Annotated in this window: 82 protein-coding genes and 1 pseudogene (2 of these 83 only partly in view); 41 read left to right on the forward strand and 42 right to left on the reverse strand. The window is 57.9% G+C overall.

What is annotated here, in order from left to right:
* Both ACZ5AL_RS04130 and ACZ5AL_RS04135 read left to right on the forward strand, forming a co-directional pair.
* Nucleotides 1-540 carry the 3' portion of a carboxymuconolactone decarboxylase family protein gene (locus ACZ5AL_RS04130; RefSeq protein WP_464512367.1) on the forward strand. Its footprint begins 9 nt before the window's first position, so the window shows 540 of its 549 coding nt (coding positions 10-549); the start codon falls outside the window, past its left edge; it ends in the stop codon at nt 538-540.
* A 28-nt stretch (nt 541-568) separates the two neighbouring features.
* Nucleotides 569-1,150, forward strand: coding sequence for a carboxymuconolactone decarboxylase family protein (locus ACZ5AL_RS04135; protein ID WP_464512368.1), 582 nt, complete (start codon nt 569-571; stop codon nt 1,148-1,150).
* A 42-nt stretch (nt 1,151-1,192) separates the two neighbouring features.
* Here the strand turns inward: ACZ5AL_RS04135 and ACZ5AL_RS04140 are convergent, their stop codons facing one another.
* Both ACZ5AL_RS04140 and ACZ5AL_RS04145 read right to left on the reverse strand, forming a co-directional pair.
* Nucleotides 1,193-1,513 (reverse strand): YhbY family RNA-binding protein, encoded by a 321-nt coding sequence (locus tag ACZ5AL_RS04140; RefSeq protein ID WP_464512369.1) that lies wholly within the window; start codon nt 1,511-1,513, stop codon nt 1,193-1,195.
* 175 nt (nt 1,514-1,688) lie between these two features.
* Entirely contained in the window at nt 1,689-3,182 is a 1,494-nt protein-coding gene (locus ACZ5AL_RS04145; protein WP_464512371.1) for an aldehyde dehydrogenase family protein, read from the reverse strand.
* 201 nt (nt 3,183-3,383) lie between these two features.
* Between ACZ5AL_RS04145 and ACZ5AL_RS04150 the strand changes: the two genes are divergently transcribed.
* The 3 genes from ACZ5AL_RS04150 to prfB all read left to right on the forward strand — a co-directional run bounded on the left by ACZ5AL_RS04150 (nt 3,384) and on the right by prfB (nt 6,188).
* Entirely contained in the window at nt 3,384-4,589 is a 1,206-nt protein-coding gene (locus ACZ5AL_RS04150) for a pyridoxal phosphate-dependent aminotransferase (protein WP_464512372.1), read from the forward strand.
* Between the two features lie 17 nt (nt 4,590-4,606).
* Nucleotides 4,607-4,963, forward strand: a complete 357-nt coding sequence (locus ACZ5AL_RS04155; RefSeq protein ID WP_464512373.1) for a hypothetical protein — start codon at nt 4,607-4,609, stop codon at nt 4,961-4,963.
* A gap of 87 nt (nt 4,964-5,050) precedes the next feature.
* Nucleotides 5,051-6,188, forward strand: a protein-coding gene (gene prfB, locus ACZ5AL_RS04160; protein WP_464512374.1) for a peptide chain release factor 2 whose coding sequence is annotated in 2 segments (ribosomal slippage) — nt 5,051-5,119 and nt 5,121-6,188 — 1,137 coding nt in all. Because the reading frame shifts where the segments join, the coding sequence is not laid out codon by codon here.
* Between the two features lie 302 nt (nt 6,189-6,490).
* Here the strand turns inward: prfB and ACZ5AL_RS04165 are convergent.
* The 7 genes from ACZ5AL_RS04165 to mdh form a co-directional block, all read right to left on the reverse strand.
* The gene (locus ACZ5AL_RS04165) at nt 6,491-8,074 is read right to left on the reverse strand and encodes a hypothetical protein (protein ID WP_464512376.1); all 1,584 of its coding nucleotides are present in this window, start codon (nt 8,072-8,074) and stop codon (nt 6,491-6,493) included.
* A gap of 69 nt (nt 8,075-8,143) precedes the next feature.
* Entirely contained in the window at nt 8,144-8,917 is a 774-nt protein-coding gene (locus ACZ5AL_RS04170) for a hypothetical protein (RefSeq protein WP_464512377.1), read from the reverse strand.
* Nucleotides 8,918-8,929: 12 nt separating this feature from the next.
* Nucleotides 8,930-9,541: a hypothetical protein gene (locus tag ACZ5AL_RS04175; RefSeq protein WP_464512378.1), complete on the reverse strand. Its 612-nt coding sequence runs from the start codon at nt 9,539-9,541 to the stop codon at nt 8,930-8,932.
* 95 nt (nt 9,542-9,636) lie between these two features.
* Complete coding sequence (locus ACZ5AL_RS04180; protein ID WP_464512379.1) at nt 9,637-10,266, reverse strand: penicillin-binding protein activator LpoB; 630 nt, start codon at nt 10,264-10,266, stop codon at nt 9,637-9,639.
* A 4-nt stretch (nt 10,267-10,270) separates the two neighbouring features.
* On the reverse strand, nt 10,271-11,350 hold the full coding sequence (locus tag ACZ5AL_RS04185; RefSeq protein WP_464512381.1) for an LPP20 family lipoprotein: 1,080 nt from the start codon (nt 11,348-11,350) through the stop codon (nt 10,271-10,273).
* A 13-nt stretch (nt 11,351-11,363) separates the two neighbouring features.
* On the reverse strand, nt 11,364-12,794 hold the full coding sequence (locus tag ACZ5AL_RS04190) for a COG3014 family protein (RefSeq protein WP_464512382.1): 1,431 nt from the start codon (nt 12,792-12,794) through the stop codon (nt 11,364-11,366).
* Between the two features lie 155 nt (nt 12,795-12,949).
* Nucleotides 12,950-13,897, reverse strand: a complete 948-nt coding sequence (mdh, locus tag ACZ5AL_RS04195) for a malate dehydrogenase (RefSeq protein WP_464512383.1) — start codon at nt 13,895-13,897, stop codon at nt 12,950-12,952.
* A gap of 150 nt (nt 13,898-14,047) precedes the next feature.
* Between mdh and ACZ5AL_RS04200 the strand changes: the two genes are divergently transcribed.
* Nucleotides 14,048-15,730, forward strand: coding sequence for a DEDD exonuclease domain-containing protein (locus ACZ5AL_RS04200; protein WP_464512385.1), 1,683 nt, complete (start codon nt 14,048-14,050; stop codon nt 15,728-15,730).
* Nucleotides 15,731-15,939: 209 nt separating this feature from the next.
* Here ACZ5AL_RS04200 and ACZ5AL_RS04205 read toward each other — a convergent pair whose 3' ends face one another.
* Nucleotides 15,940-16,902 (reverse strand): succinylglutamate desuccinylase/aspartoacylase family protein, encoded by a 963-nt coding sequence (locus tag ACZ5AL_RS04205; RefSeq protein ID WP_464512386.1) that lies wholly within the window; start codon nt 16,900-16,902, stop codon nt 15,940-15,942.
* Between the two features lie 115 nt (nt 16,903-17,017).
* On the reverse strand, nt 17,018-17,320 hold the full coding sequence (locus ACZ5AL_RS04210) for a hypothetical protein (RefSeq protein ID WP_464512387.1): 303 nt from the start codon (nt 17,318-17,320) through the stop codon (nt 17,018-17,020).
* Nucleotides 17,321-17,976: 656 nt separating this feature from the next.
* Here ACZ5AL_RS04210 and ACZ5AL_RS04215 point away from each other — a divergent pair.
* Nucleotides 17,977-19,251 (forward strand): IS256 family transposase, encoded by a 1,275-nt coding sequence (locus tag ACZ5AL_RS04215; protein WP_464510708.1) that lies wholly within the window; start codon nt 17,977-17,979, stop codon nt 19,249-19,251.
* A gap of 284 nt (nt 19,252-19,535) precedes the next feature.
* Here the strand turns inward: ACZ5AL_RS04215 and ACZ5AL_RS04220 are convergent, their stop codons facing one another.
* The 4 genes from ACZ5AL_RS04220 to ACZ5AL_RS04235 form a co-directional block, all read right to left on the reverse strand.
* The gene (locus tag ACZ5AL_RS04220) at nt 19,536-20,414 is read right to left on the reverse strand and encodes a sucrase ferredoxin (protein WP_464512389.1); all 879 of its coding nucleotides are present in this window, start codon (nt 20,412-20,414) and stop codon (nt 19,536-19,538) included.
* A 71-nt stretch (nt 20,415-20,485) separates the two neighbouring features.
* Entirely contained in the window at nt 20,486-21,802 is a 1,317-nt protein-coding gene (locus tag ACZ5AL_RS04225; RefSeq protein ID WP_464512390.1) for a RagB/SusD family nutrient uptake outer membrane protein, read from the reverse strand.
* Nucleotides 21,803-21,856: 54 nt separating this feature from the next.
* Entirely contained in the window at nt 21,857-24,901 is a 3,045-nt protein-coding gene (locus ACZ5AL_RS04230) for a SusC/RagA family TonB-linked outer membrane protein (protein WP_464512391.1), read from the reverse strand.
* A 97-nt stretch (nt 24,902-24,998) separates the two neighbouring features.
* On the reverse strand, nt 24,999-26,459 hold the full coding sequence (locus ACZ5AL_RS04235) for a sodium/proline symporter (protein ID WP_464512393.1): 1,461 nt from the start codon (nt 26,457-26,459) through the stop codon (nt 24,999-25,001).
* 487 nt (nt 26,460-26,946) lie between these two features.
* On the opposite strand from ACZ5AL_RS04235, the gene ACZ5AL_RS04240 reads away from it, so the two are divergent.
* The 5 genes from ACZ5AL_RS04240 to ruvB all read left to right on the forward strand — a co-directional run bounded on the left by ACZ5AL_RS04240 (nt 26,947) and on the right by ruvB (nt 31,085).
* Nucleotides 26,947-27,153, forward strand: coding sequence for a cold-shock protein (locus ACZ5AL_RS04240; RefSeq protein WP_098061639.1), 207 nt, complete (start codon nt 26,947-26,949; stop codon nt 27,151-27,153).
* Nucleotides 27,154-27,357: 204 nt separating this feature from the next.
* The gene (locus ACZ5AL_RS04245; protein ID WP_464512394.1) at nt 27,358-27,963 is read left to right on the forward strand and encodes a hypothetical protein; all 606 of its coding nucleotides are present in this window, start codon (nt 27,358-27,360) and stop codon (nt 27,961-27,963) included.
* Nucleotides 27,905-28,771, forward strand: coding sequence for a LytR C-terminal domain-containing protein (locus tag ACZ5AL_RS04250; RefSeq protein WP_464512395.1), 867 nt, complete (start codon nt 27,905-27,907; stop codon nt 28,769-28,771). The genes ACZ5AL_RS04245 and ACZ5AL_RS04250 overlap by 59 nt, the downstream gene beginning before the upstream one ends.
* Before the next feature lie 84 nt (nt 28,772-28,855).
* A complete protein-coding gene (locus ACZ5AL_RS04255) occupies nt 28,856-29,899 on the forward strand; it encodes a hypothetical protein (RefSeq protein ID WP_464512396.1) in 1,044 nt (347 codons plus the stop codon).
* 154 nt (nt 29,900-30,053) lie between these two features.
* Complete coding sequence (gene ruvB / locus ACZ5AL_RS04260; protein WP_464512398.1) at nt 30,054-31,085, forward strand: Holliday junction branch migration DNA helicase RuvB; 1,032 nt, start codon at nt 30,054-30,056, stop codon at nt 31,083-31,085.
* 18 nt (nt 31,086-31,103) lie between these two features.
* Here the strand turns inward: ruvB and ACZ5AL_RS04265 are convergent, their stop codons facing one another.
* From ACZ5AL_RS04265 to ACZ5AL_RS04285, 5 genes are all read right to left on the reverse strand, one after another.
* Nucleotides 31,104-32,567: a glutamate synthase subunit beta gene (locus ACZ5AL_RS04265; RefSeq protein WP_464512399.1), complete on the reverse strand. Its 1,464-nt coding sequence runs from the start codon at nt 32,565-32,567 to the stop codon at nt 31,104-31,106.
* 608 nt (nt 32,568-33,175) lie between these two features.
* A complete protein-coding gene (gene gltB, locus ACZ5AL_RS04270) occupies nt 33,176-37,777 on the reverse strand; it encodes a glutamate synthase large subunit (RefSeq protein ID WP_464512400.1) in 4,602 nt (1,533 codons plus the stop codon).
* 600 nt (nt 37,778-38,377) lie between these two features.
* Nucleotides 38,378-39,928, reverse strand: a complete 1,551-nt coding sequence (locus ACZ5AL_RS04275) for a right-handed parallel beta-helix repeat-containing protein (RefSeq protein ID WP_464512401.1) — start codon at nt 39,926-39,928, stop codon at nt 38,378-38,380.
* 1,727 nt (nt 39,929-41,655) lie between these two features.
* On the reverse strand, nt 41,656-43,836 hold the full coding sequence (locus ACZ5AL_RS04280) for a prolyl oligopeptidase family serine peptidase (protein ID WP_464512403.1): 2,181 nt from the start codon (nt 43,834-43,836) through the stop codon (nt 41,656-41,658).
* Nucleotides 43,837-43,986: 150 nt separating this feature from the next.
* Complete coding sequence (locus tag ACZ5AL_RS04285; protein WP_464512404.1) at nt 43,987-44,931, reverse strand: hypothetical protein; 945 nt, start codon at nt 44,929-44,931, stop codon at nt 43,987-43,989.
* 288 nt (nt 44,932-45,219) lie between these two features.
* Here ACZ5AL_RS04285 and ACZ5AL_RS04290 point away from each other — a divergent pair, with 288 nt between their 5' ends.
* From ACZ5AL_RS04290 to ACZ5AL_RS04305, 4 genes are all read left to right on the forward strand, one after another.
* Nucleotides 45,220-46,506 (forward strand): quaternary amine ABC transporter ATP-binding protein, encoded by a 1,287-nt coding sequence (locus ACZ5AL_RS04290; RefSeq protein WP_464512405.1) that lies wholly within the window; start codon nt 45,220-45,222, stop codon nt 46,504-46,506.
* A gap of 60 nt (nt 46,507-46,566) precedes the next feature.
* Complete coding sequence (locus tag ACZ5AL_RS04295; RefSeq protein WP_464512406.1) at nt 46,567-47,460, forward strand: ABC transporter permease; 894 nt, start codon at nt 46,567-46,569, stop codon at nt 47,458-47,460.
* Nucleotides 47,461-48,414: 954 nt separating this feature from the next.
* Nucleotides 48,415-49,410: a glycine betaine ABC transporter substrate-binding protein gene (locus ACZ5AL_RS04300; RefSeq protein WP_464512408.1), complete on the forward strand. Its 996-nt coding sequence runs from the start codon at nt 48,415-48,417 to the stop codon at nt 49,408-49,410.
* A 140-nt stretch (nt 49,411-49,550) separates the two neighbouring features.
* On the forward strand, nt 49,551-50,804 hold the full coding sequence (locus ACZ5AL_RS04305) for a hypothetical protein (protein WP_464512409.1): 1,254 nt from the start codon (nt 49,551-49,553) through the stop codon (nt 50,802-50,804).
* Between the two features lie 1,295 nt (nt 50,805-52,099).
* Here the strand turns inward: ACZ5AL_RS04305 and galT are convergent.
* The 5 genes from galT to ACZ5AL_RS04330 form a co-directional block, all read right to left on the reverse strand.
* A complete protein-coding gene (gene galT, locus ACZ5AL_RS04310) occupies nt 52,100-53,101 on the reverse strand; it encodes a galactose-1-phosphate uridylyltransferase (RefSeq protein ID WP_464512410.1) in 1,002 nt (333 codons plus the stop codon).
* Between the two features lie 401 nt (nt 53,102-53,502).
* On the reverse strand, nt 53,503-54,183 hold the full coding sequence (locus ACZ5AL_RS04315) for a hypothetical protein (protein WP_464512412.1): 681 nt from the start codon (nt 54,181-54,183) through the stop codon (nt 53,503-53,505).
* Between the two features lie 126 nt (nt 54,184-54,309).
* Nucleotides 54,310-55,734 (reverse strand): hypothetical protein, encoded by a 1,425-nt coding sequence (locus ACZ5AL_RS04320; RefSeq protein WP_464512413.1) that lies wholly within the window; start codon nt 55,732-55,734, stop codon nt 54,310-54,312.
* Nucleotides 55,735-55,833: 99 nt separating this feature from the next.
* Entirely contained in the window at nt 55,834-58,098 is a 2,265-nt protein-coding gene (locus ACZ5AL_RS04325) for an AAA family ATPase (protein WP_464512414.1), read from the reverse strand.
* 184 nt (nt 58,099-58,282) lie between these two features.
* Nucleotides 58,283-58,825: a T4SS efffector SepA family protein gene (locus tag ACZ5AL_RS04330; protein WP_464512415.1), complete on the reverse strand. Its 543-nt coding sequence runs from the start codon at nt 58,823-58,825 to the stop codon at nt 58,283-58,285.
* Between the two features lie 571 nt (nt 58,826-59,396).
* Between ACZ5AL_RS04330 and ACZ5AL_RS04335 the strand changes: the two genes are divergently transcribed.
* Complete coding sequence (locus ACZ5AL_RS04335; RefSeq protein ID WP_464512417.1) at nt 59,397-59,927, forward strand: endonuclease domain-containing protein; 531 nt, start codon at nt 59,397-59,399, stop codon at nt 59,925-59,927.
* Here ACZ5AL_RS04335 and ACZ5AL_RS04340 read toward each other — a convergent pair.
* The 5 genes and pseudogenes from ACZ5AL_RS04340 to ACZ5AL_RS04360 all read right to left on the reverse strand — a co-directional run bounded on the left by ACZ5AL_RS04340 (nt 59,855) and on the right by ACZ5AL_RS04360 (nt 68,835).
* Nucleotides 59,855-60,151, reverse strand: coding sequence for a HigA family addiction module antitoxin (locus tag ACZ5AL_RS04340; RefSeq protein ID WP_464512418.1), 297 nt, complete (start codon nt 60,149-60,151; stop codon nt 59,855-59,857). The genes ACZ5AL_RS04335 and ACZ5AL_RS04340 overlap by 73 nt on opposite strands.
* 5 nt (nt 60,152-60,156) lie before the next feature.
* Nucleotides 60,157-60,252 (reverse strand): annotated as a pseudogene (locus ACZ5AL_RS04345) (type II toxin-antitoxin system RelE/ParE family toxin); the annotation flags it as partial.
* A gap of 724 nt (nt 60,253-60,976) precedes the next feature.
* Nucleotides 60,977-62,179, reverse strand: coding sequence for a helix-turn-helix transcriptional regulator (locus ACZ5AL_RS04350; protein ID WP_464512419.1), 1,203 nt, complete (start codon nt 62,177-62,179; stop codon nt 60,977-60,979).
* Between the two features lie 42 nt (nt 62,180-62,221).
* The gene (locus tag ACZ5AL_RS04355; protein ID WP_464512421.1) at nt 62,222-65,662 is read right to left on the reverse strand and encodes a UvrD-helicase domain-containing protein; all 3,441 of its coding nucleotides are present in this window, start codon (nt 65,660-65,662) and stop codon (nt 62,222-62,224) included.
* A 71-nt stretch (nt 65,663-65,733) separates the two neighbouring features.
* Nucleotides 65,734-68,835, reverse strand: a complete 3,102-nt coding sequence (locus ACZ5AL_RS04360) for a PD-(D/E)XK nuclease family protein (RefSeq protein ID WP_464512422.1) — start codon at nt 68,833-68,835, stop codon at nt 65,734-65,736.
* A 296-nt stretch (nt 68,836-69,131) separates the two neighbouring features.
* Between ACZ5AL_RS04360 and ACZ5AL_RS04365 the strand changes: the two genes are divergently transcribed.
* Nucleotides 69,132-69,632 (forward strand): hypothetical protein, encoded by a 501-nt coding sequence (locus tag ACZ5AL_RS04365; protein ID WP_464512423.1) that lies wholly within the window; start codon nt 69,132-69,134, stop codon nt 69,630-69,632.
* A 49-nt stretch (nt 69,633-69,681) separates the two neighbouring features.
* Complete coding sequence (locus tag ACZ5AL_RS04370; RefSeq protein ID WP_464512424.1) at nt 69,682-70,074, forward strand: hypothetical protein; 393 nt, start codon at nt 69,682-69,684, stop codon at nt 70,072-70,074.
* A gap of 2 nt (nt 70,075-70,076) precedes the next feature.
* On the opposite strand, the gene ACZ5AL_RS04375 is transcribed toward ACZ5AL_RS04370, so the two are convergent.
* The gene (locus ACZ5AL_RS04375; protein WP_464512426.1) at nt 70,077-70,466 is read right to left on the reverse strand and encodes a hypothetical protein; all 390 of its coding nucleotides are present in this window, start codon (nt 70,464-70,466) and stop codon (nt 70,077-70,079) included.
* Between the two features lie 139 nt (nt 70,467-70,605).
* Between ACZ5AL_RS04375 and ACZ5AL_RS04380 the strand changes: the two genes are divergently transcribed.
* Together ACZ5AL_RS04380 and ACZ5AL_RS04385 are read left to right on the forward strand one after the other, a co-directional pair.
* A complete protein-coding gene (locus tag ACZ5AL_RS04380) occupies nt 70,606-71,238 on the forward strand; it encodes an SGNH/GDSL hydrolase family protein (protein WP_464512427.1) in 633 nt (210 codons plus the stop codon).
* An 85-nt stretch (nt 71,239-71,323) separates the two neighbouring features.
* Nucleotides 71,324-72,520, forward strand: coding sequence for a BspA family leucine-rich repeat surface protein (locus tag ACZ5AL_RS04385; protein ID WP_464512428.1), 1,197 nt, complete (start codon nt 71,324-71,326; stop codon nt 72,518-72,520).
* 469 nt (nt 72,521-72,989) lie between these two features.
* Here the strand turns inward: ACZ5AL_RS04385 and ACZ5AL_RS04390 are convergent, their stop codons facing one another.
* Both ACZ5AL_RS04390 and ACZ5AL_RS04395 read right to left on the reverse strand, forming a co-directional pair.
* Complete coding sequence (locus tag ACZ5AL_RS04390) at nt 72,990-74,159, reverse strand: vWA domain-containing protein (RefSeq protein ID WP_464512429.1); 1,170 nt, start codon at nt 74,157-74,159, stop codon at nt 72,990-72,992.
* Nucleotides 74,160-74,213: 54 nt separating this feature from the next.
* Entirely contained in the window at nt 74,214-75,131 is a 918-nt protein-coding gene (locus ACZ5AL_RS04395) for an ATPase (protein ID WP_464512431.1), read from the reverse strand.
* A 275-nt stretch (nt 75,132-75,406) separates the two neighbouring features.
* On the opposite strand from ACZ5AL_RS04395, the gene ACZ5AL_RS04400 reads away from it, so the two are divergent.
* From ACZ5AL_RS04400 to ACZ5AL_RS04420, 5 genes are all read left to right on the forward strand, one after another.
* Nucleotides 75,407-76,006 (forward strand): hypothetical protein, encoded by a 600-nt coding sequence (locus ACZ5AL_RS04400; RefSeq protein ID WP_464512432.1) that lies wholly within the window; start codon nt 75,407-75,409, stop codon nt 76,004-76,006.
* A 129-nt stretch (nt 76,007-76,135) separates the two neighbouring features.
* Nucleotides 76,136-76,687, forward strand: coding sequence for a hypothetical protein (locus ACZ5AL_RS04405; protein WP_464512434.1), 552 nt, complete (start codon nt 76,136-76,138; stop codon nt 76,685-76,687).
* Nucleotides 76,688-76,908: 221 nt separating this feature from the next.
* Nucleotides 76,909-78,894, forward strand: coding sequence for a protein translocase subunit SecD (gene secD / locus ACZ5AL_RS04410; protein ID WP_464512435.1), 1,986 nt, complete (start codon nt 76,909-76,911; stop codon nt 78,892-78,894).
* Nucleotides 78,895-78,954: 60 nt separating this feature from the next.
* Nucleotides 78,955-79,887, forward strand: coding sequence for a protein translocase subunit SecF (gene secF, locus ACZ5AL_RS04415; RefSeq protein ID WP_464512437.1), 933 nt, complete (start codon nt 78,955-78,957; stop codon nt 79,885-79,887).
* A 211-nt stretch (nt 79,888-80,098) separates the two neighbouring features.
* Nucleotides 80,099-81,403: an adenylosuccinate synthase gene (locus ACZ5AL_RS04420; protein WP_464512438.1), complete on the forward strand. Its 1,305-nt coding sequence runs from the start codon at nt 80,099-80,101 to the stop codon at nt 81,401-81,403.
* Between the two features lie 110 nt (nt 81,404-81,513).
* Here the strand turns inward: ACZ5AL_RS04420 and thiE are convergent, their stop codons facing one another.
* Nucleotides 81,514-82,152 carry a thiamine phosphate synthase gene (gene thiE / locus ACZ5AL_RS04425; RefSeq protein ID WP_464512439.1) on the reverse strand — a complete coding sequence of 213 codons (639 nt, stop codon included), beginning with the start codon at nt 82,150-82,152 and terminating at the stop codon, nt 81,514-81,516.
* A 1,186-nt stretch (nt 82,153-83,338) separates the two neighbouring features.
* Here thiE and ACZ5AL_RS04430 point away from each other — a divergent pair.
* Complete coding sequence (locus ACZ5AL_RS04430; RefSeq protein WP_464512441.1) at nt 83,339-84,649, forward strand: glycerate kinase type-2 family protein; 1,311 nt, start codon at nt 83,339-83,341, stop codon at nt 84,647-84,649.
* On the opposite strand, the gene mltA is transcribed toward ACZ5AL_RS04430, so the two are convergent.
* Nucleotides 84,646-85,869, reverse strand: a complete 1,224-nt coding sequence (mltA, locus tag ACZ5AL_RS04435; RefSeq protein ID WP_464512442.1) for a murein transglycosylase A — start codon at nt 85,867-85,869, stop codon at nt 84,646-84,648. The two genes, ACZ5AL_RS04430 and mltA, sit on opposite strands and share 4 nt — an antisense overlap.
* Nucleotides 85,866-86,264, reverse strand: coding sequence for a methylglyoxal synthase (locus ACZ5AL_RS04440; protein ID WP_464512443.1), 399 nt, complete (start codon nt 86,262-86,264; stop codon nt 85,866-85,868). The genes mltA and ACZ5AL_RS04440 overlap by 4 nt, the downstream gene beginning before the upstream one ends.
* Before the next feature lie 139 nt (nt 86,265-86,403).
* On the opposite strand from ACZ5AL_RS04440, the gene fdxA reads away from it, so the two are divergent.
* Complete coding sequence (gene fdxA, locus ACZ5AL_RS04445; RefSeq protein WP_464512445.1) at nt 86,404-86,748, forward strand: ferredoxin FdxA; 345 nt, start codon at nt 86,404-86,406, stop codon at nt 86,746-86,748.
* A gap of 521 nt (nt 86,749-87,269) precedes the next feature.
* A complete protein-coding gene (locus tag ACZ5AL_RS04450; protein ID WP_464512446.1) occupies nt 87,270-89,234 on the forward strand; it encodes a fasciclin domain-containing protein in 1,965 nt (654 codons plus the stop codon).
* A gap of 148 nt (nt 89,235-89,382) precedes the next feature.
* On the opposite strand, the gene ACZ5AL_RS04455 is transcribed toward ACZ5AL_RS04450, so the two are convergent.
* The gene (locus tag ACZ5AL_RS04455; protein WP_464512447.1) at nt 89,383-90,945 is read right to left on the reverse strand and encodes a Na+/H+ antiporter NhaC family protein; all 1,563 of its coding nucleotides are present in this window, start codon (nt 90,943-90,945) and stop codon (nt 89,383-89,385) included.
* A 616-nt stretch (nt 90,946-91,561) separates the two neighbouring features.
* Here ACZ5AL_RS04455 and ACZ5AL_RS04460 point away from each other — a divergent pair.
* Nucleotides 91,562-92,929, forward strand: a complete 1,368-nt coding sequence (locus tag ACZ5AL_RS04460) for a fasciclin domain-containing protein (RefSeq protein ID WP_464512448.1) — start codon at nt 91,562-91,564, stop codon at nt 92,927-92,929.
* A 280-nt stretch (nt 92,930-93,209) separates the two neighbouring features.
* Here ACZ5AL_RS04460 and ACZ5AL_RS04465 read toward each other — a convergent pair whose 3' ends face one another.
* On the reverse strand, nt 93,210-93,659 hold the full coding sequence (locus ACZ5AL_RS04465; protein ID WP_464512450.1) for a hypothetical protein: 450 nt from the start codon (nt 93,657-93,659) through the stop codon (nt 93,210-93,212).
* Between the two features lie 286 nt (nt 93,660-93,945).
* On the opposite strand from ACZ5AL_RS04465, the gene ACZ5AL_RS04470 reads away from it, so the two are divergent.
* The 4 genes from ACZ5AL_RS04470 to ACZ5AL_RS04485 all read left to right on the forward strand — a co-directional run bounded on the left by ACZ5AL_RS04470 (nt 93,946) and on the right by ACZ5AL_RS04485 (nt 98,542).
* Entirely contained in the window at nt 93,946-95,490 is a 1,545-nt protein-coding gene (locus ACZ5AL_RS04470) for an AAA family ATPase (protein WP_464512451.1), read from the forward strand.
* A 385-nt stretch (nt 95,491-95,875) separates the two neighbouring features.
* On the forward strand, nt 95,876-96,598 hold the full coding sequence (locus tag ACZ5AL_RS04475) for a glycosyltransferase family 2 protein (protein ID WP_464512452.1): 723 nt from the start codon (nt 95,876-95,878) through the stop codon (nt 96,596-96,598).
* 82 nt (nt 96,599-96,680) lie between these two features.
* Nucleotides 96,681-97,610 (forward strand): branched-chain amino acid transaminase, encoded by a 930-nt coding sequence (locus ACZ5AL_RS04480; RefSeq protein ID WP_464512454.1) that lies wholly within the window; start codon nt 96,681-96,683, stop codon nt 97,608-97,610.
* Between the two features lie 230 nt (nt 97,611-97,840).
* Nucleotides 97,841-98,542, forward strand: a complete 702-nt coding sequence (locus tag ACZ5AL_RS04485; protein ID WP_464512455.1) for a CPBP family intramembrane glutamic endopeptidase — start codon at nt 97,841-97,843, stop codon at nt 98,540-98,542.
* 30 nt (nt 98,543-98,572) lie between these two features.
* On the opposite strand, the gene ACZ5AL_RS04490 is transcribed toward ACZ5AL_RS04485, so the two are convergent.
* Both ACZ5AL_RS04490 and ACZ5AL_RS04495 read right to left on the reverse strand, forming a co-directional pair.
* The gene (locus ACZ5AL_RS04490; RefSeq protein WP_464512456.1) at nt 98,573-99,619 is read right to left on the reverse strand and encodes a FecCD family ABC transporter permease; all 1,047 of its coding nucleotides are present in this window, start codon (nt 99,617-99,619) and stop codon (nt 98,573-98,575) included.
* A gap of 9 nt (nt 99,620-99,628) precedes the next feature.
* On the reverse strand, nt 99,629-100,507 hold the full coding sequence (locus ACZ5AL_RS04495) for an ABC transporter substrate-binding protein (RefSeq protein WP_464512458.1): 879 nt from the start codon (nt 100,505-100,507) through the stop codon (nt 99,629-99,631).
* Between the two features lie 187 nt (nt 100,508-100,694).
* Here ACZ5AL_RS04495 and ACZ5AL_RS04500 point away from each other — a divergent pair, with 187 nt between their 5' ends.
* The 3 genes from ACZ5AL_RS04500 (at nt 100,695) to ACZ5AL_RS04510 (ending at nt 104,552) form a co-directional block, all read left to right on the forward strand.
* A complete protein-coding gene (locus tag ACZ5AL_RS04500; RefSeq protein ID WP_464512459.1) occupies nt 100,695-102,077 on the forward strand; it encodes a sigma-54-dependent transcriptional regulator in 1,383 nt (460 codons plus the stop codon).
* Between the two features lie 413 nt (nt 102,078-102,490).
* On the forward strand, nt 102,491-103,687 hold the full coding sequence (locus tag ACZ5AL_RS04505) for an amino acid ABC transporter substrate-binding protein (protein WP_464512461.1): 1,197 nt from the start codon (nt 102,491-102,493) through the stop codon (nt 103,685-103,687).
* Nucleotides 103,688-103,736: 49 nt separating this feature from the next.
* On the forward strand, nt 103,737-104,552 hold the full coding sequence (locus ACZ5AL_RS04510; protein WP_464512462.1) for an SDR family oxidoreductase: 816 nt from the start codon (nt 103,737-103,739) through the stop codon (nt 104,550-104,552).
* A 103-nt stretch (nt 104,553-104,655) separates the two neighbouring features.
* On the opposite strand, the gene ACZ5AL_RS04515 is transcribed toward ACZ5AL_RS04510, so the two are convergent.
* Together ACZ5AL_RS04515 and ACZ5AL_RS04520 are read right to left on the reverse strand one after the other, a co-directional pair.
* Nucleotides 104,656-105,285, reverse strand: coding sequence for a thioredoxin family protein (locus tag ACZ5AL_RS04515; protein WP_464512463.1), 630 nt, complete (start codon nt 105,283-105,285; stop codon nt 104,656-104,658).
* A gap of 257 nt (nt 105,286-105,542) precedes the next feature.
* Nucleotides 105,543-107,756 carry a protein-disulfide reductase DsbD family protein gene (locus ACZ5AL_RS04520; protein WP_464512464.1) on the reverse strand — a complete coding sequence of 738 codons (2,214 nt, stop codon included), beginning with the start codon at nt 107,754-107,756 and terminating at the stop codon, nt 105,543-105,545.
* Between the two features lie 190 nt (nt 107,757-107,946).
* Here ACZ5AL_RS04520 and ACZ5AL_RS04525 point away from each other — a divergent pair, with 190 nt between their 5' ends.
* The 4 genes from ACZ5AL_RS04525 to ACZ5AL_RS04540 all read left to right on the forward strand — a co-directional run.
* Nucleotides 107,947-109,989 (forward strand): S9 family peptidase, encoded by a 2,043-nt coding sequence (locus tag ACZ5AL_RS04525; protein WP_464512466.1) that lies wholly within the window; start codon nt 107,947-107,949, stop codon nt 109,987-109,989.
* Nucleotides 109,990-110,426: 437 nt separating this feature from the next.
* Nucleotides 110,427-113,186: a TonB-dependent receptor gene (locus ACZ5AL_RS04530; RefSeq protein ID WP_464512467.1), complete on the forward strand. Its 2,760-nt coding sequence runs from the start codon at nt 110,427-110,429 to the stop codon at nt 113,184-113,186.
* A gap of 32 nt (nt 113,187-113,218) precedes the next feature.
* Nucleotides 113,219-114,430, forward strand: coding sequence for a DUF4876 domain-containing protein (locus ACZ5AL_RS04535; RefSeq protein ID WP_464512468.1), 1,212 nt, complete (start codon nt 113,219-113,221; stop codon nt 114,428-114,430).
* Nucleotides 114,431-114,548: 118 nt separating this feature from the next.
* Nucleotides 114,549-115,343 carry the 5' portion of a DUF6850 family outer membrane beta-barrel protein gene (locus tag ACZ5AL_RS04540; RefSeq protein WP_464512470.1) on the forward strand. The gene runs 765 nt beyond the window's last position, so the window shows 795 of its 1,560 coding nt (coding positions 1-795); it begins with the start codon at nt 114,549-114,551; its stop codon lies off the right edge, out of view.

Genomic DNA, 115,343 nt, shown 5'->3' on the forward strand with positions numbered 1-115,343 from the left:
GAGAGTTTTGGCATGGTCCCTAACCTCATCAAGGTGGTTAATGAACACAATCCTGCTGTAGCTCAAATTTACATTGCAGGCATGGAAGTACTCGAAGAGGGCGTGCTTTCCGAGGCGGAACGCAATATTGCCTTGCTCGCTATTTCCGAGTATAACAACTGCCATTATTGTGTACGCATACATGCCGGGTTTGCGCATGACGCTGGCCTCCATCCCTCCGACATTGAAGCGGTAAACCAAGGCGGACTGCCGGGGTCTGAGTCGCTGCGCTCGGTGGTGCAGGCCGCACGATTGCTCATGGAACGAGAAGGCGAATTGACTACCGAGGATTACGAGGTGCTTACCAAGGCTGGAATCACGCCTACTCATCTGTACGAACTGAGTGCACTCATTGCACTTAAAACCATGAGCAACTATATTAATCATGTGTCGCAAACGGAAGTAGACCCCGAAGTGTCGGACCTCTTTCCGATCATGGACGAGTTCAACAAGACCGAATGGCCCGAGGCTCCGCGTTCTTCGGCATTCGAGGCTGTATAAATATTACTTTTTATAATGTGCCGCCTGTATGCCAACTTTTTCTACCGATGAGTTTGAGCGTTCTCGTGAGATGGCTACGGCGTACTATGGCCTGGTCCCTGAAATTATCAAGACGGTAAACAAACATAATCCTGCGGTGGCACAAATCTACATTGCTGCCATGGAGCTTATGGAAGAAGGAGAGCTCGACGATGATGAGCGCGAAGCCGTTATCTTGGCCATCTCGCGGTATAATGACTGCCACTACTGCACACGTACGCACGCTGCACTTGGGCATGCAGCCGGGCTGTCTCGTGATGAGATCGAGATGCTCAACCAGGGACGCCTACCGGAGCGGGCCAACATCCGTGCAATCGTGCAGGCTACCCGCCTCATGCTCGACAAAGATGGCTGGCTCGACGAGGAAGACCGCGAACGCCTGCGCAATGATGGTATTGAAGAGATGCACCTCTATGAAATCAACGCGCTAATCAGTCTAAAGGTGATGAGCAATTATATCAATCATGTGGCGCAGACCAAAGTCGATGAGGGACTCGATCAGCTTTTCCCGATCATGGCGGAAATCGACGAAACCGGTTGGCCCGAGCGCCGCTATCCCAACGAGCAGTAGCAGATACGCTGGGACGGGCACTACGCACAGGTTGATTTTGCGCTACGGAAGTTCAATCTCTGGCGTATCCGGGAATGGGTGGTAGAGCACCATGATACTGCCAATCACCTGCACCACGTGAACTGGATTGTCCATCGAAAGCCGGTCAAGGAGTTCGTTGCTTAGCGTGTGCACTTCGTCGGGTGAGCCGCCTAGAGTCTTCACCTTCAGCAGTTCGCGGGTGTTAAAGGCTTCCTCAACAGCAGCAACGACCCCGTCGCTTAGCCCATCGTCTCCGATGCGAACTACTGGATCCAGGTCATGCGCTTCGCCACGCAGGAAAGCACGTTGTTTAGATGTGAGACGCGGAGGGTCATGTGGCATGAAAGTTATTGGGTATCAGAAAGACAAAACAAGCGCACCGCCATGAATTGATCTGTCTTGGCAGATGATCCGGAGGAGGCTCGGCCGTTCGACCAAAAATGCGTAGAGGCGCCTTTGCAGACGCCTCTACGAACACCACAATGCTACAGGCAAAGGACCTCAATCACACTTCGCATTACGCATCGGGCGCGTTATCCATCTGCGCTTTTTGGAGTTGGCCCGAGTAGTCGACATACACGGTCTTGGTTTCGGTGTAAAAGTCGAAGACCTCCCAGCCGCCGTCGCGATGGCCGTTGCCGGTGTCTTTTACGCCGCCAAATGGCATATGGGCTTCGGCACCAATCGTTGGCCCGTTGACATACGTGATGCCCGCCTCCAGGTCGTGCATCGCTCGGAAGGCATTGCGCACGTTCTCAGTGTAGATGCTGGACGACAGACCGAAGTCGCAGTTATTGGCAACGTCCACGGCCTCCTCGTACGACGACACCGTGAGCACGCTCAGCACGGGTCCGAAGATTTCTTCCTGTGCGAGACGCATGTTTGGCGTTACATCGGTGAAGAGCGTAGGCTCAAAGAAGTAGCCATCTTGCAGAGCAGCGTCGCTGGGCGTGTCGCCTCCAAAGACAAGCGTAGCACCCTCGTTCTGGCCAATCTCCATGTAGGACTGCACTTTGTGGAGCGCGGCCTCGTTGATGAGCGGCCCCACATCGACGCCCTCTTCGCGTCCGTCGCCGAGTGTAAGCTCTTCGGCTGCTTCCTGGATGCGATCGACCAGTTCGTCGTGCACATCCTCATGCACAATGAGGCGGCTGGTGGCGGTGCAGCGTTGTCCGGTTGTGCCGTATGCGCCCCATAGCACCCCTTCGAGCGCAAGGTCGAGGTCGGCATCCTCCATTACAATCATCGGGTTCTTACCGCCCATTTCGAGGGAGAGCGGTTTGTTGAGTCGGCCACACGTTTCGCCAATCTGTTTGCCGACTTCGGTGGAGCCGGTGAAGGAGACCGCATCAACAGACGGGTGCTCGACCAGGGCGCCACCAACCGTGCCATCGCCTTGCACCAGGTTCAGAACGCCTGCAGGAAGCCCGGCATCTTCAAGAACCTTTACAAGCAGCGCGCCACAGTGCGGCGATTCTTCGCTGGGCTTGAACACGATGGTGTTGCCCGCTGCAAGGGCCGGAAAGATCTTCCATGTGGGCACAGCCACCGGGAAGTTCCAGGCTGTGATCAGTCCACACACGCCTACTGGACGGCGAATGGTCATGTTGAACTTGTCGGGCAGCTCGCTCGGAACGGTATTTCCGAACAGCCGACGCGTTTCGGAGGCGGCGTAGTAGGCGGTGTCGATGGCCTCTTGCACATCGCCCCGTGTTTCGCTAAGCGGTTTGCCCATCTCGCGCGTCATGGCATCGGCCAGGTCGTTTTTGCGCTCCAGCAGCAGATCGCCAATGCGCTTCAGTATGCGTCCGCGTTCGGGAGCAGGCGTGCTCGACCAGCCGTCGAACGCACGCTGGGCCGCGGCGACCGCATCGTCGACATCGGCAGGGCCTGAGGCGGGAAAGTGGCCCACCACATCCTGGAACGCAGCCGGATTTCGGCTGGCAAAGGTGGCATCGGTTTCAGCGGGCTGCCAGGAGCCATCAATGTAGTTTTGGGAGAGGGTAGACATAGGAGTCACGTGTTGGTGGATACGGAAAGCGCTTACGATACGTCATCAATCATGTAAGTATAGGAGGCAGATCGGGCGTTCTCAATGCGCATGTTCGCATTATATACGAAGAGTGCTCGCTATTGCCCGTGCGGATCTACCGATCCAACCAGCGGTACATCACATGCTTTGTGCTTTTCCGAATCTCGCTGCCGCCCGTTTATGTCTGATGCTGCCGTTACCGCCGACTTGGAAACCTATCTCTCCGAACGTGTTCGCACCACGCCGCCCAGCGGAATCCGGCGCTTCTTTGAGATTGCCGCCACCATGGATGATGTGATCTCGCTGGGCATTGGTGAGCCCGACTTCGTGACGCCGCAGCCCGCTGTGCAAGCCGGTATCGACGCGCTCAACGACGGCGCCACAAGTTACACCTCCAACGCCGGACGCGAGGACCTTCGCCAGGCGATCGTATCCGATCTGGAGGATCGATATGGCGTGACGTACGACGTGGAGTCGGAGGTGCTTGCAACCGTGGGCGTGAGCGAGGCGATGCAGGCAACCATGCTCTCCATTCTGGATCCCGGCGACGAAATCCTCATTCCAGAGCCCTGCTTTGTGTCGTATGCGCCCACAGCGCGCTTTGCAGAGGGCACCGTCGTAAACGTGCCCACAAGCGTTGAGAACAACTTTCAGGTGACTGCCGAAGCTCTCGAATCCTACATTACGCCCAACACGAAGGCGCTTTTTCTGGGCTATCCGAACAACCCAACGGGCGCGGTGCTGCGACGTGAGACGCTTGAAGACATCGCCACGCTGGTTGAGAAACACGACCTGCTTGTGATCTCCGACGAGATCTATGATCGGCTGGTCTACGGCGAAGCATACGAGCGAGGGCACGTTTGCGTGCCGTCGGTGGGCCGCCTGCGTGATCGCACCATCTTGCTGGGCGGGTTCTCCAAAAGCTATGCGATGACCGGCTGGCGCATTGGCTATGCGTGTGCACCGAAGCCGCTGCTGCGGGGCCTCTACAAGGTGCATCAGTACATGATTATGAGCGCGCCCACCGTATCGCAGATCGCTGCTCATACAGCCATGACGCAGTGCCAGGATGAGGTCGAAACCATGCGCCAGGCCTACGACGAACGTCGCCGCGTGCTGGTAGATGGGCTCAACGAGGCCGGGCTCAGCACGTTTGAACCTGAAGGCGCTTTCTACTGCTTCCCCGACATCCGTTCAACTGGATTGAGCTCCGAAGACTTCGCCCAGCAACTGCTCGAAGAAGAGCACGTAGCCTGCGTGCCCGGCGATGCGTTTGGGCCGAGCGGGGCGGGATACGTGCGTTGTTCGTACGCGACCGGACTCGACGACATCAAAGAGGCGGTAGTCCGTATCCAACGATTTGCCGCGCGCCATCAGTCTGCATAAAGCTGCCTCGCCGAACCATGCGCACCACACTCTACATATTGGCTGTGGCTGGATGTGCCACCGTGCTGCATCTATTGTTGGGATGGGCGGCCACTGGACTGGCTGCCATTGTTGCGGTATGGGCTCCTCGTCGCGTGCTGGTTGGTGCTGTAGGCGTTGGACTGGGATGGCTCTTGTGGGTAGCCTATTCGCTTCTCTTTTATGAAGCAGCCACCGTGGAACTGCTGCAGTTTCTATCTGCCGCTACTGGCGATCTCCCCCCTGCTGTGCTGGCTTTTATCCCGGGTCTGGTTGGAGCGCTGTGGGGAACTGGAGCCACCCTCATTTTTAGCGCAGCACGCGATGCCTGGCATCAGCGCAAAACGCTTTCTTAAACACGGCTTCTCCGAACGATTGTCTTCGGATGGGCGTTTGATACCAACAACTGACAGAGCTTCTCTTCATCAACCTGAACTGCTACTATGGCCGCATACACGGACGACGACCTGACAGACCTCTACGAGCGCACCGACGCGCTCGGGGGCTATCTTTGACGTAGAGGAACGCCGTGCCCGCATTGGTGAGCTAAACCAGGAGCGACTCGACCCGTCGTTCTGGGACAACCCGGATCGTGCCCGCGAGGTGGAGCAACAGGTTGCCCGCGAGCAAAAGTGGATCGATGTGTGGGAGGATCTGCAGGATCGTGTGGAGACGCTGCAGACGCTTCAACTGCTGGCCGATGAAGAAGACGCCGACCTCAGCGACGAAATTGAGGCGGAAGCTCAGGCGCTGGAGAAAGAACTCGATCGCCTTGAACTGGCCAGTCTCCTCGACGGACCTGATGACCACCGCAACGCCATCATTACGATTAATCCGGGCGCCGGGGGTACCGAAAGCCAGGACTGGGCCAGTATGCTGTTCCGCATGTACACGCGCTGGGCTGAGAAAGAAGATTTCGATGTGGAGGTGCTGGAGTATCAACCCGCCGAAGCAGCGGGTCTCAAAAGTGCAACCCTCCAGGTGTCGGGCGACCATGCCTATGGCTATCTGAAAGGCGAGCGCGGGGTGCACCGCCTGGTGCGCATCTCCCCATTCGATTCCGACAGCCGCCGCCACACCTCGTTTGCCAGCGTGTTTGTGTATCCCGAGGTTGACGACACAATTGAAGTCGATCTAAGCGCGGGATCGATGGAGTTTCAGACGTTCCGTTCTGGCGGAAAGGGAGGCCAGCACGTCAACAAAGTATCGACCGGCGTGCGTCTTACGTGGACCGGCAGGCTTTCGAACGATGAGGAAGTCGAGGTCGTGGCCGAATGCACCGAGGAGCGGAGCCAGTTGCAAAATCGCAAACGCGCCGAGAAGATGCTCAAGAGCCGCATCTATCAGGCGGAGCAAGAGCTTCAAGAGCAGGCGCGTGAAGAGGTCGAGGCGACCAAGAAAAGCATCGAGTGGGGCAGCCAAATTCGTTCGTATGTGCTGCATCCATACACGATGGTCAACGATCACCGTACGGAGAATAAGTTTTCCAACGTCGAGGAGGTGCTTGAGGGCAACCTCGATCCGTTGATTCAGGCTTCGCTCACGCATGGCAAGAAAGACGTGAAGCCGGCGGCCTCTTGATGGGCTCTTTTCTATAACGGCGTGTAAGTGAAGTCAAGTGTCAATGTTGGTGTTCAGGGGGGAGTGAAAGCCTGTCCGATGATAATAACAAAACACCTGTCATGGTGAGCGAAGGCCGACGGAGGAGGCCCATGTAGCCGCCGAATGGCATTCGGTGGAACCATCTCCGCGGCGCTCAGCAGGTTCTGACGAATCAACGGTCCTGCTAGTCTCGGGGAAGATCCCGGCTCTGCGGCGCCAGGGCGCCTTGGCCGGGATGACTAGAAGCGTTGATAGCTCAAACTTTGACCTGTGACACAGTCCTACCGCGAGGAGGCCACGATCTGCGGCTTGCGGTTTTCGATGAACGGCATTTCCATCCCCAGGTTGGCTCCGATGAATGTAGGATCCGCCAGGATATATGTATGTCCGTCAACGGTGTAGGTCCGATCTGACGCCGTTGCTTGCAGATCGTCGGTTGTGCCTATGGCCACCGCCGCGTGTCCGGGCTCGCCTTCCCAGAGCAGCCCGATGGTTTCGTAGCCCAGCAGCGTGCGCGCTAAGTACGCAAACAGCGGCGCCCGGTCGTCGCAATCGGTAGCGGTAGCCGCGAGTGCTTCCTCAGGAAACATGAAACGCGTCTCGCCAAACTGCTCCTCATCGGTTTCGTACTCGGTGGCGTACTGCACAAAGCGCAGCAAGAAATTGAGCGCTTCGCGCGGGCTACGCTCTTCAAGATGCGGCATAAGTGCATCCTGAAGGCTGTTGCGAGCCGTATCTGACATGGGGGCCTCGAACGTCATCCCAAGCTCAACAGTGGGGTACGACTGCAGGTAGTTCACCAAGGCCGAGTTATAGTCGATCTCAAACTCGTAGTCGGATCCCTGATATGAAAAGGAAATAGTGCGCGAGGAGGTGCTGGCCCCCAAATGAGGCAGTTGGGGCGATGCAAAAGACAGCTTCTGGGTGGCTGCTTCGTGGCTGCCCTCGTACGTGGTAAACGCCTCGATTCGGTGCGCGTCTTTATTTAGCACGTAGTAGCGCTGCCCTTCCGTTTCCATGAACGGGTGTCCGTACAGCCTTTGCTCGGCAGGCAGGAGCAGCAAGACCGATTCGTTGGCATACCCCACGCGTGCGTCATATCCCGACTGCATCATCACGAACCAGGTCCAGAGGGTTGCGCTGTTAGAAAGGGACGTGTCGGAGTCGTCATACAACGTCGCCGCCGCTGTGCGTACATACTGGTAGTAGCCCCAGTCGCTCAGGTTAAGGTCGCGGCGCTGTTCGTGGAGAGTTTCAATCAGGGCCTCGTAATCGGTTTCCGCCAAGTTGCCCCAAAAGGTGGCGATGGACGACTTAGACGGGGCCTCGCGAAGGGATGGGGTGAAACTGGCATCGTACGGAAGCAGGGTGGGGGTGCCATGAAATGAAAGGCGCGCCGAACGCGGAAGGGCATCAGCTCGCTCACCAGCATCGGGTTCACCAGCATCGGGTTCACCAGCATCGGGTTCACCAGCATCGGGCGCAGGGGCTTCGGGGGTTGGATCCGGGTCCGGAGTTTCTTCGGGAGCGTCCAGTTCAGTTGCTTCTTCAGGTGCCTCCCGATCGGGCTGTGTCTCGGCGTCAGGTTCAGCCGGCGTGGGTTGGGACTCTGCCGGCTCGGCCTCTGGCAGGGTGATCGGCTTCGTATCTATCTGGCTGGCGGGCCCACGGTCGATGTCATACGCGCTCCACTGTTCTTCCAGAAACTCCATGAACGCCTCGTCCTGCTCATCCAGGAAGTTTTGGTAGCGTTCTTCCTGATCACGGAGCCACTCCTCGTAGTCGCCATTCTGAGCATGAACGGCAGTGGGCCCAATCAGCAGAACAAGCGCCAAAATGTAGCAGAAAGTGCGCACATAAAGCATAGTAACATATGGGATTATGCAAAAAGACCTGCAAAAGATCGTGTATTACACCGTGAAGGATGCAGTGGACTACTCTACCAGAACCTCATCAATGTTGGCGCGGAGCAGCACGTATGCATATTTCCCATCAGACCACCGTTGTTCTACCTGCGTGGTGCTGAACCGGATGGCCGTGTACAGTCGGTAGATGACATGGCGTCGGTCGGCCTCTGATCGGTCCATCGATTGGATGCCGGCTGCGGTTTCAAGGGCCAACTGCTCTCGTGCATTCTGCTCGGCCGCGTGCCAGGTATGTGCTCGGCGGTAGTAGACCGGCGCTCGCCCCACTGCTCGCACGCCCGATTCTGAATTCGTTTGGGAGGCGTCGACCCACGACGGGCGTTTCTCGGCAAATGAAATCCGCATATCGGGCACCGACGGGGCGGTGTCGCGCTCGGGATGCCACGCAGCGAGCATGAGGCTCATGCCTTCCACCTGCACCGAATCGACATAGGAAACGGCCGTCAGCGTATCGGGCAGTTCGCGTTCGGTGAAGCGTTGTCCACGTGAGGTAATCTCAAAGCGAGGCGGTGCTTCATAGAGTCGTTCGCCCTCCAACACGTGATGAACAGCGCGCCGCAGGGCTACATAGGCTGAGTCGCGGGCGCCCGCCATGCCATCATCGGGATTAATATAGCTTTGGGCCTGCCCCACCGCCCACACCAGCGAGTCGGTAGCGGGCGGTGTCGTCACAAACCATTGTGGATACGACGGCGAGGCACTTGCAGGTGGATCGCTGCTTTCTGATAGGCCTGTGCAGCCCATCAGCGCAACCAAACCGATGTAGTAGGCCAAAATACGCATCCAAGTTAGGAGTTACCGTCGATTACCGCGTTCGCGCTGCTCTTCTTCGTAGCGCTCAATTTCTTCTTGCATCTCTTCAAAGGCCTCGGAGGCACGGAAGCGTGTATACATGGACTCATCGCGGTTTTCGAGCAGCGCCAAGAAGTCGGCAGCCGCTTCGCCCACCGGCATTTCCATGAGCACGTAAGCGCGGTAGAGGCCATCGTTTTGCTGTTGGACGTCCCGTTCACGCGCCGAGGTGCCCGTCAACGTCTGGTTGACAAGCTCTTGCGTGGTTTGGACAAACTGCTCCCGAAACTCATCTTCGAGTTCTTCCTCAAAGATGCGCGTCATGCTCCGAATTTCGGCTTCAATGGTGGCCGCAATGCTTTGGCGCGCATCGGTTTCGGCGCGATCGATAGCAACTTGCATGCGCTGCGATTGCGCCGAGGCCGAAGCGTACAGATGGTCGGGCGACTCAGGCGTATCCAGGTACCATGACGGAATCTCCTCCATATCGGGGCCCGTGGCGCTTCCCGAGCTGCCGCACGCAGTAAGGGCGACGGCGAGCACAACAACGGCCCCAAGGGCCATGGCTTTATGAACAAGTGCGAGAACAGTAGTGGAGTCTGATTGTGCTCTCATGGGTTTGTGGGTTGCTTTGGAAGAAAGTTGATGAACGCGCCAAACTGTGTAGGGCGCTTATGAAGCCGCATAAAAACGGTCAAACGTAACGTGGTTTACAGGCTATATCGGGATCGCTCGACCAGCTTCTTGATGCGTTTGGTGCCGATCCAGTCTTTTTCCGTGGTTTCGATATTAACGAGTTCTAAGTTAACCACATAGAACAGCGAAATTTGGCGTCCGTCGGACGATTCATCCACCTCGTCGTTGATGGTTCCCATCAGCATATACTCGGCCCCGGTTTCCTGCGCCAGACGGGCGGCTGATTCGAGCGTTGCGTGTTCTTGCTGTCCGCGACGCTCATCACGGATGGCTTCCCGCGCATCTCCGCCCGCTACAAACCCGACCTGTCCTGCATTGATAAGCTCACGCTCCAAATCGCTAATAAACACATTTGGATCGATGTGTTGCTGGGTCCGGTTTTCGATAGGGCCTACGATTACGGTGGGCCGATCGTCATTATTTTGTCGATGGCGGGCTAACCAATTGCTTTGTAGCACATCGTCAATCATGGCATCGGCTACGAGGCGGGCATCGGTGTCATTCCACCGGCCGGAAAGATCGGTTTCGGTGTCGGCATCGACGCGTTGCACAGTGGGGCTGGACGATCCACATCCCACCAGGAAGGCCGCAATCAGAAAGCCAATCAGGCAGTTGCGTAGCATAGTAGGCAGGGCAACAGGCATAGCATTAGTCGAGGTCAATGCGGAGTAACGTGTCGGTCAAGAACTGCTCCAGGTCTGTGTCGAGGGCATGGCGGGCATCGCGGTGAGCCGCTTGCTGGGCTTGGGTAGCAGATAACCCGCCACTGCGGTTGTCGGCCGAGAAGGTGCCGCGTGTTTGGTTACGTTGCACATCCACCACGGTAATGTCCAGTGTCCAGTACAAAAACGAAGCATCGTCGCGCGTTTCAAGTGTCGGCTCCTGGTGGTACTTCACCTCCGCCCGGAGTATGGCATCGTCGGGACTGCGGGTGGTCGGAAAGCCTGCCGCTTCGATGCTTTGGGCCGCCTGCGTGTGGATTGCGTCTGGAACGGTGGAGCCCTCCACTAAAATGGGACAGGCGCGCTGCGCTTCGGTGAAGGCCTCTTCTAATTCGGTGCGTTCGGGGGTGGTGCCATCGCCAAGGTTTGGCACGCCACCGCCTCCGGCAATGATGGAACGTTGCTCCTGCAGGGTTTCGTTGACCTGGCTAAGCACAAGTGCGCGTCGGTAGGCAGCCAGCTTTTCAATGGGATCGGTTCGGGTTTCCCCGGCCTCTACATAGGTTTCGATCTGGGCGCGGTTGGTTTCAATCCGTTCGGTGTAGATGGCGAGTGTACGCGTGCGGTGCATGCCTACGAGGGCGTAATGCGTGCCGTCATCGGCTTGCTGCTGGGCCAGCACCTCGGTATTCAGCAGGTCTTGCTCCGACCGAATGTTCGTTAGATCAAGCATGCGCACGGTGCCTTCGGTCTCGGCGATGCCGCCATCGCGCGTGATCTCCTCGTAGTTGTCTACCGTGCGGCGGCTTGCATCGATGGTGGCTTCGAACATGCGGGCTAGATTGGAAAGGGCTTGCTCTTGGGCCTGCTGCGTATTCGTGCCTGATCCGCTGGCTAAGAGGTAGCGCCGCGTATCGTGGGTCTGAGCCGGATCTTCCACCCAGCGTGGCACACCGTCGGGCCCGGTGGTATCGGTCGAGGTGGATTCAGAGCTTGCACATCCCATAAGGATAGCCACCAGCACAGCACATGCGGTGAGTAAGCTAAGGCGTAGCATAGCAGTCATAGCACAAGGCATCTTAGTTCAAAAAGGAAGCAGTGGTTGCCGACAGCGCGCGCGAGCCGCTTTGTACCGTAAGGGTGTCGGTGCGGCGCTCAAGTACGTTGCCAGAGCGATCCAAAAACTCGAACACCACCTCGTGCGTGCCCACGGGGAGTTGAGCCACCATGGCGTGCGCACGCCCCGGCATGCTTTGCCAGCCCCGTACATCTGCCTGCGCCGAATAGCTGCTCATGGCGCGTCCGAGTTGCTGGGTGAGCCAACCCAGGTCCTCGCCCACCTCTTCTCTAGCCAGCGCGGCCAGCCCCTCGGTGGCGGCGGTTTGCAGGAAGGCACGCAGTACCGCCCGGATATAGATCACATGCTTTGTGGCGTCGAACATGTCGCGGGCTACCGCCTGCATGTCTTCTATCATGGGCATTGTGCGCGTTTCCCCGGCTACGGTTACCTGCACCTCGCTCACGCGCGACGCAAATTCGCTCAACACGGGAACCGCTAGATAGAGCGAAACGGGATCGGCACCCAGGTCAAGCGGGATGCGAAAGGAGCGTTCTTCCTTTGCCGGCATGCGCCCACTGAAGGCGGTGATGAGTGTGTTGTACTGGCTGGGATCTTTGAGCGCATCTGAACTGGAGAGACTCAGCGTGGGGGCCGAGCGAGCAGTGAGTTGATTGAGAAACGACGTTTGGCTTTGATCTTCGAGGGCGCTCCGCAGGTTCTGATACTCAATGCGCGCGCCGTCCGCATCGCCTTGTTTGGCATGCACCACGGTCGAAAGAAAGCGCCCCAGCGCTGTGTGTTGCGTCATTTCGCGGGGCGTGATACGGTCGGGATGAAGGTTGACCTCGCCAAGTTCGGCATCCGCTTGCTCTAAGATCATCTGCGTTGTATCCGCCGAGATGACCTCCTCATTGTCAGGAGGATTCACGAGCGATGCCGTCAATCCCTGATGGCGATCGCTAAAGGTCTCCAGTTTGTGGGTTACGCGGCGCGCCTCAACCGCAGCCCCTTCCAGATCGTCTTTCTGCAGGTAGTTGATAATGTTGAGTGTGTTCAAATAAAAGTCTTCATATGCCTCGCCCACATAATCGAGTTGCAAGTCGTTAACCAACAGGGCTTGTACGTTTTTCGAGATGCTGCGCGTAAAGTTGGCCTCAATGGTTCGTTCGGCCTGCTGAAAGTGTTGGGCACTGGCATCCCACTGGCCGTGGTGATGGTAGAGCATGCCCTTTTCGAGATGATAGAGCACCGCGTCTTCGCCGTCTTTGCGGTACCCACGTGCCAGTCGTTCGGCGAGCTCGTCGAGGTCATCAAGGCCGTGCTCGTGATAGGTGCGGATGTCGTTCTGCGTGTCGGCCAGGGTGTATCCGGCGGTGCATCCCATGCCAAACGATGTGCCAAAGAGCACTGCAAACAGTCCTACCGTAATGGAGACCGATACAGAGCGCATGGCAAGCTGCTAAGGGTTGGTGAGAAGAACAGCTCATGTCGTTCAGAGGGGAGAACGACACAACCCCCGCCGTGCAGCCATGCCGACGGGGGCTGGTATGAGTACAAGCCGCGTGCCAATGCGAAATAGTCACACAGATGAACTGTGCGAGAACGCTATGCAATTTCGCCTTCTTCTTCCAGGCGATGCAGGGTGTCGAGGTTGGCTTGGACGTGCTCGGCAGAGGTGTCGAGCAAGGCCGCTTCGTCGTCGGTAAGCTCCACCTCGATGATCTCCTCAATGCCATCGGCGCCCAGCACTACAGGCACGCCAATGAAGAAACCTTCGAGGCCATACTCGCCGTCAACGTGCGCAGCGACAGGCAGTACGCGCTTGTTATCCTTAATGATGGCTTCGGTCATTTCAGCCGCAGCTGCGCCGGGCGCGTACCATGCCGATGTGCCCATCAGGTCCACAATTTCGCCGCCTCCGCCTTTGGTGCGCTCCACAATGGCGTCGATGGTCTCGTCGTCGAGAAACTGCGGAAGCGGAATGCCGCCAATGGTGGTGTAGCGCGGGAGTGGAACCATGGTGTCGCCGTGTCCACCCATGAGCAGAGCCTGAATGTCGCGCACCGACACGTCGAGCTCGTCAGCGATGAAGGCGCGATAGCGGGCTGTGTCGAGCACGCCGGCCATGCCCATCACGCGCTCGGCCGGAAAGCCACTGGCCTGATGCGCTACGTAGGTCATCAAGTCCAGCGGATTAGACACCACAATGATTTTGGCGTCGGGGCTGTGTGGAGCAAACTGCTCCGTCACGCTCTTTACAATCGCCGCGTTTTTGGCAAGCAGATCATCGCGGCTCATGCCGGGTTTACGGGGGAGCCCAGCCGTAATGATGCATACCTCCGAATCGGCGGTAGCCTCGTAGTCCGTGGTGCCGGTAAGCACCGTATCGAAACCATGGATCGGCCCGGACTCTAGCAGGTCGAGGGCTTTGCCTTGTGGCACGCCGTCTTTGATGTCAACCATCACGACCTCGTGAACCATGTCTTTGCGCGCTACGCATTCGGCAACAGTTGCTCCTACATTGCCACCTGCGCCTATAACGGTAACCTTCATAACGGTTAGGGAATCTCTGGAAAGAAAAGGGGATACGTACACTACAACATAGCGGTACATTGCCCAGGTTGGAAGCCAATATTTCGCAAAAAGGGGAACCGCTTCCGACTGCATCCCTCCGATTCGTCATCGTTGCCCACACTACGCATCATGCCCTCGCTCGACGCCACCTCGTTTGTCATCACCGATACCGAAACCACCGGACCGAAAGAAGGCCGCGACCGCGTTATCGAGATTGGCGCCGTGAAGGTTCAGGATGGCGAAATCCTCGACCGGTTCCAGTCGCTCGTCAACCCCGAGCGTACCGTTCCCAAAAACATTCAGCGGCTTACGGGCATCAACACGCCCATGGTGATGGAGGCGCCGCTCATGAACGAGGTGATGCCTGCGTATCTCGACTTTCTGGGCGATGGCGTACTGGTGGCGCATAACCTGTCGTTCGACAAGCGGTTTTTGAATGCGGAGCTGGCGGCGCTCGACCACGATCCGCTTGCGAATCGCATGCTGTGCTCCCTGAAGCTGGCTCGGCGGCTTTTGCCCGGACTCAAATCCCGCGGACTGTCGGCCCTTTCCTCGTTCTACAACGTGAACGTCAACGGGCGACACCGGGCGCTGGGCGATGCCGAGGCAACCGGGATCATCTTCAAGCGCTTCTTGAGCCAGTGCGCGTTTGAGCATCAGATCGATACGCTCGATGAGCTCATGGCCTTTCAGAACCGCTCGTACCGGTCGGTTCGCAATCCGCCGCGCCATCTCGAACGCTTACGACAGCAGGTGCTGCCCGAGTTACCGGATGCGCCGGGCGTCTACTTCTTCAAAGCAGGCAACGGATCGGTGCTGTACATCGGCAAAGCCAAGCGGCTCTCGAATCGCGTACGCAGCTACTTTACATCGATTGAAGCCCACCCCAACCGTAAGCGCAAGCTGATAAAGAAAGTGCGGCGCATTACGTGGCGGCAAACCGATACAGACCTTGAAGCCCTGCTCTTAGAGTCGCGGCTCATCAAAGAGAAAAAGCCTACCTACAACCGGGCCCAGCGGCGGTATCGGCGGCGTCCGTTTCTGATGCTCGACCCCACTGCCGCCTATCCCCAACTCGGATGGTCGTATCGTATAGAACAGGATGACGCGCGCTATTACGGTCCCGTGCGCAATGCCGACCAGGCCGAGGCGATCATCGACATGGCCGCCCGGCTGTATCCGTTGCGCGAGTGCGATGATGACACGCTCCGTCTGGGGCGCCGCTGCCTGTACGCCGATATGGACCGGTGCCTGGCGCCCTGCGATACGGATGTAGATGACGCGTATGCCGAGGCTGTTGAGGACGCCACCGCTTTTCTGGAGGGACGCTCTGCAGCGCTGCTCGATTACCTGCAAGAGCGCATGGAATCGGCCTCGGAGCGCCTCGATTTTGAGCGCGCGGCTCTGTTTCGCGATGGACGCAAGGCCGTAGAGCGCTTTGTGCGGCGGCAGCGACTGTGGCAGCGTCCGGTGCGGCAGCGGCACGGCACCATCTGGTACCGCGACGATGTAACGCAGCAGGTCCACGGTCTATGGATGCGCCGTGGTCTGTTGCAGCACACCACCACCCAGCCGCAAACCGACCGAGTTGACCTCGACGCCCCGCTTTCTGACGACGCCGTGCAGGAGTTGGCCACCAATCACCTGCATGCCAACGGCAGCACGCCTGAATTTTCCCGGCAAGAGGTGGACGCCATCCGGCTCACCATGCACTGGCTCTACCGCCACCGCGATGCCATCCACGTCGTGCCGTGGACCGGCGATGCTCCCGCCTTTGTGGATGCAACGCATGCTGCATGGAGGGCTTTGTAACGGGGCGCTGGGCAAACATGACCGTGCAGGAGGTGAACACGTTGCTTGAACGCCTGGTGCCCAAGAAAAAGAGAGGTGCTGTTGTGCCTTCTACATTGATCTTGAATCAACAGTCGAGGGGGAGAACACCTTCAGCCGCGAGGGCCCGCACCGTACAGCGGTTTTTGGTGGGCCACCTGATTCGTAAGGAGGGCGGGCGCGGGTAGGCATTAGAGCAACTCGACGCCGGTGCCGATCTTCAGGACCTGCTCGCCGGTGGCTACCATGGGCAGGCGGCGCGTGCGCCAGACGATGCCGCCCGCGGGAGCCTCGACGACTTCTTTGGTAGCGCCGAACACATCTGTGACGGAAAAGAGACGGTCGCCGGGCTCTACGCGATCGCCGAGGTCGACCGCGAGGTCAATCAGGCCGCCCCGAGAGGCGTACACTTCTTCAAATCCGGTAGCACGGATCTGCGCATACGGAACGGTGGGCTGGCCGTTGGTGAAGCCGTAGTGGGCAAGGACGTTGCGCACGCCCTGCACGCCCACGTCGATAGAGGTTGCGTTCCAGCCGACAGTACCGCCAAGCTCGGGATCGATTAGCGGGATGCCATCATCGGGCGCGGCGCGTGCGAGTTGTCCGTCAGGCCCCTTTTCGTCGAGGATATGCTCCGTACCGAATACGCGGCCCAGTTCGAAGCATTTCGCATGCAAGCGATGGCCGGGTCCGCATCGCACACGCACCTCATTGAGCATGCGCCTGGTGCCCCCCTGATGCAAGTCGATGCCCAGGTCGGCGCGCTGCACGCCGTGTTCGTAGACGAGGTGAGCTAGCCGCTCGCTGCTGGAGCCGTTCGGGTCGCCCGGAAACGCACGGTTGAGCTTGGTGTCGTCGAGTGGATTGCGGTGCTGAGCGCGCTGAAAGCCGTGGTAGTTGAGAATGCCTACAACGAGGATCTGTCCCGCCATTTCGTTGGGCGACAGCTGCTTCATCACCTCGCGCACGACCGCCAGTCCGTTCAATTCATCGCCATCGCTCCCGGCCTGGATATACAGCGTGGGGCCGTCGTCGACACCGTTTACGGCGGCCACTGGCAGTCCAAAGGCCGCGCCATCGCGCGTTTCGCCAGCGTGCAGGAGGCCGGTGTCTATCTCTCCAGGCGCAGCCTGCGCGGTTCCAAACTCAAGCATCGGGTTGTGGCTGTTCATGCATAGAAAACAACACGATCACAACAGAAATTACCCGAAGCACGGTTCCGGGTGAATGGGAAAAGCGTGGTGTGTTCTGGACAGAAATCTGGCCCTTTCACGACCCCGGCTCCTTGCGGATCTCGTCGAAGGTCAGTTCGATGATGCGGGAGTCGATGCCGTTGTAAATGGCGCTCATAAACTGTATGGTGCGCTGGGCCGCCTCCTCGAACACGAAATGGGGCGAGGCAAACTCGCAGCGCACAAAGTTGGGCGCCACGCCGCCGCGATAGACGAACGTGCAGGTATCGAACTCGCAATCCTCAAAGTGCCTGCCATCGACTTCGAGTTGCGTGCCGTGGAAGCGCTCGCCCTGCACGGGCTCGCGTTTGGAATCGGAATGGCCGTTTTGTTTGGGCATAGAAGGACCTCTGGATGTCAGACATAGGGTGAAACCTCGCTTGTCATGAAAACGGCTTCTGTCCGTGAACGTTGCGTGGGGTGAGGTGCGTCCCGCTCTGAAAGACAGGCCCACTACTCTGTCACAGATCAATCTTTGGGTAACACATGGTCCCCTAACGTACCGGAATAACTCACAATCTTGTCATTGCGAGCGGAGCGACGCAATCTCATGCTATCAGACCGAATTCAGCCGCCCAATCAACGGCATGAGATCGCACCCCAGGAGTACTCGTTCGCTGCCGCTCACAGCGCCGCGTCAGTCGCAGGGCTCCCTCCTCGCGATGACAATGTTGGCCCCTAACATTCAGGTGTGACACAGCACTAAGTGAAGTCACGTGTCAATATTGGAGTTCAAGAGGGAGTGGCAGCCTGCCCGATGATAATAACAAAACACCTGTCCTCTCGTGGCGATGCACAACAGGCATGACCTTACGGCCCCTCTGCGTCGCCACGCTTGCCGGGACGCTCTACGCTCCAGCATTCCCAATCCACCACCCGGTTTCTTTACCTGGTTGAGTCCGTAATCTTGTGTAATTGAGGCGAGCGAGTAGAAAAAGCCATCGCGTTTTGCCAGGTTGGAAGCGAGACCAACCAAAACCAACCAACATACTAACGATGGCTACTTTTGAGATTACAATCGACGACGAAAAGATCCAACACCTGCTTCGCGGCGATCTTCGCAGCGACTGTGGCATGGCAGCGCTGCTGGAGCCGATCCTGAACCAGATGCTGCAAGCGGAGATGACCGAACACCTGGGCGCCGAATCGGACCAGCGGACCGACACGCGGCAGGGCTACCGCAACGGGTCGTACAAGCGGCAGCTCACCACGCGAGTCGGAACGATCAACCTGGAGGTCCCTCGCGATCGGGATGGGACGTTTCAAACCCGACTCTTCCAGCGATACCAACGGTCAGAGAAGGCCTTGGTGCTGGCGCTGATGCAGATGGTCGTGCAGGGCGTGAGCACGCGTCGCGTGAAGAAGATCACGACCAAGCTGTGCGGACGCAAGTTTAGCAAGTCCACCGTCTCCCGGCTCACCACTGAACTTGACGGACAGGTCGAGGCCTGGGCCAAAAGGCCGCTGGAGAAGAGCTACCCGTTTTTGGTCCTCGACGCGATGCAAGTGAAGGTTCGCCGTCAAGGGGCGGTCCGATCGACAACGGTGATGCTGGCGGTGGGCATCAATGAGGCCGGTCATCGTGAGATCCTGGGGCTTGAGACGGCGTTTGGAGAGACTGGGGAAGGTTGGCGCCGGTTTATCGAGGGCCTGAAGCGCCGCGGCCTTTCTGGCGTTGAAGTGGCCACCAGTGATGCTCACGAAGGATTGCGAAGCGCTCTGGCATCGGCCTTTCCCGATTTGATCTGGCAACGCTGTCATACCGAGGAATTCCTCGGTGTACATTTTCGGCGCAATGTGATCGACCAGACGCCCGCGACGCTACGTGAGCGGATGCACGAGATACTTGACCAGGTGCTCGGGGCCTGCTCCCCAGAACGAGCCCGAGAAGCCGTTAGAGCCGCCTGTGACGAACTGCAAGGCGAGGCCGACCAAGCCCTGAAGGTTTTAGAGGCTGGCTTCGAGGACGCGACCGCGGTTTTGAGGCTTCCCGCGAAGTACCGCCGTCGCCTTCGGACAACAAACATGGTGGAGCGGTTTATCGAGGAGATTCGGCGGCGAGAAACCGTCATTCGCATCTTTCCGAACCTCGCATCAGCCCAGCGTCTGATCGGCGCTCTGTGTGCGGAACAGCATGAGGAATGGTCCACCGGCCGACGCTACCTCATCATGGACGAGTTCTTCGAGTGGAAGCGTCGGCTGGACATGGAGCCGGTCGCTCCGGAGGCCTCGACGACGTCGAAGCAACAACCAGCGGCTGTTGCCGCCTAATATGAAGATCTGGCAGAACGCCAATTACACAACGATCGGGACTTGATCCTTTACCTCGGAGGGGTACGTTGGACGCAGAGCGTCCATTCGTCCGTCGCGACGCAGAGCATCGCGACGAGGACGCAAGCGGGAGTTCGCCTCCGGTTGCGTTGTGTATACACCATAGCTCCTCTGAGGGGGGCGTGATGAACGCTTTCCACGGTTCCTTCCTCCTCGGGGAGGACAGGTAGGATGGAGAGAAATCCACCCGGCAATCTCCAAAACCATTGCTGAGGTCACTTACATCATTCAACCCATTCCACCGTCCACTCTCTGTGGGGCTTGGGGGCATCGTCGTGGCAGCTGTGCAGCAGCGGGGCGCCGTGAGTCGAAGTGACGCGCGCGGTATGTACCTTGTTGCGAAGATGAACAGCAACAGTCCAAGCGTTGGCCATCTCGGTGAGGATCTGACCGTGCACATCCTGAACCGTATGCACATCCAATCGGATTCGCAAGGCAATGCAGGCGGCTTGCACGGGACGCGGCGAGTGGACGGGCCCGCGATAGTGCGACAGGTCGAACAGGTGTTCAGACTGATGAGCGCGTACAAGATCGGGCACCTCCTGCGGATCCATCCAGGCGTAGTGCGCACCGGCGGGCAGCACGAGCACCGTTGGGGCAAATCGATGACCGCCCAGATGCGAAGTCTGCCACGCTCCTTTCGGGTGACATTCAGCGGCGGCCTGGGCTACGGGGCGTCCCCACTTGGCGCAGCAGGCATCGCGGCGCCCGTTGGTGCACGTAAGCACAAGCAGGGCATCAGAGGTGGATGGCGTATCCATCCAGTCAGGGACATCGAGTTGAGCGAGGTCGGCGTAGGACGAAAGCGCGTGGGTGTGCAGGGTCGCATTGGGCCCCGTACGCGCTATAAAGCAGCGGATGTGCTCCTCGTCCTCCCACTGTGTCAGTCCGCGCCGAATCAGCTGGACGCGCAGATCGGGAAGTTTCGTTCTCCAGTGCTGAAGGGGCTCGTGCAGGTGTGCATACCAGTCGGCCTCTTCGACGGCTTGTTCGCCCCAGGGCGTAGGGTCTTCAATGAGGAGCCAGTGGGCCGCTTCGGTAGCGGTGCCTGCCGGGTTGATGGTATGGGTGCGAGCTTGAAGGGAGCAGAACGAGGACGGCACAGCAGCAAGGCGGGTCGGGACACAACAGGCAGCGGACGGCTTCTATGCGTGCTGTATGGTCAGTGCTCCGATTAGATAGCGGGATTGGCGGGGGTGTTGGGGTTGTTCTGGCGTTCTTGATTGGGGTATGGATAGAAATTGCGGGAGCGCGCAAAGATGTCGTCTGGATCTGGAGCATCTGCCCCCAGGCGGCGGCGATCCTCCAGGCGAAGGCCCTGCAGATACAACTCAATCTGGCGCTGCTGCAGGATCTCGTTGAGCAGCGCGGCTTCTGTCTCCTCGCCCTCGTATGGATCGAGGTCAGCGCCCAGGCCGAATGGGTCTTCGGCAGGTGATTTGGTGCGCACCGCGTCGATGGCCGTTACGGCTTCGCTGAGGTTACCGGTGCGCACGAGGGCTTCGGCCCGAATCAGATCGAGTTCGCCGGGCACGTACAGCGGGATTTCGTCTGAGGGGCTGGCGAAAAAGCCCGTCAGTGCAAGCACAGGCAATCCGTTTTCGCTTTCGATGGGACCGTCCTCATCTTCCGGTAGCGTGGTGAAAAAATCGAGGCGGGCGTCATCGGGGTTGGGGTTTTCAAGCCCGAGATTTTCACGCGGGGCGTAGCTTTCAGCATTTTGCACCGCTTGTGCAACGGGGTTGCGGCTGTCATCGTCGTGGGGGAGGGTGGAGGTGGCTGCTGGATCAACGGCGTCGGCGGCTGTGAGCGCCTCGTTGTAGTTGCCGGCGAAGAGGTGGTAGCGGGCCTGGTAGGCCGCAATGGTGTTTTCGAGGTCGATGCCTTCCGCCAAGATCGACGTTGTGAAGTCGTCAGAGACCGGGGTCTCATTGAGTATCGCTTCGGCATTCTCCAACAACCGGATGGCTTCTTCAAACACCTCGGTGCGGTCTACAAATGGAGGGGGCTCGGTGCGGCTCGTGAAAAGAACCCCCTGCTCAAAGTTTTGCGCGATGTTGCCCAAAGCCATGGCTTTGAACAGGTGAGCAGTAGCTACCAATCCGCTTTCGGTGTCCTCTTCGAAGGGCAGGTCGGGCGTGTTGTCGATGATGTCTTCGGCCATGTTGACCACCCGGTAGTTGCGCGACCATAGCTGCAGCACGTTGGCATTGCTCGGCGGCAGATTGGCGCCGCCAGCTTCCAGATTCAGCAGGTTGGCAAAGGTGGTGGTTACGGCCACCTCGCGCGTGGTTACACCGGTGGTAAGAAGCGCCGGCTCCAAGGCAGTTGTAGCGTAGAACTCCTGCATCCCCACGGCCAGCGCTTCGATGCCCTCGGTGGTGGTGAGTACCTCTTCTTCAGAAGGCTCATTGGGGTTTACGATGTCTAAGTCGCATCCCCCAAGCACAAGGAGGAGGACGACAAAACCGGCAATCAGTGTAGAACGCATGGTGTGCATAGGATACTGAAACAAAGCGGTAGGGGGAGAACAGCAGAGAGTAGCTTAAAATGTAGCGGTAATGCCAAGCGAGAAGGTGCGCGGGATGGGCACCTCTACAAAATCGAAGTTGCGTACTACGGTGCGTTGCCCGGCCACATTGATTTCGGGGTCGTACCCGCTGTAAGTATCGATTGAGAGCACGTTGCGCGCCGCTACGTTAAGGCGCACGCTTTCGAGTCCCATGTAGGTCGGACGTATGGTATACGATGCGCTGATCTCGCGGAGTTTGAGAAACGAGCCGTCTTCGACCCAGTGTTCAAAGATGTTGAACGTACTTGCTGTGTACCCGTCGGGCAAGTCGCCCTCTAGCTCGCGCTGGTAGTCATCGAGTGTGCCAAAGGCGCTCAGGGCACCAAGACGCCGCGTGAAGTTGAACACATCTTGGCCATAGACGGCATCCCATTGCATGCGCAGGGTGAGCGCGTTGTTGATTTGGACCTCGTTGATCCAGGAGGCGACGAAGTCGGGATTGGGGTCTCCGATAATATCATTTTCGCCGGAGGCAGCGGGAAGACCATCGCCCGGTGATTCGGGCGATCCATCGCGCATGCGCCAGAGTCCGTTGCCATCTTCTTCGAGCACATTGCCATTTAGGTCGATCACGTTGCCATCGTCATCGCGATCAAACGACGATCCGTAGAAGATGCCGAGCGGCTCGCCGTTAATCGCGCCGACCAACTGAAACGAGTCGCTGAAGATGAGCACATCCTCTTCGAGGCCGTTGACTTCGTTGCGATTCTGGCTGTAGGTGAGCGTGGTGGTCCAGCGCAGGTCGTTCTGGTTGATCGGCAGCGCTCGGAGCTGAATCTCGAAGCCTTGGTTTGTGAGCGTACCTACATTTTCGAGTCGGTTGAGGAAGCCACTGGTCGGATTGAGCGAGCGGCTGAGGAGCAGGTCTTCGGTGCGCTGGGTGTAGTAGGTAGCCTCAACCGCAATGCGATCGCTCAGCAGACTGAAGTCGGCCCCCAGTTCGATCTCACGTTGGCGCTCGGGCTGCACGTCGATGGCTCCCAGTTGGCTGCTTACTTGCAGGCCCGGCTGCTCCTGGTAGGGCGCCAGGCTAAACGTGGTGAAGCGGTCGAACGCCCCAATGGACGTGAGTCCGCCAGAAAATCCAAGCGACGATCGCAGCTTAAGCCGCGGGAGCAGGCGGTCGATGCCGGCACTGCTCCAAAAGCGTTCGTCGGAGATCGTATACGAGAGGCTGCCTTTGGGGTAGAACTGCCACCGTTCCTCTTCGGCGAATGAGGACGAGGCATCCATGCGGGCGGCGCCGGTGAGGAAGAGGCGATCGGCCCATCCGATGGTTTGCTGCGCAAAGGCCCCGTAGATGACGCGCTCGGTACGGGTCTCTCCGAAGTCACGGCCCTCTGTCCCGCTTTGCACGACACGCGACACCGGCGTTAGGTTTTCAGACTGGGCGTTAAATATCGTGCCTGTCTCATACTGCAAGGTGCCCCCGATCAGACTCGTTGCCTCAACGGTGGAGCTGAGGTCGGTTTGGTAGCGGATGTTCAGGTCGTTGTTGAGTTGCGTCTGCGTGCGCGTGCCACGACGCGTAAAGCCCTCTCCCAAAGCTGGGGTCGAGGTGCCACGCGGGATAAACGCTGTAGCGCGCTGGTCGTGCGTGTCGAGCCCAAACGTGTAGTCGATATTGAGCGCCTCGGTAGGCGTCAGGTTCACCGTGGCGCTTCCGATAAAACGGTCGGTTTCCTGCTCAAAGTCGAAGCGTTCAATAACCTCTACCGGATTGGCAAGCGTTCCTGCATCCGAAAACTGCCCGAGCTCGTTGGCCCGTGGGTCGAAGGTGTTGGGGCCAAAAATAAAGCCGGTCAGAGCGCCGTAGTTGGCGTCAAGTCCGCCGTTGGGAATATCGGTGCTGGTGCTGCGGGCGTAGGACGCACTCACTGTTGCCGAGGCCCAGTCGGTGAGGGTCTGTTGCAGGCGTAGGCGTCCGTTAATGCGGCGAAAGTGATTGCCTTCAATAATGCCCTGGTTGGCAAAGTGCGAGCCCGAGGCGGCGTAGCGTGTGGTTTCGTTGCCACCCGAAATGGAGAGCGACTGTTCGGATCCATATGCGCGATTAAACAGGAAGTCCTGAAAATCCCACCGCTGTTCGCCATCCGGAAGCGGGTTGCCCTGGTTGTCAATGAAGTCGCCGTCCTCGTTGCGCGCCATGTTGACGGGCAAGGTGGTGCGCACAGCCTCCGTTTGGACGCGCGTGCTGAAGCTGACACGCGGCGCCCCGAGCTCCCCTCGGCGGGTAAAGATTTGTACCACGCCGTTGTTCGCGCGTGAGCCATAGAGAGCAGCGGCTGCGGCGCCTTTTACGACCTCGATCCGTTCAATATCGTTGGGGTTGAGATCGACCAGGCGGTTTTGAGCTCCACCGCCTAAGTCAATGAGCTCGGGCGAATCGTTGTTAATAATTACGCCATCTACAATGTACAGCGGATCGGCACTCCCCAGCACGGTGCTGGTGCCGCGCAGTCGCACCGAGAGTCCGCCCGCCGGGTTCCCAGAGTTTTGTTGGACCAGGGCGCCTGGAATCTGGCCTTGGAGCGCTCGGTCTACCGAAGTCGCTGCACCGTCTTGCAGGTCGGCGGCATCAATGGTGGAGATGGAATTGCCAAGCTGGCGCCGTTCGGTGGGCACTCCAGTGCCAGTGACGACAATCTCTTCGCTGCCCACCACATCTACCGCCATGCGCACGGGATCTACCGCTACCGTGGTATCATCACGATCGAGCTCGATGGTTTGCTCAACGCGCTGGTAGCCTACAAATGTATAGCGTAGCGTGTACGTACCCGGCTCAAGGGTTGCTTGTATGGTAAATGCCCCGTCAGTATCGGTGGAGGCGCCGGCTGTTGTGTTGACAATTTGCACACTGGCACCGGGAAGCGGGGTGTCGGCCTCGTCATCAAAAACGGTGCCTGTAATGGTGTAGGACTGCTCCTGAGCGAGCGCGGGGGTTACACTAAACAGCCCAACAATACTCAATACGAGACAGCCCATCAGGATACGACTTAAAAACGAAACGACACGCATAAGCATGGGGAAGGATGCAAGGCGGAAAGACGATACTGGTGGGGCGTTTGCTGACAAAGGTAAAATAAAGGTAGGTTGTAAACGGAAGCTATGCAAGTTAGCGCGTGGCGTGAGGGGGGGAGGATGTAGCGCGCGCATCAGCGTGAAGCGTTTGCGATGGGGTGGCCCAGCTAACGCCAACGATGAGTGCGATTGCTACGGGCCAGACTAGAACCGGAAATAGATCGGGAAAGAGAAGTAGATTGAGCACCGTACAGACCAGTCCGCCTACAACGCCAGCAAGCACTCCGGCGGCGGTGGTGCCGCGCCACAGCAGCGCAAGGCAAAGTGGCAATCCCAACGTAGCGCCCAATCCGACAAATGCGAACTCGATAATGTCGAAAATGGTGCCCGGACGCACCAGGGCCATTATGATGCCGCCCACAGCCAACACTCCCACGATGCTCCGACTCATCCGAATAAGCGTTGCCTGACTGGTGTTGGGGCGCCAGGCTTCGTATCCCCGCGTCAGGTCGGCAGCCGCTACGAGCATCATCGAGTCGGAGGTGGACAGGATAGCGCCAATGATGCCCGCGAGCATCACCCCGGCCAGCCAGCCGGGCATCAGATCCGTAAGCGCAATCATGGCTACAGCTTCGGGATCTTGCGTTGCTGTATAGAGCACACGGCCCGCCATGCCAATAAGCAGCGGAATAGTGAGGCGAATCGCTTGCAGGCTGATGCCCCACAGGGCCGCACGGGGCATAAGGCGTGCGGATTCAATGGACTGAAAACGCATCAGGCTGTGGGGTTGTCCGATGGCGCCCAGGGCAAAGGTAGCCCACGCAAGCAAACTCATCAGCAGGGCCGTCCCCGAGAGACCGCCGTCAAGCGCAAGCAATGTTGGGTCAATGGCGCGCACCTCAGTTATGAATGCCGACCAGCCGCCAATGGCCTGAATGGCAACAAGTGGAAGCACAATCACAGTCGCTATTACCAAAAGCCCCTGCACCACATCCGTCCATACCGATGCGTTGAAGCCGCCCAGTACAGTGTATGCGGCAACCGCACTGCCTCCGATAAGCACTGATGCGGTATATGAAAGGTTGAGACCGGTGTCCATCGCCTCGCCAACGGCAATCAGTTGCGCACCCACGTAGGCGCCCATGAACACGAGAATGGCAAGAGTGCCCACGGTGCGTATGAGGATGCGAGGGCGACGTGGTGTGACGCTGCGGGCAAGGTGATCCACGACGGTGTGGCTCTGGAGCTGCTCGGAGGCTGCGCGAAAAGGAGGCGCTACGGCGTAATACACAAACGCAACGACCAGGAGCATGAACAGCGAAAACCAGAGCCCATGCAGTCCGGTGGAAAACCCGACCCCCACCCACGCAAAGAACGTCCACCCACTAGCTACCGAGGCGACCTCTGACATTGCCATGGGGAACGGAGCTACGCGGCGCCCGGCCAGCATGTAATCGGTGAGCGTGTGCGATGCGTCCGTGCGGTAAAAATAGAGGCCGATGCCGACGAGCAGACCCACAAATCCGCCAAATGTGAGAAGGAGGCTCCAATCCATATAGAATGCGGCCGCATGATACAAAAACGCATTCGTAGCATAGCGAATGGACACGTGGATGTCCAATCAGACACAAACAGCTTTGTAAATATTAGTTTGCCCTTTTTTCATATTAGGGGGTTCGACTGAATGAAGTGCGTGTGCACGAAAGAAATTACCAGCTTCGATCCCGATGCGTGCGCGGTCAAAGATGGGGTTGTCGGCGTAGATGTGCCATTTGTGGTATATTGATAGGTAAAGCATCGGATGCTGTAACGTAGTCAATTCGTGTCAAAGTAGCGGAATGCCGTGGACATTAGGCCGAGGAATGAAGAAAGGAGGACGAAGGTCGATTTGTCGCGAACCATTTACGATGGGCAAAGGTATGGGGATCGCAACAACATTTTTAATTACGTCGCTATCTCGCACGATGCCGATGGCAGTGCGTGGGCCCTGTGCCGCGCTACGCCCAACGGCGCGCAGATAGTGAGACAACCAACACACCTATATGCAAGACGGAACAGTTAAGTGGTTCAGTAGCGAAAAAGGCTACGGCTTTATCGAGCGCCACGACGGAAGCGAAGATGTATTTGTGCACCATAGCGAAGTCTCCGGAGAAGACCTCCGTGATGGCGAGCAGGTCGAATTTGAAGTGGAGGAAACTCCGAAAGGACTGAGCGCGGTTAACGTGCAGCGTCTCCATGGCGTACGGTAATTCACGTGGTGACACCTGAATTGCAGTATCAAAAGAGCCTGGCCCCTTGGGGCTGGGCTTTTTTGATTGGGTGCTGCCTGAGAGGAGCGTATCAATGAGTAGGCTAGGCACAAAAAGAGCGCTTCCCGGCACATATTGACATCGTAGGGGGGCGCGACTTACGTTGCAAGAGGGCGATCATCTGTTTTATCGGACTTCTTTGGCATGGCCGCATCGTACGACTTTAGTTTCATTCCCGACCGGTGGACCCCGCTTCGTGAAGAAGCGCAGGCTGCTGCATCGGCACCCAACGTCGATACGCGACGCTGGCGGGCGTACCGAGCCCTTGAACTGGTGCTAGATGTTATAGAGCAAACCGAGTGGGGAACGGTGCAGGCCGAGCCGCTGCATGAGCGCCTCACCAACGAACAACTTGGCGCGTGGCTACGCTCGCACCCGGCTCCGGTAAAAATGTGGATGCACCGCATTCGTCAGGCCGGGCGTGTAGATACCATTGCCGAACCGTCTCCCTCGGGCCCAACCGACGAGGTGCTAGATGCACTCAATAAGTTGCTTCGGTGGCTGGTTGAGGTGTACGACACTGTGCCTCCCACTCTAGAGTTAGAGGCGCTGGAGACGGATCCTGCCGCGTCTGCCTCTGTATCGAAGCCTGTTCGGCATTGGCTCCGAGTACTAAAATCCTCCACCGCCCGCCCAGAAGCCATTGAGGCCGCCACCGCCCACCTTTTACATCACATCGCGGATGCCAACCATGCCTTCCTCCAACGACTCTCCCGAGCCTCCACCGAGCGTTCCACCGGATCAGTTTGATTTTGCAGAGGCAGCCGAAACGCTGATTACGCTGCAGAAGCAACTCAAACACTTTGAGGCCCTCAACGACACGTTGAACGAGGTGGCTGAAAGTGGGTCTGCGCTTGCCCAATCGTCGCAGGAGTTGGCCCAAGCTCAGCAGCGGCTGGCCGAGCAAACCGAAGCTCCGTCCGACATCAACGCGAGCGTCGCCCAATCCGTAGCGGCCCTGCACGAATCGGTGCGGTCCATCAACACGAGCCTGCAAGATGTGATGGACGAGCTGAATGCCATGCAAAACGCCAACGGACGCACGCGCCGTCGCAGCGGAGGCAGCGTGTGGAACGCGGCCACCGTTAGCATGCTAACCGGGCTCGTCTTTATCATTGTGCTGCTCGTTGTGCAATGGCAAACCACCGATGTAACGGTTCCTGATGAGCTTGCCGAGTTCGATCCGGAGGCGATATCAGCGCCTGCCCCCGAACCTGGAGCCATGGCTCCGGCGCTCTACCCACACCACGCGCCCGTTGAGTCGCTCAGCGACGTGCGCATGCAGGTGTTGAACGGAGTCGGCGTGGGCGGACTCGCCTCGCGGTTTCAGGAGCGTCTCGAAGCGTTCGGCGTACAAGTGCCCAATACCGACAATTTGCCCGCAGGGCAGGCCACCGAAACGCGGCTGTATGTCCATCGTAATGCCTTTGATTTGGCCGAACAGGTGGCCGACGAAATCGGACTGGATCGACGCCGCGTGCTTCCCGGACCGCCCGCTGATGCGGCCCATCTTGATATGACGCTGGTGCTTGGCGCTGACTACGCGTCCCTGCAATAGCTGCATTCCCATTGCGCGTTGCTGCAAAGCGGCGGCCTCCATCTCTCATTGAAGGCTGTATCTGGCTCCATGATCCCCTCTTTTATGCTTTCTTCTGAACAACAGACATTGCAGCTGCGCATTGGGGTATTTGCGCTTGTGGCGATACTGGCCTGTATAGGTCTTGAGCCCGTGCACGCCCAACCATCCGTTGCGCTCACGCTGCAAGATACCGATGGCGCACCGCTTCCTGACAGCACAGTGGTCGCCGTCATTGTGGAAGAGGGATCCCGGGCGCAGTCCCTTATGGATATGCGCATGCCAGCGCCCCAACAACGGGCCGATGCCCTCCTCGAACAGGCGTTCACATCCCCTGAAGCGCGTTTCGGATATCTCGACAGTGAAGGTACCACCCGTACGCTGCGTCTGCCCGGCGGCCCGACCAGCCAAACACTGGCATACGTTATCGCACAAACACCCGACTCCACGCTTTACCACAGCCGCGTGGGAGGAAGCCGCGTATCCGATGGCCCCGGGTTTGACCTGGTGGTGTCGGGGTCCATAACCGTAGAGCGCGTACGTCCCGGTGAGCAAGCTCTTCTCCGCGAAGCGTTGGCCGACGCCGAGCGGGTGGCCACCACGGCCCAGATCACCCTGCGCGACGAAGATGAATCCCTGCCTGAAGGTACCGCAGTACGCCTGTGGTACCATGAGAATCCCGATGATGCCATTGACCTATCGGCACTGGCCGAGTATCCGCCCGATCTAAAAACGACACTCAATGCCGACGGGCGCACGATAGATCGAGCCCTTCGTAGTTGGTATGCGCAGGCTCACGCGTTTGTGGCCGCGCAGCCGCCGGGCAACGACGATCCGCCACGCATCCTGACAAGTCAATCCGATGGACAGCAAACATTTGTGACTATCGAAACCAGTCCGCACACCCTTACCGCACTGCCCGATAGCGCTGCCGCAACATTAGCTCCCGCGTTCGAGGAACAGGTTGGATGGGGACGCACACTGCTCTCTATCCTGCAGCGTATACTGATCGGTATTCTCGTTGGGCTGGCCATCGTGTTTGGCGGTATTGCTGCGCTACGCTGGTACAAACGGAAACACACGCCCCGCAAGAATCGATTTGTGAAGTAGAGAACGCGCGCCCACTGCCGTGCTTTCTCTCCGCATTGCTTAACACGGGTCGCTCCTTCCAGTAGAAACCATGGCCCACTGCATCGGCTTGAAGCACCCCATATGCCGGTGCCTCCGGTTCACAGTTTTCCTTTCCTTGTACGCCCCGTTCTTCATGACCGATTCGCGCTCCTCCGCGTTGCGTCCTGACACCAATGCTTCCGAGTCTGATCTGGAAGCGATGCTGCGTCCGCAGCGCCTCGACGACTTTATCGGCCAGGAAAAGATCAAGAAAAACCTGCAGGTGTTCATGACAGCGGCACTGCAGCGTGGGGAAACCCTGGACCATGTGCTGCTTTCAGGGCCGCCTGGGCTGGGCAAAACAACGCTGGCCCACATCATTGCCAACGAAATGGGCGCCCGCATCCGCACAACAAGCGGACCCGTACTCGAAAAACCGGCGGATGTGGCGGGCATCCTTACCAACTTGGAGGAGGGCGATGTGCTCTTCATCGACGAGATTCATCGGCTCAGTTCCGTTGTAGAGGAGTACCTGTACTCGGCGATGGAGGATTATCGCATCGACATCGTCATCGATTCGGGGCCGAACGCGCGGACGGTGCAAATCTCTCTGCCGCCGTTTACACTCGTTGGGGCGACCACGCGCAAGGGGCTTCTTACGGCTCCGCTACGCGCCCGCTTTGGCATTGACTTTCGGTATGACTACTACACAGCAGATCTGCTTCAGTCGATCACCGAACGATCGGCACGCATTCTGGATGTGCCAATCACTCCAGACGGCGCTCACGAAATTGCCCGCCGAAGCCGCGGTACGCCGCGCGTATCCAACCGCTTGCTGCGCCGCACGCGCGACTTTGCAGAGGTAGATGGCGATGGGGAGATCACGCAGTCCATAGCCGACCACGCGCTCAATGCCCTCGACGTGGACGAGGCCGGGCTTGACGACATGGACTCCCGTATTTTGCTTACGCTCATCGATAACTTCAATGGAGGACCAACCGGACTCAAAAACTTGTCGGTGTCGGTGGGTGAAGAGTCCGGCACGATCGAAGAGGTATACGAGCCGTATCTGATCCAGGAGGGCTTCATGGAGCGCACGCCCCGTGGACGCGTGGCGCTGGAGCGTGCGTATGAGCATTTCGAACGCGACCAGCCGGCGTCTTCCGGGTCGCTCTTTGACGATTGATGGCACGCTGGACGTGGGTCACTGCAGGTCGCCGGGGCCGCGCGTGGGCAGGGACGTGCTGCCGGTGAGGTAGCAGTCGACGGTGCGAGCACATTCGCGCCCATCGGCGATGGCCCAGACCACGAGCGAGGCGCCCCGCGTGGCGTCGCCCGCCGAGAAGATACCGGGCGTATCGGTCGTGTAGTCGGCATCGGTAGCAACGCGGCCCCGGTCGTCGAGCGCCACATCAAGCGGATCGAGCAGGGCCGCGCGCTCGGGCCCCTCGTAGCCGATGGCAAGCAGTACCAGATCCGCCGGGCGCGTGCGCTTGGTACCGGCAATCTGCTCTTTGCGGCGCTGCCCGTTGTCGTGGTGCCAGCGCACATCGGCGCAACGAATCTGTTCGACCTGATCGGTGCCCTCAAACGCGATGACATCCGTATTCCAGACGCGCTCTACGCCCTCCTCGTGCGAGATGCTAACGGTGAGCGTGCCGGGGTCGAACGGCCACGGGTTTTCTTTTGGGCGCTCTGTGGGCGGTTGCGGGCCGTGCGTGATATTGGTGATGGAGGCCGCGCCCTGACGGTGGGCCGTTCCGATGCAGTCGCTCGCGGTATCGCCCCCGCCCAGCACCACCACGTGCTTGCCCGCGGCATCGATTTCGGGCAGGTAGTCCAGGTCGGGCGCATCGCCGTCGGAGGCAATGTGGCTGTGGCGGTGCAGATACGGCCACGCAAAGTGGATGCCGTCCAGGTCGCGCCCTGTTACGTTCAGGTCGCGTGGACGCAAGGAACCGATGCAGAGCACCACCGCGTCGGCATTGGCGTGCAGCGTGTCGATCGAGCGGTCGACGCCCACCTCCACCCCACACTCAAACCGAATGCCTTCGGCACGCAGCAGGTCAATGCGCCGGTCAATGATCGACTGCGGCAGCTTGAAGTTGGGCACGCCCGAGTGCAGGAGTCCGCCCGGACGGTCGTCGCGCTCGTAGACGGTAACGGTGTGGCCCGCCCGGTTCAGCTGCTGCGCGCAGGCAAGTCCGGCAGGACCCGAGCCCACGACCGCAACCTGGTAATCCGTGCGCGTGTCCGGTGGATCCGGCTGCACCCATCCCTCTCGAAACGCATGCTCGACGATCGCTTGCTCGATCTGTTCGATCGCAACCGGATCCGATACGAGTCCGGCCACACACGCCGACTCACACGGCGCCGGACAGATGCGTCCGGTAAACTCGGGAAAGTTGTTCGTGGCGGCAAGTTGCTCATAGGCGGCTTTCCAGTCGCCCTCGCTAACCAGCATGTTCCAGTCGGGAATGCGGTTGCCAAGCGGGCAGCCGGACTGGCAGAACGGCACCCCGCAGTCCATGCAGCGGTGCGCTTGCGTGCGGGCCTGCTCATCGACAACCGGCAGGTAGACGGGTTCATTGTCCTGCACCCGCTCTTTGACTGAGCGCTTGTGCAGATCCTCGCGCGGCTGGTGGATAAAGGCTTTGGGGTCGGGCATGGTGTGGGGGATGGCTGGTTATGTCGTGGCGAGTGCAGACCGGTTGAGACCAGGGATGTCGAGGTTTATTAGTAAAGTGCCGTGTCGCAGGTCGAAGTTTGGGTTCTGCGAGGTCAGCAATCCAGCCACGTTGTCAGGGGAGATCCCGGCTCTGCGGCGCTGGGGGCGCCTTGGCCGGGATGACTATGCGTGTTGGCAACTCATGCTCTACCCTAACATTCAGGTGTGGAAGAGCAGGAGCGGTGCGTCGCATGTAATTGTTTGGGCGGTTTGGGAGCACGGAATCCCTCCCCCTAAATCCCCCTCCTCCGAGGGGGACTTCATGAGGACGCCCTCTGGTTCCTTCCTCCCCGGGGAGGAAGGGTAGGATGGAGGGGACTTATGCCGAAGTACTCCAGCCCACATGCCCTGTCAGTTTGAGCACCCTGACCGCAGTGAAAACGCGCTCTTCCGTACAAGACCCGTAACGTCACAGCGCGCTGTGACGCCTCCAAGGTCTGTTCGGCGCTCAGCAGGTTCTGGACGATCCAGCGGCTCTGCGGCGCCTTGGCTGGGATGACTATGCGTGTTGCCAGTTCATGATTTATGATTCAGCTTGACCGACTCTCCTACAGCTTCACCGCCGCCGCCTCAGTTTCCGTGGGTGCGGTGTCGAGATCGTCGAACGGGGTGCCATTTTGCAAGGCGTCTTTGAACGCTTTCGGGAAGACCTTTACAAACGCCTCCAACGCTTCTGGCCAGTTAGCAAGTACCTCAGCAGCTATCGGACTCTCGGTAGCTACTTGATGAGCCTCAAGCAATGTGCGGATGCGCTCAGCATCATCTGTGTGGGGCGCTACGTCGTGTAGGTCCACCATGCCGGTGTTGCAACGCTGTGCAAACGTACCCGCACGATCCCACACGTAGGCAAGCCCCCCGCTCATCCCTGCCGCAAAGTTGCGTCCGGTGGAGCCGAGCACGACCACGCATCCGCCGGTCATGTACTCACAGCCATGATCGCCCACGCCCTCGACCACCGCCTCGGCGCCGCTATTGCGCACCGCGAAGCGCTCGCCGGCCTGTCCGCGACAGAGCAGCCGCCCGCTCGTGGCCCCGTAGAGCGCCACGTTACCGGCCACAGTCGCGTCCTCGGGCTGGTAGCCCGCATCTTCAGGTGGGCGCAGCACGATGCGGGCACCGGAAAGCCCCTTGCCCAGGTAGTCGTTGGCGATGCCCCGCACATCGAACGTGATGCCCTGCATCCCAAACGCCGCAAAGCTCTGTCCGACCGTGCCGGTACAGCGAAGCATGATGGTATCATCGGGCAGGCCGTCGGAGCCGTGGTTCTGCACTACTGCGCGGCTGAGGAGCGTGCCGACTGTGCGGTTGCGGTTGGAGATGTCGACGTTGAGCGTGACCGGAGCTCCGTTGTTGAGGGCGGGCGTGGCCTGTTCGATGAGCGCATGGTCGAGCGCGTCGTCGAGGCCGTGATCTTGTGCGGTAGCTGCGGCATCCTCGCGTAGGGCTGCGGGCACATGCACCTGCGTGAGCAGCGATCCCACCTCCAGTCCGCGCCTGCGCGCCTCGGGATGCGGCAGCAGCCGGTCGGTGCGTCCCACAAGCTCATCGAAGGTACGCACGCCCAGCCGCGCCATGTGTGCACGAACTTCCTCGGCAATCAGGTAGAAGTAGTTGATGACCTGCTCGGGCGTGCCGTTGAACTTCTCGCGCAGCTCGGGGTCTTGCGTCGCGATGCCCACCGGACACGTGTTCAGGTGGCACTTGCGCATCATGATGCATCCCAGCGAGATGAGCGGAGCGGTGGAGAACCCAAACTCCTGCGCGCCCAGCAGCGCCCCAACCACCACATCACGACCCGTGCGCAGTCCGCCATCGGTTTCGAGGCTCACGCGGTTGCGCAGGCCCTGCTTCGTGAGCATCTGATGCGCATCCGCCAGGCCCATTTCCCACGGCAGGCCCGCGTGCATGATCGACGTCTGCGGCGACGCGCCCGTACCGCCACTGTGTCCGCTAATGAGAATGTGATCGGCCTTGGCCTTGGCCACCCCCGCAGCCACCGTGCCCACCCCCGCCTCGCTGACCAGCTTCACGCTGATACGCGCTTCGGGATTGGCGTTCTTGAGGTCGTAGATCAGCTGGGCCAGGTCTTCAATCGAGTAGATGTCGTGGTGAGGCGGTGGGGAGATCAGCGGTACGCCCGGTGTTGAAAAGCGCACCTCTGCAATCCACGGATAGACCTTCTCGCCCGGCAGCTGTCCGCCTTCGCCCGGCTTGGCGCCCTGTGCCATCTTGATCTGGATCTCGTCGGCGCTCGTCAGATACGGCAGCGTTACGCCAAACCGCCCCGAGGCTACTTGCTTGATGGCACTGCGGGCGGGGTGGTCGTCGGGATACCGCTCGGGATGCTCGCCCCCCTCGCCGGTGTTGCTGCGCCCGTTCATGCGGTTCATCGCTTCGGCGAGCGTGCGATGCGTCTCATCGCCAATCGAACCATACGACATGGCCCCGGTCTTAAAGCGCTGCACAATGTCCGTCCACGGCTCTACCTCGTCGATGGGACACGCGCTGCCGTTGGCGTCTACGATCTGAAGCAGGCCTCGCAGGTCGCGTGCGTCGGGGCCGGTCTGGTTTACGGAGGCGGCAAACGCTTCATAGCGTGCTTTGTCGGCGTCGCTGCTGCGGGTGGCGTGCTGCAATGCCGCGATGGCCTTGGGCGAGAGCGCGTGCTCCTCGCCCGTGCGACGCCAGCGATAACGCCCACCGACGTCCAGGTCGGATGTGCTCGCTGCCCCTGTTGTGCTGTCCGGGGGATACCCCATGGCATGGCGCTCGCGAGCAGCAGCCTCGATGGCATCGAGTCGGGCTCCGCCAATGCGACTCGGCGTGTTGGTAAAGTACGCGTCGATTACCTCGGTGTGCAGGCCGAGCGCCTCAAAGATCTGCGCACCCTGGTAGCTCTGCAAGGTCGAAATGCCCATCTTCGACATCACCTTGAGAATGCCTTTGTTGAGCGCCTTCCGGTAGCGGGTGGCAGCCTCGCTGGGCGTGCCATTGATGGCTGTATCCTGGGCCAGATGCCGCACCGTGGCGAGTGCACCGCGTGGACAGATCGCCTCGGCGCCGTATCCCAGCAGGCAGCACATATGATGCACCTCACGCGGCTCCAGTCCGTCGACGATAATGCTGGCTTGCGTTCGGCTTCCGGCGCGAATCAGGTGGTGGTGCAGCCCGGCCACAGCCAGCAACATCGGCATGGGAAAACGATCGGCGGAGATGGCCCGGTCCGATACAATGAGCAGCCCGGCTCCCTCTTGTAGCGCGGCATCGGCATCCGCAAAAAACCGAGTCAGCGCCGCCTGTAGCGTGTTTGAGCGTGCTACGGTAGCATCCAGCGTGACGGCGTCGAACAGGCCGTTCGAGCAGACGCGCTCCAGGCCATCCGGCGTAAGGATGGGAGCGTTCAGGCGCAGCGCCTGTGCATGCTCCGGGGTCTCTTCGAGCAGACTTTTTTCGGGGCCCAGGTACGTGTACAGGCTGGTCACCAGCTCCTCGCGGATGGCGTCGAGCGGCGGGTTGGTGACCTGCGCAAAGAGCTGTCGAAAGGAGTCGTAGAGCAGGCGCGGACGCTCGCTGAGGGCGGCAATCGGGGTGTCGTCGCCCATCGAGCCGATCGGACTGCTGCCCGTTTCGCCCATCGGACCGATCAGCATGTCGAGGTCTTCTTGCGTGTATCCAAACGTGCGCAGCATGCGGTGCAACGCGTTGGGGCTTTCTTCGGAAGCAGCGGTGGGTGCTTGTCCGTTGGTTGCAACGCCGTTCGATGCAAAATCGGGTTCAGGGGGATGTGCAGCGTCATCGCAGAGTTGCAGGTGTGTCTCCACCCAGGTATGGTACGGCTTTTTCGCAGCAAGGCGCTTGATGAGCTGGCTATTCGTGATAAGCGCGCCCGCCTCCAGGTCGACCACCGTCATGTCGCCCGGCCCAAGCCGCTGCTGCTGCACGATCTGCGATTGCGGCACATCGAATGCGCCCGCCTCCGACGCCATCACAACGCGGTCGTCGTCGGTCACGAGGTAGCGCGCCGGACGCAGTCCGCTTCGGTCGAGCACGGTGCCGATGTGCGTGCCGTCGGCAAACGAGATGGCAGCGGGGCCGTCCCACGGCTCGGTGAGGCACGCATGATACTGGAAGAAGGCGCGCTCTTGCGGCGAAAGCTCATCGTTGTGCTCCCACGCGGGCGGAATGAGCATGCGCAAGGCGTGGGGCAGGGAGCGGCCGCTGTGCAAGAGGACCTCCACGGCACTGTCCAGGATGCACGAGTCACTGGCGTTCAGGTCGAGCACCGGACGCACGCGGTCTATCGCATCCCCAAAAGGATGAGCGCCAAACTGTGCCTCACGAGCCCGCATCCGGTTGACGTTGCCACGCAGGGTGTTGATCTCGCCGTTGTGGCAGATGCGACGAAACGGCTGCGCGAGCGACCAGCGCGGCAGCGTGTTGGTGCTGAAGCGTGCGTGCACTAGCGCAAACTGGCTCATCAGTGCCGTATTGGACAGATCCGGGAAATACCCGCGCAGCTGGCCAGCCGTCAGCATCCCCTTGTACACGACCGTCTGCGCCGATAGACTGGCCACGTGGATGGTGTTTGCAGCCTCGGGCAGGCGCGTCTGAATCTGACGCTCAATGCTGCGGCGGGCCACGTACAGCGTCTGCTCAAACGTTCGACTATCGGGCACCGCCCCGGTAGGCACGACCACACATTGCATGATTGCCGGCTCGTTTTCCGTAGCCACATTGCCGAGCACATGCGATTCCGTGGGCACCGTGCGCCATCCCCGTATCGACAGGCCATCCGACTGCAGCGTAGCTTCTATCAACTGCATACAGGCGTTACGGAGCACCTCATCGCGGGGTAGAAACAGCGTTCCTACACCATACGCCCCCGGTGCGGGCAGGTCTATCGCCTGCGCCTCCGCCCAGTGCCGGAAAAACGTGTCCGGGATCTGCAGCAGCAGTCCCGCCCCATCGCCCGTAGTGCCGTCGCATCCACACGCGCCGCGATGCTCCAACTGCTCCAGCACGCCAAGCCCTTCGTCAATCGCCACATGCGAGGGGGCTCCGGAAAGATGCGCGACAAACCCAATACCACAGGCGTCACGTTCACGATCTACAGAGAGCGCATCGGCATGGGGAGACGTACGGATAGACATACGAAAAGGGGTGGGGCCCGCTGGAAACGAAGTATAAATGAAGTTACAGGGAAGTGAAGCTACCGTGTAGAGTATTAGAAGTTTACCTCATTATACATCCATCTTTGGCTGGAAGCGCTACCAGCTTACTGAAAGCGCTTTTCTTCATAAAGGGGGGGTTATGTCAACGACCTGCTTTGAGGATGTAAATTCAGTTTTGGGGGTGAGATGTCGTGTTTAACAGCAATCGGCAATAGGGAAACGACCCACCCCCCAATGTCATGCTGAGCGAGTGACGGGCCCTGCCCGGAGGCGCGTCGAAGCATCTCCAACGGAGTGCAGCGGGAGCCTTTCGGTCGTGGGCTGCTGCTAACTTTGAAGGAGATCCTTCGGCTTCGCTCAGGATGACAAGGTCTGGAAGGCTGTGTCAATAAACGAAGCTTTCCGCGCAACCTCCAGACATCAACGGAGCATGCGGAGGTGGTATTCCTTTCGATCTGGGTCTTTTTACAACACTGCCTAAACCAAAAACCGCCCCGACCGGCACACGGCCAATCGGGGCGGGATTACAGAACGATCATTGTGTTGGCCACATGAGCCAACTGTGGGAGTTGCTCTGCTCTAATTGATCATGCAATCGTCATCGCCATTGTCTTCAAACGTGTTTACCTCACAGGCATCATCGTTTACCGTACTATCACTATTCACCCAGAGACCAAAACTCTCACTTTGCCGGAGGGTGCTATTAGTAATGTCGATAGAGGAACCATCTCCACCAACGAGAACATTACCGGATTCGGGTTCGAAGATATTTTCTCCACCACCGTATTCCACGGTTACCCAGTTAAGTTTATTTTCTGGATTAGTGGATTCTCTGACATAGATGCCTTCCCACCATCCGGCTTGCTCATTGGTGCCCGTGAATAGGATCGGCTCGTCCTCCGTACCGTCGGCTACGAGGCCACCTTCATCCCTTAACTCAACGCGTGCGTCGGATGTGAATTTGAGTGTGGTACCGGGGTTGATGGTTAAGGTAGACCCGTTGATACGGATGTTATTGCCCGCATCAGGATTGGACACACCGTTGATGCGATAGTCCACATCGAGGTTCTCCCACGTAACGTCACCATCTTCGATCGGATTGGACGCACTACTACGAACGTGGATATAGTCTGAGTCATTGCCCGTGAAGCTCGATGTAGCATCAAGTCGGTGCGTGTTAACAACAGAGAGGTTCACCGGATTATCCCCATTATCTATGATGGTATTTCCTTCAAACTCTGGGAGATCGCTGTCATGTTGTAACCAGATGCCATTGCTTTCGCTGTGACGAATAGTACTATTAGTGATGTCGATGGCGGCGTCTGAGCGTCCAAGAACGACATTGCCGGATTCGGTGAATCTGAAGTTGTCGCCTCCCCCATATTCAACGGTGACCCAGTTGAGTTGATTATTCGGATTCTCGGAATCTCGGATGTGGATACCGTCCCACCAGCCCGGTTCCTCTTCTGTACCGGTGAAGAGAATCGGTTCGTCCTCGGTCCCGTCGGCTATCAGTGCCGCGTCGTTAATTAAGGACCCTGCGATCTTGGTGAGTTCGAATCCAGCACCTTCTTCGAACTCGATAGTAGTTCCTGGTTCAATCGTAAGGTTAGCTTCTATATCGATCAAGCTGGTCACGACGTAGCGAACATCCGAACTCAGGGTTCGATCCCCCATTATATTGTCGGAAATCTCTTCTACCTGTGAGTCCTGTTCAATCTCAAAGCTATCGCTCGTACTATCCGTGACACCTTCAGCAGACACTTCAAGGGTTACTTCATATTCACCCTCAGCATCGACTTCGAAGGTTGTAATTTCATCAGTTGGATCGGCAAGAGTTGCTTCGCTGCCAGCGGGTGTAGACAGGTCCCACTCAAACGACAGACTACCAGCATTTTGAACGGTCGAGTTGCCGCCGTCGAGGGTCACTTCCTCGCCGACTTCCGGGTTTTCAGGATCAATAGTGAAAGACGCCGTAACCGTGGGATCGGGATCACCGGGGTCTCCGGGATCTCCATTTTCACTCACCGGATCGTCGTCACATCCGGCAAGGACGAGCGCAAAAGCAAGCAGTGCAGGTAAAACAAAAAAACGAAGTAAAGAAGTAGGTGTTGAAAAACGTGGTGTCATAACACCAAGTGGCGATTCAAGGATAGGCAACTCTGCAGAAACTGAGGTTCAATCAAATCGACCGGTGCTCAATACCAGAAGGGCTATTAGAATGTGCTGTATCTGCCCCAACGAACCGTATTTGAACGAACCGTGTTTGCGTCTTATGGATATGAGTCGCTTAACCAGTACTCACCACCTGTTGAAGTTATTGAAAAGTAAACGATAGGTAGACAATCATGAGTCCTCTTCTCTACCTGAACTTCCCTAATTAAGTAAGTCGGCGAAAATACCTTTACACCTTGTCATCGCGAGGAGGGAGCCTGCGACCGACGCGGCGATCTCATGCGTCAGTTGAAGCGGTTTATCCTGCTTATAAGGCACAAGATTGCCACGTCGCTGGCGCTCCTCGCAATGACATAATCAAAGATTCTTTTGTGGGCCTACTTAAGAATGAATGGCAAAAAAAGAAAAGGAAGTAGAAGAGTCTCCTGACTTGTCTCATGTACGCAAGCGTGAAGGCTGCAGCTATCAGGACATCGAGATATTGTTGATAGCTATCTTTACATAAGGCTCACATAACGAGCACCTCTGTTACTGTGCTGATGGGTCGTGATGTTTTCTTCCTGTATTGCTCAACAGGGTTTCCCGTCACAGTACACGACAAAAGTCAGACGACGCTTCATAGTAGCGTGTCAATCCTAAAGGATTCGGTTCAGAGGCGTGTTTTCCCCTCCATCCTAGCTGTCCTCCCCGGAGAGGACGGAACCAGAGCGCCGCTCTTATGACGCCCCCCCTCGGAGGAGCTACGGTGTATACACAACTGGTGCATCGCCAGAAGAGGCGGGATGCTGCCGCGTCCGCAGGTCATCCTGACGCCGCTAGGCGGACGGATCTGGGCGCCATCCCTGCAGACTCGGCACGTCCAGGGCGCGGGGAGCCGCGAGGGAGGCCCATGGACACTGAGCAGCAGGACTCCTCGACTCCAGGGTGCTGAGATGCTTCACTGCGTTCAGCATGACATGGGTAGTCGGCTTCGATGCGCAATGGATGCGCAATGGATCCTCAAGAACCGCCCGGGATATCCGCTTCGCTTCTGATCCCGGGCTACGGGAAGGTGCAGTGCTCGTCTAATCCATAGCCGGGGACCGCTTGCGTCCCCGGCGATCTGTCGGGCGAATGCAATCGGTACGGTACGCGGGGTCATCCCCCGATCTGTATAAACTGTAGCTCGGAGGAGGGGGATGTAGGGGGAGGGATACTGTGCACTCAAACGAGCTAATCAAACGAGCTAAACAATCCTGCGTGACAGAGCACTAGTCCGGAATAAACGATTCTGATCGGGGGACGCTGTTGGAGGACGCTGTTGGAGGACGCTGTTGGAGGACGCTGTTGACCGGAAAGGGGACGACTCGCAATTTTTTTGTCATGTACCATAGTTTCCCGTACATTTCGAGGAGCGCTCCGAGGTTGAATCCTGCGACGAAAGCAAATCTCTCTATTTCGCCACGAAAAAGAAATCTCAGAGCCTGTTTGGGTTTTGGTTTGCAGGCGAGAGCGAGCGCCGCTGAGGCGAAAATTGAACCACGATGGAGGTTCGTAGCCGGGGCTACGGGCCGACATCGGGGGCAATTTGCACCAGGGGCATGACCTTTGGCTCCAGTCCAGCGCCGCCGCTCGGAGCCCAAATTAAGAAATCAAAACAGGTTTATCTATATTACCTACTGCAGCGATGGGGCTTGTGCCTGTCAGAACGGGTTTACACCCATGGCATGCCAGGCAAACGCATACCGGTCGGCCCACTCCTGGATACGGGATTCCGTAGACCGGCCTGCTCCATGCCCGGCGCGGGTCTCCACGCGAATCAGGACTGGATTCTCGCCACTGTGCTTATCCTGCAGCTCCGCCGCGAACTTGAACGAGTGGGCAGGCACGACCCGGTCGTCGTGGTCGGCAGTCGTGATGAGGGTTGACGGGTAGCGCGTGCCGGCCTCTACGTTATGCAACGGCGAATAGCCAAGCAGATACTCGAACATCTCCTCGCTCTCTTCGGCGGTACCGTAGTCGTAAGCCCATCCGGCTCCCGCCGTAAAGGTATGATAGCGCAGCATGTCGAGTACGCCCACAGCCGGAAAGGCCACCTCAGCCAGGTCCGGACGCTGTGTCATCACTGCTCCCACGAGGAGCCCGCCGTTCGATCCGCCGGCAAGAGCCAGGCGCTCGCTCGACGTGTAGCCGTTATCGATCAGGTACTCCCCGGCTGCGATGAAGTCGTCAAACACGTTCTGCTTGTTGGTGCGGATGCCCGCCTCGTGCCACGACTCGCCGTACTCGCCGCCCCCCCGAATGTTGGGCTGCGCGTAGATGCCGCCGTTATCGAGCCACAGCATGCGCTGGATGCCGAAAGATGGACGGAGGCTTACGTTAAAGCCTCCGTATCCATACAGATACGTGGGATTCGTGCCGTCGAGTTCGGTGCCCTCCTTGTACGTGATGAACATCGGGATCTCGGTGCCATCCTTGCTTTCGTAGAAGACTTGCTCGGTGACATAGGCGTCGGGATCCATCTCGATACCGGGCATCCAGAACTGCTCCGACGTGCCCTGTTCGATGTCGTACGCAAAGATGGTCGAGGGGTACGTAAACGAGGTGAATGTGTAGTAGAGCGTGTCGGCGTCGCGATCGGCAGAGAACCCGCCTGCGGTGCCAATGCCGGGCAGTTCCACATCGCGAATGAGCGTGCCGTCGTAGTCGTATTGCTGCACCTCAGTCTGCACATCGACCAAGTAGCTGGCAAAGAGGGATCCGCCTGCGCTGCTTATACTGAGCACATGCTCCGTTTCGGGGATGACATCGGTCCACTGCTCGGGAGCCGGATCGTTGACATTAGCTGCCACGAGGCGATAGTTGGGGGCGTTCAAGTTGGTGCGGATGAGCAGCCGATCGCCGTCGGTATCGATGACGCTGTGATCGTTGTCGAAGTTGTCGACGACTGGTTCGAGCGCGCCATTGGGATCCTCCAAATCTTGCACATAGAGCTCGTTTCCGGTGGTGCTCTCCGCAGCACTCACGATCAGAAAGCGTCCGTCTTCGGAGACGCGCCCCGATACGTAGCGTCGAGGGGTCTCTTCGCCGCCAAACACCAGCATGTCCTCGGACTGCGGCGTGCCGATCTCGTGGAAGTAGAGCTTATGCTGGTCGGTCATGGCCGAGAGCTCACTGCCTTCGGGCGCCTCGTAGCTGCTGTAGTAGAACCCGTCGTTGCCGCGCCACGAGAGGCCCGAGAACTTTACGTTGACGAGCGTATCGCCCACCTGCTCCAGCGACTCCGTATCTCGCACGATCACCTTGCGCCAGTCGGAGCCGCCTTCAGAGATCGCATAGGCTGCCAGGCTCCCGTCGTCGGTAAAGCTGGTGGTGGCGAGTGATGTGGTACCGTCTTCAGAGAACGTATTCGGATCCAAAAAGACCTCGGCCTCCTCGCGCAGGTCATCGCCACGCAGCCCTTCAATGTTGGCTGTGCGGTAGAGCACGGACTGATCTTGCAGTCCGTCGTTCATCGAAAAGTAGTGGTAGTCGCCCTCGGCACGCGGCGCCGTTACGCGCTCGTAGTTCCAGGCCTCGGTGAGCTCCTCGCGGATCTGATCGCGAAACGGGATTTCTTCCAGCACGCCAAACGTGACTTCGTTCTGTGCCTCCACCCAGGCCGCGGTTTCGTCGGAGGTGTCGTCTTCAAGCCAGCGGTACGGGTCGGCGACCTCCGTGCCAAAGTAGGTATCCACGACATCACCCTGACGCGTGTCAGGGTAGGCGGGTACCTCGATGGCCTCCCATGGATCATTGGATGCTTCTTCGAAGGGTTCATCGTCGGGGGCATCGCAGCCTAACGCAAGCACAAGAAGGAGCACACTGGGTAGCAAAAGACGCATGGGGCGGACAGTCGACTTGATAGAAATAACACGTGCATATCATACGGGTTCGGGTCGTAAGATGCACGTCGAAGGAGGGCGTAGCGTGCTGAATACCGTGGAGATGTACCGAACCGTTGGCATTATAGGATCAGTGGCTTTCCCGCTGCTCTACGAAGCGTTAGGGGCGTCTCTGTTTTCGGGTTCGCTATGGATCTGCTTGGCCCTTCGTGCGCGCACGCGCTCATCGTTTTTGAAAACAGGGACTGCGTAGTTGTAGGCAAGCGTAACGCCGATCGCGAACAATGCAGCGCCAATGCCCAGCAGAGCATCCAGGTAACGCGGACCGGCTAATGCCAGACGGATCATGACTGTAGCAACGGCAAATCCGGAGTTGCGAAAGACCACATAGTAGGCACTTCCGTACCGCAGTGATACCAGCACAATAAGCACATCGCTGAAGATAAAGACGGTGAAGATGGTCTCAAACAGCGGGTAGCTGGTGTTTCCGATGAGAAGTTGATATCCCCCTACAGCAAGCACAACTCCAAAGATGAGCAATAAGGCGGTTGCCAACGTCTTCTTGGCATCCACAAACCGGCGGAGTTCATTGGTTGAGGACGTAATGTCTTGGTGCTTTTGAATAGCGTAAAACAGGCCAAGGAGGGCAAAAACGATGAGCGCCCCCACGGCATCGACCACCACAAGTTGCACAGCCTCAACAGCTTCGGGCTCATCGAGGCTCCATTCGATCGGCTCCTTTTCAAAGTTGACGAGCTCCTTAAATGACTGACGCAACAAGATGAGAGAGAAAATTTTGAGTTGCTTCCCCGCCGTATCCGCTACGGAGGTGGCAAGCCCAAAGATGAGCCCGATCACTTCAAAGATCAGGAAGAGCGAGAACGCAACATCAATGGCGTAGAAATGATTGCTGGGAATCAGCGCAAGCATCCCGGTGTCGGGCAAAAGCCCCAGGCGGCTCAATTCAATGAGTCCGAGCGACAGAAAAAAGCTAACGATGAGCGTGGTGGCAATATGACGCTCGGTCGTCTGGCTCTCCCAGCGTGCTTCAAGTAGATCGTACACGTGGGCAATGCGTCGCTGCAACGAAACCATGAGGCAGATCGAGGCAGAGGAGAAATCACCGAACAGCCTGCCCACGGCAGGCAGCTCCTTCAAGTTTCGTTCATAGAGTCGAGCGCCGCATTTCCCACGGCATTGTTACTGTGTGCATGAAAGCAGGGACGGGGAAGCGGCGTTCATTAGGAGACTCCTTAAATATAACGCACAACTTACAGAGTTATCATATCCAGACAAAACACCTGCCGATGCGTCTCGTTGCCGCATCGGCTGTATATAACGGTTCCTGCCGGAGTCGTACTCTGCTCATAACAAATCGCCTACATGACTGCATCCGATACTCCGCCTGTCATCGAGGTTCGCAATCTGTACAAAGTGTTTGGTGATGCGCCCGACGAGGCGCTCGCGCTGCTGGAGGAGGGCCAGTCGAACGAGGAGATTTTGGAGCAAACGGGGTGTACCGTGGCTGTAAACGATGCCTCGTTCACCGTGCGTAAGGGCGAGATCTTCGTTCTTATGGGCCTTTCAGGTAGTGGAAAATCAACGTTGCTGCGGTGCATGAACCGCCTGGTTGAGCCCACCCGTGGCTCGGTGCGCATTGCGGGCGATGACATTACAGAAATGGACGGATCCGAGCTGCGGGCCCTGTGCCAAAAGGTGTCGATGGTGTTTCAGCACTTCGGACTGCTACCGCATCGCACAACCCAATCTAACGTGGAGTTTGGGCTCGAGGTGCGGGGCGTTGACAAGGCCACCCGGCAGGCACGGGCCAAAGAGGCGATCGATTTGGTCGGCCTAACCGGATATGAAAACCACACGCCCGATGCGCTCTCCGGAGGGATGCAGCAACGCGTAGGGCTGGCCCGCGCCCTGGCCAACGACCCCGACATTCTGCTGATGGACGAACCCTTCAGCGCGCTCGACCCGCTCATTCGCAGCGAGATGCAGAACGAACTGCTGAACTTGCAGCAGGAGATGCAAGAAACTATCCTGTTTGTAACGCACGACCTCGACGAAGCGCTCAAAATTGGCGACCGCGTGGCCATTATGAACGCGGGGCGCGTTGTGCAGGTCGGAACGCCTGAAGAGATTCTGACGGAGCCAGCAGACGAGTACGTGCGCTCGTTCGTCCAAGACGTCGACCGGACTCGCGTCATCCAAGCATCAACCCTGATGCGCTCGTACCCCACCGTGCACCTCACCGATGACAATCCGCACGGTCCGGCGGTGGCCATTCGCAAGATGCGTAACGAAGGCACCTCGCTTGTCTACGCGGTGGATGCCGAAAATCATCTACTGGGCTTGGTGCACCTCGATGATGCCGTGGACCTGCGCACCCAAAACCGATCTGAGCTGCGCGAGGCGCTCACGCAAGAGGTCCCCACCGCCCATGAAAACACCCCGGTGGCCGCGCTGCTCCCTATCGTATTTGAAGCGGACCTGCCCGTGGCCATTCTCGACGATGATGAGGTTCTCGTCGGCGTGGTCGATCGGGCCTCTATTCTGTCTGAGGTGACTACCAACATCGAAAATTTAGTCGAGTCGGGAGCGCTGAACAAAGATGCTACGCCCGAAAAAGCGCGCCTACGTCGCTCTACTGGTGCGGCTTAGCTGGATGCGCTTATCCCGCTTTTGTGCGTAGCTTCTTTTATCATTGACCTTCCTTCTCTTATGCTTGAGTTTGACATTGGCGCCGAGTTTGAGGCGCTCATAGACTGGCTCACTGCCAACTTTTCGCCGTTCTTCGACGGGGTCACCAACTTCATTACGCTGCTGATTGACGGATTGGAGGCGCTGCTGCTGTATCCGCCCAGCTATGTCATGATTGCATTGCTCACCGCGCTGGCGTGGTGGACCTGCTCGCGTGGCATGGCGCTGTTCAGTGCTGTAGGACTCCTGCTCATTGACCAGGTAACCATTCCGCTTCCCTTTGTAGACACTGTGTTGGTGTTTGGCATGGGCTTTTGGGATTTGTTGATGCAAACCGTTGCACTTACGCTCATCGCTACACTGCTCTGCTTGGTCGTTGGCATTCCCATGGGAATCTGGGCCTCCAAGAGCCGCGCAGTGGACCGAGGTATTCGCCCGGTCCTTGACTTTATGCAGACCATGCCTGCCTTTGTCTATCTGATTCCGGCGGTATTGCTCTTTGGCCTGGGGAAGGTGCCCGGCGTTATTGCCACGTTTATCTTTGCAACTCCGCCTGTCGTCCGGCTCACCAATCTGGGGATTCGCGAAGTGCCCGAGGAGGTGGTTGAGGCGTCTCGCTCGTTTGGGGCCACTACACGGCAAACCCTCTTGAAGGTCGAGTTGCCGGTAGCCCTGCCTACCATTATGGCGGGCGTGAACCAAACGATTATGCTCGCGCTGTCGATGGTTGTCATTGCCGCCCTCATTGGCGCCGAAGGGCTTGGCGGCCCAGTAGTACGTGGGGTCACGCAGTTGCAAATTGCCGATGGCTTCAACGGCGGGCTCGCCATTGTTATTCTGGCCATCTACCTCGACCGTATCACCCAATCAGTGGGTGAAAAGGCGGCCTCCGAAGGGAGCCCGAGCACTGCGTAAGTGAGCTCAACAATGGTTTTGGGGGTTGCCGGTTGGTTTCCCCTCCATCCTACCCTTCCTCCCCGAGGAGGAAGGAACCGTGGAAGGCGTTCATCACGCCCCCCTCAGAGGAGCTACGGTGTATACACAACGCAACCGGAGGCAAACTCCCACTTGCGTCCTCGTCGCGATGCTCTGCGTCGCGACGGACGAATGGACGCTCTGCGTCGTACCTGTTTCGCGCGGTACAATGACCGCCCGGGATATCCGATTTGCTCCTGATCCCGGGCTACAGAACGGTACGATGTGAGTCAAACCCATAGCCGGGGACCGCTTGTGTCCCCGGCGATCTCATGCCCTCGACCTGGGCGATGCCGCCTGGTTCGATAGCACAAGATTGCGTCGCTGCGCTCGCAATGACATAATCAAAGATACTTTTGCGGGTCTACTTAGGGGACTACCCGAAGATTGACCTGTGACATGGCAATAGTACTCTGTCACAGCTCAATCTTCGGATTGCAACACCCCCACTTTAATGATGTCATCTTGAGCGGAGCGGCTCCGCCTAGGAGACGCGGAGTCCTGACACGAGCGTAGCGACTGATGAGCGTAGCGAATAAAGATCTCCCACGAACTGGGCAGGGCCCCTCGATCGATCAGAGCCTGCTGAGCGTCGGGGAGATGGTTCGACGTGCTCCGGGCTGGGCCCGTCGCGTGCTCACCATGACAGGTTTTTTGGAAGGGGGCTGGGATACAGAGTTTCGGACGGTCTCCATACCCTAACTTTCAGGTGTGACATGGCAATAGTCCAGCATTACCACTCAAACTTTACATCATAGCGTAAACTATTCGGCGCGAGATACATTGCGTGATTGTGAACTGAATTGATGGGCGGGGCTCTGGGACCGTTTTTCCTACCGGAGGCGCCTGCCTGATAATACAATAGTAATTTTCCCACCAACGTATATACAACCTATGATGACTGCTTCTTCAAACGCACGTTCTTTTTCATCAGCCGGATGGCTGGCGTCAGCCCTAACGGCGTTGCTCGTTGGTGCAAGCGTGCTGCTCGTTACAGGCTGTGGCGCCGGTGATGCCGATCCTGATGGTGAGCAGAGTGACATTGATCTCGTGTACGTGAACTGGGTCGAAGGCATTGCCATGGCCCATGTGATGCACGAGCTGCTTGAAGACAGCCTCGACATGAACGTGACGCAAATGAGTGAGGTCACCGGCGGCGGAACCGCCTTTACTTCAGTCGCGTCCGGCGGGGCCGATGTGTTCGTGGAGGCCTGGCTTCCCACTACCCACCAAGCGTCGTGGGAAGAACACGATGGCGAACTGAAAAAAATCAGCCAGTGGTACGATCGCACAACCGTAGGACTTGCGGTCCCTGCATATACCGACATCCACTCGGTGGACGACCTGGCTGACCACCGCGATGCGCTGAACGGGCGTATCCATGGTATTGAGTCTGGGGCTGCAGTAAACCAGCAAACCCGCGACATTCTCGAGAACAACAATATTGAGGGATTCGAAGTGCTGACGGCAAGTGGACCGGCTACCTGGTCGGAGCTGCAACGCGCCACGCAAAACGAAGCCCCCATTGTTGTAACCGGATGGGAGCCGCACTGGAAGTGGGGACGCTACGATCTCCGCTACCTTGAAGGCGCGCAAACCGGACAAACGCCTGTCTTTGGAGAGCCCGAAGATATATTCGCGGTTGCCCGCACCGACTTCGATGAACAATTCCCTGAACGGGTGGTGCAGTTCTTCGACAACGTGAAGGTCAACAATGAGGAACTGAACGCACTCATGCAACCCTTCCGTCCCGATGCGGACACCGACGACGCGTATGAGGCGGCTCGGGAATGGATTCAGAACCATCCCGAAACCGTATCCAGCTGGATTCCTGATGACGTGACAACCGACGATACCGAAGACGCTGGTGACGTCACTGCTTCGCGTTAACCTGTTGTATACGTTGCCCACCCACACCGAGGTCTTATGCGGCTTCGGTGTGGGGCTGGGTAAACGTGGCAATTCTACATCTCACGCGGCCCAGCGGCCGTGCCTGTATTCGTTCTTCTGTGAAGAACCAAACCCTCCCTATGGCTAAACTAGCAACCACCCTGTGCCTTATTCTCGCGCTAGTGGGCCTGCCCCCCGCAGTTGCCCAATCTGATAGCGCCGACAATGAGGCTGAGGCCGATGCATCCAGTAGTACCACCACAACGCAACAAGACGATGAGCCCACCCTCGACGTGAATGTGGGCGGCTCCATTAGCTTCAACACGCTCTTTCGCAACTACGGCGCCGACACGGCTTTTGAAGAGGGCGCCGACCGCGTGCTGAGCGACGGCGCGTTTACGTTCGACACCTTCCGCATCAACGCCAGCGGCAGCTACGGCGACCTCACCTTCTCGACTGAATACGCCGTTTACCCCGATGCCTTTGGTGGACTCTTTATCCACCACGGATGGGTCGGCTACGCCTTCAGCGACGCTGCTGAAGTGCAGATCGGCGTGAGTCAGTCGCCGTTTGGCATCCAGCCGTTTGCCTCCAGCAGTTGGTTCTTTAACAACACCTACTACGTGGGGCTTGAAGACCAGTACAACTCAGGCGTGAAAGCCCTCTTCTCGCCGGGCAACTGGGACATCCAGACGGCCTATTATATGAATCCGGCGGGTGTCGATTTCTTTGGCAGTTCCACCGCCGATCGCTACTCATATGATGTAGTGCCTAACCCCAACAACGAGGATCGCAACACGGTGCAAGAGCACCAGGGTAACTTGAAGATCGCCCACACGTTTGCACATGGCGACGATGCCTCCACGAAAGTAGGCGTGTCAGGGCAAGCAGGACAGCTCTTGAACCAGAGCACGGGCGATACCGACTGGCACGGTGCGTACGCTGCCCATGTACAGCAGCAGCTGGGCGGGTTTGAAGCCAAGCTTCAGTTTGCACAGCAGACCATGAATCCGCCTGTGCCGGAAACTGAGAACCCTGACTTCGTGACGATGGGGGCCTATGGGGGCACGTACAACGTGGCAAGCGACATTGACGTCTACTCGACGAGTCTGTCGTATACCATCCCAGTAGACATCGGGCCGATCTCGGCGATCGCGCCGCACTACGACTATAGCCAGGTCGTGAAAGATGTGGATGGCTGGAACGACAACGTGTCGCACATCCTCGGCTTCACGACGGCTGCCGGACCGCTCTTCGCGTACACCGATCTCATCATTAGCAAAGGGCATCCGTTCAACCAGCCCTTCGATGATACGTTTGGTGGCGTCATGGCCCAGCAAGCCGATAATGAGTGGCGTACAGCCTTCAACATCAACATCGGGCTGTACTTCTAAATAACGCCACATCCCGACGATCTGCAGCGCTGCCGTGCATTATGCGGGGCAGCGCTGTTTTAGTTATGAGGGGGAGCTCTAGTGTCCTACTGGTGGGCCGCCGCTGAATGACTGGGTTGAGATGCGTGTTTTCCCCACCATCCTAGCTGTCCTCCCCGAGGAGGAAGGAACTGTGTCGGGGAGCACTTCCCAAGCCCCCTCAGAGGAGCTACAGTTTATACAGATCGGGGTTGGCCCCGCGTACCGTGCCGATTGCATTCGCCCGACAGATCGCCGGGGACGCAAGCGGTCCCCGGCTATGGATTAGACGGGCACTACGTCTTCCCGTAGCTCGGGATCAGAAGCGAAGCGGATATCCCGGGCGGTTATTGGGCATCCATTGCGCATCCATTGCCCATCGAAGCCGACGAACCATGTCATGCTGAACGCAGTGACGCATCTCAGTGCCCTGCGGTCGGCGTGCTCTGCTGCAAAGCCTCCATGGGCCTCGACGCGCCCTGGACCTGCCGAGTCTGCAAGGATAGCGTTGAGATCCTTCCGCCAGGAGCGTCAGGATGACCTACTGACGCGACAACAGCCTGTAGCGCGTTGCAATGTGCGGTTTTCCTCGATACGCCGGTTGGGTTTTTCCAGCGTCCCCATTACCCGTTAACCAGTCCAGCGGACAGCCACGGGCGCAGAGCGCCCAATGGTCCGTCGCGACGCGGGAGCATCGCAACGAGTGTTCGATGGGTAGGATATGGGTGGTCTACCGCAAACTTTCAGGTAGGACAGACTCTAGTGTTGTGTCACAGGTCAATCTTCGGGTAACACATGTACCCTCTAACGTACCGAGAATAACTCACAATCTTGTCATTGCGAGCGCAGCGACGCAATCTCATGCTATCAGACCGGATGCAGCCGCCCAATCAACGGCATGAGATCGCACCCCAGGAGTACTTGTTCGCTAGCGCTCACAGCGCCGCGTCAGTCGCAGGGCTCCCTCCTACAATGTTGGACTCTAACATTCAGGTGTGACACAGCAGTAAGTGACCTCAACAATGGTTTTGGGGATTGCCGGGTGGTTTCCCCTCCATCCTACCCTTCCTCCCCGAGGAGGAAGGAACCGTGGAAGGCGTTCATCAAGTCCCCCTCAGAGGAGGGGGATTTAGGGGGAGGGATTCTGCCAAATCACATATATTAAGCACTTATGCGAAACGCAGCACCGTACGAATGAGAGCGTGTATTAACAACGTCGGGGCGCACATGATACCGATTTGAAACGCACAAAACCCCAACTTCATGCCTGTCTTTACTTAGTCACCGCGCAAGATCTCGGCATCGATTTCGGGAAGGGAGGGATTGATGAGCATGTTGGTACCCAGTTCAAATCCGGCCCGCACTGACACCCGTGGCGTAAACCGCAGGCTCCAGACCACGTGCGGCGCCTCCGCTGTGGGATCAAGTGCGGTGTGGAGCGTCACGTTGTAATCAGGATTGTTGGCATACTGCACGTAGCGCCGGGCCACGCGTCGCGCAATCCTGGCACAATCCAGGCGCTCAGCATCGGTCCACTGCGTAACATGCGCCTCATTGCGGCGGGGGACCACCCATACGCTGTAGGGAGCCGGAGCAGCATAAGGCACGAAGGCCACAAAGTGCTCGGTTGTGGCTACAATGCGAGATTCGGCCTCTATTTCTTGCCTTCGCATCTGAGCAAGCAGCGGCCGACCGTGCTCCTCAAAATAAGTGTGGCATCGCTGCTCTTCAGCGACACGCTCGGGGGGCGGCAATGGAGGCGCAATGAGTTGGCTATGCGGATGCGCCAGCGAGGCGCCCGCACGTCCTCCTTGGTTGCGAAACACCACCGGATACAAATCGGGCGCGGCATCATACACCGCCTCGATCCGCCGCTGATACATGTGGAACACCGCCGCCAGATGCTCCACCGAAAGATACGGCCAATGCGAATAATGACCGGGCGTCTCCACAATCACCTCTTGGTGACCGCGTGCGGCTTTGCCCTCGTAGATATGATTAGTCTGTCCGGCAGGGGTCTGATCCATTTGAAACGCCGGAAACTTATTCGGAACAGCCCGCACCTGCCAGTTATCAGACTCGTCTGTCAGTTCATCCAAAATGCCCGGCAGCATCGCTTCATTGCCCGGACAAAACGGACATCCCTCTACCGGGCCACTTTCCTGCTCTTCCGGATGATCCAGGGTCGTGCGCTTCGGGCGATCGCCCCGACTGGGCGCACAGGCCACCCACTGCTCCGTGAGAAGGTCGCGCCGAACATGATACGAAGATAAATCCATACGACAGCCTGACTACTTCGGGTCTACTCCAACAAACGTGCAAATCGATTTTGCGTGTGAGGAAATAGCACCCGTATCAACGGCATTTTGTTCGTTGGGTCGCCTCCGCGCTGCCCCCAGGCTTACACGGGATGGAGGAAGGCGACGTGGAGATCATCCTGGCGCCGATAGGGCCCGTGCTCAGCATGGCTCCGCACGTCAAGACGTTCTCCGTGTGCCTGTAACGCAGTGGTTTAATGCCCGTCTGGGATATCCGCGCCACTTCTGATCCCGGGCTACGGAGAGGTCCGATGTTGGTAGAGGCCCATAGCCGAGGTACTCATGCCGCCCCTGTCGGCATCATCACCTCTCGCCCTCTGGGTGAATGCAGAGACGTTTTTTCTACTCTGGTTGCGAGAGCCTTATTCTCCCTCCGCATCACGATCTTCGCGGAGGTACACGACGAACGTAGACGGGTCGTAGTCGAAGTGCTCCAGGAGGTGCGCAATGCGGTCGCGGATGTTGTTGGCCGACAGGTTCAGTTCGACCCACAGTCCGGGCACAACCTCGCGTGCTTTCCGCATGCCTTCACCGGACGACGCGAACATGCGGTTGCCCCGGTTGGTCTCGAACGCCTCGTCTGTAGCAATCTGGGCAAAGGTATCGCCTTCCAGACGAGATAGCAACCGAATGACGCGCTCATACACGGCCCGCCAGGTTCGCAAGTCCTTCGTGGCACGTCCCTCAAACACGAACCCATACGGACGCTTGTAGCGGAAGTCCTCATCGAGCGTGTGACGCTGGGAGCGGTCGAGCTCTTCGATGATGCGGTCATGCTCTTCGGCATCCACATCGGGGTCTGTGGCCTCGTCGTCGGCAGCCACGCTGGTGTAGTCGGTGATCAACTGCTGGATCCGCTCGGCGGCCTGTGCAAACTCGGTCATCGCCGCATTGTACTCCTGCTTGAAAGCCACACCGGCTTCAAGCTCATCCGGGTCGTTGTGGTCGATGCTAAGCCAGATGTCGTCGGATAGATCGAGCAGGTTTTCGTTGGTGCGTTCCAGGCTGCTCAGGATCTGGCTGATGCGTTCGCGTTGGGTCATGGTCGGCTGTGGATTCGTTAACGGAAAAGAAGATGTCGGGATGCCTTGGGGGATCTGCGTGGTTGTACTGGACGGGGTGAGCCGCCGGACAGGGGGTGTCTGTTGTCTTGGACTACCAAGCAGAGGTCAGCTAAGGATATCCACCGCCTGGTTTGCGATGTGGTCAAACCACTGCTCCATGAAATTCGAATTCGAGTTCATACCGAAATGCTGCTCCATGTCACAGGCTAAGATGGGGGGACATTGGTCGTTACTGGGCACATCTTCCGCATCAGTGAAAAGAGTCGTATCGGTGCCCTGCCTGCAAAAGAGCGTGACGGTGGGGCGGATTTTACCAGTAGGAGCGCGTAACGACGCCTCATCAGGATTACTGAGCTCCCATTCTTCGGTGTTGGAAATGGTCACGTCCATCGCTTTGGCATATGCCGACATGTAATAGGTCGCCGTGCGCAGCCCATCACGAAAGTAGCCTGCGCCCTCTTTTTCATCTTTCGTACTACCATTACGCTTTGCATCCCCCATCACAGAAATAGACTTGTCAGATTTGGTGTTCGTGAACGTGAGACAGAGGTCTGGTTCACTGTCACTCGGGTTTACATTCTTTGCCATACCCGCCGATTTGCGCATCTGTACGTAAGCATCCGAACTCGGAGGCGACTTGCCAATCGTGACCGAAATCGGATGGACTGTATGCTGATATACAGCTTTAAACTTGTTGCCATCAAGACTGATTTCGGAGAGCTCCCAGTCCGTGTTTCCATCAACGACGCGCATAACAGCCGTCATCACACTCACCTCCAGAATGTCGTTGAAAGCTTTGTTTTTTGCATCGATCGCGTCCTCGTACAGATCATCCTGCTGTTCAAGGACACTGTGCAGGTGCTTGCGGATATGTCCCGGCTTGGGGATCCGGTGCTGCTGCGCGAAGACACGTCGAATGGCGCGGGCTGCATCTTGTGCTGTTGGGCCGTGCTGCTCCAGTCGGTGAATGAGCGGCAGGGTTAGCGGGCCCAGACGTACGGCGTGGCGGTCTGTGAGAGCATCTACAGCGTCGTTCAGGGCATCACAGCGCTGCTGATAGCTCTGTGATGCACGTGAGAGTAGATCGCGCCACTGTCGCGCCTGATAGACAAGGGCACCCATGAGTTGCGCATCAGGCACACGCTCGGTCACGCGGTTCTGGTACCGGGTAGGCGGCTGTACAAGTGCCCGCTGGTAGGTCCGAGGCCAGTCCACATTCCGGGTTGGCGTATCCGTTTCCTTCCAGCGGGGCACAGATGTTTTTAGGGTGTGCTGCATGAGTGCTATCAACTTTCGTTCAGCATCTTTCTGGAGCTGCGACTCCATTTGCAACATGCGGAGGAGCGCATCCACCAGCGGTGAATCTTCACGTTCATCTTTGTCCCCTACAATACGTCCATGCACCTGCAAGGACACCCAGCGTACCAGTTCCACGAGACTGTTCTCGTGGAGCCGTTGACCCGCCCAAGCGATCTGTGACGTGAACAGGTCAAGGTCAGCCTCCGTGGAGACGCGGTTTGAGTTGCTCATGTGTAGCGATGTGGAGGAGAAAGGGCTATTCAAGAATGCAAGCCTCTCTTCCGGCAGTATCTCAACCTAACTGTCGGGAGAGAGGCTCGTGCAAATACACTATGCTTCTTCAGAGAGCCAATCTTCCTTGACCAACTCACTGCGCAAACGGCTCGCGTCGAGATTCGGGAGCCGTGTTTTCAGGTTCTCGAAGAGGAATTCTGCAATTGTCCGATCAGATTCTAAAATTCGGTCTTCGTACTTGTCTTGATCATCATCGTTTTTGGCAATGCGAATCATATGCAGTGTTCGCGATTTGTCATTTCCACCTTTATGAATCGAAGTAAATATGTGTTTGATTGCCTTTAATAACTTATTTTCTTCACTGTAAGCTCCCTGCTCCAGTGACTCAAGTTGGGGAAAAACCTCAAGTACAAGTGCCAAAGCGAGATAAGAAAGTGAAAGCATTTCGGCTACTTTGTCTCTGTCAACAGTTTCACCACTACTTTTAGGTAATAAGATACCATCCTCATCTTGAAGGTGTCTGTAATCTACTTCTCGTTCCTTCTTTCCAGAAGAGCGTAAACCTTCTCCTACAAATCGTAAAACGTCCCCTATAGAAGAAACGCCAACAGTTCGAGAAGAAACTAAATTACCAAAATCACTATCGCTACTAGCAAATAAAGCTTTTACTTCAGGTTCTATATCTAGAAGACTAGACTTACCTCTACTTCTTCTTTCCTCAGATTTTCTTACTTGCCAAGAAAACTGTTCTAACTTTAATTGTGAACTTGTTTTAGACAGTTTCTTTTCAATTATCTTTTTTTCGATTGTTTTATTATCAGGTGCCTCAACTGGAATGAAAGCAAAGCGACGCATCAAGGCGAATGAGAGATTGTTTAGTCCAGAACGATCTGCATCGTTCATAGTACCAATTAAACGGAAGCGCCGAGGCACCCTGTAATCACCTGCTTGCTCTTCAACATCATCTGTAGATGCCGGGACAATGCGCACGAATGAGGTAGATTGCATTTCCTCTACTTCAGACTGGTCTTCCTCACTTTCGATTAGCTTTTCAAAAGGAAGTTCCACGGCATCACCGGCTAGCAAAGAGAAAAGCTCCCCAAAACAGCTGTCAATATCAGCACGGTTAAACTCATCAATTATAAGCCATTTCGGCCTACTGTTCTGTGGAACAGCTCGTAAAAGAAATCCTTCTCGAAACACTAATCCTTTGCCATTGCGAGCAGGCATGTAACGCCCGATCAGATCTCCGGAAGTCCAGGCTGGAGATGCGGTAGCCATTAAAGGGGGTTCTTGGGTAGCTTCTCTTGCGAGAAAAGAGGCAAGTTTTGATTTACCACATCCGGGAGGTCCAGTGAAAATAACGTTTTTCCCTGCGTTCAGCGCCGCACATGCGGATTCTATAACGTGCCAAGGAAAGTGTAATCCCCTTCCTTTAAGTCCTGAAAGCACATCATTCGGATGCAGATTCACCGGACGCACAGGTTCAAATAAACGCCTGGGAGGCAAGTCCCAGTAGTCCTCTGATTTCTGTTTCTTATCCGTATTACTTTCAACACCATCAACATCTGCCAGAAATGATCCAATCCGCTCTTCTTCTGAGTACACAGCGGCAACGGTCCAATAACTAATTATTGATCGGACCACACTCCACCATTTATCAAAATCACTAACAACCTTACCATCCTCTACTCTCATTGTCGGACTCTCAACCACAAGTCTCTCGCCAATCTCAAGCCAATGTCGTGATTCTGCACCTATCCAATCATCGTTTTCATCACTCAACTTAATTGGGCACTGAAGCGACATACTTCCGGACTTAGGAGGAAACCATACCTCCAATATTTCAGGGTTAACTTGTTTGTAAGGTTTTAAAGAAAGCTCTTTTTGAGGTATTTCAAGCTCATCATTTATTTCTAATATCTTAAATAAACCTTTTTTGTAGTAGAAATTTGTAGATATAGAATTGCCTGATACAACGAATGCAATATACCCCTTATCTTTTTGGCTCACTGGGGTGGGTTCCGAATTATCTCCAATAGGGGTAGATGTAACTTCAAAATTAATCCTACACTCGTTTGCATTATCTAGATCACTTTCAGTAAAATTGAAAGTTATCTCCCAGCCTTCAATGTTCTCATAATTCCCGTTTTTTGAAGTGCTTAGATCAGGATCGTAGTCGAATTTAATGGAAAAAGAAGCTCCTTCTCGAACCCTCGTTTCGAAATCATTTTTTAGCTCACTAAAAATAATCTGCAGAGCTTCTTTCTTCTCTCGCTCTCTTTGGTCCTCTATATTTTCCTCATTAGGAGTTGCAGTGTCAGAAGCCATAGAAGGAGTTGCTTGTTGTTCGTTAGCCATAGGAAATTGTCTGTGTCAGGATAAGGAAAGAAAAGGTGCTGGCACTGGAGCACGGGGGGAACCGCTTTTCGATAGGTACAACTCATAATGTACCGTTCTGTGTTCTCACAATCAATTACCAGTCCGTTAGGAATTGTAACGCATTCCCAACGGGCTGATGTGCTTCGGTTGTGTGGGCGTATCTCTACACCACCGGCGGCGTCCAGGCGAGGCGGGCGGTGGCGCCGGGGTGGGCGGCTTCGGGCTTGTCGTGCCAGGTGCAGTGTACGACCACCGGCACGCCCAGGTGCTGCGCCAGCGTGTGGGTGTGCGCCCACATGTGTATGGCGCTTTGGTACTGAATGGAGATGCCCAGGGCCGGCAGGTGACGGTAGCCGTCTTGCTCGTAGCGTCCGGCCCGCACGTTAAAGGGTGAGGCGTCGGCGATGGCCTCGGGCGTGTCGCACCGGGCCGCCAGCACGCGGTGGGCGAGCTTCGCCAGATCCGACCAGTTGCGTCCGTCGATCGCGTGTCCGGCGAAGTGACCGTGGGCGATCTTGGTGTGGTGCAGATCGTCGGGGTCGTCGGCATCGAGCGTGAGGACGCGGGCGGTGTCGGCTTCGTCGATGGTGCCGGGGGCGCACGCATCCAGCAGCCGCTGAATGACGGTCTCGGGGGTGTCCTCGAATGAGGTGACGAGCGTTTCGAGGCGGTGGTACGTGTCGGACTTCAGGGTAACGGTAGGCATAATGGGGTAGCGGTTGGTTGGAGAATGGAAAAAGGGGGGAGGAGCCCATGCAAGCGGGCCGACCCTGGTTGCTTGATTACCGCTGCCTTATATTGAGATGGATTTGAGGGCGGACAGTGGGCGTCCGGGGGTAAAATGAGATGGAAAGAGTGATGACGGTTGCGAGACGCTTTGATGGCAGAGCCGCCCTGAACAGCGGGAAGATCCCGGATCTGCGGCGCTGGGGCGCCTTGTCCGGGATGACTTGTATCGGGCGTTCCGAGGCAAACTCAAGGAATGGGGGCTTTTGAGGTGCTTTTTGACTGTCAACTTGGATTTACGGCTCCGCCTCCTGGAGATCTTCTCGGGCAAACCGATACCAGCGCTGGACTTTGCGCGTAATTGCCCTAATTTACTTTTTGTAGATGACAAGGTGGTTTCCCCTCCATCCTACCTGTCCTCCCCGAGGAGGAAGGGACTGTGGGAGCCACTTCCGAAGTCCCCCTCGGAGGAGGGGGATTTAGGGGGAGGGATTAGGATAAGCCGTCGTTAGGGAGCCCCAAACATTATAAAAATCAATAGGATGCGGAAGATGCCTCAAGATAAAAGCCTGCGTCCGGTAGCGCGCAGGCTTCGTAGGAACATGACGAAGAGCGAACGGCGGCTGTGGCATCGGATCCGGCGGAAACAGATACACGGCGTTACGTTTCGGCGGCAGTACATCATTCAGCGGTACATCGTCGACTTTTATTGCCGCCCGCTGCGCCTCGCAATAGAGGTAGACGGCCTTACGCACGAATACCCTGATGTAGCCCAACACGACCGGGTGCGTCAAGCCGATCTGGAAGCGCTGAGTATCACGGTGCTCCGCTTCACGTCGAAAGATGTCCTGCAGGATACGGATCGCGTGGTTGAAGCTATTGCAGGGTGGATTGCTGAACACCTGGATCCTGATTCTTGTCCGTCAGCTTCCCCTCCATCCTACCCTTCCTCCCCGAGGAGGAAGGGACTGTGGGAGCCACTTCACGGTGTCATTAGAGGTCTGACAGCTCAGGCGTCGAACGGTTGCACGTCGCGTTGGATGTCGTCGCCGTGTGCATCAAGCGCCTGGTCGAGGTCGTAGTCGGACTGGAGTCCGAGCCAGAACTCGGCGCTGTTACCAAAGAAGGCAGACAGTCGGAGCGCGGTATCAACACTGATGCCGCGTTTTGCGTTTACAATTTCGTTGATGCGGCGCGGGGCTACGCGAATCTGGCGCGCCAGTGCGCTCTGACTCACGCTCATGGGCTTGAGAAACTCTTCGCTGAGCACCTCACCAGGATGGGTTGGAGGGATCTTCTGCGCCATGGGTATCAGTCGTGATAATCAATAATTTCGACGTTGTAGGCATCACCGTCATGCCACTCAAAGCTGATGCGCCACTGCTGATTGATGCGTATGCTCCAGCGTGCAGCACACGGGCCTGCGCTCATTTTCTTGAGCCCATGAAAGGCCACAAAAGATCCCGGATCAGCAGTGCCAGGGGCGCCTTGTCCGGGATGACGATAACGTAGAAGCCTTGTATATTACCCGATGAATCACGTGTGATACAGCAGTAAGTACGTTCAGGCAGCGTTTTGTGGTATAAGGTCATTTCGACCGAAGCCTGCCACCAGGTACTCGGAGTGGAGAAATCACCCCGCATTCGGTGGAAACGGCCATCCAGTGTATTCTCAAGAGATTCTTTTGGGTGTGTAGCACAAGGGGCCGCGTCCAACGTGGCTGGGCACGTTCATTTTTGCCTTGATGCAAAAACGAACCAAAAAAATCAAGGCTGGAAGAACTGGGCCTGACTGCGCCCTCCGGTCCGCTACAATTGATCAAACTCACTCGCAGGCTCGCTCAAACAGGATCAATTTTGGGGCGCGTCCCTCCGGGCTTCGTCCGGGCGGCCCACTTCTTCGAGGCCGAAGGCTTCATACACGGGGTCCATATCGCGAAGAGGACCGCAGGGAGGCATGAAGCCTGTACCCTGAACCACTCCAAACAGACGGGTTGACCTTGCACCAGGCCCTTTCTCTTCTCCGAAAAAAATGGAGGCGCTGGCCCAGAAGAGAATTCGAATGCCCAACTTTGCACGTGACCTTACTTAGCAACGTGTTTGGAGGGTCGTTGGTGATGCCGTATCTACATCTACGCATCCCCTTCCCTATACAAAGTGGCCATCGCCTCTGCCTCCGTCTTGATCTGCTCGCGCAGCTCGGGTGGGTCTTCGACGCGGACGTGTGGGCCCCAGGAGCGTACAAATGAGGCAATGCCGTGGAGCCCAGCGACCTTGAACGTTACCCGATACCAGCCGTCGTCGTGGGGCTCCTCAGGTACAAACTGTTCGGAATGATACTGCTTCCGCCGGAAGCTGGCTACCTTATCGGGATGAACGGCCAGAGTTACATAGTGCTCATCTTCATCCCGCATCATCCCAAACGCATGTTTGAAGTAGTCATCGGCGTCGAACGGTCGGTGTTCGGTGTACCCGACAGGGGTTGCTGATTCAATGCCACCGAGAGCAAATGTGCGGTCGTCCTCGTGCATCTCACAGTACGCAAGCAGCGCCCAGGAGTCGTTGCGAACGGCAATGGTGTGCGGGTCCACAATCCGGTCGGAGGTGCGTGCGCCGCGGGAAGCGCTGTAGTAATCAATCTTTAGCTTTCGGTCATCGCGGAGGGCCTTTAAAATAGCGTCGAATACGTCTTGGGTAAACGCGCTCCGACGTCCCGAGTCAAAGTGCCACTGTTCATCCTGCCGGTCGAAGTCGAATGAGGTGATCGCCTCTACGCCACTTAGATGTTCAGTAAGTTTCTGGACGGCCTCGTCTAGGGCATTCGCAAAGGGTGTCGGTGCCAGCATGGTTTTGGCTGCCATCGCGGAGATCTGAAGCGCCCGCAGTTCCTCGGCATCCAGGTCCAGGTCGCTGTCTCGGTCGACCAGATGATGTTCTTCGGGAAAGGCGAACCGCTTTTCGTTGGTCTGCTCGTCCAGTTTCTCCTGAACCGCGATGCCTTCTTGTTCGCGCATCTTGCGGATGTTGCGGCGAACGGTGCGTTTGGTTTTACCCGTGAGTTCGGCCAGATCGCCAGATGTTGGCTCGTGGCCCTCAGCCAGATGGCGTCGAATGATGTCGTAGGTGGTCAGGTTGGGTTTGGGCATGAGTGTGCAAAAAGAGACTGATTCGTAGAAAAAGAGTGTGATAACATGAGTTAAAGAGGGAGCCGCGATAGCAGACGGCACGTCGAATCCGGATGCACTGCTGGGCGATCGCTTCTTGGGGAGGCAACGGATGCCTTGCGTCAGTCGGCCTTTGAACACGTTTAGGAAGGGAAAACAAAGGGTGGACATCCTCCATACGTCCAACCTTCCATACATCTAAACCTCTTGGTATCAGACGTCTACCGGCTGCCAGGCCTCGTAGGGGGCGGTGCCGGGTACATCGGCGAACCATAGGGCGCAGGTGCCGATGGGGGCACCGGTTGCTTCGGTCCAGGCAGCGGCGTATGTACATAAGGGCGATTCGTAGTAGGTCACCCACTCGCGTAGGCGTTTGGCATCCCCCGTTGGGTTGCCTGTGTCGATACGGTTGCTTTTATAATCGACCAGATGCCAGGTGTCTTCGTGACGGTAGAGCAGATCAATGAGTCCCTGCTGTACGGTTGGAGTTTCTTCGTGGGCAACGGGGCGTCCTACGGGAAGCTCGGTGTACACGCGGTCGGCAGCAATCACGTCGCTCCAGATGCGGCTGTCCAAAAAGCGCGTAACCATGCGGCGCAGGTGGGATGCGTGGTGCTCCGTCACGTCGTCGATGTATTCGTGCAGGACCGCTTGCAGGTCGGCATCGGTGAGGGGCAGAATGGACTGGCGGTGCAGCACGATCTGTTCAAGCACGTCATGCAAGGCATTTCCGAACAGGGAGCCGTGGCCATTGACGTCATCGGGCAGACTCAGGGCTACTGTGCTGTGGTCATTCGATGGTTTGGCACGCGTGTATGATGGCGCGGCCTGTGACGCGCGCTGCTGACGCTGTTCGTCCACACGCGCCTCGATCCCCGAAATCACCTGCGGGCCGTGCATCGGTGTGTCGGACGGATCGCTGGGTGGAGGCAGTTCAAGCTCGGGTACATCGGCCGTATCGCAGTACGCATCGACGGCATCCCAAAAGAGTTTGTCGTCGGAGCCGTGTGGATAGCGGGATACGACAAGCATCTGCTTCGCGCGGGTAGCAGCCACGTACTGAAGGCGGTGCTCTTCGGCGTTTTGAAGCGCCTCCTCGCGCGCGGTGAAGTCATCCCATCTCTTGGGAGTGGCTTCGATACTGGTTCGATAATACCCCTTCTCAAACACTGGCACCACCACTTCATTCTTGTCGCGGCGGACATGCGCGGTGGGATCGTGGTCTTTTGAACCGTACGGGTCGGCGAGGAAAACGACGTTGGCTTGCAGCCCCTTGGCTTTGTGCACATTCAGCAGTCGCACCGCGCCGTCGCGACCGGAGTCAGTGGTGTTGGGTTTTGCCCCTATGCCGGTTTCGAGGGTGAGGCCGTCAACGTCCACCTCGCCGTCGGCAATGCGCTGTAGATGCTGCCAGATATCGTAGGCCGACTCGCCCTTCGCGTCGAGCATGCGTGCGGTGTGTAGCAGCTGATGCGTGCGCCCAGCCTGCAGCGAAGCTTGCTGCGGACGGGTGGCGGCGTGGGCGTAGAGTCCGGTGTCGTCCAGGATCTGCTCCAGCGCTGCTGCCGGGCGTTGGGTCTGGAGATGCGTCTGCGCGTCCGAGAGCATGGTGTGGGCGTGGGCAAGTCGCTCACGGAGCGCGGACGGAATGTCTGTATCCAACAGAGCCTCTGCATCCTTCCACCACAACCCAAACCGGTACTCGGCTTGGCGTAGCGTGTAGAGATCGGCATCGCTCATGCCCACGAGGGGGCCCCGCAAGTAAGCCAGGTGAGCCAGCGCGTCGTTGGTGCGGAAGACGCAGGTAAGAAGCTGAAGCAGTCCGCGCAGGGCGGGCGATTCATCGGCATCTTTGCTGCCTACGATGGTGTAGGGAAGGCCCTGCTCCGAGAGCGCTTCGGCGTAGGTTTGAAGCTGACCGGTATTGCGCGTCAGGATCATGAAGTCACCGGGCACGCCGTCAACGAGTGCCTCGCCATTTTCATCGCGCATGATGGGTTCGGTGGAGTCGTGCGCCCGTCGGATGTACCGTGCGATAAATGATGCGTCGTCTCCGGTGATGCTGGACCGGCTGTCGTACTTCTTGTACTCAATGGCGGACTGGTAGAGCACTGGACCGAGGGGATCAGCAGTGCGGTGCGGAACGAACGGCGTGTACTCGGCCTGCACGGTCTCAGAAGGGAGGTCGTCTGAAGCCTGTGCGCGGTCTGTTTCGAATGGGGTACCAAACGCTTCGTTGAAGCGCCCACAGAGGGCCCGGAGTGACCGAAAGTTGCGTTTGAGGCGGACTAATTCGCCATGGGGCTGGCTGTCGATGAGATCGGCCACCTCGTTGAAGATCGCCATGTCGGCGCGGCGGAAGCGGTAGATGGACTGCTTGTCGTCGCCCACCACGAAGAGGGAGCCTTCCTTCGGGTTGGTGGCGCGCCAGTCGGTTTCGTGGTGGCGCGTGCCGGTGAGGTAGAAGAGGATTTCGGCCTGCAGCGGATCGGTGTCCTGAAACTCGTCGACCAGGAGACGCGGGCGGTCGTCATACTGCGTCTGCCACTGGGTACGCACATCGGGATGGTCGCGGAGCAGATTGCGCGTGTGGTAGAGCACATCGCTCGATGACAGCACGCCGTGCTCTTTGCGCAAGGCGATGAGTCGCTCCCGTCCGCCCACAGCCAGTTGGGTGCAGAGACGGTGGACATAGGCGTGCCAGCGCTTCACGGCAGGGTTTATGACCGTACGTGCAAACTCCGGGACGCCCTCATCGCGCAGGTCGTTTGTCGTGGCTTGCCCCATGATCGTGCCCTGCCAGTCTTTCCAACTACGGACGCGCAACACATATCTTGCTTCATTCAGTTTGTGGAACAGTTCCAGAAACTCCCCTTTTTCGCGAACTGTTGTTGGCTTCTTGACCTTCAGAATGCGGCGCGCCTGCTCAACGGCAGCAGTGAACTTATACTTTGATTTGATTTCGTCGGGGAGATAGGGCGCCCACGTCTCCACAAACGCAATCGTCTGCTCAACGGCCTCAGTCAGGTCCGGCTTGGGAGCGTTTGCGCTGATGTGCGCGTCGAGGTCCGGGTACTTCGCGAGTTCGTTGTACATCGGGCGCAGGTCGGCAGGGTCGGTGCCGGTGTTTAGAAGCGCCTGAAAGTCCTCGGGATGCTCTTCGTAAGCGGATTCGAGATGAGCCTGCCAGGCTTCATCGCGCAGCCGTTGGAGGGGCAAGGCGTCGGTCTCCATCGTGAAGTCGGGCGGCAGCCCTGCACGCAGCGGAAAGGCCCGCAGGATCTGTACGCAGAAGCTGTGGATGGTCCCCACAAAGCACTGGTCGAGTTCATCGCGCGCGGTCTGTAGCCGGTTGGCTTCTTCCCCAGTCGCGTGCTCCTGCACCGCTTCAAAGCGCTCAAAGAGGCGCGCTTTCATTTCGCCGGCGGCTTTGCGCGTGAACGTAATAGCGGCAATGTCGCCGATAGACACGCCCTCGCGCACGAGCGCCTCAATGCGAGCAATCAGCGCGGTGGTCTTCCCGGCACCTGCCGAAGCGCGCACCAGGAAGTTCGTGTTTGGAGCGAAGCTGGAAAGATCGGGTAGCCCGTTGTCGCTATACGGACCGATGCGGGCACGGGTGGAACTGTCGGATTCAGCAGAGTAATCAGGCATAGAGGGAGTTGGGCATTGATGAGAAACGGAGTAGCGTGCTGCGACGAGCAGGGTGTCACCCGACGCACCGGTCAATCAGGATTGAGTATGCTCTTATGCAGATGCGGACGGTCGTCGGACAAGGCGCTTGCCTTATCGCGTTTTTCATGCGCCTTGCGATCTTCCACAAGCGTGTTGAACTGGTACTTCCACCCGTCTTTCTTCATGGATCCTTTCGAGGGCACAAACACGCCGCTTTTTGCCATTGCGGATAGCGTCTTGAGGATGCGGCGGCCCTTGGCGGAATAAGCGGCGTTTAGTTCGTACTCGATACGGCGGCCCATTTCGCGGCGGGTAGCAAAGTAGTAGCCCGAGCGCCTCACGGTCTTGTTCAGCAGCGCCTCAGCCGCCCAGGCATACAGCAGCCACTGCAGCGACCATCGGTCGTCAGAAAGACCGTCTTGGGGATCAAAGTCCTCGGATTTCCCGGTTTTGTAGTCCCATATCTCCAGCGCGCCATTGACTGTGTCGATGCGATCTGCGGAGCCACGGAGGTGCAGTGTGCCGTCGCCGATGGAAAGCTCCGCCGGAGGCACGTCGCTGCCATCGAACCCAAAGCTCCACTCGAAGTGTGTGGGCGCCATGCCAGGGGCGGCGCGCTCCACTTCAGCCTGAATGAGAATCTGCGCATCTACCCAGAGCTGATGTTCGATGATCGCTTCGATGTGCTCAGAGGGCGGACGGCCTCGCTTTTCGTATTGGGCGTGTAGGGCGTCGTCCAGGGCCTGGCGCAGCGCGGCTTCATCACCTTCTCTTGGTATCCGCCCGAGTCCCTGTACGAACTGCTCGTAGGCCTCGTGCAAAATGGTGCCGCGGGTTAGGGCGTTGAGCCAGCCGCGCTCTTCGAGAACCGGCTCGTCGAGTTTGCGCACCCTCAGCACGTACTTGACGAAGTACAGATAGGGCGTTTTGGCGAACATTTCCAGGCGCGAAGGCGACATGACCCTCTCATTCTCTACTGCCAGGAAGTCGAGTTCTGGGTATGGCGGGTCGGGGAGCAGTCCGTCGTAAACCGTTACCTTCTTTGAGCGGCGCGCCCGCGTGGCCTCGCGTCCGGCGTCGATGTGCGCATACTGCCCCTTGAGCCATTCGGTGGCCGCTGTCGATTCAACCCCACCAGAATCGCATTGTAGCAAGTCAAGGGCGTCGAGCGCGTCTTCAGGCTCGGGGATGCGGAGTGTATGCGTGGTTTCATACGAGTGGGGAGGCGACTCTTCCGTTGCCTCTGAATCCTCCTTTGCGTATGGATACGTTGCGGCATGCAAACGCTGGTAGAGCGTTGACGGAAAGCGCTCTTCGCTCTTGGCTGGATCGAGGTGCTGCATGACAAAAAGGGCATCGCCCGCGTGGCGGTTCAAGGCCTGAGCGTGCATCCACCGCCGATGAGCGACCCGCTGTGCGGTGCGCGGGATGCGATCGCCCGTGGGACCCAGTCGATTCCGTTCGGCATCCGTAAACAGCGGATCTTCTTGCAAGGAGACGGCCATCGCCTCGCTATCCATACCCACCACGTAAAGGTGATCGCGCCCAGTGTAGCCCGCCGACTCCAGCGGCACCACATGTACGCGTCCGGGACGCGGGGCACGAGCCCCGCCGAACTCGTGGTCCATTACAGCACGTACGGCGTCGGCGGCCAGCGAGAGCGGTTGCTCGGTGGCTTCATGCTCGTCTGCGCGTATGCGTTTCAGGTGAGCGAGGAGACGCTCATAGGGCTTACGAGCCAGATCGCTCTCGATGGCCTGTGCCTCTCCCAGATCCTTCGATGGCATGGGCCCAAAGGTCTCGGCAAACCGGTACAGGTGATCGGCCAGATCGGCGGGCGCTACGCGATGTTCAGCGTCCGGATGCGGGGCGTCGTGCAGCAGCGCGCGCAGCGCCTCAGATGTAGCGTGGTAGCGATTAGCCTTGTCATGCGTTCGATCTTCAGCACGGCGCTTCACCGCACGAAGTATGGACGCAGCGCCATCGGGACACGTCTGCTCGGCCAGCCAGGTGGCTACGAACTGGTCGTGCTGAAACGTATCGTCGGGGCGTGCCCGGTGGAGCGTGAGGTGCCCAGCGCGCAGCAGGTGTACGAGCCCGGCCATATCCTGCGCCCCCGTCAGCCAGTCGAGGTAGGTCCGCAGTGCACGACCGGAGGGCGTATCCCGAAGGCGCTGCCCGGAGCTCAACGTAGCCGCGATGCCGTGGCGCTGAAACTGCTGCTCGATAAGCCCGAGGTACGGCTCGGGCGTGGTATAGGCAATTTCGACCGTGTCGTGCGCATAGCCGCGAACCTGCATATCTCGCAGCACGGTGCGCACCTCCTCATCGGCCCCGACGGTTCGCGCAAACCGGAGATGCTCTGCATCATCAGGACGCACATCATCGTGCACGGCGCGCCCGGTGGGACCTGGCACAAACGCCTGCACCGGCTGAGCTGTGGCGTAGCGATCGGAGTGGGCTGCAGATGCAGGCGAAGCGTTAGCGGGATGCGGAGCGGCTGCGCCCAGTCGATAGCATGGGTGCGCACTTGCATCAACAAGCGCTTTTACGAAGCGCTCAGCTTGTAGTGGAAGATCTGTTACGTCAAGCAGGCCCACCGCCGTGTACGCACAGGACGACACCTGCCCAGCCGACACAATGCGTGTGGCCTGCTGAAGCGTAGTGGCCGCGTCGGCACGGTGGTTTTCATGGAGCAGGGTGGTGTAGATGCGATAAGCTTCCGCCTTGGCCTGTTGGGAGGAATTCTCTTCGATATGGGACTGATAGAGATCGGGAGAGATGCCGTGCATCCGGAGTGTGGCAAACATCTGAGCCAGCATGCGGCCTACCCGCGGAACAGGGGCGCCCTGAGTCAGCTCCTTCCGCTGCTCCTCGGAGAGCATGTAGCAGGAGGCGGTCGCCCATTGCGCCGGATCTTCGAGCGGTCGCATATCGGTTTCGCGTTGCATGGAGCGGGCGAGAAGCGCAGCGTAGTTACGGACGGTGGTGCAGGTGAGTCCGGCCGTGGGTTGCGTTCGTGCCAGTGCTGTTTCGAGCGCTTTTCCCACTTGCATCCGAGGCACAAACACGACGGTTGGATCTGGAGCTGTCGTATCCAACAGAGTTTGAAGTTGACGAAGAAGCGGAGCGGACACACCAGAGGAATCCATACAGAACAGGGCAATATGTGGAAGCGAAAGCGCGAGGACTTACAAGAGGCCAACGATGCACACCAGAGCAGGCGGACATTCAGCGTCCGGTAGAGGCGTAAGGCGACATGCGCCGTTGGAGGGGGTGTTGATGCGTTTTCTCTTCACACGTATGTCATCTTCGAATGGTCCGAGTTGTGTAGGTATGGAGGAGAGGAGTTGTGTAGGTATGGAGGAGTGGACGGGGGATGTCCGCAAGATGGAAGAAGTGCGGTATAGAGTCATGCGTTTTTACGACTCCAAATCTCCCTGACGCCATGACTGACACTGGTTCCAATACCGAGCGTGTGCAAGACGCCTTTTCATGGACGCCGCCCTCTACGACCAGCAAATTTGCACCGGGGCTTGAGGTGCGCGACCTCGAGACCCGCCGTCCGCGCTACCGCTTCGTGCGTGCAGGTTCCTCGGATCCGGCGGAGCGCATACTCTGGTTTGTGAATGAGTCGGATGAGACACTGCCGGTCGTTAGGCTAAACTCGGGCGGCTTCCTGACAGCAGATGACGATGTCATCAATCAAGAAAGCGACGACTGGGTGTATCGCGACGTGCAGCCGGGCGAGGCGGTGAAAGCCGACGTCTATAGCATCATATACGACTCAGACTGGCTCCTGCATGTGGTTGTCACTATTGAACGCCCCGATGGCAAACACTTCGCGATCATGCCCTCGCCCGAGAAAGGGGGGCACGGGAGCCAGGTGCTCGTGTGGGACAATGGCGATCTGGGGAAGCGAGTGCAGGAGTTTAAGGAGCTGGATTAAGTAAAGCGGTCTCATTTCGTTGTTTATCTGGAACCCATTCCCATCAGCTATGACAAAATACAATACCGATGCCCTTCTTCTGAACCAGACGCATTTATCGCCTCACCCGGAAAAAGGCGGCTGGATCGTGGATCCGGCCACAGGGCTTACGCTCGATACGGATGCAGTGGTGTTGCAGGGCGTGGTGTATGTCATCACGCGCTATGACTACTACTGGACATGGGGTGAGGGAGATGAGGACGAAATGGCAGGGATGTGCCGGTATGTGCCGGTATCCACGGATATCACTCAGGAAACCTTCTTGCAGCTCTGGATTGATCACAAGGAGCCGGACGACATTCAGTTGCACCGTCGGGAGTACTACCTGTTTGCCCGCATCCATGACGTGCTTACGCGGTTCGAGCCCCCGCGCCTGGATTTGCCTGAGGATATGCCTACGTGAGCTCACCGAAATCCACCACGCACCTCGGGATCAGGATCTTCGTCCAGGGGCGGCGCCCACTCGGCATCGGCCCAGCGGGGGTGATCCGGGTCGAACGGCGTATCGGGGCCGCGGCGGGGCAGGCGCTCGGTCAGGCCAATCGCAACCTCGCCGGCGGCCTTGAGCGCCTCGTGGCGCTTGCGCATGGTGTACTCGCAGTGCCGGTTCGCTGTCGCGATGAATGCTTCGCCTTCTGCGGTGGCTGCTTCCGTGAATATGTAGGAGTAGTGCTTGTAGAACTCGGGCACCGGATGCACACCCCGGAGCTGCCAGAAGACAATGCCGGTGTCTCCGTACGATTTCGTTCGCTGTAGCAGTCTGTGGGATGCGTGCAGGGGGCTGTGGAGAAGCATAGTGTGGAAGTCGTTGGGAGGAAGCTACGAGTCTTCTAAACAGCATACCGCATGTGGTCGGACGCCGCACGTCCGCCGTAAAGAGCGGAGCGGTATAGCGTAATCATCCTTTTCTTTTCGCGCATGCCACACAGCTTCTATGCATATTGCCCTCCTTGGCGATTCGACGCTTGACAATGCCCGATACACCGATGGCGGACCGTCCGTCGTGGATCACCTAAACAATCACCTCGCTCCTGAAGACCGCGCCACTCTACTGGCATTAGACGGCGCCATTGCGGAGATGGTACCGACGCAGGTAGACGAACTCCCATCCTCCGTGACGCACCTGTTGCTGAGCGTCGGCGGCAACGATGCGCTCCGCGATGCCTCGCTGCTCTCCAATCCGGCCAATCGTGTTGAAGAGGGGCTAACCACCATGGCAGAAGCGGTGTCTCGCTTCGAAAAGGCGTACCGAGCTGCTCTTGCTGCTGTGATGGGGGCAGGCCTGCCGACAACGATCTGTACCATCTACACAGGCGACTTCCACGACGCGTCGGCGCAGCGCGTGATAAATGCGGCGCTTCGGATGTACAACGACGTCATCCTTCAGGCTGCGCTCGATCACGCATGCCCGGTCATCGACTTGCGGCGCGTGTGCACGGAGGCCGCCGACTACACCCAGCAGATTGAACCCACGACGCAGGGCGGCGAAAAAATCGCCGATGCGATCTATCAGGCGCACCGTCAGTCGTCCGGCTTTGCCGTGCCGGTTGGTCCGGCAGGAATATAGACGGGACGGCCCATCACGCGGTCCAGGCACGCGCTCCAACTGTTTTCTCCATATCACTGACTCTTCCTACACGCTTTTAGTCGTTATGCCGCACCCATTTACCCATCCCGATCCGTTCATCACCGTGTGGGACACGCGCAACATCCGCGAATCCCACAAAACGCGGCCGTACCTCAGAAACATGCTGGATTCCTCAACTGACCCTGATCAGATTGCGCTCCCCGTGTACGGCAGCTCCTATACTGTGCATTGGATGCGGTGTGACGACCCTGCGCAGCGCGGGCAGCAGGAGGCCGACGGGCCGTTTATCCTTGATTTGCCGGAGCCAGGGGCATACCGCCTGGCGATCACGGGTGGCATCAAGCAGATCTGTCTCGACAATTATGCCGATGCCGATAAGCTACTGGAGATCGAGCAGTGGGGCCACACGAAGTGGCGGAGTATGCTGTGTGCGTTTCAGGGGGCGCACAACATGCAGCTATCTGCGACGGATGCGCCCGACCTTTCGTTGGCCGTTGACACCGCAGCGATGTTTCAGGAGGCGTATGCCTTCAATGCACCGCTCAACCACTGGGATGTGAGTAGCATCCGGACCATGGAGTCGATGTTCAAAGATGCCCGCTCGTTCAACCAGGACCTGGACGCGTGGGACACCCACGACGTTCGCGATATGACGTCGATGTTTTCGGGGGCAGAGGCGTTTAATGGTGCGGTGGGTTCGTGGGATATGTCGCGCGTCAACAGGATGGATGGGATGTTCAACCGGGCCTCCTCCTTCAATCAGCCAGTGAACGACTGGGATGTATCGCAAGTCCAGCACATGGAGGGGGTATTTAGAAAAGCAAAAGCGTTTAATCAGGATCTGGACCGGTGGAACGTGCGGCTGGTACAGTATTTAAGCTGGTTTCTTGCAGATGCCCGGTCGTTCAATGGCTCTATGTCCGGGTGGGACTTGATGTGCGCGTATGACGTGTCGCACATGTTTCAGGGCGCTCGGGCCTTCAATCAGCCCATCGGGGATTGGACGTTCTATGAGGATCTCTACACGATGGAGGAGATGTTCAAAGGCGCCCGGTCATTTAATCAGCCCATAGGCGACTGGGCCATCCCAGAATCGGTGAATGTAGATCGGATGTTCGTTGATGCTATGTCGTTCGACCAAGACCTGAGCGGGTGGGAGGCCGAGCCGGAGCCGCCCGCCCCCGAACAGCCGGAGTCGTCGGATTCAGGAGAAGATGATAATTGGCCGTTTGGACCCAGCCCGTTTGGGCAGACGTCGTGATCTTGGATCGATGGACGGTGGCCTGTTTTTCGCTTCTTCGGAGAGGAAGGCACTGCTTTCACAAAGGCCTCGTTCACCACAAGGTCGCCCTTCAGGCGCGGGTACCCATGCTGATGCTAAGGACGGGCAACGCTGGCGACTGCTCACGTATGCGAGGGACTGCCGATACCAGATCGCTCCTTTTGCGCGGGCTGCAGGAGCTTGGGGATGCGATAGGGCGTGCATGGATGAGAGGGTGCAGCACGAAGCAAACGGTTGCGTATCCCTCAAACCTTTTCCCCACTATGATCAGACGCTGACTCAGCGCCGCCCAGACTGCCAACTGGCTCTGTCTCAATCTGCAAAACCTTGCCGTGGTTGTCGATCACTTCACGAGCCTGTCAATCGCAAGAGGCACAAGTGCACCTTGAGGTGTGTCGGTGGAATGCACTATTCGCTGAGCAAGTGAGGATACAAGTCTGTGGGGGGATCAGGTAGCTGTGTTGATGAAGGGAATGGTGTCGTCAAACGGAAAGTCGGCGGCGGCGCGCTGTCCGGGCGGGTGAACCCAGAGCACCGGATAGGGCGGCGGGTCGTCGGGAAACGTGCCGTATCCGTCGGTGAAGCAGACCAGCACCGGCGAACGGGCCATCATGTCTTCCTCAGCTTCTATGGCGTCAAACAGCGGCACAAACGAAGTACCACCCCCACCGTGAGGCGGTGGCAGATCCGCCAGACTGGTTTGCGACGACAGTTCGTAGGGACCGTAGGCTTGCACATCCATATAAAACAATTGCCCTTGAATGTGCGGGTAGCTTTGTAGAATGTGCTGCACCTCGCCCATAAACTGTGCCAGGTCTTTATCCGGAATGGACGCGCTTGTGTCCACGCCTACGTAAATCTGAAGAGACTGTCCGGTGAGGGTCTTGAGGTAAAGCCCCCGGTGGATCTGACGCCGGTCGAAGTGCTCGAAGTCCACGGGGGTACGCACCAGAAACCGCCACAGCACATCGCGCCAACTGACGTATGGCTCGGTGGCCGCCTCCACGCAGCGCTGCAATCCAGCAGGTAGATCTCCGTGCGTTTTCATGCGCTGCATTTCGGCAGCCCGGCGCACGACCTGACGCCAGTGGCTTTGCACAGACTGGGCATTGGAGGATGTGAACGAGGCGTCTGCGTCCAGGTCGTGCCATTGCTCCGGAAGCGATGGCAGGGAACTCAAAGATGCTGCATCGGCTTCGCGCTGGAGGCATGCGTAGATCTCTTCTACGCTGAACGATGTCCACGCAGGACGGTCTTCGGGGAGATACACCCTTCCTTCAGGCAAAACAAAGCCCTGTTTTTCCACGATATCGTTCACCACCATATCGGCAGCGATATTCCACAGCAGGCGGTCGCGTTTCTCGCGTCGGGGCAGGTGGCACAGCGCCAGATGCAGCACCTCGTGAACGAGCAGCCCCATGAGCGCCTCTTGAGAAAGCGTTGCCACCGTGTCGGGATTGAACAGGAGAGCCGTGCCATCGGTGGCAGCAAGGGGGATGTCCGGATCCCAACGGATGGGGGCTTCGAGTAGTAGCGTACCAAAAAACGGCGACCGGCTCCGGATGACAATGCGGGCATTGCTGATGCGCTCTTCAAGAGAAGCGGAACGTGTAGACATAGCGCAGAGGGAAGTTATATCGAAGAGCCGATGTGTGCTGCACAGGGCCTACCATTAGACACAAGCCATGGCGACCGCTTCCATCTGACCAAGGAAGGGATCAAAGCGTTCGTCGTTGCTGATGCGACGCACAAACGCCCCAAGCTCTCCGGTATCGCGCAAGCGTTCAACCGTGTGGCTAAAGAGCAGCTGGGTGTACTCGTTAGGGGCATGGGCCAAAAGCCACCGACTGGCGTGATAGGCTGCTGCTGCGGTATCCGCCCGTACGCTCAATCCGATTGTAGCCGCGTAGCGCCGAGACGCCTCTTCGGGAAACGCGATGTCGGCTCCGCTGCCACTAAGCACTGCCTCCAAATCAGGCAGGTCGGCATACACATCCAGGTAGGCATAGAACTCGCCAGCGGCCCCATCGCCCACCGCCGCTGCGATATTGAGTCCAGCTGTATGCAAGGCCGACGCCATCTCCCAGGAGCGGGGCGAGGGCCAGGCGGGTTCGTGTTTGTTCATTTTGAACAGCAACTCCGGACGAAACGCCAGAAACGCCTGAATCTGCTCATGCAGGTTGTTCTGCACAGCGTAGGTTTGAAACGAGTCGTAGTCGGGATCGACCGTCAGGTGCACGAACCGGTTGGCCAGCGGAGCCGGCATTTCGTAGACCGCGGCCCGATCTTCTTTGCGGTTACCGGCGGACCAGATAAACCACCCCTCGGGCACCGTGTAGGTGCCGACCTTGCGATCCAGGATGAGCTGCTGGGCAATGCCCTGTACGGCGGGAGCGGCCATGTTGAGTTCATCCAGAAAGAGGATACCGCGCCCCGATCGTGGAAGAAACTCGGGCGGATACCACATGGCGATCTCCTCGTCGGGCTGAGGCACCGGCAGTCCGCGCAGATCCGATGGCGCAAGCTGGCTCAGGCGCAAGTCGTTCTGGATGAGCGTTCGTAGATAGGTCGTCAGCACGTTAGGGGTCATGGATAGGTTGCGGGTTGGGACCGGAAAAGTGCAATGCGTACACTGCCTCTGAAAACGAGGCGGACATTGAGTGTCCGTAGGTACTATTCGGATTATTGAGGGGCGGTCATAGAATCGCGATCATAGAATGTACCAGGGAAGGCTACAGCACATCGCTAACGCACCTCACCTCTGCCGCAATGAAACGTTTGCGCCGTAGAAGGATGTGCTTGGTCCATAAGCTTGTTCATCGGTCCGCCTTTGTTATGGCTTGCAAACGCGCGTTCGGGTTGTGCATGCTTCTGTCATTCGCTCTTCTTGCGGTCGGCTGTACCTCCACACAGCATATTCAGGTGGATATGCGGGGTGAAGCGCCCTCCGACACTACCCTCCAGGACCAGGCAGACGGCCAGACAAACGGTATGCCTGCAAACGGGCAGTCGGTGCGCGATGTGCAGGATGACCTGGCAGATCGAACGGCACGCATCAGTTTGCAGGATGGGCGTTTTGTGGAGTCGGCCCGGGGGCTTCGGTTAACAAGCGATAGCCTGTCGTTCATCGCGGGCGAGGATCAGCAGCGGCGTGCCGTTTCTGTGCGCGACGTGGAGACGGTTACGGTCACGCGGCGTGGGCGCGGTACGTTGGAAGGGCTCGGGCTTGGACTGGTAGGCGGCATTGTGGTGGAGGCCATTGGCGGACGCATCGCAGCCAGCGAGGGGGATTTCTTTGGTTCAGAAGCACAAACCGTGTTTGGAGGCCTCACCGGAGGCGTCGTTGGCTTCCCCTTGGCGGCATCATCGGACTCATTCGTGGACATCGGAGGGTGTATCAGTTTCGTCCCTGAAAGCCGGGCCGCACTCCGAACAAGAGGACGCTGCGGTACCCAATGGCTTTAGCAGGGAGCACCGCAGGGCAAAGCGCATACAGCGGAACAATACAACGGTGCACTGTATTTTGAGAATGTCGTATATCCATCGTAACACTCTGTCTCTGAGCGCTCCATGCATCGCTTTCGTTCCCATACCATGCGGTGTCTTATTGTCGCCGTGTTAACCATGGGGCTTTTGCCCTGGGTGGGGAATGCGTGGTTGGAGAGCCTCCAAGCGTCTTCGCCCGATGCACGGGCGGCCTGGTTGCAGGGACAGGTTGCGTCGTGGCCTTCTGAAGCCGACCGCGAAGCGTTTGAGCGCGCGGTCGATACGGTGATGGAAGAAGCGCCATCCACTTCGCAAGCCTTTACGAAAGCGGTGCTCGCAGCCTACGAGGCCGAGTCGCCCGATGGCCATACGGCTGCAGATCTCTTTGGATGGACCAGCGACGCCGATATAACGGTCCTTACCCGTTGGTTACATGGCCCGGCTTCGCACTGGGATCGATCTACGCTCCTCTCACGCGTGAGTGCAGCGGCGGTGTCGGTGCTTTCCACCACACGCGCTGATATCCCCGACGCGCCGTTCGCCTCCCTGCAGGCGTTGCGTGCACAGTCTGTGCTAATCGGAGCCGACCATGGTCTAGACGAACCGACTCCACGCTGGCTCCTCCGGCGACTTGTGGCCGCCCATCCGCGTGCGCCGTAGTCCTTTCTTTGTCAAATCCGGCCCCCTGGTCGTATCTCCCCGGCTCATGAGTATGAGGGGAAGGCCAGATACGCCGGCGTGCTGTGCGGTCGTTGGCCCACAGCACAGCCTGTCGTTCGTGTCCGCTTCCGCATGACGAATGTCCCGTTGGAAGGGCGGACGTGTGACTCTGCGTCGGGCTTGCACTGCACCCCGTTGTATATTTCGTTTTTTGGTACGCTATGAAAGATAATGGACTCAAAATTGCGCTAACCATCTTCTTCGTTGGGTTATGTGGCTACTACCTGTGGCCCACCGCTCAAAGCCTCATGCTAGATCAGCGGCTGAGCGGGATGGAAGAAGAGGAGCGCATTCAGTATGAAGAGGAAAACTTCGCCCAAATTCAGGAAATCCGTCAAGGCGCCTTAAGCCTGGGGCTAGACCTGCTTGGTGGCATGCACGTGACGCTCGAAGTGCGCGTGGCTGACCTACTCGGGCAGCTGGCTATCAATCAGGATGAGATGTTTCAAGAGGTTTTGCAAGCATCTGCACAGCGCGCCCTTGAGGAAGATCGCTCGGTCATCGCGGTGTTTGTCGAAGAGTTTGAAGAGCGCGATCCCAATATACGCCTGTCACGCTACTTCCGTAACGAACAGGCCGGAATTGACCGTCGCTCGGAGAATTCGGAGATCCAGTCTTACCTCGAAGATCAAGCCGATGAAGCTGTTGAGCGCGCGATGGAGATCGTGCGTAATCGTGTGGACCGCTACGGTGTAGCCGAGCCATCCATTCAGCGTCAGGGGAGCCGCCGCATTGTGGTGGAGCTGCCCGGGGTAGACGATCCCGAGCGGATCCGTGACCTGCTGCGCGGTACCGCCCGGCTGGAGTTCCGCCTGATGCCGAACCCCGACCGCCTTACTGCAGCCATGCAAGATATCATCGACTTCTACGAGGCCGAGGCGGCTGATGTAGAGGTGGACGAGCTTGAAGAGGACGAAGCGCCGGATGTCGAGGACCTGCAAGAGGATCCGCTCGCCGAACAGCCGGTGCCTGATGACGACGATGCAGCGGCCGATCCTGAGGGGGCCGACCCCATGGACGATGAAGCTGATCCGCTTACACAAGACGACCCGCTTGCAGATGACAGAGACACGCCAAGCGGCCAGAATCAGATTCTGGAGATCCTGCAGCCGCTTCCCTACCAGGGGCAAGCGCCTGTGCTTGCACACGTGGCACTGCCCGACACCGCGCGTGCCATGGAGTTGCTCAATCGCGAAGAGGTGGCTCGCTTGCTGCCAGCCGATATTGAGTTGATGTACTCCGCCAATCCCATTGGACAGCGGCAAGATGGCGTTGGCGTGTTTGAGCTCATCGCCGTAAATCGCCAGGTGGAGCTTTCGGGCGATGCAATTACCGACGCCTCAGTCGAGTTCGATCAAATGACCAACGAGCCGAAGGTGCTCATGGTGATGGACTCGGACGGCGCACGCACCTGGGCGCGACTTACCGGAGCAAATGTAGGTGAACCCTTTGCCATTGCTTTGGATGGCGTCATCTACTCGTATCCTCGTGTGAATGAACGCATTCTGGGCGGACGCTCCGAAATATCGGGCCTTGACTCACGAGCCGAAGCGCAAGACATCGTCACGATTCTGCAGTCCGGAGCTTTACCCGCTCCGCTTGACATCGTAGAGGAGCGAACAGTCGGACCAAGCCTTGGAGAGGCATCAATCCGCGCCGGATTTGTCTCCGTGATTAGCGGTCTGCTCTTAGTGGCGCTGTTTATGATCATGTACTACCGCACCGCTGGCGTCGTCGCCGACATTGCGCTACTGCTCAACATCATTATGATCTTGGGCATCCTGGCCGGATTCAATGCGACCCTCACTTTACCGGGAATCGCAGGTATTGTACTGACTATCGGTATGGCGGTGGACGCGAACGTCCTGATCTTTGACCGTATTCGAGAGGAGCAAAACACCGGAAAGACGCTCAAAGCTTCTATCGATGCGGGCTATGATCGCGCGCTAAGCGCCATCCTTGACGCCAACATCACGACGTTCTTTGTGGGCGTTATTCTGTACTCGTTTGGTGTGGGCCCCATTCAGGGCTTTGCCGTTACGCTGATGGCCGGTATCTTGGCCTCGCTCTTTACCGCGATTATCGTTACGCGAATCATCTTTGACTACATGGTTGACGAGCGCAAAATGCGCGTCTCGTACGGCTGATGCCGTGCTCCATCCTTCTGTAGTTAGTTGGTTCGTTCCACGATATAATCTTATTCTTCTATGCGTTTACTTGAAAACCCTAACTTCTCGTTTATCCCGAATCGAAAGATCGGGTACATCATTTCGGGGACGCTCATTCTGCTGAGCATCCTCTCCTTCTTCACGCGCGGTCTGGAGCAGGGCATTGACTTTTTGGGCGGCACCGAGTTTGTCGTCGAAAATGTGGGTGAGCTGGATGCGCTCGATGTACGCGCTTCAATGGCTGAGGCGCTTGCCTCGGAGCCAGAAGTGAAAAGCTTCGGAACCACCGGCCTGCTCATTCGCACGGCGGCCGAGGAAGACATCGAAGACCTGCGTGAGATGGTGATGGGCGCCTTTGCTGCTGATTTTGCAGAGGCAAATCCTGAAATTGTGCAAACTAACGTGGTGGGGCCGCGCTTTGCTGCCGACTTGCAGCGCGGGGCCATCTATTCGGTCTTAGGTGCCCTCTTCGTCATCTTCGTGTACATTATGCTGCGCTTTGAGTGGCGGTATGGACTCGGGGCATTAGGCGCAGTGATGCACGATGTGATCATCGTGTTAGGCATCTTCTCGTTATTTCAAGACGTGCTTCCGTTCTCGCTTCAGGTCGATCAGGCCATCATCGCCGCGTTCCTGACCATTGTTGGGTACTCGCTTAACGATACAGTGGTGGTGTTCGATCGCACCCGCGAGTACGTGAATCTGTTCAAGACCGATAAGTACATGGATGTCGTTAATCGCTCCATTAACAGCACGTTAAGTCGTACAGTGGTCACGTCGATTACGACGCTCATTGTAACGTCCATCTTGCTGTTCTTCGGTGGTGATGTGCTGCGCGGGTTCTCCTTTGCCCTTGTACTGGGCGTTATCATTGGAACCTACTCATCGGTGTTCGTGGCCTCGCCCATCGTGGTGGAGCTGCGCTTGCGTGCCGAAGGGAAAGACCAGAAAGCCGGTGCTGCAGCAATGTAACATAGCCGCTCACGCGTGAGCAGGGCTACGCGTGGCGTCATCTGAACCGTACATCGTACCCTGCGTTACGAAGCCGGGGGTCGCGTGGGTCGCATCCGAAAGGATGCACACCGGCCTCCGGCTTTTGTGTGGCTGCTGTGTGACTACCACGTTGGCACATACGATTCAGCCGCATCCGCATTTTTCTTTCAGCTGCTCGATCTACACATTCATGCCAGTTTCTATCGTAATCGGAAGCCAGTGGGGCGACGAAGGCAAAGGCAAAATCGTTGACCTGCTCAGCGAAGACATTGACATCGTAGCGCGCTATCAGGGCGGAGCCAACGCCGGACATACCATCTGTTGGGACGATGAGGAGTTTGTGCTCCATCTCATTCCCAGCGGCATCTTTCACGAGGGCGTGGAGTGCGTCATTGGCAACGGGGTGGTCATTGACCCGAAGGCCGTGCTCGATGAAATTGAGCAAATCAAGGACCTTGGCTATCCGGTTGAGGGGCGGCTGCACATCTCCCATAATGCCCATGTCATCATGCCGTATCATAAGGCCATAGAAGCTGCTCAAGAGAAAGGCCGCAAGACCGATGACGATAACGACGCCATTGGAACCACGGGGCGTGGCATCGGACCGGCGTATACCGATAAGTTCGCGCGCACGGGGATCCGCGTGGTGGATATGCTCGATCGCGATGTGTTGCGCACCAAGCTTACGCGGGCTATCGAAGCCAAGAACACGATGCTTGAGCGCGTATACGGGGCCAACCAGTTGGATGTCGATGCCATTGTTGATGAGTACGTGGCCTTGGATCAGCAGTTGGATCCGTATGTGACCGACACGGCGCAACGATTGGGACGCGCCCTTAAGCAGGATAAACACGTGCTGGCCGAGGGCGCGCAAGGGTCGCTGCTTGACATCGACTTTGGAAGCTATCCGTACGTTACGTCGAGCCACCCGACCGCTGGAGGCGCCTCAACCGGATTGGGCGTTTCTCCGGTGCACGTCAACCGCATCATCGGGATTGCCAAGGCCTATGCCACGCGCGTAGGCAATGGTCCCTTTCCCACCGAACTCGATAACGAAATGGGCGAACACCTGCGCAAAGTAGGCGCCGAGTTTGGGGCAACCACGGGGCGTCCGCGTCGCTGCGGTTGGCTCGACCTGGTGGCGCTGCGCTATGCCACTATGATCAACGGATTTACCGAGTTGGTCATCACCAAACTGGATGTACTCTCGGGGCTCGACGAAATCAAGGTGTGCGTGGCGTATCAGTACGATGGCAAGGAGACGCAACGCTTTCCGAGCGAAGCCCACACGCTGGAGCGCATTACGCCCGTCTATGAAACGCTGCCGGGGTGGGATGAAGACATCACGGGCGTGCGTTCGTGGAACGAGCTGCCCGCTACCGCGCAAGATTATCTGCAATTTGTAGAGGCGCACAGCGACGCCCGCATCGGATCGATTTCGATTGGTCCGCGTCGCGACCAGATTATCACCGATGTGCAGCACGCGCCGGCATAGCGACGTGGCGAGGTACCGCCACGGTAGGGAGTACGTTCTGTAGCGACGCAGCGCTGCTGCGTCGAGGGGATCAGCACATCGAAAAATCACCGCTGCGTCCTCGAATCCGCCTACACCGCAGCATCGATGGCATGGCGGAAGCGAGCGGCGGCGCGGGTTGGATCCTCGGCCAGTGCCACCGCCGAAATAACGGCCACACCATGCGCTCCTGCGCCGATCACAGCGCGCACGCGGTCGTACGTGATCCCGCCAATAGCAATGACCGGGCACGACACCGCCTCGCAACACGCGGATAGACGCCGGAGTCCCTGTGTGGCTCCGGCGTTTGCTTTCGAGGTCGTCGGGTAGATCGGTCCAAACCCGATATACGATGCTCCCTGTGCTTCCGCCTCCCGGGCCTGTTCGACGGTAGACGCCGAAGCCCCCAGGATGAGATCCTCGCCAAGCACCGATCGCGCGATGGGCACCGGAAGATCATCCTGCCCCACGTGCACGCCGTCTGCGTTGACGCCAAGCGCCACATCCAGCCGGTCGTTTACAATGAGCGGCACCTGGGCGTCGGCACACACCTGTGCTGTTTCCTGGGCCGCCAGCAACTGGTTGCGAATCGATCCATGCTTCTGGCGGAACTGTAGGGTGTCGGCCCCTCCGGCAATGGCATGGTGGGCCAGCGCGGCGTGGTCGTAGCGCTGCTGCTGAAAAAAGTCGGTGATGACATGCAGACGGCCCAGTGAAGCGAGATCGGACATGGTGGCAAATGCGTGTGCAAAAAATGGCGGTTCAGCCCCATCCACGAATCCCGTTTTGCAGGGTTCCACTGTACCCATCCAACCTTTTGTCATTGCCTCGTCGCAACGGGTGCGTAAGTGAGCTCAACAATGGTTTTGGGGATTGCCGGTTGGTTTCCCCTCCATCCTACCCTTCCTCCCCGAGGAGGAAGGAACCGTGGAAGGCGTTCATCACGTCCCCCTCAGAGGAGCTATGGTGTATACACAACGCAACCGGAGGCGAACTCCCACTTGCGTCCTCGTCGCGATGCTCTGCATCGCGACGGACGAATGGACGCTCTGCGTCCAACGTACCCCCCCAAGGTAAAGAAACCAGGTGGTGGATTAGGGATGCTGGAGCGAGTCCCGGCAAGCGTGGCGACGCAGAGGGGCCGTAAGGTCATGCCTGTTGTGCATCGCCACGAGAGGACAGATGTTTTGTTATTATCATCGGGCAGGCTGTCACTCCCTCTTGAACTCCAATATTGACACGTGACTTCACTTAAGTAAAGTCAGGCACGAAGTTGGGGTTTTGTGCGTTTCAAAGCGGCATCATGTACGTCCGAACATTCTTAATACACGCTCTCGTTCGTACGGCGTCACGCTTCACATAAGTGATTGATCTACGTGGCTTTGTGGAATCCCTCCCCCTAAATCCCCCTCCTCTGAGGGGGACCTGAGGGATCCCTTCCACAGTTCCTTCCTCCTCGGGGAGGAAGGGTAGGATGGAGGGGAAACCAACCGGCAATCCCCAAAACCATTGTTGAGGTCACTTACTGCTGTGTCACAGGTCAATCTTTGGGTAACACATGGCCACCTAACGTACCGAGAAAAACGCACATCCTTGTCATTGCGAGCGCAGCGACGCAATCTCATGCCATCAGACCGGATGCAGCCGCCCAAGCAACAGCATGAGCAATCAACAGCATGAGCAATCAACAGCATGAGCAATCAACAGCATGAGATCGTACCCCAGGAGTACTCGTTCGCTAGCGCTCACAGCGCCGCGTCAGTCGCAGGGCTCCCTCCTCGCGATGACAATGTTGGACCATAACATTCAGGTGTGACAGACTAGAGCCGGATCTGTATAGGGGCGAAGCGATACGCTCATCACATCCCCCCAAAGGGCCCACCAATCACAGCGCACTCTCCTATCACAATGGACACCATGACAGAGTCTCTTGTTGCCGATGCCCAGGCGGCATTTCAGGCGGGTGTGCGCGCAGTGCGTCCGGCGCGATGCATGGAGCAGGCGGGACCCATGGCGGTGCTCAAGCGACGTGTGAAGCGCGCCTGTCGCGTCTACGTTGCGACCATTGGCAAAGCCGCTGCGTCGTGGGCCCGTTGGTGGAGCGATACACTGGGCGATGCCATCGATGTCGGATGCATGGTGCAGCCTCAAGGCTATGGGGAGCCAGACGGCACGCCGTTGCCCGCCACGTGGCACCACATTCAGGCTGGACATCCGCATCCCACCGAGAAAAGTGCTATCGCCGGAGCCTATCTTTTGGATATGGCGCGGGCGTGTGGGCCGAACGATTTGTTTTTGATTGGACTCTCAGGCGGCGGATCGGCCTGCACGGCACTGCCTCCGGTGGGCGTTTCGATGGCGGCGGTGCAACGGCTCAACAAAGTGCTGCTGCGTGCGGGGCTGCCTATCGATGCCATCAATGCGGTGCGCAAGCATGTGTTACAGGTTGGAGGTGGGCGTCTGGCTGCGGCGGCGTATCCGGCTCAGGTGGAGGCGTATGCGATTTCGGATGTGCCCGGCAACGATTTAGCCACCATAGCCAGTGGGCTCACCGTGGGCGATCCGACCACGTACGAGCAGGCTCAATCCGTCTTGCACCAGGCCGACGTGTGGGATGAGGTGCCTCCTTCGGTTCAACAGCATCTGCAATCAGGCATCGAAGGCCACCATCCAGAGACCCCGACGGCCCACGATGTGCGGATGAGCCGTGCGCGCACAGCCGTTATCGCAACGAACAAAACAGCGCGCAGGGCGGCGGCGCAGGACCTCGAAGCCCGCGGATACACGGTGCGGTGTCCCGATGCTTTCATGACGGGGACAGCTCGTGAGGAGGGACGTGCACATGCAATCGCTCTGCGTGATGCTCCGCCCCATACAGCCATCGTGTGGGGCGGCGAGCCCACGGTGCGCGTCACCGGCAGCGGTACCGGGGGACGCAGCCAGGAGGCGGCCCTGGGGGCGGTACATGCACTGGCCGCCATGCAGCGTCCGGCGGTGCTCTTGTGTGCAGGCACTGACGGCATCGACGGGCCGACCGATGCGGCAGGAGCGTGGGTCACACCGCGCACGCAGCGTCAGGCCAAGAAGCACGGGTGTGCCCCGAACGTGTATCTGGCCGATAACAACAGCTATGCATTTTTTGAACAGGTAGGCGGCCTTTATCGACCCGGGCCCACGCAAACGAACGTGATGGATGTGCACATTGGCGTGGTAGCGCCAAGCCGTTAGCTTCGCATAAACACAGCACGGGGAACCAGCACGTACCAACTCGCTGGGTGCTGCATGCGTCCGGCGCGTGACTCGGCCTCCTCGCTGCTGCCCCAGTAGACATCGCCGCGTAACGGGCCTTTGATGGCGCCCCCAGTGTCTTGGGCGACCATCAACTGTTGGAATGAAACGGCCTGCGTATCTTCGAGCGCAACAGGAGGGGCAGTACCGTTGAGCCATACCGGGGTGCCTAGCGGCACGTACTCGGGATCCACTGCGAGGGAGCGCTCGGCAGTCAGCGGAAGGCCCTGCGACCCGATCGGCCCCTCTTCGGGATCCAGGTCGGTGCGCTCCTGGAAGAAGATGTACGACGGGTTACGGTGCATCAGCGTATCGGCGCGGTGATCGTCTGCTTCCATCCACGTGCGGATGCGTTGCATCGACATGTCTTCGGCAGGTACCTCGTCGGCCTCGATCAGATCGCGCCCCACTGCCCGGTACGCCCGTCCGTTTTGTCCAGCATAGCCCACGCGGGTGAGCGATTCATCGGCCAGTTCAACGCGCCCAGAGCCCTGGATCTGTAAGAAGAACTTGTCGATGCGATCGTCTACCCACAGAAACGCAAGGTTGTGGTGATCAATGGCCCCTTCGTTGATGGATTGACGGTCGGGATACGGCACCAGGCGGTTGCCGTCAAGGCGTCCGATGAGTGTGCCCTCGGCATCGGTGCGAAAGTCACCCAGATTGGCTTCAATCAGGTCAGGCGGCAGGCGACGCAGGGGAACATCATAGCGTTCCGTTGGCTGACGAGCGCCGTGCAAAAGCGGTTCGTAGTACCCTGTGAGCAGCGCGGTATCAGCTGAGTCGCGGGCGGTAAGGTGCATCGGCTGGAAGAGGACGCGCAGACGCCGCGCTACATCTTCGGGCGTATCCACGTCTGCGAGACGGGTACACGCGTGCTGCCAGTCGCCCACGGTGCCGTACCAGGGCCATGTGTCGTGCATGGGAGCATCGGCGTTGTGGTTGGCCCAGACATCACAGGATGCCTGCAGCGCGTCGATGGCATCTATAGCCTGTGCATCCGCCCACCCTGGCAGACTGTGGTACGGCACGGCATGGGCTGCGAATTCGGGCGGTTCGGGCGGCTCAAATGGGGACTCGGTTTCGCATCCTGCTACCAGCAGGGTGACAACTAGGAAGGGGAGGAGTAGGTGCGCAGGAACGGGGTGTTGAGGACTCATTCAGAGGTGGAGGGGGTTATAAATTCGGGGGTCATGAGCAGGCGGGCCGTGGGTTCGTTAGTGGCCAGGGGAATGTCGTGTACCACGCAGGCCCGTTGCAAGGTCTGGATATCGGGTTCGTGAGGATGTTTTCCTTGCGGATCGAGGAAGAAGATGACCGCATCCACGGTCCCCTCCACGACGCCTGAAGCAATTTGCACATCGCCCCCCATAGGACCCGACTCTTTGCGGGTCACCTCCAGATCCAACTCACTGGCGAGCATGCCGCCGGTGGTGCCCGTTGCGATGAGCGAGAAGTTGCGCAGCCGATCTACATGGCGATGCGCGAACGAAATTAGGTCCGCCTTTTTGCCGTCGTGGGCGATTAGCGCGAGGGTGCGAGAGGAGGTAGCCATAAGTCAGAAAGTCAACAGGACATTCGATAGAGATCCCGATACGTAATGGAATAGCAACGGGAGCGCAGGGGTGGAACTGTCCAAATGGTACGGATTAAGACGGATCCGAATCAGCTTTGCTTATCGCGTCCGTTTCTCCATGCCATACGTCGTTACCGAACCCTGCATCAATTGCAAGTACACCGATTGCGTCGAAGTGTGCCCGGTGGATTGTTTTTACGAAGGGCCCAACTTTCTCGCGATTCAACCGGAAGAGTGTATTGACTGCAATGCGTGTGTGCCGGTCTGTCCTACTGAAGCGATTTATCCTGATGACGAGGTGCCCGAAGAGTGGGCGCACTATCTACAGTGGAATGAGTATCTGGCCAATCAGTGGCGGGAGATGGGATACAACATCACCGAGAAGAAGACGCCACCGGAAGATGCGGAGGAGTGGGAAACGAAAGAGAAGTCGGAAGAGGATATTTTAACGTGGGATGTGTAGTACTCTGTCACAGGTCAATCTTCGGGTAACGGTCCCCTAACGCACCGAGAATAACCCACAATCTTGTCATTGCGAGCGCAGCGAAGCGCCCCGACTGCAGGGAGGAAGTACTCGTTCGCTAGCGCTCACAGCGCCGCGTCAGTTGCAGGCTTCCTCCTCGCGATGAAAAGGGGTAAATGTATTTTTGCTGATCTACTTAACGTGTTGCCACTATCCACTTTTGGCGTGATGAGAGAGGCCGGGTGGAACAAAAACCCGCTCTGTTCTTGGCAGAGCGTATATAGAGCATGCAGCAGCGAGTGAAGCCCCTCTTGATGGGTGCACTGATTTCCTGCAAAAACTGCGTTACGGTATTGTGTGGCGCTTGAATTGCGCTGCTGTGTGCACTACGTTTCGAACCAAAGGTGGGGACCGGCGGTGCTCTGCGTACACGCCCGTTTCGGCAGGTATGCAGAGCAGCGTCACGCTTCTCATCTGTGTTGCGACTCGCTACATCCTTTGATATAACCCCGACCCAACCTATGTTACACGCTAAACGATACGGATCGTGGGCAGGAACGCTACTGCTGGCCTTTGCGCTAGTGGTTTCCCTTGCTGCATGCGATAGCGACGATGATCCAGTTTCCGATAATGGAGACGATGATAATGGCGATGAGCTTGCTCTGATCGCGGATCTACTGGAGGAAAACCCAGACTTGGAAACGCTTTTTACGGCTGTTGAAGAGTCCGGACAACTGGATCTGACGGCCGACCCCGATGCCGACATTACGGTATTTGCTCCCAATAATGGAGCGTTTGCCGATATTGAACTGAGTGCTGCGCTCGCTCCCGAGAACGAAGCGTTGCTGGCCGATATTGTGCAGTACCACGTTGTGCCCGGTGGACTGCTAAGTTCGGAAATTGACGAAGGCACCCTCACGTCTGCACTCGGCGAGGACCTCCAGGTAGAATCACGCAATGGGGATCTCTTCATTAACGAAGCGCAGGTCGTTGACCCTGACAATGAAGCTGCCAATGGCGTGCTGCATGTTGTCGATGAACTGCTCCTGGAGAACCGTTCGCTGCTGGAGCGTGTGAGCCTGACGGCCTCCACCCAGGCGCTCGTCGGATCCGCTGGTGATACGGGGCTTGTGGATGCGTTTGAGAACGCCGAAAACTGGACGCTCTTTGCTCCTATCAACGAAGCGTTTGAGGCAGCAGACACCGGCGACTTGAGCGACGAAGAGCTTGCTGAAGCGGTACAATACCACGTGGCTCTAGGCGAAGACGGCCCCATTAGTGCGGCTGACCTTGTTGATCGGATCGATGCCAACGGCGGCGAAGCAACCGTACCAACGGCCCAAGGGGAATCCATCACCTTCACCCAAGAAGGCGATGACATCATCCTGAATGGCGGGCAAGCCATAATCGTTGGAGGCGGCACCGACCGCTTCACCGACAACTACACCAACGTCTTTCACCTGATCGACGGCGTGCTTATTCCGCCGAGCTTTGAGGAAGATCCGGAAGCTTCGTTTGAATTGTTCGCTAGCGAAGCCGACCTTGATGCTGGAAGCGGTGCTGGTGTACAGTGCATAGTTGCGCAGTCCTCTGGTGACGTTACATTCTACAATGGCAATGATGGTGGCATCTTTACATGGACGGGGAGTAGCCTGATCGAGGAGCGGTCTGCTAGTGACCTGAATGCCGACATTGATCAGGAAGATAATTCGATTGATCGCTGCGAAGGGGTAACGGTCGACGGTAACGACAATGTCTACTTCCTTTTCCGTTCCAATGAAACTTCGGAGCAGAGTTCATGGCCAACAGCCGTGTATAAACTCGATAGCTCCGGATCGACTTCCGTGCTTGCCTTTGAAGAAGGACTGACCGGAATTACTCCTGTCAACGGTACGTTGTATCTGAATGGGAATGACTTCCGTGGCGCCCCAGGTGATGGTATTTTCTCGATATCTGATACCGGAGAAGGCCAGTCTCTCACAGAGGTTGTGACGGATCCAGATCTTGACCTTGCCAATGGACTACTTGAGGCGGATTCAAATGGCAACTTGTATCTTTACTCGGGTGGATTTGGAGATGGAAGCTTTGAAGATGTCATAGCTCGCGTCCAAGATCCTGCTGGAAGTGCTACGCTTGATGTCTTCATCGATCCGTATGCCGGTGATTCGCCCCTGAGTTTCGATGAAGGAAATAATCTCCGGGATCTGCGAGTCGCAAGCACCGGAGCAGATGAGTATCTGGTAGTTTACAATGGCTCCTTCCAAGCTCCCGATGGCGACGAATGGGCATCTATTAATCTGGCTGACCAGTCCATAACTCTTCTGTTTACAACTGCGGAGCTAACTGGAGAGATTGGACAAGACGACTATGTCAGTGGCTTTACACAAGCAACTGCTGTAAGCGCAGATGGAGATATTTTTCCGGCTAGTCGAGATCTGGGCGATGCGACGCACTACATTGCTCGCGTTTCCAATATTCTTCCGTAACATCGCTTGATGGCTGGTGATATGCATCTGTCATCACTGTCTGATAAGGTATCATGAAAGGGCCGCCTCCCTCTAGTTGGAGGCGGCCCTTTCTGCGTGTAGCGATACTTTGCTACAACGAACACCATCCTCTGCATATCACGATGCCTCACACAGCAAACACCGCCAGCAGCGTGTACAGCACCGCGGCGAGTCCGCCGGCCAGGATGGCGAGCGGAAATTGCGTGTAGACGTGATCCATCAGGTCGGTGCCGGTGGCAAGCGAGGAGAGGATCGTTGTATCCGAAATCGGAGAGCACTGGTCGCCAAACACGCTGCCGCCCACCACAGCGGCAAAGCACAGCGTGATGAAGAACGGCTCGGGCGCCACGGCCCAGGCCAGCGGCATCGCAACTGGGAAAACCACAGCGTAGGTCCCCCACGAGGTACCTGTCGAAAACGCAATCAACAGACACAGCCCCATCAGCAGAGCGGGAAGCACCGCCGGGATGATCGCATCGCCCACCGTGGCTACCACATAGTCAGCGGTGCCCACCGCATCGGCTACTTCCTTGAGCGTCACGGCCAGCGCCAGAATAATCGCACCGATCGTAACGCCCCGACATCCGTCCACAAAGCCGTCGATGGCCTCTTGCAACTCCATCCCTTTGGCCAGTGCGATGATCATGCCCACCAGCACGGCTAGCACAAAGGCCTCTGCAATGAGCAATGTGGGGTCGTCGGTGCGGCCCAGATAGAAGTACGTGACCATGTACGGGATGATGGCCACCCCCAGCAACACGCCAATCGGACCAAAGAAGTCCGTTAGACCAGGCCGATACGAATCGGGCACCTTCATATTCGTCAGGTCATCCGCAGCAAGCGGCGTCGCGTCGTCGCGGTCGAGTTTCCCCGTAGAGCGTGCGCGATCAATGGCCGCACGCATCTTCTTACCCGGGACAAACGGCAGCTTCTCCCACGCAAACAAGAGCGTAATGAGGATGGCGAAGAGCGCATAGAAGTTGTATCCGATCGACGAAAAGAAAAACGCAACGCCCTCTTGGGTGGTCTCGATGAGCGGAATGGTGCCGGCCACAAGTCCGCCCACGTAAATAGGCCACACGTTAAACGGAATGATCGTGGCGGCTGGCGAGGCCGTGGAGTCCACCATGTACGATAGCTCCTCGTGCGACACGTTGTGCTTGTCCGCTACGGGGCGAACGGTGGCGCCGGTGAGCACCGTACTTACAGTGCCACCCTGGTGGAAAACCAACCCCATGATCCAGGCAAAAAACTTAGCCGATCGCGGGCCACGTACGATGAATCCACTGGCCCATCGTGCAAAGCGGAGGGCCCCGCCTGTGCGGGTCCACAGCCCGATGAGGCCACCCAGTGCCCACAAATACACCAGCAGGATAAGTGCAAAGTCTTCCGTGCCAATGGCGGGAATGAGGAACTCCTGCACAATGTTAAGCTCACCGGCAATAACGCCGCCTACGGCCACCCCAATGAAGAGCGCGCTCACCACCTCGCGCGTGTAGAAAGCCAGAAAGATAGCGATGAGCGGCGGCAGCACCGACCAAAAGCCATAATGGCCATCGATCTCGGGAAGGCGCCCGCTCAAGCCAATCGATCCTCCGATGAGGAGCACCGCCACCCCTACAAACAGCCAGTGCACGCTGGCCAGGGACGACGAGGATTCGGTTTGATCGGGCGGGGCGTTTGTGGACATAGACAAAAGAGGCAGTATGATAACAAAACGCGACACCTCTATATAGCGGATAGATCGCTGTTTTTCCAGCGACATGCCATCAGGCCCTCACGCAGATAGGTGGAACAGGTGAACGCAGTGACTAAAGATCTCTCTCGAAATGGGCAGGACCTTCTACCCACCAGAGCCTGCTGAACGCCGATGAGATGGTTCGGCATGGTCCAGGCTGGGCCCGTCACGTGCTCACCATGACAGGTTTTGGCAGGGGGGCGACAGCGCAGTAGCGCACTAAGTAGGTCGCCGAAAATACATTTACACCTTGTCATCGCGAGGAGGGAGCTTGCGACCGACGCGGCGCTGTGAGCGCTAGCGAACGAGTACTCCTGGGGTGCGATCTCATGCGTCACTTGCAGGAATTTATCCCATTTGCAAGGTACAAGATTGCCACGTCGCTAACGCTCCTCGCAATGACATAATCGAAAGATTCTTTCGTGGGTCTACTTAGAAAAGCCACGTAAGGAGGATGGACAGAACAACACCGCTGTAGGCTGCTACTCACCTGCATGCAGGCGCAAAGCATTTTAGGCAGCGCCTACCCTTTTGATGTGATGTACTTCCACGGGACAAACTCATCCTTATGCCTACTTGCACACAACGAGGCACGCATCTGCTGGCGCTCGTGCTTGCCGTTATCCTCATTGCACTGTTAAGCGCATGCGATGGAGGCAGCGATGATCCGGTAGACCCGGGCAATGACAACGATTCGGAAGTGGAGCAGACGATTGCTGAGATGGTTGGCGAAGATGAGAACTTTGCAACCTTGTTTGAAGCACTACAACAGGTCGGGTTCGATGCGTCGCTGTCCGATACAACCGAGACGTTTACGGTATTTGCGCCCGACGAAACGGCGTTCTCTTTTCTTGATCCGTCTGTTCTTCTGGATCAAGATGAGGCCCTTTCATCTGTGGTGGGCTATCACATCATTGCGAGCCAGGCGATTTTAACTGCCGATCTTGAGAATGGCGAAGCAACCGTCGAGACCCTCTCGGGCGATGAGTTCACTGTGCAGGTAACCGAAAGCGGCGTCTTCATCGAGGAAGCAGAAGTGATCCAAACAGATGTAGAAGCGGTAAACGGCGTCATCCACGTCATCGACCGCCCCTTGCTTGGCAACCAAGACCTGGCGAATGTGACGTGGTTCGTTAGCGAAACTGCCGAGTTGTACGGTACGGTTGTTGATTTTGAGCTGCGCGATGCTTTCGAAGAGGCTGGAACCTGGACGGTTTTTGGCCCCAACAATGCGACTCTAGAGGAAGCCGACTTAAGCGATTTCTCTGAAGAAGAGATTCAGCAGATCCTACAATACCACGTCCTTGGCGGCCAGCCTACCAATTCGTCAACACTGCTCGAGCTGCTTGAGGAAGAAGGCACTCCCTCTTTTGAAACCGTTCAGGGAGAAGAGTTGACCATCACTCTAGATGAAGAAGAGATAGTGTTCAACGAGGGACAGGCCACACTTGACGTAGAGAATCTTGACTACGTTGCGTCCAATGGCATCCTTCACGTGATTGAGGGCCTATTGCTGCCGCCCAGCTTCACCGAAGAGGACGACGATGAAGAGGAGGCTGAGCAGGTAGCCATCACGCTCGATAATGACGGGGCAAGCGCATATTTTGCCACCGAAGTCGAAGGAGCCGACGCTGACGATATAGTGGAGCTTGACGAAAACAATGCGCCGATTATCCTCGACGTGGATACACGCTACACCTTTACGATTGTGAGCGGAGGAGCACACCCTTTCGCAATTGATGATGGCGACGGCACCGAATTGCTCACGCACGACGGCGAAGGGGCTTTCGCCAATGATGAGGCCGTAAACCTCGAAACCTATGGCTCGGGCGGTTTTTCGTTTACCCTCACCGAAGAGCTAGCCGCTGAACTTGGAGAGTACTTCTGTATGGTCCATTCAGGTGCCATGCGCGGCGAATTGCAGTTGGCCCAGTAACGTAGCACCACCCTGCTAAAGGGAGTCGCAAAACGTTAAATGGTATTCTCCCCAAAGGCGTTTGTCCTCGCGTTTCTCATGGGTCATGCTGAACGCAGTGAAGCATCTCAACACGAGCCGACGGAGGACGGCGGTACAGGCACACGGGGAACACCACGACGTGCACGGCCCTGGGTATGAACAGCTAGCGCTGAGATCCGTCTGCTTATCGGCATCAGGATGACCTGTGGAGCCGTCTTCAAGTCAGGAAACGATCATGTACAATGTAACCACCACCCTGCTAAAAATAATAACGAAGCCCCAGCCCGCCCCCGAAGTCTCCATCCGTGCTTGGGATGAGATCCAAGCGGGGCGTAAGGTGGCCAAAGAACTCGACATGATCATTCGCCATCCAGTTGAGTCCAATGCGCCCGCTAATCCCAATGACGGCATCATCGTCGCGTACACCGATGAAAGCACCCGGTCCAAAGAACCACTCCAGCCCCGATACATTCTGCGTCTGGATGCGCTGATTGAACTGTGCATGGGCGTTGAAGAAAAAGAACTCATCGAGGTCCCAGGCCGCTAAAAAGTCATACGAAGGCCCGGCTTCATCATATAGCTTGAATGTAACGCCACTGGGCGAGCCCACTTGCCCGCCAATGCCAAGCGCCCCCGACGTGCGTTGCGCATCAGCAGTAGCGACGACCAAAAAGGCGCTTACGAGACAAAATGCGGCAACACGACTCATAAAGCAAACCAAACCAGACGATGGCTGGACGGAAGCAGAAGAACGTAACACCATAACACGTGTGGGCATAAATGGTCGATGATGAGAGAATGATTTCGTCCATCGTACACACGCAGCCTGTTCGATAAGGTTGGTGCCCTCTACACAAACTTTGTAGGAAGGCCATCACAGAAGAGTGAAAAAAGAACCGTATCGTTGATAGAGGCCCCTGTTGTAAGAGGAACAGCCCTTGGCAGTTGGCGTGATACACCTCGGTCTTTTCTTTTCCCATCGGTGTCTCATTGCTATGGAAACCGTCTCCTCGTCGCCTCCTGACATCAGCACACTGGGTGCTCTGCGTGCCTCCGGATATACGCGCCGGACCGTCAAGGCCGAGATGCGGCATAACCTTATGAAGAAGCTGCAGACCGGCGAAACGGTGTTTCCCGGCGTTGTAGGATACGACCAGACTGTCATTCCGCAGCTGCAGAACGCTATATTGAGCCAGCACGACATCATTCTGTTGGGGCTGCGTGGGCAAGCCAAGAGCCGTCTCATCCGTATGCTTCCACGGCTTCTCAACGAGTGGAGTCCAATTCTGGCGGATACCCCTTTGAACGAGCACCCCTATGCGCCGCTCACCAAGCAAGGGCGCGCGCTGGTAGACGAGTATGGCGACGAAGCGCCGGTCGAATGGCTTCCTCGCTCGGCACGCTACGGCGAAAAGTTGGCCACCCCCGATACAACCATTGCCGACCTGATTGGCGATATTGATCCGATTAAGGCCGCCAACCTTCGCCTCACCTATGCCGACGAAGAGGTGATTCACTTCGGCATTATTCCTCGCACAAATCGAGGGATCTTTGCGATCAACGAACTGCCGGATTTGCAGCCTCGTATTCAGGTGGGGCTGCTCAACATTTTAGAGGAGCAAGACATCCAGATCCGAGGGTTCAACGTGCGGTTTCCGCTGGATGTGATGCTTGTCTTCTCCGCTAACCCCGAAGACTACACCAGCCGGGGCAATCTGATTACACCGCTCAAAGACCGGATTGACAGTCAGATCATCACCCACTATCCGAAAAGCGTGGAAGTGGGCATGCAGATCACCGAGCAAGAAGCCTGGCAGGATCGTTCAGATCAGCACGGTGATCGCGTGGACGTAAACGTTCCGTATCTCTTCCGCGAAATCATTGAACAGCTTGCCTTTGAGGCGCGCGGTAGCGAATACATCGATCAGAAGTCGGGCGTCTCGGTACGGGTAACGCGAGCGGCTATGGAGATCCTCATTTCTGCCGCCGAACGGCGCGCCCTGATGAACGGCGAAGAGCAAACGACAGTGCGCGTAAGCGATCTTCTTTCTGTTGCTCCTGCCGTTACGGGCAAGGTGGAATTGGTGTATGAGGGCGAGCAAGAAGGAGCCGAGAACGTCGCATACACGCTGATCGGACGTGCCATCCGCACCATCTTTACGCAATACTTCCCTGATCCGGGCAATAAAAAGAAGGGGCGCGATGCCTACGATGAGGTGCTGCAGTGGTTTACGCAAGGCAACACCGTGGTTCTGAACCAAGATCTATCGAACAGTGTCTATCAAAAGCGTCTGCATTCGGTAGATGGATTGGCTGCACTCGTGAGCACGCATACGAGTCCGCAGACCGATGCGCAACGTTTTGTGATGATGGAGGTTGTGCTGGAGGCGCTCCACCAAAATTCGCTACTGGGCAAAGAACTGCACGACGACGGGTCGTCGTATAGCGATATGATGGGCTCGATGTTTTCGTCGTTTGGCAATGGCTTCGATGAAGACGACTTTGACGAAGGCGATTTCGATGAGGGGGGCTTCCGATAGTGCATCTGGTGAAACGTTGACTACAGGTGCGCAACGTATGGTTCGATGACCCGGCCACCATCCAAAACCGACCTGCAACGCGTAGTACTGTGTCACAGGTCAATCTTTGGGTAACACATGTGCTCCCTGACGTACCGAGAAAACCGCACACTCCTGTCATTGCGAGCGGAGCGACGCGCCCCGATCTAGAGAGGAAGTGCTCCTGGGGTGCAATCTCATGGTATCAGACCGGATGCAGCCCGCCCAAGCAACAGAATGAGATCGCGACGTCGGTCGCAAGCTCCCTCCTCGCGATGACAATGTTGGTCCCCAAACATTCAGGTGTGACAGAGCAATACGATTCGTTTTTCGCGCTGGTTATCGATAAGCCAACGGGCTACTCCGCATGAACACGCTTGTCATCATTCCCGCGTTTAATGAGGCGAAAGCCATTGGTCAGGTCATTGGCGACATTCCCGATGCTTGGGTGGATGAAGTGGTGGTGGTCAACAACGCCTCGACGGATGCCACCGAACGCAATGCACGTGCAGCAGGAGCTACCGTTGTGCGCGAACCCGAACCAGGCTATGGGGCGGCGTGCTTGCGTGGACTGGCGTATGCTGCGACTCGTCAGCCCGAGATCATCGTGTTTCTGGATGGCGACTACAGCGATCATCCCGATGAACTGCCACGGCTGGTACGTCCGATTGTGAGAGGCGAAGCCGACTTTGTTGTCGGATCCCGCATCCGAGGCGATTCCGAGCCCGGTGCGTTGCTGCCTCAAGCGCGCATAGGCAATCGCCTGGCGTGTACACTGATGCGCCTGATTTGGGATGTTTCATACACTGATCTGGGACCGTTTCGCGCGATCCGATACGATGCGCTACGGTATCTGCAGATGCAAGATCGTACGTTCGGGTGGACGATCGAAATGCAGATCAAGGCAGCAGAGGCCGGGTTGCAGATCCAAGAGGTACCGGTGTCGTATCGGCGCCGGGTGGGCGTATCCAAAATTACGGGAACGCTGCAAGGAACGCTACGCGCCAGCGCAAAAATTCTGTGGACGATCGCACGCTATGCGTGTGTCCCCTCGAATGTTGCAAAAAGCGCTTCCAGTTTTCAACGGTAATCCGCCGGATCGGCTTGAACTTTAATCGCTGTCGTCCCGTTTTTAATATCGATTCTTGTTGCTATACACGCTCTTGATTCCCATGGATTACGACATTTGGTTCAACGGGTCGTTCGTACCTTACGAAGACGCGCAAATCCACGTACTTTCTCACGTCGTACACTACGGCTCGTCGGTGTTTGAAGGCATCCGGTGCTACGAGACCGAGCAAGGGTCGGCGATCTTCCGTCTGGAAGAGCACATGAAGCGCCTGCAGAACTCGGCAAAGATCCATCGTATGGAGGTGCCTTACGATTTGGAGACGTTGAATCAGGCGGTTATCGACACCGTCGAGCGAAGCGAACTGGCTGAGTGCTACATCCGCCCGGTTGTGTTTCGCGGCATGGGGCCCATGGGGGTGAACCCCCTCGAAAACTCGGTGGAAACAGTCGTTGCTGTGTGGGAATGGGGAAAGTATTTAGGTGAAGAGGCGCTAGAGCAAGGCGTTGATGTAGAGGTCGCAAGCTGGAATCGGATGGCCCCCAACACGCTTCCGGCGATGGCCAAAGCAGGAGGAAATTACCTGAACGCGTCGCTCGTCAAGATGGACGCGATCAAAAACGGCATGATGGAGGGCATTATGCTAAGCACCAACGGCTATTTGGCCGAAGGGAGTGGCGAAAACCTCTTCATTGTGAAGGATGGCAAGCTCTACACGGCGCCGGTTGGCCTTTCGATTTTGCCGGGTATCACCCGCGATGCTATTATTCAGTTGGCGCGTGAGCGGGGCTACTCGGTCGAAGAAAAAACCATTCCGCGTGAGGCCCTCTACATTGCCGATGAGCTCTTCTTTACAGGCACCGCTGCCGAGGTGACGCCCATCCGTAGCGTAGACCACTACACTGTAGGGTCCGGGTCGCGGGGGCCCATTACGAAAGAACTGCAAGACGCATTCTTCGACATTGTTGAAGAGGGGAACGATCCGTATGACTGGCTCACCTTTGTAGATGTGCCCGAGTCTGTGACGGCCTAAGAGCCTGCTTTGATTTCTTACTTTGGGCTGCGAGCGGCTCCCGGTGCCCGTGCACTGGGAGCCGTTTTTTATGGCCCAATGCGCCAAAAGTTGAGAACGCATGAAGGGTTGGGAGCGTTGATCACACGTGTTTGACGCAGGGATAAAGACCACTCGTTCACTATCTTGTCAAACAGTAATTCAAGCGCTGTACGCTTCCGTTTAGTCATCAATCAAAGTGAGATGAAAAAATGCTACCACGCGCTACTCCTCGGGAAAATCTGACGGCACAAGCGTCTAAATCAGGCATTTCCATTGGCTACCGGGTGTATCTGGCTATGGAGTTCGTGGTTCTATTTGCCGGGCTTCCCCTTCTCATCTACACGCAGCGTTATGCGTTGGGGGGGCGCGTTGTCCCTATTCTCGTAGTGTTGGCTGTGGGATGTGTACTTGCACTCATGCTGGATCCGTCGTTTGATCGGAAGCGCATGTGGAATGTCCGATCGATTCGGGGCACAGTCCGGCCGATGTTGATGGTGTTCATCCTTGGCATGGTAGGAATGATTGCTGTGTTTGCGTGGCGTCAGCCAGACCTGCTCTGGTCATTCCCCCGCGAGCATACACGCACGTGGCTGCTGCTGATGCTCACGTACCCGCTGCTTTCGGTCTACCCGCAGGAAGTCATCTTCCGCACGTTTCTGTTCCATCGATACGACCCGCTATTTCGGCACGTGCGTGCTAAAATTGCAGCGAGTGGAACGGCTTTTGGCTTTGCCCACATTATTTTTGCCAACTGGACCGCCCCCATCGTGACAGCGCTCATCGGGTTTTGGTTTGCACGCACCTATGCACGCTCGGAGTCTACGTTTGCCGTGAGCGTGGAGCACGTGTTGTGGGGACTTCTGGCCTTTACAGTCGGCCTCGGCTGGTACTTCTACAGTCCGGCTATTTGAGAAGGTGTGCGTTGTGGCAACCGAAACGGGCTACGGCGTTCCAAACCCATAGGAGCCGCGGCGGAGCAACAGCAGGAAAAAGGGCACGCCACAGATGGCAGTGAGCACGCCTACAGGCAGTTCCTGTTCGGGGAGCATGGTGCGTGCGGCCAGGTCGGCCCAGGCAAGAAAGAGCGCCCCGCCAATGAGCGAGAGCGGCACGACGCGCCGGTGGGCCACCCCTGCAAGAAGACGAACGGCATGGGGAATGATGAGCCCGACAAATCCAATGGCCCCTGCCACAGCCACCAGTGCACCGGTAACCAGCGCCGCGAGCACAATGAGCAGTCGCTTCAGTGCTTCAATGGGGATGCCGAGATGGTACGCCGACTCTTCGCCGATAAGCATGGCATCAAGGGGACGTGCTAACGCCAGCATGAGCACCGTGCCGAATGTGGTCGTGACCAGCGGCCAAAGCAAATCGCTCCACTGCGTGCCACTTAACGACCCAAGCAGCCAAAAGAGCACGGCGCGCAACTTTCCCGGATCGGGCGAAGAGAACGTGATGAACGACGTGATGGAGGCCATCAGCGCCGACATAGCTACGCCCGCCAGCAGCAGCCGCGCCACGCTCAGCCGGGCTCCTGTATAGGCAACCAGATACACAATGGTAATGGAGAGGAGCCCCCCCAGAAATGCAGCAAGCGGCATCGAAAGGGCCTGTCCAAGGAGCGGCGGCAAGAACCCAAGATAGAACAGCGATGCGCCTGCCGAGGCCCCGCTTGAAATGCCCAGGATGTACGGTTCAGCCAGCGGATTGCGTACCAGGGCTTGCATGGCTACGCCGATGATGCTAAGTCCACCTCCGACAAGCAATGCCAGCAGCACACGAGGCAGGCGCAGGCTCCACACAACCCGGTCGGCTACCATCGAAGGCTCCGCCATAGGGGGATCTGTCAGGATCCAGTTCACGCTGCGATAAGCCACAACGTGATAGGCATCGGCAAACGATACAGAGGCAGTGCCTACCGAGAGCGCGGCTCCAATGGTGAACAGCGTGCCGCCCAATAAGCCCAGACGAAACAGCAGGGTACGCATGCAGATCGGTTAGTCGGCAGAAGAATCAGGAAGGTCGAGTGAGGGATGAAGCAGCGCTGCTATTCGGTACGCCCCCTCAACCACGCGCGGTCCGGGACGTGCAATGAGGTCTGCGTTAATGGAATACACGCGATCGTTTGCCACGGCAGGCACGGCATCCCATGTAGGATGAAGGCGAAGCAGTTCTTCGGGATCGTAGTCTTCGCCAAACAGACCGATAATCACATCCGGAGCCGCTTCCAGTACAAACTCCTCGTTCAGTGTAGGGGCTGCCGAGGCGAAATGATCGGTGATGCTCTCGCCTCCGGCCGCTTCTATGAGCGTGTGGACGTAGCTGCCATCGCCGAATGCATAAAGTGTGTCATCTCCCACCAAGACCAGCACGCGTGGGGGGGTCTCCGATGCGGTGCGTGCTTGAAGCGTGTCGAGTGCAGTGCGGAGCGAGTCGGCGGTTGCATTGGCTGTGGGAGCTGTTTCGAAGAGTGTGCCCAACGTGCGGATGCCGTCAAAGATGTCGTCTACGGTGGCAAATGAGAAGAAGTACACGGGCAGTCCCATTTCCTTTAGAGGAGCGGCATCGTCGGGGCTGTTCACCTGGTCGGTGGCTAGCACCAGGTCGGGCTCGTGAGTTACAATCTGCTCGTAGTCAATCGGGAGTGTTTGCACGCGCGGCAGCGACTCAACAACATCGGGCGGATAGTCATCGGATACGGTGGCGGCCACCAAGCGGTCGGCCCCGCTTGCGGCTATGGTGAGCTCAGTCAGATTCGGGGTCAGTGGAATGACCCGGTCTGCCGGAGGGGTTATCTGTACCGAGCGGTCCAGGTCATCGGAAAAAGCGGTTGAATCTGCCGATTCCGTTTCACATCCACCCAACCCTATAGGCAAGGTAAGGAGCAAGAGCACAGGGAGATACGAAGCAAAGCTGCGTAATCGGAAAAAATTCCTCATTGCAATGAACAAGTTGTCAAGTCAAAGGTAATGTTTTCGCCCGTGCAACGCTATAGAAGAGCGCGCATCTGTACGCCGTGGGATCGTTCGTACGTCTTATCTATCATTTGCTGGGAGGCTTCTCATGCAGAAACGCATTTTTGTTGTTGATGACGAACCCAAGATAGGAAACCTGTTCACCAATGTGTTGGAACGCGACGGCTACACAGTAGAGGCCTTCGTGAATCCGGTCAGCATGTTGGATGTACTTGATGAAGAGGAACCGCCCGATGTAATTCTGGCCGACATGATGATGCCGCAGATGACAGGGGTTGAACTGTTGGATGCGCTCAATGATCAGGCGCCCAGCGTTCCGGTCATTATCATGACGGCGCACTCGTCGGTGCAGACAGCCGTTGAGGCGATGCGTCAGGGGGCCTTTCATTACCTGCAGAAGCCCGTCAACCTCGAAGAGATGCGGGCGCTCATCGACAAGGCCATCCGGCTGTACGGGGCGCAGCAGGAACTCGACCAGATCAAGGAGAAGCAGCAGGCCGAGTATCCGATTTCGGGCATCCTCGGCGAGAGCGACCCGATTGTGCAGGTGCGTGAGACGATCCAGACGCTAACCGGCGCTTCCAACACGACCGTGCTGTTCTCTGGCGAAACCGGCACGGGCAAGAATCTGGCAGCCCAGACCTTGCACTACAATTCAGCACGGTCGCGTAAGCCGTTTACCGAGATCAACTGCGCGGCGCTTCCCGATAATTTGCTGGAGGCGGAGCTTTTTGGATACGAGAAGGGGGCGTTCACTGATGCGCGTACCGCCAAGCCGGGCATGTTTGAAGTGGCCGATGGCGGTACGATCTTCCTCGATGAAATCGACTCGATGAGTCTTGCGCTGCAGGCGAAGCTGCTCTCGTTTCTGGAGAGCCGCACCTTTCGGCGTCTTGGTGGCGTGGAAGACCGAACCGTAAATACGCGCGTGCTGTGTGCGACGAACGCCAACCTCGAATCCAGTGTCAAAGAGAAAGAGTTTCGGAAAGACCTTTTCTTCCGCATCAACGTGGTGAACGTGAAGATGCCCGCGTTGCGCCACATGGGCGAGGATGTGATGCTCATTGCGCATGCTCTCATCGAGCGGTTCAACAACGAACTCAAGAAATCCATGCAAGGCTTTACCGAGGCCGCTCGTGAGAAGATGCTCGACCACATGTGGCCCGGCAACGTTCGCGAGTTGCGCAACGTGTTGGAGCGCGCTATGATTTTTGCAAAAGGCGACACGATCGGCGTTGACGATCTAACCCTTGCCCCTCCCGGCCAAATTGGCGATGTGCATGGCACGGCTGGATCCTTCCAGTTTCCGCTTGGACGTACCATCGAGGACCTCGAAAAGACGTACATTCTACGCACGCTGCAAACGCGCAACGACAGCTACGCCAGCATTGCGGAGTCGCTTGGCATCTCGAAAAAAACGCTCTGGGACAAGCGCAAGCGCTACGACCTCGACGATCAGGTGGAGCGGTAACTTTCACGTATACAGTCAGGTATAACGAGTACTTGGTCATGTGTCAAGCTTCGGGTTGCAACGCGCCTCGTTTTAATGTTGTCATCTTGAGCGGAGCGGCTCCGTGTAGGAGGCGTGGAGTCTGACACGAGCGCAGCAAGATCCCGGATCACGTCCGGAACAGGCGAACGCAGTGAGTAAAGATCTCTCTAAATGGGCAGGACCGTTCAATCGCCCAGAGCTCTGCTGAACGTCGAGGAGATGGTTCGGCGTGCTCCGGGCTGGGCCCGTCGCGTGCTCACCATGACAGGTTTTTTGAAGAGGGGTGTCCTCGTCGCGATGTACAACCGGCATGACCTTCGGCCCCTCTGCGTCGCGACGGACGAACAACAACACCGATTCGCAAATACCTTCCTAACACGTTGCAAATACAGATGCCTATGCGTATTCACCGTGGTGTGCTCGGAATACCAAGCCTGTTTCTAAGCCTGCTAGTTATCGTTCTGCTACCGGCGTGTGCCCCCGAGAACGAAGAACCCATACGCATCGGTGCCACGATGTCGGAGTCCGGTGCCTATAGCACGCAGGGTACGGCAGCGCGCAATGGATACCAGCTCTGCGCCGACCACCTCAACGACAACGGCGGACTGCTCGGACGTCCCGTCGAGTTCGTGATTTACGACGATGAATCCGATAGCGATACGGCAGTGCGCCTGTACGAGCAGCTGATCACCGAAGACGACGTTGATGCCATCATGGGGCCCTACGGGTCGACGCTCACCGAAGCAGTGGCGCCGGTCACGGAAGAACACCAGATGGTGCATGTGTCGCCCCTGGCCGCGACCTCCTCGATCTGGGAGCAGGGGCGCGAGTACCTGTTCATGGTGCTTCCGCCCGCCGAGCTGTTTCTGGCCGGACTCGTCGACCTCGCCGATGAGCGCGAGCTAACCCGTGTCGCGGTCGTGCACGAAGACGAACTCTTTCCGGAAGCAGCCGGACAGGGGGCCGTGCAACTCGCTGAAGAAGCCGGGCTTGAGGTGGTCGTCGAAGCCACCTATCCTACCGGCACCGAGGACTTCTCCGACATCTTGGCCGAGATCGAGGCCGCCAATGCCGAGGTGGTCGCAATGGCTGCGTCTCCCCTTGACGACTTCATTGCTATGGTCGAGCAGATGCGCGATGCCGAAGTGGATGTGCAGATGTTCGGCACCTCTGGCGCGGTCGATGAGTTTCAGGGCGCCCTTGGCAGCGATGCCGAATACGCCTACGGCCTCTCCGCCTGGGAGCCCAGCCTTCCCTATCCCGGTGTAGACGAATTTGTGGATGCGTACGAAGCCGCGTTCGACCGCGCGCCAAGCTTTCACGCCGCCGGAGGATACGGCAGCTGCCAGCTCTTTGCCGAAGCCGTTGAGAACGCCGGCACCCTGGACGCGGATCCCGTTCGCGACGCCCTGCTTGCGCTGGAGACAACCACCGTGTTTGGTCCGTATGCCGTTGATGAGCGGGGCTACCAGACCGCCAACGAGGGCACGTTCATCCAGTGGCAAGACGGCGCACGCGTGGTGGTCTGGCCCGAAGATGTTGCCGTGGCCGAGCCCCGCTTCCCCACCCCGCCCTGGAGCGACCGATAAGCCCTCCTGTTCCTGCTGTCTCTCTGTTCAAACCATACGAATCCACACCATGAATCTTGGACTCACCGATCACGTCGCGTTTGTGGCCGGCGCCAGTGCCGGACTCGGCTACGCTGTGGCTGAACGATTGGCCCACGAAGGGATGCAGGTGGCGCTCTGCTCTCGCAGTCAGGAGCGCATCGAAGGCGCCGCGGCCTGCATTGCCGAGGGGATGGAGCAGCCGGATGCGGAGGCGCGTCTGCATCCGATGGTCTGCGACGTAACCGACCCGGTGGCGGTGGATACAGCCATCACGTCTACCGTGGAGCGATTCGGGGCCCTGCACGTGCTGGTGCCCAACGCCGGCGGTCCGCCATCGGGCACAGCGAGCAGCTTCTCGCTCGACGACTGGCAGGAGGCGCTGGACCTGAATCTAAAGAGCACCATCTCGATGTGCCAGACCGCGCTGCCGCACCTGAAAGATGCCGCTGCAGAGACGCTGGCCCGCGTTGTGATCGTCGCCTCCGTATCCGCCAAGCAGCCCATTCCCACGCTGGCGCTCTCGAATACCGCCCGTGCGGGCGTGCTCGGCTACGCCAAAAGCCTGGCTGCCGAGCTGGGTCCGACCGGTATCACCGTCAACACCGTGCTGCCCGGCTACACCAAGACCGCCCGCCTCGACGAACTGGCCGAGTCGAAAGCCGCGCAGACGGGGCAGGCGCGCGAGTCCATCGAAGCCGAGTGGGCGGATGCCAACGCTCTCGACCGCCTGGGCCACCCGGATGAGTTCGCAGCGGCGGTCGCCTTTCTCGCGAGCCAGTGGGGCGGCTACATCACCGGCACGGCGCTACCGGTGGATGGGGGGCGATCGCAGCACCTGTTGTAACATCTGCTACGACACGCATCCCGCCCATCTGACAAACAAAAACCTGACAGGTCATCGATCTGTCAGGTGGATGCATTGCAGAATTTGGCAGTGGTTGCGTCTCTTAGCTGGCGTACTTCACCGAGCATCCGTAAGGCGGGGCCGTGGGGGTGGGGACTGCTTCGCCCTGCAGTGCCGCATCGAGCGTCGATTCTACGTAGTTGGTGGCGTCTTCAATATCAGCAGGATTGGTAGAGGGGGTATCGTCGATACCGCCTTTGTAGATCAACTCGCCTTCTGGGTTGATAATGTACATGTGAGGCGTGGTCTGTGCGCCATACTGCTGACCCACGGTGCCCTCTGGGTCCATCAGGATCGCATCTTGCTGGCCGCCCTCCTGCTCGTTGCGTGCGTTCATCTCATCCGGCGGAAAGTGGCCTTGCGTGCCAGGAGCCGACGATACCACAGAAAGCCACACGACTCCCTGTTCACGATAGGTCGTCTGCAGCTCAGCCATCTTACCGCTGTTGTAGAACTTGGCAACAAACGGGCAGTCAAAGTTTAACCACTCAAGAACCACGTACTGGCCTTCAAAGTCAGACAGGCTGTGGTCCGTGCCGTTCGTATCGGTCAGTGTGAAGCTTGGAGCGGGGGCTCCCACCTCAGGATCATTTACCGACATAGGATGGAAAGCGAGCGCAACAACGGCAAAAACAGAAAGCGCTACAGCGATACTGCGAAACGAATGAAGCATAATGAGCAGGGAAGGTCTTTGAGGACTGAGTGAACAACACATCGTATCACGAAAAACACCGTCGCAAGATCCACTGACGTTTCGGGACTCCACGCTATGGGGACAGGATAGGCGCGTGCAATCTCGTCTGCATGAACGGCTATCGAGCCACATCCGGAAGCAGCAGGCCCCTGTGTAGCGATGGAAGCAATAAAAAAACCTGACAGGTCTTCGAGGCCTGTCAGGTTTAGTTGTGTGATCTTGCGTGTGAGAGACAATTACTCCTCCTGCATCACGAACGAAGGCGAGGCTGAATCGGCATCGGGAAGATCATCGAGGGCGCTCAGTACAATATCCGGGGTGAGTACCTCAGGCAGTACCGTAGGATCGCTGCCATCGCCGGGGTAGAGCACATACAGCGGTACGCCGCTGCGGTCAAACTGCTCAAGGGCTTGCGTGATTTCCGGATCGTGGTTGGTCCAGTCGGCCCGGATAAGGTGTACGCCTTTCTCTTGGAAGGCTTCCTGCACGGCACGGGTATCGAGGGTCGTACGTTTGTTCACCTGACATGTGAGGCACCATGCGGCGGTGAAGTCGATAAAGACGGGTTCCCCCTCGCTCTGCAGGGCATCGACCTGCTCGGTGGAGAAGGACTGCCAGGTTGCATCTGGGGCGTCGCCCGAGGTGGCAGGTGCTGATGCGTTTGCGCCCATAAGCGAGAGACCAATGGCCCCGGCGGCTACGAGTCCGGCAGCAGTGCGCGAGATGGCCCAGGCACGGTCGCTCACCTGAAAGGCGGGCCAGCGACCAATGACCCAGCCGGCGATGCCAAACAAGAGGAAGCCGCCGAGTAGCAGCGCGACGCCGTCGATGCTGACCTGCTGTCCGAAGACCCAGACGAGCCACAGCGCGGTGGCGAACATCGGGAAGGCGAGCACCTGCTTGAACGTCTCCATCCACGGACCGGGACGCGGCAGGCGCTTCAGCATGTTGGGCGAGGCAGACAGCACAAGGTACGGAGCCGCCATGCCCAGGCCCAGCGCAGTGAAGATGCCCATCGCCTCAGGAGCGGTGAGCGTGATGGCGAACCCGAGCGCGGCTCCCATGAACGGCGCTGTGCAGGGGGTCGCTACGATCGTGGCCAGCACGCCCGTCAGAAACGACTCGCTGTATCCGGACGCCTTCTGTTTTACCTCGCTTCCAACCGACGTGAGCTTGAGCCCCACGTCAAAGAGCCCGGCAAGGTTTAGTCCGATACCTACAAAAAGTAGGGCCATGAGCGCAATAAAACCGGGCGACTGCAGCTGAAAGCCCCATCCGATCGACTCGCCGGCTGCACGCAGTGCTAGAAGCAGTCCAGCCAACACCCAGAACGAAGCGACCACGCCGAGGGCGAAGAGTCCGCCATGGCGACGCATGATGCGGGGCGTTTCGCCTGCTTTCTTGGCAAACCCGAGAATCTTCAGCGAGATAACCGGAAAGACGCAGGGCATTAGGTTTAAGAGGAGGCCGCCCATGAAGGCAAAGCCCAGCGCCCAGAACAGCGTCATGCCGCCCGATGATGTGGCTTCTTGCAATGCCGCAAGGTCGCCTTCGAACTCGCCCTCAACGGCTGCATCTACAGCCAGCGCGCGGTGGCGGCTGTCGTCGGTCCAGGCAAATCCTTCGGGGGCAACGACCACGCCACGCAGTGCCTCGGTGGAGCCGTCGGCATACTCTGACGCCTGCAGGGCCAGGTAGAGGGTATCGTCATCGCGCACGACGGGCTGCGGTGCTGTATTCGAGATGGTGCGCTTCTCCTCAGGAAAAAACAGCACGTCGTCCTGAGGGAGATCGGCGCCTGTCAGTTCCAGCACGAAACTGCCGTCGCTGTGATACGCGGCCGCCTCCACCTGATCTATGCGCTGTGGAAGCTGTGCTCGGGTCTCAGCAAACGCATCGGCCCACGTGTCGTTAAGCGCGGGCGCCTCCGCATCCACCTGTAGCGTCGTGCTGATCTCGTCGTAGGCGGATAGGCAAACATCTTCGCAGATCAGCCAGTCGGCGCGCCCTTCAATCGTGACTTCCGTGCCAGCCTCTAGGTCGGCAGGCGGGGTGATGTCGACCAGAAGCATGACCTCATCAGAATATCCGTAGGTCATGAGCGGCCCTTCCTGCTTACGGTCTGGATAGGGCCACTGGATGTCGCCCGCGGTAAATCCTTCGGGCAGATCCCAACTGATCGATGTGGCGAGTCCCGAATCGCCCGAGTTTTTCCAGTAGCTGTGCCAGCCGGGGTCCATCTCCAGGTGGAGAGCGACCGTAAATGATTCGCCGGGAGCCATCGCCTCTACTTCGCTCACGAGCGTGGCGTCGCTGTGTGGGCTCGTTTCATTGCTCTCTTCGGAGGTTGGTTGTGCCAAGAGTGGCAGGCTGCCCACAAGGAGCAGCAAAGCGGCGATCCATACAGGCCGCGTTGTTTTCCAAAAAGAAAGCTGAGGAAGGCAGTTCATAGGCAGAGTACTCGACGTGAATAGAGAGCCCGCGAGGCATATTCAAAACGACAGGACGATGCGCGGGTTCGCTACGCACCGTGAAGGATATCCATAATTGTTACTACAGGCTAGCTTGAGCGTTGGCATTTCTGGCCGTCTGGATGTATGTTTGAGTGGTCATTGGTTTCCCAAAACTGCCCGACGTTACATGCGATATCGTCTGCGACTCCTCGTTCCTGTCCTTTGTTTGTTGCTGGTCGTTCCATTTGGAGCCGAGGCGCAAGAAACGCCCTTTGGCTCTATGGATGTGTTTGATCTGGAATGGGTTACGGATCCGCAAATCTCCCCTGATGGCGAACAGATCGTGTATGTGCGGCGCGGCATGGATATCATGAAAGACCGCCGTACCGCCGAGCTGTGGATGATGGATGCCGACGGCTCGAATCATGTGAAACTAACCGACCGCAGCACCGACGAAACCAGTCCGCGCTGGTCGCCTGATGGGACGTACATTGCGTTTACCGCCGCCACCAACGACGAGGGCACGCAGATCTTTCTGCATTATGTAGATCATCAACGGACCGTCCAGCACACGCAGTTGGATGGGAGCCCGGGCAATATTGCCTGGAGTCCTGATGGCGACTACCTCGCGTTCACGAAGCATGTGTCTGAGGACGCGCCAACAGTCGTTGATCCACCCGAGGCGCCTGAAGACGCCGAATGGGCCGATGCCCCGCGCATCGAAACGCGCCTGGACCACGAGCTGGATGGCACCGGCACGCTGGATTACGGGTACAGCCACGTGTTTGTGGTTTCTGCGGAAAGCGGTCCGGTGCAGCAAGTTACATCGGGCGAATATCACCACGACAGCCAACCGGTGTGGACGCCCGATGGCGAGCATCTCATCTTTAGCGCCAACCGGCATGACAACTGGATGCATGAACGCCGTAACACCGAACTGTATCAGGTGCCCGCCGACAGCGGTGCCGTAGAGCCGCTTACCGACCGCTTTGGTCCCAACCATACGCCCGCCGTATCGCCCGATGGAGAAACGATTGCCTACCTCGGGTTTGACGACCAGGTGCAAACGTATCAGCACACCCAACTGTACACCATGGATCGCGACGGCGAAAACAGCACAGCCGTTCCGCTCGATCTGGAGCGCTCGGTGAGCGATATCACGTGGGATGAAGAAGGAGACGGCCTGTATCTGCAATACGCCAACGAGGGCGATGCGAAGCTGGCCTATACCACACTCGATGGCTCGCTCACCCCGGTTGCAGAGGGACTGGGTGGCACCTACATTGGGCGTCCGTATGCGGGATCCGCCGCGTACTCGGTGTCGAGCGACGGTACGATCGTGTTCAACCAGAGCTCGCTCTATCGACCTGCCGAACTGGCTCGCACGCATCACACCAGCGGCGACGTTGAGCAGCTCACTGACCTGAACGGCGAGTTGATGGAGCGCCGTGCGATGGGCAATGTGGAGGAGGTCTGGTACCGCTCTTCTGACGATGAGTACGACCTGCATGGATGGGTGATCACGCCGCCCGGATATGACAGCGAACAGAGCTATCCGCTCATTGTGGAGTTGCACGGCGGCCCAATTAGTCACTATGGACCGCACTTTGCGCCCGAGCTCCAGCTGTTTGCCTCTGCTGGATACGCGGTGTTCTATCCCAACTTTCGGGGCAGCACCAGCTACGGCGAAGCGTTTGCTAACGAACTGCAAGATGCCTTCTCGGGTGCCGAGTATCAGGACATCATCGACGGGGTAGACTATCTCGTCGAGGAAGGCATTGCAGCTGAAGACAGTCTCTACGTAACAGGCGGAAGCGCCGGCGGCACGGCCACGGCCTGGATTGTGGGACAGACCGACCGGTTCCAAGCGGCTGCGGTGCAAAAGCCGGTCATGAACTGGATCAGCAAGACGCTGGCCGCTGACAATTACTATGCCTATGCCGACTACCGGTATCCGGGGCAGGCATGGGAGAACCCGATGGATTACTGGGATGTGTCGCCGATCTCGCTTGTGGGCAATGTGGAAACCCCCACCATGGTGATTGTTGGCGAGAAGGATCTGCGCACCCCCACCTGGGAGGCCCGTCAGTTGTACCATGCCCTGAAGCTGCGCGATATTGAAACGTTGTATGTAGAGGTGCCCGATACTTACCACTTCATCGCCGACCGCCCCAGTCAGCTGATTACCAAGGTCGATCATATTCTGGCCTGGTTTGAGCGGTATCGGTGAGGTAGCAGGCTGATGAACGTGTTGGAGCGTCTGAAAAAGTTCAGGGCGGCGAGTGCTTCTACGAAGCGCTCGCCGCTTTGCATTTGCATGCCTAACACTGGATAATCCAGCAAACTTTTCTACATCACAATCAGCAAAAGCAAGGTGTGTATGTAGTGTGGGCGACATCTCTTCGAGACGTCTTGTATGCAAGTTCAGAGCTATATTTTGGAAGCTAACCTTAATGGATCGCCTCTCGATTTTGTGATAAGTCGATACTATTCAAGTTATTGAATATGAGATAAGGCCGGCATAGAAACCGCCCCTTTTCATTGTCGGCATACACACTACCCTCAAGGTTTCTGCACTCCTTATTCAACGGTGCGTACTTGCAATGTGTACGTACGGTGTGTGTATTGTATGTGTGTGGTACCGATAACGTCTCGTAATGTAGTGCTGTGGCCGTCTCGTTGCATCCGTTCCGTCTTATTTTGCTTGCGCTGTGTATCCTGCTACAGGCCGTTCCTGTTTCGGCGCTGAGCCTTGACCGTGGCGAGGTGTGCGGCCACGTTGTAGGTGCCGACACCGGAGATCCCCTCGTTAGCGCCACGGTGCATCTCACTGCGTTAAACAGACACGCTGTGGTAGATGGGGACGGCTATTTCTGCATTGCCCGCGTTCCTGCAGGTACCTATGAGCTTGAAGTCCGGCACATTGGAATGGCTACGGTGAACCGAACCGTCACGGTGCAAGCCGGGGAGTCGACAGAGGTGCGCGTTGAGATGACCAGCGAAGTGCTTCAAACGGCGGGGGTTGTGGTAACCGCGCAGGAAATAGGACGCTCCTCTGCGGTAGGCACGGCTTCGCGCATCGACCGCTCGGCGATTGAGCATGTACAGGCGTCAAGCCTGGCAGACCTCCTGGAGCTTGTGCCTGGCCAGTTGGCGAGCAATCCGAGCCTGGCTTCCCCGCAAGAAAGCTTGCTGCGCCAGGTGCCGACCACTGGTGATGCGGCGCGTGCCAATGCACTGGGTACATCGCTTGTATTAGATGGGTCGCCTGTATCTAACAACGCAAACCTTCAGGTTGATGTACCAACGCCTCTGCGCGATGCTACGTCAGACCGCCCCTCCTTTGCATCAACAGCGGGAGGAGGCGTTGACCTGCGCCGCGTAGCCCCAGATCAGATTGAGTCTATCGAGGTGATTCGGGGCATCCCATCTGCACGCCATGGCGACCTTACGGCGGGTATGCTGCTTGTAAACACACGGGCCGGCGCCATGCGCCCGGAGATCCGGTTACGCGCTAACCCAACGACACTTGACCTGGGCACAGCGGCTGGGTGGGAGGCGGGAAGTCGTACGGGGCTGAGCGTAACCGGTAATCTGGCGGCGTCTCAGAACGATCCGCGACAGACTCGCGACAGTTTTGAGCGCCTAACGCTGCAGAGCACGTGGAGTCAGTCGTGGTTAGATAACGAGCGTCTGCAAACTACCGTGCGGTTTTCCGGGCACCGGACCCTCGATGAGCGGCGCCGTGCTCCCGATGATGACCGATATGACCGGATCCGGTACAGCCTTGACCAAGGGATACGCGCCCACCTATCTGGAAACTGGCATCCAGACGCTCAACGGCGCACCGAAATCTCGTGGGATGCCAGCGTAGACTACAGCGAACAAGAGGGCTACTTACAGGAGCGCGTTACGCAGCAAGGGGTGTTTCCGCTTTCCGACGCGCGGGTGGATACCACGCAGCGCGCAGAGTTTGGGCCGTTGTCGTATCTCAGCGAAGTGACTGTACACGGCCAACCGCTTGATGTGTATACGCGCCTCGAAGCCGAACACACTGCCTTCGCGGGGGATTGGGTGCTCATGCCGCAGATCGGAAGTGAGTTGCGCTACAGTAACAACTATGGGCGCGGGCGGCAATTCGACCCACTACGTCCGCCCCGTATGCACTACTCCATGGGCGATCGCCCGCGCAGTTACCGCGATGTACCGGGACTGCCCATCTGGTCAACATACGCTGAGCTGGCAACGCACGGATCGCTTCTTGGGCGTCCGTTTGCGCTGCATACCGGGCTGCGCTACGACAACATCTCGCCAACATCGCTGCACAGCGGACGGTTTGGTGCGCTACTCTCTCCGCGTCTTAACGTACAACTCGAAGTGGTCGATGACTGGGCCGTGCAGGCAGGATACGGACGCATGGCCAAGGCGCCGTCAATGAACTTCTTGTATCCGGGGCCGCGATACTTCGACCTGGTTAACTTCAACTACTACCCGCAAGAACCTGAAGAGCGTCTGCTGATCCTGACAACCCGTGTGATAGAGCCTGACAACACATCTATGCGGGCCTACACCAATGATAAAGCAGAAATCGGGCTTTCCGGAACGCTTGGGAATGCAGATCTCTCGGTAACTGGCTTCAACGAGCAAACAGGAGGGGCTTTTGGCCTCACACTGCTGCCTATCACGTTCACGCTTGATCACTTCGATATCGATGAGTTTCGTGATGGAGCGCCCCCTGTTGTGAGCGAGTCTTCAGCACCGCCCGACACACTTGTGCGGGCGTATCACGCCCCGCAAGCTACGCGTGACATTGACTCCTGGGGCATTGAGTTCACTGCCGACCTGCCCGAGTGGTCTACCCTTCGCACCTCACTACATGTTACCGGGGGCTGGACGGTGACGCAGTTTAACGACCGAGCGCAGGATGTCGATACCAATGCGCTGTTTCGGACCCAACCGCCGCCTGAGCGCATCGGCGTCTACCAAAACCACGGCACCGAACGCGATCGTCTGGTGACGAGCCTGCGCTTCGTGCACCGCGTCCCTGAGGTGGGGCTGGTCGTGTCTATGCTCGCCCAGACGCTGTGGTGGGATCGAGAGCAACGCATTAACACAAACGACCGCCCAATCGCTTATCTCACACGCGAGGGGGACTACGTGCCGTTGTCTCAAGAAGAGGCTGCTGCACCGAAATACGACAACCTGGAGCGGATGCGGAGCGACTCGTACTATCGCACCGAAGACCCCCCACCGCTCTGGCTCTTCAATATGCGGCTCTCTAAGTCGCTGCCCGCCAACCTTGAACTGTCTTTCTTTGCGAACAACGTGTTCGCGAATCGTCCGCTCTATGAGCGAGACCGCACCACAGGGCTGAGCCGCCGCAATCCGCCTCTTTTCTTCGGCGTCGAACTCGTGGCTCGTCTGTAGTTTTCTTTCTTCAACATTGTCCCCGATACACTATGCACAAGCTGAAACTACTTTCCACATTTGCTCTGGCCATCGTGCTGCTTGTTGGGCTCGCCGCCTGCGACAGCGGGATGGACGAGGTTGCTCCGTTTGAGGTAGATGTACGTGTCACATTCCCCGACGACTACCCGGTGTCTGAAGCCGAGGGGGTTACCGTTACTGCTACGAACGACGAGCGCGAAGAGACACAGACGGCGGAAACCAACGCTGCAGGAGTCGCGACGTTTGAAGAACTGGTGCCTGGCCCATATGCCTTTTCGGCCACCCTTTCGATAGAAGGGGAGCGCGCAGCCGACCTGACGGGGTCGCCCGCTCCACGTACGCTCAACGCGAATCTTCCGCTTCAGAACCTGGAGGGCACGCCCTCGGAAGCAATCGAGCTACAGCTCAATGTAGCCGCAGCGGGCACGTTCGTTATCAAGGAGGTTTACTACACCGGCTCAGAAACGCCTGAAGGCGATACCTATTTTCGGGACCAGTTCATCGAGATCTACAACAACACCGATGAGCTGCTCTACGCCGATGGGCTTTACGTAGCCAGCATATACGGAGCGTCGGGCCAGATCAACCCCAATACCGAGCCTACGCCGTTTCAAGATGACCAGGATGCAGCATACGCCAGCAACGTGTGGCGCGTGCCAGGAGGTGGAACCGACGTTCCGGTTGAGCCGGGCGAGAGCCTCGTGATTGCGCAGCATGCTATCGACCATGCTGATGATCCAGACGGAAATCCGGCTAGCCCTGTTAATCTTGGCGATGCGGACTTCGAGATGTACACCGGGCGCGAGCAGGATATTGATGTGGCGGGCGTTTCTACCATGGAGCGGACGTACTTCACCGGAGGATTCTACTCGCTCGTTCCTGTTTTTGGACCGGCCTGGGTGCTTTTCGAAACCGATGACTTCGGTAGCCTGGAGCAGGTACCCGTCCCTGACCTCGATTTTCTGGATCCGCGAATTCGCGTGCCGAATGAGCTGATCCTTGATGGGTTCGAAGCGCTGCAGACCCCAACAAGCGACGACTTCAAGCGCCTCCCGTTGGATGTAGATGCTGGGTTCGTTGCTGCATCGGGCACGTACACGTCGGAGAGTGCACGACGCCTGGTGCAGCGTGAAGTCGACGGACGTCGCATCCTGAAGAACACCAATAACACAGGGAGCGACTTCGAGATCATTGGTACGCCTACGCCGCGTAGCTTCGACTAAACGCTTCGCAAAACACGCCCGGTGCACCCGCCTGATACACGGACACGCCTTTACAGGGCATGTTCAGGCAGATGCGCCGGGCGTACTTGTTTTCTGTACGTGGTTTATGTAGTTCATCATGCGCTTTGCTTTTCAAATCGGACTCGCATGCGTTCTCCTGATAAGCGGGCTGTCACTGACGGCTGGACTTTCCCATCCGGTCGGTGCGCAGCCTCTGACGGTGTCTGATGCAGTGTGGCATAGCCCAACATCAGTCCCTCACTTCGAGCGATACGGCGCGCCCCTGGATGCCGACGTAGGCCTCTGGCGGGCAACGAAAAACCCGGCCGGACTCGCTTCCGCTGTGCTCCCGGATCAAGGATGGGCGGGCCTCTCGTTTGCCGATATAGACGGCCCGCTTCATCGTCCACAACATCCGTCGGGCCTGCAACTGGGACAACTGCAATCAGAAGGCACGGCTACGCTCTCGGGATGGCAGGTCTACGGCGCGTTTGCGTACACGCGTCGCAACGACCGGCGGGTAGAGTGGTCGGCCATTTCGGATCCGCACGACCGCCGCGCCTACGTGTGGGCTGACTCTATCGGAGGCGCGTGGTATCGCAACCACGTCGACCTGGAGGCTGCATTCGCGTCCCCCAAGCTACTCGATCGCGTTTACGGCGGGGTGCGCATCCAGTACAGCGTAGGGCAAGGCGCCCGGCGTAACGACCCCCGCCCGCAGTATCGAACACGCACGGTAGACGTGCAGCCGGGGGTATCCGTTGGTTTGGGGGCGCAGCACGAAGTTGGAGCGCAAGCCGTGCTGCGCTGGCAAATGGAAGAGAATGAGTACGGGTTGTTTACGACCGACGACCCGTTTGTGTATCGTCTCAGAGGCTATGGCACGTTCGACCGTGCTCAGATCGTACGCGGG

This window comes from Natronotalea proteinilytica (genome assembly GCF_055379935.1).

What these genes read in the sequence shown, in the direction of transcription:
- ACZ5AL_RS04305 (WP_464512409.1), top strand. Translation starts at nt 49,551, where the DNA reads ATGGCTAAACTAGCAACCACCCTGTGCCTTATTCTCGCGCTAGTGGGC.
- ACZ5AL_RS04485 (WP_464512455.1), top strand. Translation starts at nt 97,841, where the DNA reads ATGCTACCACGCGCTACTCCTCGGGAAAATCTGACGGCACAAGCGTCT.
- gltB (WP_464512400.1), bottom strand. Translation starts at nt 37,777, where the DNA reads ATGTCTATCCGTACGTCTCCCCATGCCGATGCGCTCTCTGTAGATCGT.
- ACZ5AL_RS04245 (WP_464512394.1), top strand. Translation starts at nt 27,358, where the DNA reads ATGGCCGCATCGTACGACTTTAGTTTCATTCCCGACCGGTGGACCCCG.
- ACZ5AL_RS04405 (WP_464512434.1), top strand. Translation starts at nt 76,136, where the DNA reads ATGCGGTGTCTTATTGTCGCCGTGTTAACCATGGGGCTTTTGCCCTGG.
- ACZ5AL_RS04140 (WP_464512369.1), bottom strand. Translation starts at nt 1,513, where the DNA reads ATGCCACATGACCCTCCGCGTCTCACATCTAAACAACGTGCTTTCCTG.
- ACZ5AL_RS04385 (WP_464512428.1), top strand. Translation starts at nt 71,324, where the DNA reads ATGCCGCACCCATTTACCCATCCCGATCCGTTCATCACCGTGTGGGAC.
- ACZ5AL_RS04180 (WP_464512379.1), bottom strand. Translation starts at nt 10,266, where the DNA reads ATGCCTGTTGCCCTGCCTACTATGCTACGCAACTGCCTGATTGGCTTT.
- secF (WP_464512437.1), top strand. Translation starts at nt 78,955, where the DNA reads ATGCGTTTACTTGAAAACCCTAACTTCTCGTTTATCCCGAATCGAAAG.
- ACZ5AL_RS04470 (WP_464512451.1), top strand. Translation starts at nt 93,946, where the DNA reads ATGGAAACCGTCTCCTCGTCGCCTCCTGACATCAGCACACTGGGTGCT.
- ACZ5AL_RS04225 (WP_464512390.1), bottom strand. Translation starts at nt 21,802, where the DNA reads ATGCGTTCTACACTGATTGCCGGTTTTGTCGTCCTCCTCCTTGTGCTT.
- ACZ5AL_RS04335 (WP_464512417.1), top strand. Translation starts at nt 59,397, where the DNA reads ATGCCTCAAGATAAAAGCCTGCGTCCGGTAGCGCGCAGGCTTCGTAGG.
- ACZ5AL_RS04400 (WP_464512432.1), top strand. Translation starts at nt 75,407, where the DNA reads ATGCTTCTGTCATTCGCTCTTCTTGCGGTCGGCTGTACCTCCACACAG.
- ACZ5AL_RS04360 (WP_464512422.1), bottom strand. Translation starts at nt 68,835, where the DNA reads ATGGATTCCTCTGGTGTGTCCGCTCCGCTTCTTCGTCAACTTCAAACT.
- ACZ5AL_RS04290 (WP_464512405.1), top strand. Translation starts at nt 45,220, where the DNA reads ATGACTGCATCCGATACTCCGCCTGTCATCGAGGTTCGCAATCTGTAC.
- ACZ5AL_RS04135 (WP_464512368.1), top strand. Translation starts at nt 569, where the DNA reads ATGCCAACTTTTTCTACCGATGAGTTTGAGCGTTCTCGTGAGATGGCT.
- ACZ5AL_RS04420 (WP_464512438.1), top strand. Translation starts at nt 80,099, where the DNA reads ATGCCAGTTTCTATCGTAATCGGAAGCCAGTGGGGCGACGAAGGCAAA.
- ACZ5AL_RS04365 (WP_464512423.1), top strand. Translation starts at nt 69,132, where the DNA reads ATGACTGACACTGGTTCCAATACCGAGCGTGTGCAAGACGCCTTTTCA.
- ACZ5AL_RS04340 (WP_464512418.1), bottom strand. Translation starts at nt 60,151, where the DNA reads ATGGCGCAGAAGATCCCTCCAACCCATCCTGGTGAGGTGCTCAGCGAA.
- ACZ5AL_RS04215 (WP_464510708.1), top strand. Translation starts at nt 17,977, where the DNA reads ATGGCTACTTTTGAGATTACAATCGACGACGAAAAGATCCAACACCTG.
- ACZ5AL_RS04295 (WP_464512406.1), top strand. Translation starts at nt 46,567, where the DNA reads ATGCTTGAGTTTGACATTGGCGCCGAGTTTGAGGCGCTCATAGACTGG.
- ACZ5AL_RS04300 (WP_464512408.1), top strand. Translation starts at nt 48,415, where the DNA reads ATGATGACTGCTTCTTCAAACGCACGTTCTTTTTCATCAGCCGGATGG.
- thiE (WP_464512439.1), bottom strand. Translation starts at nt 82,152, where the DNA reads ATGTCCGATCTCGCTTCACTGGGCCGTCTGCATGTCATCACCGACTTT.
- galT (WP_464512410.1), bottom strand. Translation starts at nt 53,101, where the DNA reads ATGGATTTATCTTCGTATCATGTTCGGCGCGACCTTCTCACGGAGCAG.
- ACZ5AL_RS04455 (WP_464512447.1), bottom strand. Translation starts at nt 90,945, where the DNA reads ATGTCCACAAACGCCCCGCCCGATCAAACCGAATCCTCGTCGTCCCTG.
- ACZ5AL_RS04465 (WP_464512450.1), bottom strand. Translation starts at nt 93,659, where the DNA reads ATGAGTCGTGTTGCCGCATTTTGTCTCGTAAGCGCCTTTTTGGTCGTC.
- ACZ5AL_RS04235 (WP_464512393.1), bottom strand. Translation starts at nt 26,459, where the DNA reads ATGGATTGGAGCCTCCTTCTCACATTTGGCGGATTTGTGGGTCTGCTC.
- ACZ5AL_RS04430 (WP_464512441.1), top strand. Translation starts at nt 83,339, where the DNA reads ATGACAGAGTCTCTTGTTGCCGATGCCCAGGCGGCATTTCAGGCGGGT.
- ACZ5AL_RS04150 (WP_464512372.1), top strand. Translation starts at nt 3,384, where the DNA reads ATGTCTGATGCTGCCGTTACCGCCGACTTGGAAACCTATCTCTCCGAA.
- ACZ5AL_RS04490 (WP_464512456.1), bottom strand. Translation starts at nt 99,619, where the DNA reads ATGCGTACCCTGCTGTTTCGTCTGGGCTTATTGGGCGGCACGCTGTTC.
- ACZ5AL_RS04280 (WP_464512403.1), bottom strand. Translation starts at nt 43,836, where the DNA reads ATGCGTCTTTTGCTACCCAGTGTGCTCCTTCTTGTGCTTGCGTTAGGC.
- ACZ5AL_RS04390 (WP_464512429.1), bottom strand. Translation starts at nt 74,159, where the DNA reads ATGTCTACACGTTCCGCTTCTCTTGAAGAGCGCATCAGCAATGCCCGC.
- ACZ5AL_RS04440 (WP_464512443.1), bottom strand. Translation starts at nt 86,264, where the DNA reads ATGGCTACCTCCTCTCGCACCCTCGCGCTAATCGCCCACGACGGCAAA.
- ACZ5AL_RS04205 (WP_464512386.1), bottom strand. Translation starts at nt 16,902, where the DNA reads ATGCTTGAGTTTGGAACCGCGCAGGCTGCGCCTGGAGAGATAGACACC.
- ACZ5AL_RS04155 (WP_464512373.1), top strand. Translation starts at nt 4,607, where the DNA reads ATGCGCACCACACTCTACATATTGGCTGTGGCTGGATGTGCCACCGTG.
- ACZ5AL_RS04255 (WP_464512396.1), top strand. Translation starts at nt 28,856, where the DNA reads ATGCTTTCTTCTGAACAACAGACATTGCAGCTGCGCATTGGGGTATTT.
- ACZ5AL_RS04355 (WP_464512421.1), bottom strand. Translation starts at nt 65,662, where the DNA reads ATGCCTGATTACTCTGCTGAATCCGACAGTTCCACCCGTGCCCGCATC.
- ACZ5AL_RS04170 (WP_464512377.1), bottom strand. Translation starts at nt 8,917, where the DNA reads ATGCGTATTTTGGCCTACTACATCGGTTTGGTTGCGCTGATGGGCTGC.
- ACZ5AL_RS04330 (WP_464512415.1), bottom strand. Translation starts at nt 58,825, where the DNA reads ATGCCTACCGTTACCCTGAAGTCCGACACGTACCACCGCCTCGAAACG.
- ACZ5AL_RS04165 (WP_464512376.1), bottom strand. Translation starts at nt 8,074, where the DNA reads ATGCTTTATGTGCGCACTTTCTGCTACATTTTGGCGCTTGTTCTGCTG.
- ACZ5AL_RS04175 (WP_464512378.1), bottom strand. Translation starts at nt 9,541, where the DNA reads ATGAGAGCACAATCAGACTCCACTACTGTTCTCGCACTTGTTCATAAA.
- ACZ5AL_RS04510 (WP_464512462.1), top strand. Translation starts at nt 103,737, where the DNA reads ATGAATCTTGGACTCACCGATCACGTCGCGTTTGTGGCCGGCGCCAGT.
- ACZ5AL_RS04515 (WP_464512463.1), bottom strand. Translation starts at nt 105,285, where the DNA reads ATGCTTCATTCGTTTCGCAGTATCGCTGTAGCGCTTTCTGTTTTTGCC.
- ACZ5AL_RS04325 (WP_464512414.1), bottom strand. Translation starts at nt 58,098, where the DNA reads ATGGCTAACGAACAACAAGCAACTCCTTCTATGGCTTCTGACACTGCA.
- ACZ5AL_RS04520 (WP_464512464.1), bottom strand. Translation starts at nt 107,756, where the DNA reads ATGAACTGCCTTCCTCAGCTTTCTTTTTGGAAAACAACGCGGCCTGTA.
- ruvB (WP_464512398.1), top strand. Translation starts at nt 30,054, where the DNA reads ATGACCGATTCGCGCTCCTCCGCGTTGCGTCCTGACACCAATGCTTCC.
- ACZ5AL_RS04535 (WP_464512468.1), top strand. Translation starts at nt 113,219, where the DNA reads ATGCACAAGCTGAAACTACTTTCCACATTTGCTCTGGCCATCGTGCTG.
- ACZ5AL_RS04250 (WP_464512395.1), top strand. Translation starts at nt 27,905, where the DNA reads ATGCCTTCCTCCAACGACTCTCCCGAGCCTCCACCGAGCGTTCCACCG.
- ACZ5AL_RS04240 (WP_098061639.1), top strand. Translation starts at nt 26,947, where the DNA reads ATGCAAGACGGAACAGTTAAGTGGTTCAGTAGCGAAAAAGGCTACGGC.
- ACZ5AL_RS04480 (WP_464512454.1), top strand. Translation starts at nt 96,681, where the DNA reads ATGGATTACGACATTTGGTTCAACGGGTCGTTCGTACCTTACGAAGAC.
- ACZ5AL_RS04275 (WP_464512401.1), bottom strand. Translation starts at nt 39,928, where the DNA reads ATGACACCACGTTTTTCAACACCTACTTCTTTACTTCGTTTTTTTGTT.
- ACZ5AL_RS04475 (WP_464512452.1), top strand. Translation starts at nt 95,876, where the DNA reads ATGAACACGCTTGTCATCATTCCCGCGTTTAATGAGGCGAAAGCCATT.
- ACZ5AL_RS04505 (WP_464512461.1), top strand. Translation starts at nt 102,491, where the DNA reads ATGCCTATGCGTATTCACCGTGGTGTGCTCGGAATACCAAGCCTGTTT.
- ACZ5AL_RS04285 (WP_464512404.1), bottom strand. Translation starts at nt 44,931, where the DNA reads ATGGTTTCGTTGCAGCGACGCATTGCCCACGTGTACGATCTACTTGAA.
- ACZ5AL_RS04320 (WP_464512413.1), bottom strand. Translation starts at nt 55,734, where the DNA reads ATGAGCAACTCAAACCGCGTCTCCACGGAGGCTGACCTTGACCTGTTC.
- ACZ5AL_RS04315 (WP_464512412.1), bottom strand. Translation starts at nt 54,183, where the DNA reads ATGACCCAACGCGAACGCATCAGCCAGATCCTGAGCAGCCTGGAACGC.
- secD (WP_464512435.1), top strand. Translation starts at nt 76,909, where the DNA reads ATGAAAGATAATGGACTCAAAATTGCGCTAACCATCTTCTTCGTTGGG.
- ACZ5AL_RS04145 (WP_464512371.1), bottom strand. Translation starts at nt 3,182, where the DNA reads ATGTCTACCCTCTCCCAAAACTACATTGATGGCTCCTGGCAGCCCGCT.
- ACZ5AL_RS04265 (WP_464512399.1), bottom strand. Translation starts at nt 32,567, where the DNA reads ATGCCCGACCCCAAAGCCTTTATCCACCAGCCGCGCGAGGATCTGCAC.
- ACZ5AL_RS04185 (WP_464512381.1), bottom strand. Translation starts at nt 11,350, where the DNA reads ATGACTGCTATGCTACGCCTTAGCTTACTCACCGCATGTGCTGTGCTG.
- ACZ5AL_RS04210 (WP_464512387.1), bottom strand. Translation starts at nt 17,320, where the DNA reads ATGCCCAAACAAAACGGCCATTCCGATTCCAAACGCGAGCCCGTGCAG.
- ACZ5AL_RS04380 (WP_464512427.1), top strand. Translation starts at nt 70,606, where the DNA reads ATGCATATTGCCCTCCTTGGCGATTCGACGCTTGACAATGCCCGATAC.
- ACZ5AL_RS04370 (WP_464512424.1), top strand. Translation starts at nt 69,682, where the DNA reads ATGACAAAATACAATACCGATGCCCTTCTTCTGAACCAGACGCATTTA.
- ACZ5AL_RS04190 (WP_464512382.1), bottom strand. Translation starts at nt 12,794, where the DNA reads ATGCGCTCTGTATCGGTCTCCATTACGGTAGGACTGTTTGCAGTGCTC.
- mltA (WP_464512442.1), bottom strand. Translation starts at nt 85,869, where the DNA reads ATGAGTCCTCAACACCCCGTTCCTGCGCACCTACTCCTCCCCTTCCTA.
- ACZ5AL_RS04350 (WP_464512419.1), bottom strand. Translation starts at nt 62,179, where the DNA reads ATGTCCACCCTTTGTTTTCCCTTCCTAAACGTGTTCAAAGGCCGACTG.
- ACZ5AL_RS04200 (WP_464512385.1), top strand. Translation starts at nt 14,048, where the DNA reads ATGCCCTCGCTCGACGCCACCTCGTTTGTCATCACCGATACCGAAACC.
- ACZ5AL_RS04450 (WP_464512446.1), top strand. Translation starts at nt 87,270, where the DNA reads ATGTTACACGCTAAACGATACGGATCGTGGGCAGGAACGCTACTGCTG.
- fdxA (WP_464512445.1), top strand. Translation starts at nt 86,404, where the DNA reads ATGCCATACGTCGTTACCGAACCCTGCATCAATTGCAAGTACACCGAT.
- ACZ5AL_RS04395 (WP_464512431.1), bottom strand. Translation starts at nt 75,131, where the DNA reads ATGACCCCTAACGTGCTGACGACCTATCTACGAACGCTCATCCAGAAC.
- ACZ5AL_RS04375 (WP_464512426.1), bottom strand. Translation starts at nt 70,466, where the DNA reads ATGCTTCTCCACAGCCCCCTGCACGCATCCCACAGACTGCTACAGCGA.
- mdh (WP_464512383.1), bottom strand. Translation starts at nt 13,897, where the DNA reads ATGAAGGTTACCGTTATAGGCGCAGGTGGCAATGTAGGAGCAACTGTT.
- ACZ5AL_RS04500 (WP_464512459.1), top strand. Translation starts at nt 100,695, where the DNA reads ATGCAGAAACGCATTTTTGTTGTTGATGACGAACCCAAGATAGGAAAC.
- ACZ5AL_RS04230 (WP_464512391.1), bottom strand. Translation starts at nt 24,901, where the DNA reads ATGCGTGTCGTTTCGTTTTTAAGTCGTATCCTGATGGGCTGTCTCGTA.
- ACZ5AL_RS04460 (WP_464512448.1), top strand. Translation starts at nt 91,562, where the DNA reads ATGCCTACTTGCACACAACGAGGCACGCATCTGCTGGCGCTCGTGCTT.
- ACZ5AL_RS04525 (WP_464512466.1), top strand. Translation starts at nt 107,947, where the DNA reads ATGCGATATCGTCTGCGACTCCTCGTTCCTGTCCTTTGTTTGTTGCTG.